Origin of the sequence: Paenibacillus donghaensis, assembly GCF_002192415.1 — a bacterium.
Lineage (GTDB): Bacteria > Bacillota > Bacilli > Paenibacillales > Paenibacillaceae > Paenibacillus_AQ > Paenibacillus_AQ donghaensis.
In genome coordinates this window covers 2,477,915-2,593,257 of the sequence record NZ_CP021780.1, presented here as the reverse complement: position 1 = coordinate 2,593,257, position 115,343 = coordinate 2,477,915, and the positions used below count along the sequence as shown (strand labels likewise).

Genomic DNA, 115,343 nt, shown 5'->3' with positions numbered 1-115,343 from the left:
GCGTGAACCCGAACTCCATCTCCAGACTGCTGATCGTATGGCTGATGCCGGATTGCGTGAACCCTAGCACATCAGCGGCTCTGGTCAGACTGCCCAGCTCAACAACCTTCAGAAAAACCTCATATTTATTAATGCTCAACCCGTTCTCCCCCTGTACCTTCCCAGCCCTGATATACATGAGTATTACTCATGTTTGTTATGCTAAACATTCAGTATTCTTATGTATCTCAGCAAATTATACTGTATTAAGCTGTAAGAAGAAACGGCTCTGGAAACTTATACTTTATTTAAATAAAGAAGGATGATGAGAAATGAAGCCGCATAAGGCTGAGCTGCTGCTGATCATGGTTACGATGTTCTGGGGGTCGTCCTACCTGTTTATGAAGATGGGACTGGGTACGCTGGGAGAGTTCAATTTGATTGCGCTGCGGTTTGGCCTGGCTTTTATCCTGGCGGGTGTGCTGTTTCATAAACGGCTGAGACGGGTCGATGCCCGGACCATGAAATATGGGGCTGTGCTAGGCTTCCTGCTGCTGGGTGTGTTCACCTGCATTACCTTTGGCCTGAAGACTACCAGTACCTCCAACGCCGGATTTCTGGTTGCGCTAACGGTGATTTTTGTGCCGCTGCTTGAGGTGATGGTGTTCCGCAAAAAGGTCTCGCCCCCCCAGCTGTTCGGCTCCATACTCGCCATTGCCGGGATCGGCCTGCTGACCCTGAACTCGGCGCTGAGCATCCAGCCGGGTGATTTTCTCTGCATTCTTGCCGCAGCCTTCTATGCGGTGCAGATTCTGGTTACGGGCGCTGCCGTCACAACCAGCGACACCCTGAACCTTGGCATCCTGCAGCTTGGTTTCGCTGGCGGGTATGCCCTGATCCTCTCGGCGATCTTCGAGACCCCCGCGCTGCCGTCTACGCTGCCGGGCTGGGCCGCGATTCTCGCGCTCGGTATCCTATGCAGCGCCTGCGGCTTCATTCTGCAGCCGGTGGCCCAGAAGTTCACCTCGCCGACCCGTACCGGGCTGATCTTCTCGCTGGAGCCGGTGTTCGCCGCCCTGTTTGCCTTCTGGTTCGCCGGTGAACAGCTATCCCTGCAGGGCTATGCCGGAGCCTCGCTGGTGCTGCTGGGCATTCTAGCTTCCGAGCTGCTGGGGAATCTGCCCTTCCGGCGCAGAATCACCGGCAGAGCAGATCATAAGCTGCCTTAAGCAGCAGCTTATAGTGAAACACAAATGTACTACTTAGATCCCGTATGCTGAGACAATCCAGGAATTAGCTCATCGGTGATTTGCATAAGTTCGAACCTATGATTTAGTTGCAAAAGTGCATCTAATCAATCTACTTTTTCCGTTTTGGAACAAATAAGTGCATAAAGGCACCTAATTTGGCCGTTTGAGCGTATGAGGCTTGATTTACTCGAAATTAGTTGCGGATTCGCACTTAAACGCCTACTGATGGAGGATTCGACAGAAATTAGTTGCAGTTTCGCATTTATTTGCTCCGTACGTTCTTGGCAACCTCACATTCCACGCTGAAACTGAATAGTAAAAGAGCTGGACCTAAGTAGTACCAACACAAAAGCCGGCCCTCCGCATACGGAAGTCCGGCTCTTTTTGCTATGACAAGCTTTAATGAATCATCACCGCAGGTTCCCCGGCATGTCCATCTTCGGGAGATGGTTTCGCTGCTGCTTTCGGCTTGCGCAGAATGATGCTGATTACCACCCCGGCCACGGCAATGCAGCCAGCCAGGAAGAACACATCATTGAAGCCAAGCACAGCGGCAGATAACGGATTGCCGCCCTGCACCAGCTCCGTGGAATGCACCGCGATCTGGCTGGTCAGGTAACCGGTCATGCCCGCAACGGCGAAGGACACAACGACCTGCTGGGCAGCCGCAGTCAGCGGTGTGACCCGTCCGACCAGTTCCTTCGGTGCCGAGTTCAGCACATGAGTGTTCAGCGGCATCATCGACAAGCCCATACCCAGACCCATGAAGGCCAGACACATCATGATGAACGGCAGGCCGGTATCGACCGTGATGCCGGAGAGCAGGAACAGTGCAGTCGAGATGATGCTAAGTCCGACGAACGCCAAGGGACGTGCCCCAATCTTGTCAAACAGCCGTCCGCCGAGCGGCATGCCTATCCCGGAGGATAAGGCTTGTGGAAGCAGGATCAGTCCGGTTTCCAGCGGTGTGAAATTACGAATCTGCTGCAGATACAGCGGTACAAACAGCATCGACCCGAACAGTGCGGCCTGGGTAACCCAGGTCAAGATGATACCGCGTGTGAAGTCGGAGGAGCGGAAGACCCGCAGCTCCAGCAGCGGGTGCTTATGCAGCAGTTCCACGATGATGAACAGGATCAGCGCAACGCCACCGACAGACAATCCTACAATCGTCGAGGTTGAGGACCAACTGCCGCCTCCGCCTTCGTTCACACCGTATGCCAGCATAGAGAACGCAATCGGCGCCAGAATGATGCCGAACAGATCCAGATGCGCTTTGCCCTTCTTCTCCGTCTTCGGCAGATATTTAATCCCCAGAATTATCCCAACGATCCCGATTGGCAGGTTGATCAGGAAGATCCAATGCCAGCTCACATATTCAATCAGCCAGCCCGACAGCACCGGTCCCAGTGCGGGAGCAAGCAGCATCGGAATGCCCAGCATACCCATGATTGAACCTCTGCGCTCCAGCGGCGCCAGCCGGAATACCATGGCAAGGCCGATCGGCGCCACCATGCCTCCGCCCAGTCCCTGGATGATACGGAAGAGGATCAGCTGACCGGAGGTCTGCGCGAACGAGCATAGAATTGAACCTAACACGAACATACCTACAGTGACGAGAAATACCTGCTTCGAGCCAAACCGGTCAGTCATATAGCCGGCAAGCGGTATAACCGCAGCGAGCGCCAGCGTATACCCGGTAATTGCCCATTGAATAGTCTTCAGATCGGTAGAGAAATACTCCACCAGCTTGGGTACAGCTACGTTAACGACCGTTCCATCCAGAATAACCATAATCATCCCTACGATAATTGCCAGTAGAGGCGGAATAATGGCCTTCAGCGAGAAAGGCTGCTCCTCGGCTGTGTTATGGGTTGTGTTTAGATTTGACACCAGTTCTCCACTCTTCTCTCTTTATAATTAATTGTTTACTTATACTGATAGAAATAACGCTCAATCAATTCATCAATTTGCTCTGTAACGGAGAGCAGGGTGAATCCCAAGGGAAGCTTCTCTCCTTCATCCGTGTTCGGACAGCTGCTTAGGGTCAAGCTGAATATAGCCGCCCCATAGAGCTGAACCAGCATGGTAGACAGTCTGCTCTCCTCTGTTTCTCCGGTGATCTCCGTCAGGACGGCATGCATCTGCTGAACCCGCATCACCTTCCAGTATCGGCTGTATTCGGTGTGCGAGCCAATAATATGCTGTGTCTGATCCATCATCTTGCGGACCAATCCGGGATACTGCTGCACCTTGCCCAGGAGAGCAACAAAAAAATGCTTAAGCCGCTCCTTGGGCCCCATAGCCGGGTCCTCCAGCGCTGCAAAGACTTCGTCAAAGGTGGAGATCAGCATTCGCATCGCGTCGGAAAGTAATTGGTCCTTGGAACCAAAATAATAATTCACCAGCGCAAGATTCGTGTTGGCGCGGCTGGCAATTTTGCGCAGCGTTGCGCAGCCAAACCCTTCTTCCCGGATTAACTCCACCGTAGCTTCCAGAATAATTTGTTTCGTATCTTTATCTACCGTTGATTCCGTCTGGGTTCTGTCATGAGTCATAGGTTGTGCAAGTAGCCTCCTTCCTATTTGATAAACACTGTTTTAAACATCGTTTAATTTAATTTAAAGATACTCCTGCAATTTAGTCCTGTCAATCCCTCGGCATACAAAAAACAGGCCTCACCCCTATCTCCCGAAGGAGCGTAAGCAAAGCTTGTCTTGTCTGAAAACTAAATATCGGCTGCGGTCGTTCTTTTATTCCACCTTGAAATTGAAATACTGCTGCGGGAAAGGTTCCTTCACCAGTGTGAAATGCCACCATTCCTTGCTGTAAGGCTTAAAGCCGTGCTTGACCATCGCATTCTTCAGAATGGCACGATTTCGCTGCTGGGCGGGTGTGATCAGCTTCGTCTCATAATAAGAAATGCTGCCGAAAAAATCATACGGGCTGCCCATGTCCAGCTCCTCTCCACTCTTCGCATCCGCCAGGGTGAGATCAATCGTGCTGCCTCTGGAATGGCCGGATTTGCGGGCGATGAAGCCAAGCTTGAACAAATTGCGCTTATCCAGTGCCGGATAATACTGCGCCTTCATCTTCAGATCCGCTGCATTCTGCGACCAGCGGACAAAATGATTGACTGCCTGCTGCGGCCGGTAGGCATCATGAATCTTGAGAATGTAGCCTTTGGGTTCCAGCTCATCGCTTACCGCCTTCAGTGCCGCTGCTCCCTTGCTGGAATAAATCGCCAGCGGCGCCTTATAGCCGTCAATCCGTCTGCCTACAAAGTTATTGTCGCCGTAGTATCGGATTTCGTATTCCGCTGTTGGGATTACCTCATCCAGATAGACAAACCCCTGCGGGAAGGCCCGCTGCTTCTCAAGCCCCATCTGCTGCAGCACTTTATCGGCGGATGATCCGCTGTAAGCGGCAGAGGCCAGCTGAGGTCCAGCCGTTATCATCCCTATGGACAGCAGGAGCAAGAGCACCCGGAGGCTTGTGTTGCCGTACCGCTTTTTCATCTAATGAATTTCCCCTTTTCCTTCGGATCAGGCGTCAGAATTATACTGGTGTGCTCATAATCATAAGCCAGTGTGTTATCTGTGCCATAGAACATCTTCCACATGGAGTAGTTCAGCTCCTGATTTATCATCTCGGTGTCCTCCTTAGGATGCGTTGATACAGGTATACTTATTGTTGGACACGAGCGCTGCTTCTGAAACGTTAGCCGGAAATAGGGAGCTGATCGGGCCGTACAATATCCTTACGCCGGTAGATACCCATCAGCAGACCAAGTGCGGCGTATTCGAAGATAATATGCGATCCGTAGCTAAGGAATGGAAAAGGAATCGAGGTCAGTACCATCCGCCCGCTCATTGTCGCCAGTCCATAAGCGAGCCGCAGCCCCAGCATGACAGCCATCGCCAATACAAGTGCTTGTCCGTAGGAATGGCGGATCGCCCTAATAGCCTTGACAAGCCTGCTGAAGAACAGCACCCCGATGCTTATCAGAATCAATCCGCCTCCCCAGCCAAAAGAATAGATTAAATAGGCGGCTATCGTGTCCGTATACACATATGGCAGATTCTCCGGCAATACGCCGAAACCGTGTCCCCACCATCCCGCAGTGCTTATAGTCTCGCGTAACCTGTTATAGATGAAGCCGCTGGAATCAGGGTTAAGCTGCGGGTTAATGGCTCCTATAATATTGTCTCGTACATAATCACTGCTCATCCAGGATAGCATCACGGTCCCCCCAAGTATAAGCACCCCGGAAGCCAGCGCAATCAGATACTTGCGGGTAATGAAGGTATATAAGATCAGTGCTGCTACTAGATAGGTAGCTAATTCTGGAACAATAGCCGCATAAGCATAAGCCAGTGCCGGAGTCGTAACCATCGCTATTTCCTGTACATTGTTCTGCCAGCTTGGCACCGTCATGGATTTCCTTCTCTGAATCAAGATGCCCGCTACCGCAACAAGCAGCAGATAGGGAGTGAAGGAAATCAGATTAACGCGTAGCATCATCAAATGCATATAATATGCCTTTCCATTAATGGTAACACTGTTTAACATAGTTAATAAAATGATTCCAAGCGATGCTCCATATAGAAGCCAGGATATTTTGATAATTTTGCGATAATCAATGAAGTAGAACCCCACCATCAGCACGATTCCCAACACCATATTAACGGAATGATTTTCTAGAATATTTAAGTCATAGGGCAGTTCAACGGGACTAAACTGTATTGAACTCATCACAAGCAGACTAATTATGGACATTAACATCATAACCGCCAGCAGCCCCCACGGGATACGCGGCTTATGTACCTGATGCAGGCTCCGGCCAAGCTTGCGCGGCTCTCCCATCTGGGCAAGCGCCCAAGCAATGGCTTGTTCTCTGGATTCACCTAGCACTTCCCGCTCTGCAATCAAGTCTTCCAGATGGCTGCCCAGCTCCCGCCTGATCTCCGCATGCGCCTCTTGCGCGCTGACCTGTCCGCATACCTCATCCAGAAAATCCAGCTCCAGCTCTGACTTCATCATACGCCTTCCTCCCCCAGTACAGCGTCCACAGCCCCCCGGAATAATCGCCATTCCGCCCGCTTCTCCTTCAGCTTCTCTGTACCCTGCTCCAGAATACGGTAATATTTACGTTTGCGTCCTTCCACTTCCGTCCAGTAGGCCTCTACCCATCGTTCGTTCTCCATCGCATGCAGCAGCGGATAGAGCGTGCCTTCCTTTAAGGCAAACACACCTTGCGAACGCTGCTCCAGCGCTTTGATCAACTCATATCCATACAGTGGCTGTTCCGCCAGAAGCGTAAGCACCAGCGTACCAGTGCTGCCCTTCAGCATCTCTTTGCTCACCTTCATCCGTCAGTCTCCTTTCAACAGCTGTCTGTTATACATAGGATTACTATACATCGTTTATCTATGCTATGTAAACCCAATCTATGTAAATCCAAAATAAAAGCGCCCCCACAGGAGCGCTCCGAACTTCACTACTAGCGATTGTGCTCAGGCCATTTTCAGCAGCTTTATACTTCCTGTTGTGGATTTAAGAGTTACCGTATTGGTATTCGCTCCTGTTCCTCCCTTGAGCTGCTTGTTGCCCGTATTCCACGCCGTATCCACCGGAAAATCAGAATGAATGCTTCCTGTTCTTGTCCCCGCTTGCAGCATAAATTCCGTATCACCTGGAAGCTGTAAACGGATACTGCCAGTTGTAGTTGTAAGCGCAAGGTTCTGGTCTTCGACCTTATTGCAAGCAACATGCACTTTTCCTGAGCTTGACCGGACATTCAGGCTTCCGCAGCCGCTGTCCAATGTGATACTTCCGGTAGAGGTTTCAATCTCCGTATTCCTGGCATGATACTGCCCAATCTTGATCGCTGAGGACGCGCCTTTGATGACTATGGTATCCGCTTCCAGCGTACCGATGCTTATATTTCCGGTTGAGGTACGAAGGTCAATGGTATTCGCAGCCAGCCGCTCCGCTTCCAGCTTCCCTGTTGAGAGATGAATCGCCAGCATGGCCATTTGAGCAGGAGGGCAATAAATATCCAGCACAACCGCTTCATACAATGGAAAAAAAGACTTCCGTTCAATTCCCACCACAAGTGTATGATTGTCGATGGCCGAGACCAGTCTCAGCCCCTGCAGGGCTTTTCCGTGGAGAACCAGCTTCAGCTCTTGGCTGTCCTCAGCAGGAATAACATGAACATTTAACATGTCCAGCTCAACCTTCAAGGAATGAAACTCCTTCATAGCGTAGCTGTGGCTATCTTGAATCTTCAGCATACGTAAGCCTCCTTCCGAAGATTCTCGGCGAAACTGCGCGCGCCTTGCAGATCAAGTGGGTCGGGATGTCCTTTTTTGTCCAGGTTGAAGCCTAGCGGGCTGAATTCGCCGGAGCAATGATATTCCGCTACGACCTTGCAGCCTTTCGCTGAGAGCTGAGCCGTAAGCTGCTGCTGGTTCTTAAATTCACCCGAGCCTGATGTGCAGAAAATAAATACATTGCGGTTCTCAACAGGCATTCGACGGATAAAACGGGCCAGCTTCCGGTGAACCTTAGAGGCATAAATTCCTGATCCGAAACCTATCAGATCATAGTGGCCAAGCATCTCGGGACGGACATCCTCAACCTTGGCAAGCTCTGCCTCCAGCACCGCCGCCATAACCTTGGCAATCTGTTCTGTGTTCTTGCGGTGGACAGATTTGTAGATAATCAGTGTCTTCATAGTACGCACCTCTATCATTAAGGATGTGAATGAATATATTTATGTTCATTCATAATGTATCATATCTTATAGCTCCTTACAATCGCCTGGCATGCTGTTTCTATCCGTAATATTGACATTTCCAGGAACAATTTATATATAGAAAAGAACACACCCTCATAGCAGATGTGTTCTCCTGTAAACTCTATATAAGAATCTGTTCCTTAGTGCATCGAGGTTTGCGCTTTGTGCTGCACAATAACCCGTTTCAAGAAGAAAGCCACGACCAGACCTACAACCGAAACAATCATTCCGAAGATAAAGGCGTTCTGCACCCCATTGGTGAATGCAGGCAGCACGTTGGCCGGATCGGCAGGGTTCTCAACCCCTCTCAGATAACTGTTCGTTCCAGCCGTCATGATGCTGACCGCAAGTGCCGTACCGATTGCACCGGCAACCTGCTGCAAAGTGTTCATAATAGCCGTTCCATCCGGGTACAGCTCCATCGGCAGCTGGTTGATCCCGTTGGTCTGGGCAGGCATGAAGATCATCGATACCCCGATCATCAGCGCACTGTGCAGTACGATTACGAATACGACAGTAGAGGTTGCCGTAATCCCGGAGAAGAACCACAGCGATACAGCGATAATGATCAGGCCGGGAATTACCAGCCATTTCGGTCCGTATTTATCAAACAGACGGCCCATAATTGGCGACATCAAGCCGTTGATGATCCCCCCGGCAGCAAGAGCAGGCCTGCCTTAAAGGCGGAGTAGCCTTGACCACGCTGAAGGTACATTGGCAGAATCAGCATCGACGACAGGATGATCATCATGGCGATGAAGACCATAACCACCCCAACCACGAACATTGGATATTTGAAAGCACGCATGTTAATCATCGGCTGCTTCATATAGATCTGGCGGAAGACAAACAGTGCCAGGGCGATCAGCCCTGCAGCAATGGAGTAGATTACCTTCTCACTGCTCCAGCCGGCGGATTCTCCCGCGCTGCTGAACCCGAAGACAATACCGCCAAAACCAACGGAGGATAACAGAATCGACAGCAGATCAATCGGCGGTTTGGTAACCTTGGTGACATTCTGCATGAAGAAGAATCCGCTGATCAGAGCAATCACCAGGAAAGGCAGCGACAGCCAGAAGATCCAGTGCCAGCTGAGGCTTTCGATCAGGAGACCGGCAATCGTTGGCCCTACTGCGGGAGCAACCATGATCACCAGGCCGATCAGGCCCATCGCTGCGCCTCGTTTCTCAGGCGGAATAATAACCAGAATCGTGTTGAACATCAGCGGGAGCAGCAGCGCCGTTCCCATCGCCTGAACTACACGGGCTGTAAGCAGGAACTCGAAACTTGGGGAAATAGCAGCCAGGAAAGTGCCAATAATAGATAACGTAAGAGCAGCCATAAACAGCTGTCTTGTAGAGAACCATTGCAGCAGCAATCCAGAAATCGGCACCAGAATGCCCAGGGTAAGCAGATAAGCCGTTGTCAGCCATTGAGCGGTATGAGGTTCAATGTTCAGCACCATCATCAGGTCTGTAAGAGCGACATTAAGCGCCGTTTCACTGAACATGCCGATGAATCCGGCCAGCAGCAATGATACCAGAATGGGGATAACCTTGAAATTATTGCCTTGTGTTGATGAAGATCCTTGCATAGTAGCTTCCACTCTCTTGTATCCTCCTGAAATAAATGTTTTGTCTTTATCTCTATTTGTCTTAACCAAGTATTGCAGGGATGCTCTTTGCTGCCGCCAGCAGCGGCTGCACATCCCGGTAAGTCAGCGCTTGAAGCAGTGCTCCTTCGAACAACGAGAGGATCACCGAAGCTTTATCGTATGCGTCTTGTACATTCTCTCCTTCCTTCACCAGACATTCGGCAATAACCTCTTGCCAGTCCTTGAACACCGATTGGGAGGCCTGCCGCAGCTCCTGGCTGATGCAGGACGTTTCGACCGCCAGCCAGAAGCTGAACGGAACTAATCCAACGAAGTCGGAATCCGCTGCCTCCTCCGCCATACCCAGAATGAAATCGGACATCGCCTCCGAACCTGTTGCCCGGTTCTCCACGAAATAACGGAGCTGACCGGCCACCATCTCGCTGGTGCGGTTAATGCAGGTCAAGGCCAGTTCCTCTTTGCCATGCGGGAAATAATAATACAGAGAGCCTTTGGGCGAATCACTGTCCTTGATAATCTGATTCAACCCAGTTGCATGATAGCCTTGGGTAAAAAACAGTTTCGAAGCGGTATCCACAATCGCTTCGCGTGTATTCGGCTTGTTTGACAAGCAAGACACTTCCTTTACAGCCATCCATTATAACAATTGGTCTACATAATATAATCATATATTTAAGCTATAAGTCAACGATTATTTATTTCTATTTTTAAACTTCTTAGAACCCTGCGAGGATATAGAAGGTTTACTTGCGAAGGTTAGGGATCGCACTACCGTAATCCAAACCCTCCCCCATCCTAACTTCAGGTAACCTACGTCCTAACGGACCGTATAGCTCCTGTTTCCTCATTTCTGCGCTGGTTTGGAATGTAACGGACCGCATAGCCTCTATATCGGAAAAACAGGCCTTACCTAGTGGGTTTTGGCTTGAATAGGGGCTCCTGAGTCCGTTAGAGCTGCAAAACAAGCCTTTTTACAGCAAATAGGGGCTCCTGAGTCCGTTAATAGTCTGAAAGTTAATCGCTGGTTACCGGCGACAGCCTTCCTTTGTTATGCTTAGCCTCCTTGTCGCACGATGTGGTATGACTGGCTCGGACGAGTAACACAAGGAACACAAGGGGGCTCTAAGTAGTAACCTAATTTTAGACTTTTTGCTATACTCCTGTTCTAATCGAATATCCTGAGTTATACTTTGATTATTCCCATATGAAAGGTGTGTTATAAATGAGCGAACCTTCGATTTCCAGAGGTATTCCCCGTCCGCTGGTCAAGACGAACCAGGCCGTTATTGTACTTTCGGTGCTGCTCTCCTGGCTGACAGGCCAATTCTGGATTCTGGCCCTGCCGCTGGTAAGCGGCCTGCTCGGACTACTCTTTGGGTATAATCCAGTGATTAAGCTGGCTTCCCATTTCCTGAGACGGGAACGATCAGCTTATCTGCTGGAGGATTGGGATCAGCAGCAGTTTAACCAGAGCATTGCCGTGTTCTGTCTGGCTGCTGGTCTTATCAGCTCTATCGCCGGCTGGACGCTGGCTGCCTATCTGTTCACCGCGATGGTTGCCATAGCGGCTACAGTTGCTATTCTTGGCTTCTGCATCGGCTGCTACATTCATTTTCAATGGAGAATGTACAAATACAGACAGCAGCAGCGCAGCAATCCATAAGCAACAGCCCAACCCCGAGGAGTTGGACTGTTCCACCTGTGATCCGGCACAAGTCTAGTTCAGCTTATCAGGCTTCCCCCTTCCGCTCTTCACCGGCAACATTCCAGCGGTGGCGGTATTTCAGCAGCCGCGGATGAGCAGCGGACGGACTCTCCGAGAGGATCAGCCGCAGCTTAACGATCCACTCCTCGAAGGAGGAGAAGGACGCGAACTGATTCGCCATCTCCGGTGTCAAATAGAGAAACAACGGAGAGGGATACACCTCCGCAATATGACGAAGAGCAGAGTCCAGCGGTGTATATTTCTTGCGTTTGCCTTCCAGGGCTTCAACGGTGATAAACGAACGCCCTTGCTCTCTTTTCCATTCATGCAGCCGGTCCTCCCGTTTATGATAAGGCTGAACCGGTTCCTTGCTCATCCTTCTGACGGTCTGCTCATGCAGCGGATACAGCACCAGCTTGGTGAATTGGCGGTCCGTGGCCTCCTTGGCAGCAGCCATCAGCTCATAGTCGCTGATCTTCTCAAAGGAATCGTAGAATACCAGCGTCCCTTTGCGCTGCTCCGGCGGCGGCTCATATCCATAGGGGACATGCTGAATTTCTCTTGTCATAGGGTTCCCTCCCGACATGCGTTATCGTACTATCATATCATGCGCCAGCTGGAATATCACACCATCTGCCTCAGCCTGTCCGATATTCAGGCAGCAAAAGCGTGCTGAACCAACTGCCCTCACCTTGATCGAAACCGCAGCATCAGCACCACCACCACGGATACCACACTGAGCGACAGGCTGTTGGTGATCAGAAAAGCAAGGCCAACCCCGCTCAGCGAAAGATGGATCGCATAAACCTCCATCAGACCGATCCCCAGCAGCATCAGCAAATAGGATTTCAAGCTTAAATCAGCTACGGATCTGGTTCTGAGAATCTGCATAATCTGTGGAATCCATCCTACGGACAGAATAATCCCTCCAACCAGTTGCATTGCCGAAAACCACATATTACATTCCCCCTAATCCTCCCAGTCTATGCGTCTCTGACTATCCGGGTGCTTGGCCTATGAGCCAATTAACGCCGAAAGCCCCTTCAGCCGCAGAACAAAACCTGTGCGGATGAAGGGGCTTATACTGTTAAGGCTATGAATTGAGCTGCTGCGCCGCATATACCGCGGCGCCCAATGTGCCTGAGCCGCTGCCCAGTTCGGCCTGAACAATCCGGCACCTGCTGCCGGATAGCTTCAAGGCATGCGCCTTCACCGTCTCTCTGACGGTGTTCAGCAGCCGGTCGCCCGCTGCCGCCATCCCTCCGCCAATGATAATTAATTCCGGATTCAACAGATTGATTACATTCGCCAGCCCGAAGCCAAGCACCGTACCGGTCTCATGCATCACCTCCACGGCCAGCGGGTCCGCCTCATCATAGGCCTCCGAGATCATCAGCGCAGTAATGCGCTCTTCCTGTCCCTGCGTCCACTCCTGTATGAGGCTCGTTTTGCCTTCAGCCAGCTTTTCCTTGAAGGTATTAACCATGCCCAGCGCCGACACATATCTGCCCAGGCAGCCGGAGCTGCCGCACCTGCAGGGACGTCCTTCACGGTACATATTCATGTGTCCGATTTCTCCGGCGCTGTAGGTGGTTCCGTAGACGACCTTTCCATCATTTACGATCCCTGAGCCTAGACCTGTACCCAGTGTCAGCAGCACCAGATTACTGTAGCCTCTACCCGCCCCATGCTGCCATTCGCCGTACAGATTGACCCTGACATCGTTGTCCATATAGATGGGGAAATCATAATTCGGGGATAACTCTGCAATCACATGAATGTCTTCCCAATCCGGGAAGTTCGGCGAGAACTGCGAGACTCCGGCTACCGGGTCCAGCAGACCGGGAATGCCTAGGCCCATCGCCTGCACCCGGTCCAGGGGAATAGCAGCAGATTCCAGCACCAGCCGGGCCGCAAGCCGGATACGATCCAGCACATGGGTCGGACCTGCCGCAGCCTCTGTAGGTATGCTGAGCTCCTTGATTCGCGTAAACTCCTGGTCATAGACTCCTGCCTTAATATTGGTCCCGCCTAAATCGATGCCGATAATATAGGATCTCATAAAGCCCTCCTGCTTGATTAATGATGAGAGTTATGAACCTGCACCCTTATAACGTCTGACCCCGTAATTCCAGGCCAACAGGCCAATCCCCATAAATACAGCACCCACCACGGGTGTCAGCAGCGCCATGCCCCGCATCTCCTCGCGCTGCAGGAACAACGCCGCCGGATAGATGCCGACAAAGGCGAACGGAATCACCCACGTCAGCAGCACCTGAATCGCCCGGTTGTAGATCGTTACCGGATAACGGCCATAGGTCTGGATGTTGTACATCAGTGGAAGAATGCCCGTTGGCGCATCGGAGTAGAACGACAGTGAAGTGAGCGTAGTATAGATTCCGGTGTAGATGGCTGTCGCTCCCAGGGTAAGCAGAATCAGTGCGGGAATCGTCCACCATTCAAACGGAAGTCCCAGATTAGCGCCGCTGATCGCCATGATAATCAGTCCAATCAATGAACCGAACAGAGACGGCGGATCGATATTCTCCAGCAGGATTTGGAACAAATTATGGGCTGGACGCGTCAGCACGCGGTCCATCTCGCCTTTGACAATATAACGCTCGCTGAAGCCCCACAAGTTCACGAAACAGCTGAAGACCCCAAAAGGGACCATAAAGAAGCCATAGACAAAAACCACCTCATTTTGGCTCCAGCCGCCAAGGCTGTCTGTGTGCATAAAAATAACCAGAATAAAAATAAAGTTGGTTGCCTGGAACAGCAGATCAGACACGACCTCGACCCAAAAATCCGCACGGTAGGTCAGCCGGGTTTTCATATAATTTTTTAGATATTCGACAATTAATCCCAGATAATACATCTCTGCCTCACCCTCCCTGCACGAACAGCCGCCGGCGCGCCGCATGATTTAACCAGACCATCGGAATCAGCAGGACCAGAAACCAAAAAACCTGGATGCCAAGCACATTCCAAATGCCGACGCCTTGGACACGACCCGTGAATACGGAGCCCGGAAGGTAGGTGATCGCCTGAAACGGCAGCACCTCAAGTACGGAGGAGAGCCAGCCCGGAAACAGGCTTATTGGCACGATCAGTCCGGAGAACAGGTCGACCACCACCCGCTTCATGCGCATCATGCCTTCATTATTTTCCACGAAAAAGGCGGACAGTCCGGTAATCACATTAATCTGCGAATTGATCAGGAAGCTGAAGAAGAGCATCACCAGGAAGCCGGCCCAGGACGAGAGTTCAGTCGGCAGCTCCACGGGAAACAGCAGCATGGCGATACCCATCCCGGGAATCATAAACAGCATGAAGCGGAACATCCCTTCGCCGAGTCCCTGCATCATCTTGACCAGGACATAGTTATACGGCCGGATGAACTGAATCGCAATGCTGCCATCGCGGATATCCGTTGAGATTTCCCTGTCCAAATTGTTGAAATAAAAGGCCCGGGCCATCCAGGATACAGCAACATAAGAGGTCATCTGCGAAGCCGTGAAACCGCCCAAGGATTGGCCGGTGCCGTAAATGGCCATCCAGGTGAAATAATTCACGCCGATGTTCAGTGAATAAATCAGGATGCCTGAATAATAGTTAACACGGTAAGCCAGCATCGTCAGGAAACGGATGCGGATGAAATCCAGATAAGCGCCCAGCAGCAGTCGGCGTCCATTACGCTCTGAGCGATCTACCGAAGAGCCTCCCGCGGAAGTAGATACGGCGGGTTTAAGCTTATTAGACATGCAGGGCCTCTTTCTCACCCTTAAGCGCAGCTGCCATTTCGTTCGGTTTCTCCGCAGAGCCGGATTGATAAATGCTACGGACGATATCGTCGGTGTTGGTCTCGATGATTTTGATATCGGTAATGTCTGCCTGGCCTACAACACGGCCCAGTACATCTGATACATTCAGCTCCAGAGGAATCCATACCTTGGCTCCCAGGTCGTTCTCGGCGGACCAAGTGACAGGCAGTCCTTCCGTCCAGCGCTCGAGCTGGGACAGCTTCGTGGCGTTGCCGAATTGGAACAGCACCTCGCGTCCGGTTCCCCAGCGCTGCTTCAGATCCTCCAGCCCGCCGTCATAAATAATCCGGCCGTCATCCAGCATAATTACGCGTGAACAGAGCGCTTCAATATCCTGCAGATCATGTGTGGTCAGCAGGATTGTGGTGCCATGGTCGCGGTTCATGTCCTTCAGAAACTGGCGAATTTCCGATTTGACCACGATATCCAGTCCGATCGTAGGTTCATCCAGGAACACAATCGATGGATTGTGCAGGAGAGCCGCCACCAGCTCGCAGCGCATCCGTTGGCCCAGACTAAGCTTGCGGACCGGACGATTCAGCAGATCCTGCAGTTCCAGCCGCTCCACCAGCTCGTCCAGCCGCTGCTTGAAATCGGCTTCCGGCACACGGTATACCTTGCGCAGCAGCTGGAACGATTCAATTACCCCGATGTCCCACCACAGCTGGCTGCGCTGGCCGAAGACAACACCGATGTTGCGGACGAACTTCTCGCGTTCCAGGTAAGGGACGAAACCTCCGACAGACAGGCTGCCAGAGGTAGGCACAAGAATGCCGCTCAGCATCTTGATTGTCGTCGATTTACCCGCCCCATTCTCACCTATGTACCCGCAGATCTCGCCTTGAGGAATGGTGAAGGAAATATCCTTGACGGCGGTGACTTCCGTATATTCCCGTTTAAACAAATCAGCGAAGGCCCCTTTGAGGCCCTCGCGGTTTTTTTGGACTTTGAAGGTTTTGTTCAAGTCCTGCACTTGAATGGCGTTCATAGTATACCTCGCTAAGCTTTAGAGTTGGGTTCAGTACCCCATTATAATAGAAGAAAGCTAAAATCACTACCTAAATTCGTAAAACTCTCAGACAATCCGTGTCTGATCCAGCAGTCCCGTGTCCTTGATGGCCTCCAAATGCCCGGAACGGGCGACTTTCGTGCGTAAGTATTTCTCATTAAACGAAGACACGTCACCCCATAGCGGCACTCTTTTGACCGTATTCATGCCTGATGATCTCAGAGCTTCCATCTTCTTCGGATTATTCGTAATCAGCGTAACCGGCTTCTGGCGCAAATGCTGCAGCACACCAATGGCATCTTCATAGCTGCGGACATCATCGGCGAAGCCCAGCTCCAGATTGGCTTCCACAGTATCATATCCTTCTTCCTGTAGAATATAAGCCATCGCCTTGCTGAACAGTCCAATGCCTCGGCCTTCATGATTAGCCAGATAGAATAAGGCGCCTGAACCGTTATCCACGATCATCTTCATCGATTGATGCAGCTGGAAGCCGCAGTCACAGCGTTTGCTGCCGAAGATATCGCCCGTATGGCAGATACTGTGCATCCGAATCAGTGCTTCCTCTGAGCTGTCAAAGTCTCCGTACACCAGGACACTCGACTGCTGCCCTTCAGCAAGATTCATCGAGGACAACCGCGAGATCAGCGTTTCTGTAGCTTGTCCGCGTTCATTTAACAGCAGCTCTTCATCAGTGGTCTTCAGCCAGCTGTACCATTTGAAGACCACCGTTTCTCCATCCAGATTCACAGGGAGAGTTATCGGTCCGACAAGTATATTGGTGGAGTCATTTTGGGTAATGGTTTTAATTTTATTTTGTAGGATTGCCAGAATATTAGGTTTAATCATTACGTGCACCATCCTTAGTTCAGCTGTGGATTCATTTATCAAGTAACTATTTGTAAGTTAGTTTAACATTGTAATATAAGTTCGTCAAGTTATAAAACATACTTAAATAATTATGATTACTTTATGTAAGTTTATGATATAATGAATGTAGAGGTGATATCGATGGAAGGTTTTGAAATGTGTCCCCGGTTTGAGAAAGCCGTCGATCTGCTAAGCAAACGCTGGGTTGCCCTGATCGTATTTGTGCTGATGCCGCAGCCGCGCCGTTTCGGCGAAATCGAGAGCTGCCTGTCCAATCTCAGTGGCAAGGTGCTGTCAGACCGTCTGAAGGAGATGGAAAGTGAAGGTATTATTCAACGGACCGTTTATCCTGAAATGCCGGTACGGATTGAATACTCGCTTACGGCCAAAGGAATCGCGCTTGCCCCCATCCTTGGGGAGATTGGTAATTGGTCAACCGATTGGATCGAGCTTGCCGAACAGCGCTGAACACTCCCATACCCCGCACGAATAGCCCCAATTCTTCCGGCAGCGGAAGGCATTGGGGCTATTCGTGTCACAGTCTCCTGTTGTCTGGGAGAAACTTACAGATCTTTACGCTGGAACCGCAGAACACCGATTAGAAATGCGACAATTGTATAGCACACGGTATATATGATGAAACTATTGCTGGGAACCGTCTTAAAGTCGAAAAACATATTCATGCTGAAGTTTAAATTGGCTACCCCACCCAGCTCTTTAATGCTTAAGAGTTCTGAGAGCATACGCCGCTGAAGACCATCTACAGGCATCAGCAGGGACATGAATCCGGTCATATTGTTCAAGGTACGCAGGCCTTCCTCCTCTAGCGGGAGTGAACTGCTTACTTTATCCACCATACCGCCCAGCCAGCTTGCTCCATACAGCATGGTCATGAACACCCCGTTCCCCAATCCCGAGAATAGCGTAGAGCCCAGCATGGACACGGTAATTAATAGCGGAACCACGGAAGAGAAGAGCAGGAAGCTCTGCAGCAAAACTACTGGGTCTCTGGGTATTGCAGCGTGGAACTGTGTAACGATTAGAATGGCCGCGAATAAGAATAAAGCATACCCCATACCCAAGGTTACATAACCTAGCCAGCGTCCGGCATACCACTTCCAGCGCGGAATCGGTCGTGGCAGCATCGCCTGCATCACCCCCTGCTCTGCCTCACCGGCTATCGCCGAGAACGAGCTGAATATTGCAAGAAAAGCAATCACAAATGCACCAAAAAAGTACCCCAATGTCAGCATAAAGGCGCCGTTCGTAAATCGATAGATCAGTGCTTCTCCACCTGATAAATTGCTGCTAGGTCCCCCGCTTGCTCCAATAGTTGACGTCACAAACCAAAAAACGACCAGAAACACTAAAGTCATCAGCAGAGTCAACATCATCACCCGTTTACGCAGCAGCTCTTTCCAGGTCATTCCCCATACAGTCCTCATTCTGCTTCACCCCTGTGGTTCAGTCCGGATACTTCGTTCATGAACCATTCCTCCAAATGTTCTTTCTGTCGCGACACCTCATAGAGGATCATTCCCTGTTCCATAAGCAGACGGGTAATCCAGCCCACCTGCTCTTCGTGTTCCAGCTCGGCCTCCAGCCAAACTATGCTTTCATCCTGCACATGCTGCCCTGAGATGTCGTTCGGCTGTGCCAGCTTCAGGAACAAGCCCGTAAATTCATTAAGCCAGGACAGCAGAACAGGCGAATAGCCACCGACTTTAAAAAGCCAGCTCTTTCGCTTGTTCAGAATCTCATTTACCTTGCCATGACGAAGGATTTCACCATTGTTCAGCAAGGCCATCCGGTCACACAGCGATTCCACATCGCCCAGCAGATGTGAATTCAGAAAGATCGTGATCCCTCGCCCCTTCAGCTTCTCAAGCAAACTGCGCACTTCCTTGCGGCCGATCGGGTCCATCGCCGAGGAGGGTTCGTCCAGAAACAGGATGGCCGGATCATTCACCAGCGCACAAGCCAGACCCAGACGCTGCTGCATTCCTTTGGAATAATGCTTGACCCGGTCTTTACCGCGTTGGCCGATTCCAACCTCTTGAAGCAGTTCAGGTATTCGCTTATCAGCTACAGAACGTTCTATCCGGCATAGCCGGGCGTGCAGTCGGACCACTTCCTCACCAGTCAGCCATTCCTGATATCGGTACAGCTCTGGCAGATAACCCATTTGACCCTTGGCTTCAAGGGTTCCGATCTTGTGCCCAAACAATGTTGCGCTGCCAGCGGTGGGGTGAATCAGACCCACAAGCATTTTGACAAAGGTACTTTTGCCGGCACCATTGGGGCCGAGGAAGCCGAAGGCTTCCCCTTTCCCTACAGTAATGGTTACATTCCGGCAGCCGCGCCCGTTGTCATATTCCTTGGTTAAGGAGACGGCTTCGATGGCCGGAGTGCTCATGAAGTAATCAACTCCTGCAGCTGTGCCATAAACTTCTCTTTATCCGGGTAAACCGTTCCGCCTTCGAGGCTAAAGATTTGGCCATCTTTGGACCAGGTAGCGGAATAGATCATACCTTCTGAGTAATCTCTTGCTTGCAGAATAACCGGCGTTCCATTCACGGAGATCCGTTCAGAATCCGCGTCTGTAACCAGAGGCATCGGAATTTCACCCGACAAGATGCGGCTCTGCTGCAGACTGGTCTTCATATAATCGGGCAGAAGCGGAAATTCAACCACTGCGGCCAGCGCTTCTTCCACTTCAATCGAAGGGTCTACATGAACCGTAGGGGTATTCATCTGCGAGAGGCTCGCCCAATGATCTTGGTCAGTGGAGAGCTCATAACTCACTGTCTCCGGAATATGCAAGGTGATAGGCTTGTCATCCACAGACTGCGGCAGCAGCTCGGTTGCACCCAGGCGTTTCATCATATCATTCACTTCGTCAATTTTGAATCTCATTGTAAGCTCACGTGAAAAATTAATATAAGCAGACACGTCCTCCCGAAGCTCAATTCCTGACGGCGGACTGTAGCCAAGCTTCTCCTTCACTTGACTCGGCAGCACCTTGCCGCCAATAAGACCGTAAGAGTCGCTAAACGAGCCGAATTTGTTCATCATTTCATTGACATTGCCGGGCTTGCCACCATTCACCTGATCAAAAATATTGCGCAGATCACTTTCGTCCACGACCGTAACCTCCTGCATACGGAACTGGTTCAGGATCGCAGCCATTGCGGTATTGCCTACTGGCGTAGCCAGAATGGCCGCGAAGACGGCAACACCGGCTGCTGCCGTTGCCCATTTGCTGCGCCGGCTCATCTTGCGGCGTCTTCGGGCGCCGGTTGCGGTGATGGATATCGTAGCAGCGGTTGGTTGAACAGATGCTTGAGCGGGTTCTGCAGTAATTATTATCGCTGCATTGTCTTGGCTAATCTGGCCTTCAGCCGCCGAGCTACGTTGTGTGTTCTGACCCCAAGCAGCCCATTTTATATTCTCGGGCTCCTCTGCCAGAGCAGCCTGCAGCTTGAACCAGGCCAGATCGGTTTGTTCTTTTTCTTTATCTTTATCTTTATCTGAGTTCAACGATGGTTTGTTCATGATTAGATATATCCTCCTTTGGAAACCTAAACTTAAGTATTGCCGTGTGCTATCTGTCCGACTTGCAGCTTATTCCATCCGGGGCAAGGTCTGCACCGCATGATGGCGCAGCTTCTGGGTCGCCCGGTGCAGCAGGGTACCCACCATCGGCGGCTTCACGCCAAGCTCTCCCGCAATCTCCGCATAGCTGTAGCCGGAGTACCGGAGCAGCAGTGCGTTCCGGTCCCGTTCAGGCAGCTCGTTCAGCCATAGGCGGACATCCTCCTGATCCAGCTTGCTTAAGAGGGCATCTTCCCCGCTTGGCGGGGAGTTTTGGGTATCGTAGAACAATTCTTGCTTCGTTTGCAGCTTGCGTTCTCTTCCCTTTTTCTCCAAATAATCATATCCGATCCGGGTCAGCACTCTGTGCAGCCAGCCCCCCAGCGCACCCGGCTCATCCGGCGGATTACGGTACAACCTCAGGAATACCTCCTGCGCGAGATCATCGGCTGCCGTTTCATCACGGACCAGTGCGGTGAGCTTGCGTTTCACTATAGGATAATGTTCATAAAATACGGAACGAAAGTGGTCTTCTTCTGGAAATTCCATTGTGTAAATCCTCCTTATCAGCTGCAGCTATAAGTAAGACGGACGCTGCCCGTTTTTTGTATCATAGTAATGTAAGAATACGCAAAAAAGCAGCCCTTTAAAAGGGCTGCCTATCTTAAAATATAAGAATTTATATGTTTCACGCCATAAATTATCCTTCTATTTCTCGCTGAAACGTCGCCGACCTTTTAAAAGGACGGCGAAGCCGTTTCCACTTGTTAAGATTTGGGTTAGATTAACTTATTGATCTTCTCAATCCGCGGGTCGTCCACTTCAATGATGCCAGTGCCCTTCACCGCGAAACCGATGCCTTTGCCGATAATCACATATTCCTTGCCATTCCGGTCTCCTTGAACCATAACAACGTTGCTTCCAATAACCCGTTGTACCTGATATTGCCCGCTTCCCCGTGACAAGAACTCTCCCCCTCTCTCTGTGGCATCGACCTGCAGGCAACAAAAAAAGCCAAGAACCATCTCTCTAGGAGACAGTTCTTGGCTCATGCCCATAACGGTAACACGCCACTGAACTATAAATGATCATTTATGAACTTATCATAAAGGATAAGAGTTATATCGTCAATGGTGTTTTTTGAAATGTCAAGCGGACACGCTAAAAGTCCGTTAAGGAAGGGTTAACCGCCAGCCAGAGGTACATCCGGGATACCACATCTTTAATATCGACCGGCTTGCTCATGAAATCATTGGCACCTGCATTCAGGCATTTCTCCCGTTCTTCCTTCATGGTCTTGGCAGAAATTGCAATGATCGGCAGCTTCGGAAGTCCAAGCTCATCACGGATGATGGACAAGGTATCATACCCATCCAGATTGGGCATCATGATGTCCAGCAAAACAATGTCCACGTCCGGCTGCTCTCTGATGATCTGCAAGCATTCGTAGCCGCTATGCGCGCTTAGAATATTCATCTCATAAGGGGCAAGTCCCCGCTGAAGCGCATAAATGTTACGTTCATCATCATCAACGATCAGCACCGTTTTGCCTTGCAGCTGTTGAAACTCCATATCTGTCTGCCTGCTGCCGCCAACTGCTGGTTGGGCAGGAATACTCTCTTCTTGCACCGGCTCTGCCAAGAGAGCCTCCGTCTCCGCCGCTTCCGGCTCTTCTTCCGGCTCTTGCTCCCGGCAAGGAAGATACAAAGTGAAGGTACTGCCGGAGCCTGCGATGCTGTCGAGTTCAACATGGCCTCCAAGCAATTGGGCCAGCTGGAGCGATATAGATAGACCTAACCCGGTACCGCCGTACTTGCGAGTTGTAGAGCCGTCGGCTTGACGGAAGGCTTCAAAGATCAGCTCCTGGTTCTTCACAGAGACTCCAACACCGCTGTCCTTAACCGCAAAGGCAAGAACAGGTTCAGCTGAAGTATAAGCATTGAGCTGAACCGCTTCCAATCTCGTCAAAGTTAGCTGGACACTGCCTTGTTCTGTGAACTTGAAGGCATTGGATAACAGATTGCGCAGGATCTGATGCAAGCGCATCTCATCTGTATAGAACAGTTCCGGCACCTCTGCACTTATTTCAATCGTAAAGGTAAGGTTCTCCTGCTCTGCGGTCTTGTCGAAATAACCACGCAGCAGAGCAGGCAATTCAGTAAGATTGACGGCGTCGACCTCCACCAGTATCTTCCCGGCTTCCACCTTCGACAGATCAAGAATATCATTGATCAGATTAAGCAGGTCTGTTCCTGAAGAATAAATCACGGAAGTATAGGTCTGCTCCTCGTCGGTCAGGGTTCCATTTCGATTCTCGTTTAGCAGTTGTGACAGGATCAGCATGCTGTTCAGCGGAGTACGCAGCTCATGGGACATATTGGCCAGAAACTCCGATTTGTACCTTGAGCTCAGTTGCAGCTGCTCATTGTATTTCTCCAGCTCTTCCGCTGCATTCTCTGCTACCGCCTTCTGATTCTTCAGTTCCTTGTTCAGAATAAGAAGTTCCTGGGAATAGCTTTGCAGCTCTTCGGCCTGAACCTGCAATTCTTCAGACTGCACCTGCAATTCCTCAGACTGAATCTCCAGTTCTTTATTCTTCTCCTGTGACTTGCTGTACAGCTTCTGAATCTCCACCCGGGTCATCACCGAATTCATCGTTACCCCTGTCATGTTCAGCAGCTCGGACAGCAATTCCAAACGATAAGCGGGCCAGGCATTTAAGGAGGCCAGCTCAAGAACGGCCAGCGTCCTGTTCTCGAATACCACAGGGGCAATGATCGCATAACGTGGGGCAACACGTGCCAGCCCGGTATTGATACTGATATAATCCTGTGGCAGCTCGGTTAGAACACGTACCCGCTGATCCCTTGCACATTCCCCAATCAGGCCTTCACCGGGTGCAAACTGATTCACACCCATTGCGACTTCCTCATTTCTGGTGCCTGCATATGAATAACAGCGTTCATATTTCTTCAGGTCGTTCAGTACATAGATCACGCCATACTGCATCTCGAAGGTTTCCGCTATTTTGTTCATAAAGGTTCGGCAGAGCTGCGGAAGATTGGTGACCTCCTGCAATAGCGAGGACATATGGCTCAACCGCTCGCTGCCCCATTGCTCCTGTTGAACCGTATCCAGCAAACTGTTGGTCGCACTTCCCAGATCGTAAATCTCATCATGGGTACGGACCACGATTCGCTCAGACCGACTCCCTCCGCTGGCAATCTCATGGATCGCTTGAATAACACTGCGCAGCGGATTTACTATACTGCCTGAAATCACATAGGTAATAATCGTCGCCAGCAGTGCAACCAGACTCCAGAGCACGTACATTGTAATCAGGAGCTTGTCGTTACCTGACTTCAGCTCTGTGATCCGCTCTGAAGTCAGCTTGCGTTCATTGTCACGGAAATAATCGGACTGATTGCGGATCAGATCTATCACGGCCTTGCCTGCATCATCTTTGAAATACGCATTGACGGCTTCATCATCGCCGGCCCGTTTCAGCTCAATGACATTTTGACCGGCAATTGTCACCCATTTCTCAATGTTTGTTTTGATATTGGATAAATTCTCAATCTGGGCCGGATTATCAGAGATCAGCTTACGCAGCTTGGCATAATTAATCCGCCATTCCACCAGTCCGTTATTGTAAGGGTCCAGATACTCCGTATCCCCTGTTAAGGCATATCCCCGCTGTCCGGTTTCCATATCCAGCACATTTTTCTCAATCAGATATGTAAGCTCATGAACCTGCATATCATGGTCACTCAAGAAGACGGTCTCCTGCTCCAGATCCTTAATTCTGCTCGATACAATGACCAGGAACAGGCCAAGCATGACCAGAATCATAAGGTATCCCAGAGCGATCTTGCCGCGAATCTTCAGGCTCCTGGATTCATTGTCGAACAACAGACTAACCTCCATCGTACATCCTTATAAATTCTTTTTTAAGATTTAATTAAAGATATCCTTCGCTCTGGGGCAGCTTATCCTTCAATTGGCGCACCGTACTTTCCAGATTCACTATAATCTCTTCCAGCTCAAGCGGATTCACACCTCTTACCACCGCTGCAGGCGGCGAAATCTTAGGCTCATTCTTCAGGTCACGCAGCTCGATCTGCTGCTCCTGCCATTTGTCCATCAGATCGGCGATCGTTGCATAGAAACGTTCATAATCTTTAATTACGCTGTCCAGAAAAGTGTCTACTTCTTCCGCATCGTAGCCGCGAAGCTTCGTATTAAATTCTTTCTCGTGTATCGATAGTGCGTCAAGCGTAATACCGAGCTGGCTGAACAGCTTTCTCTGCTTGTCCAACCGGCGTTTCATATGTTCGTCCATCATCTGTACAACCTCCAAGTGTATACTGCAATATTCCGGCAGTAATTATTATAACAGGCCTGACCGCCTCTGAAAATATTACAATGGTTCCAGTTTCTAACCAGAAGAGGATTGATTGCCGAGAACGATAAAGTGGAAGATTTATAATTGCAGTCCGCCGCAGTTAGTAATTATCTGCAACTGCTTTATTAAGAATTCCCAGACAGCGGTCCAAATCGGTTTTGACCTGCTTTTTGTACAGCTTGGCTTTCTCTTCCCCATCCGGTGTGAAATGATAAAGTACAATTTCCTGGAAATCCACCTTGGGATCATTCCCTTTAAGCTGCTTGGTGCGGTATAGTATCCCCTGCTGAACCAGCTCATGCAGTGCCCGGTAGATTTCACTCTGGGGAGGAGAATAGCCGTAAGGCTTGAAATCCCGCCGCATTTCCTCCAGCATCTCATATCCGTATCCTCTGTTCTGCTCAACCATCGTAATCAGATTGACTTTAATAAACGCCCGCTGGGCGATCATAAATGCCATCCGGGTCACCTCCTTCGCGTAATAACTCCAGTATAATCACTATTTCGCTTGATTCACAGTCTGAAATGTAATTAGCTTTCACTTTTTCCTTCAGTGAGGGTGAAGAATGGAAGATTGGCTGGTTATTTGCGAGGTTTCTAGAGAGGACGGATTTTTGTGTTTTCTATTGTGAATTTTTCATATGTTGTTATTTTATAATTAGTTCTTTAGATGTTCATAGTTTGTGTTGATGCTGTTGGGAGCAGTAATTAATGCTCTCGCCCAATAAAGCTGGTTTCTTTTTAGAATTACTCTCAACAAAAAAAGCATTACTCCAGTTGTTATCCGAAGTAATGCTTTTGCGATTATGCTTATTCGCATCTCTGCAGCTAAGTTTTTTTTACAATTTATTTCCGTTATAGAGGTCCGCATCTGCATTGGCATATCTCGTGTCATATCTGGATGCGTTGATCGAACGGTTGCTGCGGAACACATCGTGAATTTCCTTGTCCCGGCCGTTGTCATCAACCAACACTAGAATCTTGCCGCTGTCCACATACCCTTCGTATTCCTTGGCTTCATCCTCCGGAATACCCAGGCCAATCAAGCCGCCTACCAAACCGCCTGCACCTGCGCCTACTGCCGCACCTGTAAGTGTAGCTGCGATAGGTCCGGCCGCCAGGATAGGTCCGATCCCCGGTATTGCGAGCGCTCCGATGCCTGCCAGCAGTCCAGCAACCCCGCCAATTACCCCGCCTGTTGCCGCTCCGGTAGCCACTCCCTCGGGTGCCATCGTGCCAGTATCTTCAGAAATGCTGTTCAATTCATTACGGTCGCGTGTCACTACAGAGATCTCATCATTGTGAAAACCCTGGCTCTGCAATCCTTCAATTGCTCTGGTTGCTTCTTGCTCCGTATCGAAAATACCTACTATTTTTTTAGTCACTTGAAGCCCTCCTAGTAATTGTTTTCTTGCCTACGCTACATTATTACCCCATATCCGGAAGACCAAACACCTGCCGGAATGAAGTCACGAATAGAGCAGTTAGAGACAATTACCGGAAGGCCGGAACGTTCCAAAAGGAAGCTGTGACCTTCTATTTCTTCTTTAGGTTTATTTGCGCGGACGCACACGGCTGGTCGGGTCTGCCTGCAGCGGATCATCCGGCCAATAATGTTTGGGGTAACGGCCTTTGAGATCTTTTTTGACCTCAAAATAGGTGGATCGCCAGAAGCTCCCCAGATCAGCGGTCACCTGAACCGGACGTCTGGCCGGAGACAGCAGATGCAGCACAATCGGCACCTTGCCGCCTCCAATCCTAGGCGTATCCAGCTGGCCGAACATTTCCTGGAGCCTTACTGCAAGCGCGGGCGCCAGTGGATTGCTGTAATCCACAGCGACACGGGTGCCGCTGGGCACTGTGATATGGGTAGGTGCTTCCTGGTCCAGCGCTTGACGCTGCTTCCAATCCAGCAGTCCTTCAAGCGCACGGGGCAAGGGTACCCGGCTCAGATCACGCAGACTGCGCATACCATGGATATACGGCTTCAGCCACGCCTCCAAGGACGCGCCCAGCGCTTCATCCGACACATCCGGCCAATCGGCCTGCCACGCGTGCATGAAGCTCATCCGCTGGCGCAGCTGCTGCGATTGCTTGTCCCAGGGCAGCAGTTCCAGCCCTTGGCTGGCCAGCACAGACAGCAGCAGCGTCTCGGTCTCCTCCGGTGTGGGCTGCTCATGAGTCGTTTCCTTCAGGACAAGCACACCCAGCAGGGTCCGCCGCCGTTTCTTGACGCTCCCGCTACCGGCATCCCAGTAGACCTCAGGCTGTTCGGCCAGACGATCGGCGTGGTGCTTCAGCAGCTCTTCCTCGGCCAGTTCCGCAGCCAGCAGAATTCTGCCCTGCGTCGCCCGGTCGTCCACGGCGGCGGCCACGATATAGGCCGAACGCGCCAGCGGCTGGCCTGGCTGCAGCGCCGCCCCCCGCCCGCCGGACAGCAGAAACGCGCCTTCGCCGCGTTTCTGTCCGATCCGGTCGGGGTAGGCGAACGACAGCAGCAGCCCGCATCCGCTGCTGCCTGTCGGCCCCTCCGGCGCTGCCTTCAGCTGCGCCAGGTAATTGCGGCTCTCGCGCACCACCGCGCGCAGAGCCGCAGCTTCCGCTCCGCCCGCGTCGGCGGAGCGCTCAAACCGCAGCAGCGCCTCCACGCGGAGCGTGATGTCGCTGTCTGCGGCCGCGGGACCCTTGAAGAGGTCCCGCTCCTGGAGCAGCGCCGCCAGCCGGCAGGCGAGCGGCGCTGCTCCCAGCGCTGCCGCGCGCAGCAGCATGTGCGCGATGCGCGGGTGCGCGCCGAGCGCGGCCATGCTGCGGCCGTGCGGCGTGATCGCGCCGCCGGCGTCCAGCGCGCCGAGCTGGCGCAGCAGCGCGGTCGCCTGCGCGTAAGGCGCGGCGGGCGGCGCGTCCAGCCATGGCAGCGCGGACGGCTCCGGCACGCCCCAGAGCGCCAGCTCCAGCGCGAGCTGGGCCAGGTCGGCCTCCAGGATCTCCGGCGCTGTGTTCTCCGGCAGCCGGCCGTGCTCCTCACGGCTCCACAGCCGGTAGCACACGCCCGGAGCCGTTCGGCCGGCACGGCCCTGCCGCTGGTCCGCCGAGGCCCGTGACACCGGGACGGTGGTCAGGCTCGGCATGCCGGTGCGCGGCGAGAAGACCTGGGTCCGCCGCAGACCGGTGTCAATGACGGTCCGGACGCCTTCGATCGTCAGGCTGGTCTCGGCAATCGAGGTGGCAAGCACCACCTTCCGTCTGCCAGGTACCGCTGCTGCCACTGCGGCGTCCTGCTCAGCCTGCGGCAGCTGGCCGTAGAGCGGGGTTATCACCACCCCGGAAGCCAAGCTGCTGTGCCTCAGCTCACTTTCGGTGCGGCGGATCTCCCGTTCCCCCGGCAAAAAAACCAAAATATCCCCCGGCTGTTCTACCAGCGCCCGCTGAACTGCCCCCGCAGCCGCCTTCTCCACAGGCAGTGCGGCCGCCGGGGCATAGATCGTCTCCACCGGATATATCCGGCCAGGGCAATTCACAACCGGCACGCCTCCAAGCAGAGCCGATACCCGTTCACCGTCAAGCGTAGCCGACATAACCAGAATCCGAAGTTCCTCGCGCAGCACCGACTGCGCCTCCAGTGCCAGCGCCAGACCCAGGTCGGCATGCAGGCTGCGTTCATGGAACTCATCAAAAATCAGCAGTCCCACTCCCTCCAAAGAAGGGTCCTGCTGCAGCATCCGGGTGAGCACACCCTCTGTGACTACTTCAATCCGTGTATGTCTGCTAACCTTCGTATCCATCCGCATGCGGTAGCCAACCGTTTGCCCTACCGGTTCTCCGTACAGCCTCGCCATATAAGAAGCAGCAGAGCGGGCAGCCAGCCTGCGCGGTTCCAGCATCAGGATTTTCTGCCCGCTCAGCCATGGCTCATCCAGAAGAGCCGGCGGAACTCCAGTCGTTTTGCCTGCACCCGGCTCAGCAATCAGCACCGCTGCTGTAGAGGCCGCAAGTATATCCTTAAGTTCAGGTATAACCTTATTAATAGGAAGAGTATTCATTCTATCGCTCCATCATCAGTTAGTATCCTCTGTAATCATGGGCGATAGCTCGGGAAAGATCAAGTCTGCGCACCGCTCAGTCCTCTGCCTAAATCCAAGCCTGCATACCGAATGGGCGCCATTGCCAACGTTCAGAACATGTCGCTGCGAAACCCAACTACATGTAGCTTAATCTTCTACCATCAGGCAGAAATCTGCGATTGTAGTTACTTCTTAAGCTTCGTTAGGATAGGAACATCTAATTAGTTGCGTTAATGCATCTAATTTGCCGATTTCTTTCTTTTTGGAGGAAATAAGTGCAAAAAGGCATCTAATTTGTCATTCTACGCGTTTCAGGGATGATTTACTGGATATTAGTTGCAGAATCGCACTTATTCGCCCGCTGATGGGTGATCTAACTGAAATTAGTTGCACTTTTGCACCTATTTACTCCCAACGTTCCAGCACAACCTTCTAAGCTCGACAAAACCCCGCCAAGGCTCACTCTTCCCCGGCGAGCCGACGGTGAATCTCTGCGCTGTACTCCGTATACACCATGCTGCTGTCCAATCCCCGCTGGCGCAGCAGCTCCTGCAGGCGCAGCCGTTTGAGCGAAAGCCTGGACTGCAGCTCTAGCTGTTCCCTTGCCGGTTATCCTGCCTAACCTGAGTCTCTCATTGTCCTGCCTATCTAATGTCCTACTTCAAGCTCTCACTGTCCTGCTTCAACTGATGATACCCGTTCTCTCCATAAGGTGCCAGCTGATCCATCCACTTCTGCTCCAGCTCAGGCAGACGCTTGCGGTATTTAGCCAGCTCGGCGACATCCGTCACGTATTCTTCCTCCGGCTTAAGCTGCTCCAGGATCTCGAAGCGAAAAGCTTCTTCACCATACTGCTTCCAATCGGCAGCCAGCTCCTTGTTGGTATGCTTATCAATATCAAGCATAAACTTATGCTTGTTCCATACCCCTTCCAGATTCAGGCTGCTTCCTACCATCGATTTGCCGCTGTCCGTGTGAACAATACGGTACACCCCCATAGCCCGGTGGGTGTGCGTATATTGATTGGCGATTTCTTTACGTCTTGCTTTATCCATGTTTTTGTGTCCGCTCCTGACTGATTAATTTATAATTTCACCCAATAAAAACTTCCATTCTCTTCTCTTTCCAGCAACCCGTAGTCGATTAAATAACGCCGTAGCGTTACGTAATCTGCATGGGCAGCGGCCAGGATCTCGTTGATCTCCTGCTCCTTGTATTCGCGTCCGGTTTCGAACCGCTTGATCAGCTGCCGCAGGATGGCGGCCTTGCGTTTCTGTTTCTTGGGAAATTCAGCCAGCGGGCCCTCCGGTCCCTGCTTGAAATACGCTTTGAGAATTTCCTCATTCTCTTCCTCGGTTATCGCAAACCGGTCATCCAGCATCTTCGCCGAACGGGGAATGCTTACAAAAGGGGATGCGCCCCCTGGATGCTCCTCCGCCAGCTCCATAACTGCCAGAAACAGCTTGGCCTGTTTGGCCTTCTCGCGCAAGGTGAACCGGTGATTCCTCACCGTTGAGGTCGTGCCGATTCCCAGCTCCTTGGCAGCGTCCGCATCGCTCAGACTTTGGCGGAAGGCCTGCAGCAGCCCTTTTTGCAGCTCGGTCAGTCCGGTCAGCTTCTTGTCCAGGGCCAGCAGCCAGTCAAACATCGAGCCGTGCTCCTGCTCCACATGGATAGCCGCATATTTGCGGGCATCATAATAGGTGCTGCCCAGCTTGTAAATGACCCCCTGCTCGAAATCCTCCCCACAGATCAGACACACCTGGTATTCCCTGCGCCCACGCTGCTCAACTTTGTATCCATTCTTCAGTTCCTCGATCGTTGCATTCCAGAATTTCTCCGATATGCCCAGAGCTTCATTGCCCGCCATCTCAATCCTCACCCAATCTTTCGCTATTTATATAAACATATTACCATTACGTTTGCTTATAATCAATACAATATAATTATTTGTTTGGTTATTTATCAATTATTCCTTTGTGCTAAAAGCGAAATTTCGCGGTTGTCCAGTATCCGCTTATTCTCTCCTACGTTCACACTGTGAATCATTGCACGTAGCAGAAGACAAGCTCCGGATTTAGCCTGGCGAGTACCTCGCCCATGTGCAGGGTAAGGTCATAGGTGAGCCGCCTATATTCTTCCTCCTTGACGCCCACCGAAGAGATGCCCAGGCAAAAGAAACAGGCATTGTAGCCACTGAGCTGCGCTTCACTTCAACCTCGCAGCAAAAACCACCGCTCCTTCGATCTCTAAGATCATCAGAAGCGGTGGTCTTGTTCCAACGGCTCTATTCTGCTCAGCTTAAGACAGAAGCGATTCCGCTCCGTCAATCGTAATCTGTGCTCCGGTAATATGAATCGACTCATCGGAAGCGAGGAAGGATACCAGCTCGGCCACATTGTCCGGCTTACCCGGACCGTCTGCCAGCGGCTGCGCACCCTCCGGGAATTCAATCGGGATTACAATCGAATCCACATCCTCGTTAAACTCCGTCGTTTCATCAATGTTGGTGGAAATGGCGCCCGGACAAATTACATTAACCCGGATTTTGAATTTGGCCAGCTCCAGTGCAGCCATCTTGGCAAAAGCCACCTGTCCGGCCTTGGTTGTGCTGTAAGGCGACCAGCCGAAGCTGGCGAACCGGCTGTTGCCGTTGATCGAGCTGGTGATAATAATGCTGCCTTTGCCTTTGTCCTTCATATGTGGAATCGTATACTTCAAGGTCAGGAACGTTCCGGTCAGATTGACCGACATCGTGCGTTCCCAATCCGCCAGCGTCAGCTCCTCGATCGGGCCTACAGCACCATTGATTCCGGCATTAGCGAACACAATATCCACACCGCCAAACACCTCAACTGTCCTGCGGACCGCCTCTTCCATCCGCTCGGCATCCGATGTATCCACATCTATGGCCAGCGCACAATCCTTACGCAGCTTATTCAGCTTCTGCGCCAGAACGCTGGTACGTTCATTTACAAGGTCGAACAGAGCTACATTGGCACCTTCGCGGGCCATTTGAATGGCTGTCGCGCGGCCAATTCCTGAGCCTGCACCTGTGATAATGGCTGTTTTTCCAACAAAACGCTGCTTCTTGGCTGTGTTTAGGCTCATTATGTAATCTCTCCTTCCACATCGTCCATTCTAATGGCTCTGTTTCAAGATTACCCAAAAGGGCCTGTTTTATAATCAGTTTGTGCCAAAATTGCACAACTTCAGTGCAACTTGCACATACCAAGCAGCGTTACTGCCTGAGCAAAGTGCTGCTGCCCAGGCAGAAGTTGATCCAGTTAACCCAGCTGGCGCACATCGACATTTACGGTCAGTGTGCCCGCAGCGCCGCGGTAGACCCCTTTTACCGGAACAATATCCTTATAATCCCGGCCATGGCCCAGCTTGATATAACGCCAGCTTACCTCCACATTGTTCGTGGGATCGAAGCCCAGCCAGCCGGTGCCCGGAATATGCGTCTCCACCCAGGCATGCGAGGCCTGCTCGAAATTGGCATTGCCGCCCTGCAAATCACCGACAAAGTGGTAGCCGCTGACGTATCTGGAAGGCAGACCGACACTGCGGCAGACGGCGATCATCAGATGGGCATAATCCTGGCAGACCCCGCGTTTAAGCTTCAGTGCTTTTTTGACGGTAGTGTTGACGCTGGTAGCTTCCGGGTCATAGGTAAACTGCTCGTAGATGGTCGAGGACAGCTTCTTGATCCATTCATACATATCCTCGGCTTCGTCAAAAGGATGCTGTGACGCAAACTCCACCAGCTCCGGTGTGACCTCCGTGTAACGGGTAGGCAGGATAAATTCCACATACCGGTTCTGGAAGGCCTCATCATTCAGCAGCTTCACCTGCTCTGCCAGCGGGATACAGGGTAGATCTGCCCCTTGCGCCTTGTCGACTGTGACCACGGTAGCTTTGGTGCGGATCACCATTTCGGTGTGTGGCTTATTGACCGAATACGCATGGACCCGGTTGCCGAAGAAATCCTCATAGGTCAGCAGATTAGCGGGCGGTGACACCTCAACCTCATGATGGTAGCAGGATTGCCGATAATTGGTGCGCGGCGTCAGGCGGATCTCATTGACACTGTCCGTAACGGGTGACGGGTAGCTGTAGGTGGTCGTATGGTTGATTTCGATCTTCATGCCGAAACTCCTTCGCGGCGAAAAAAGGCACCGTCCATCGTCTGGCCCAGCTTCTGGCAGGATTGCATCAGCGATTTCAGCACATCTTCCACCAGTTCGCCGGACATTTCCTCTTTCTCCATGAAATCCAGCTCTGCCTTGATTCGGCCGGCTTGGCGGATAACCTTCTCATGCCCCGAGCCTTTCTCCGACGATTCCAACTCCAGCTTCGCCAGATGCTCCTCCAGCTTGTGGAACGAGAAGCGGATAGAACGCGGGAAGTAGGCATTGGCAATCAGGAACTCCAGAATGCACTCCGCAGACATATCATCTGCATAATAACGGCGAAACGCCTGGTAGCCGCTTACGGATTTCAGCACGGCCTGCAGCTGGATGTAGATACCGCCTGCATCCTTGGAACGGCAGGAGGCCGTTACTTCCTGCAGAATCCGCGTCGTATTCTCCGCCCGCTCCAGGAAACGTCCGCTCTCGATGAAGCGCCATTCATTGCCTCGCAGCATCACAGACTGCTCGGCTCCCAGGAACATCGCCGCACGCTCTTTAATCTGCTGGTAGAACTGGTGGGGACTACTCATTATATCGGCCACAGAGCATTCGCCCAGCCACAGGTTGAAGCTGTTCAGAATATCCCACAGCTCGCTCGGCAGCTGCTGGCGCAGGGTACGCAGATTGTTTCTGGCATGGTGCACACAGGAGAATAGAGAATTGGAGTTGCCCAGGTCGAGCGTGATGAAGGAGAGCACGTCTTCTTCAGAGAAGGTTTCGAATTGCTGCTTATATTCCTTGTGCACACCCAGCGCATCAATCAAGCGGGACCATTTATGGCCCTCCTGCTGGAAATCCTCTTCATGCTGGATATGATAATGGACATTGATCAGCCTGGCGTGATTCTCTGCCCGTTCAATATACCGTCCGATCCAAAACAAAGCCTCCGCATTGCGATTCAGCATCTTCAGTCACTCCTTCATCCTACAGATTGATGCCGCAATTGTACCGCTCATATTCGAACTGCTGTCAGGCGAAATACCTGCCGTCAGGCTAGGCCATAACCCAAGTATCCTTAACGCCGCCCCCTTGAGAGGAATTCACGACCAGCGAGCCTTCTCTCATGGCCACACGGGTCAATCCGCCAGGGATCACATGGGGTTTGCGGTCCGCACCCATCAGCACAAAGGCGCGTAAGTCGATATGGCGCGGAGTCATGGCACCGCCGGACAACACCGGCGCCCGTGACAGTGACATAATCGGCTGGGCGATGTAACGCTCAGGTTCAGCCAGAATCTTCAGCCTGAAGCTGTCTTGTTCCTCCTTGGAAGCTTCGCTGCCTATCAGCATGCCGTAGCCTCCCGAGAGGGACGTCTCCTTGACCACCATTTCCTGCAGATGGTCCAGCACATGCTGGCGTTCCTCCGGTCTGGATAGCAGATAGGTGGGGACATTGCCGAGAATCGGTTCTTCGTTCAGGTAATAACGGATCATATCCGGCACATAAACATACATCGCCTTGTCATCTGCTACACCCGTGCCCGGTGCATTGGCGATCGCAATATTGCCCGCCCTGTAGGCATTCATCAGACCAGCAACCCCAAGCAGAGAGTTGGGCTGAAACGCAAGCGGGTCAATGAAATCATCGTCCAGCCGCCGGTACAGCACATCCACACGCCGCAGCCCGTTCATTTCTTTCAGATAGATCTTATGGTCCTTCGCCACCAGATCACGGCCTTCCACCAGATGAATCCCCATCTGCTGGGCCAGGAACGCATGCTCATAATAAGCCGAGTTGTATTCACCCGGAGTCAGTAGCGCGATTACCGGATCGGATATCCTTGAAGGCGACAGGCTGCGCAGCACGGATAGGAAGCGGTTCAGGCTATGGTCCACGTCACGGATCGAGCTGGCAAAAGACAATTCCGGGAACAGCTGGTTCATCAGCGTTCTGCCTTTAAATAGGTAGGAAAATCCTGAAGGTGTGCGCAGATTGTCCTCCAGCACATAATATTCGCCGTCATGATGGCGGATCAGATCGATCCCCGAGGTGGTCACATAGGCCCCGCCGGGAACCCGCAAGCCGGCCATTTCCGGGCGGAAATAACAATTGGAGACAATCATCCGCCGCGGGACAATTCCATCCTTCACAATATATTGCTCATGATAGATATCATGGATGAACAGGTTCAGTGCCGTAATGCGCTGCACAATGCCTGCCTCCAGCCGCTCCCACTCTCCTTTGGGAATGATGCGGGGAATCATGTCGAAGGGAATGGTACGCTCCATCGGCTGATCCTGCGCCGGATTATACAGCGTAAATGTAATGCCTTCTTCCATCATCCTGCGCTGCATCAGATTCTGCTTGCTCTGCAGCTCTTCGGAGCTCATTCCTGTGAACATGCGGTTCACATGTTTGTAATGAGACCGGATACTCCGTTCATCGGCATACATCTCATCATAGAAATGCTGCAACGGATACGGAGACAGCCCGGGCTGAGGATCTAGTTTGGACATGAGCCCGACTCCCTTCGGCTAAATGTAATCTTTGTTAACAAATTATACATTAATTTAAGAATTCTATCGTGAAAATATGAATTAATAATTTCATAATACGTAAATGCTATTGTTGATGTCAATATATATAACAGCAAAATGGAGTTTGTGAAACATTGATGAATTTGCAATCGCTTCCTTTCTCTACACAAGTGAATTTCCGGTGCGCATTCTGGCATGTCCATATGATAGTATGCGGGTGCTTGAATTGTCATTACTTATGTGAATTTTTCATATGTTGATAGTTGATTTATAGTGTCATCTATGAACTATAACTCTACTGCCTGTTCTCGCCCCCCTGCATAAATATCCTCCGGCCCAAGATGAACAAAAAACCTTCCCTTGTCATACAAGGAAAGGATAACGGATAAATCTTTACTTTTTATCTACTCTAAAGGATTCACTTCAGGTAACCCCTCAATAAATTCACAATGTCCGCCTCATCATCGGTGATTAGCATGCGACTCGACATGATGTATACCTCTTCTACTGCTTAATGTATTATTTACTTCATCAGGGACTTACCTGCTTTTATTCATTGATCCTTAGTCTTTCAATAATAGTCTTCTTGGCGATATTCCGGTAACATAACGCTGGTATTATAACAGCGATCAGAACTATCGGGATAACGCTAACTGCAATAGGCGTTAATGTGAATCTCCAGGTAAAATAACTAAGCTCTGCGCCTAAGGCAGGAACCACAGTCATACTCGCCAAGCTTCCAAGGACAACGGACAACAACAAGCCGAGACAAGCATAACCAATTCCCTCATAGTTAAGCATTTTTTTCACCTGTCTAACCGTCATCCCTATAGATTGCAGCATCGCAATTTCTCGTTTTCGAGTAAGGATTGAAGTCAACATTGAATTAATAAAATTCAAGACCCCTATAATTCCCAGTAGAATACACAATACTCCACCAACAACTTCAAACATGAAGATCAAATTATTAAAGGTTTCTGCGGAAGCCTTCTTCGAGAAATAATCCAACCCCGTATCCGTAGTTGAGCAATATTGTTCCAGCCATTTTTCCGTCTGCGTGATATGGTTGTCATCTACATCAAAAATGGTATACATGGGCTGCATAGCACCTGCGTTAGCAATAAGTTCATCTGAGGGCAACAGGAACTCTAATCCTATGTCATAATAGGATGCAGAATGAATCGCCTTAGGGAAATCAACAATGGCCAGAACATCATATTCCTTTTCCTTCCCGTTGCCAAAGCTAACCATCACCTTGTCGCCAGGATGATAAATGCTATGGGTTCCATCTTTAAATGTGCTGACGTTTGTAACGTAGATTCCCTCTCCATTCTCCCATCGTTGTGAATTTAGATGACCTTCTTTCACCTGGATCAGCTGTGCCGGCCACTCACTGAAGCCAAATGTATTGACGGTTGATCTGTGCTTCACCATCTCCTGAGAACTTTGGAATTCTTCTCTTTCGGATTCACTCATTAGTCCAGTCAATTTTTGGAGTGCAACCAAGGCTTGATCCGTTAGGTTTTGGGTCACTGTCTCCACGTAGACATTCCCGCTATTCTCCAGCCCGTCCAGGGTTTGTACTTGCCGGGTGAACTCCTCACTTACACCAGAGGTATTAAATGGACTCGAATTATTAATAATCGAAGCATCTGCAACCGTAAAATCCGCCACGGATTGATACGCAATAAACTTGTCAAAATCAAAAGAATGTACAAGACCATACGTACTATTAAAAATAACTAAGCTGAGGGTGAATGACAGAGTAACCATCAGCACTTTCCGGGGGGTTCTCTTTAAATTTGCCAGAGCCAGACGAACGGGGGAGATCGGGTTCGCCTTTTTCTTTTTCCGCCTGCTGCCTTGCTGGTCTCCTTCAATATAACGAAGGGCTTCCATAGGCGACACTCTGGATGCGACTTTTGCCGGTCCCGAGCAACTCATATACACTGTCAACAAACTAAATATAACGGAGAGCGCGAAAATAAGCGGGTGCAAGCTCGGTACAACACGCATTTCTTCTCCAAAATTATAAATGATCGACGGAACTAGCAGACGACCAATAACCCAGCCTGACATAAGTCCGATTGGAATACCGATACAGGCGAGATAGACGGCCTTAAAGCGAACCATCCGTTTGATCTGCTTTGAAGTTGTACCAAGGGTCTTCAACAAACCATACGACCGAATGTCTTGTGCGATTGAAATATAGAACACATTGTAGATGACCAAGTACCCCGCTACAAAGATCACTACAATAACCAATATGCCTAAAAATAAATCCTGAGGTTCAGAATCAATAAATTCACTAGATGAGTTAACTGTGATCTGACCATCAAAACCAGTTCGACTGGCAAGCTCCTCAGCTTGTGTCTCTATATTCCAGGTATGCGGGAACCAAAATTGACTGTTCATATACCCGGAGTATACATTCGGGCGATTATTCCAAGGCTCATTAGCCACAGGAGCCACGGCATCGGCATATTCACGGGATACCCAGATGCTCTGACGCCATGCGACGGGGTTGCCGTCCCAAATTCCACTTACTGTAAAGGTATCTGTAATCACTTGTTTATCAGTTTTAAAGGTTAGCGTAATGCTTTGTCCGAGGGTATGCGGAAGCCCCAGCGCATCCAGCACCAAGGCACTTACTCCTATCTCCTTCTTTTGCTGTGGCATAGTCCCCTTATTCGGCAAGCTATACGACCATTCCGCATATTTATCCTCGCTATACCGCACTTCTGTTGGCAGCTTACGGAAGGCGTCGCCTTGTGCGTCACCAATTAGAATGGAATAGGAACTATCCTTAATCTCCGGATCTGTGGATACTCTTAAATATTCAGTCATAGACATCTGGTGAAACCCGCTATGAGCGTAACTTCCTTTTATTCTCATTTCGTTGTCCTTCATAGACTCCAGCAAACTTCCTGCAATGGTAAATACACTAGTAAACATCATCCCTGCCAAGGCAATTGCTAGAATAGCAATATAATTTTTGCTGGAGCGAACTGACTTTTTGGCCAGCATTCTCACAACACTTCCACTTCCGGTATTCAAGTCTTTTCACCTTCTCCTCACTATTAGTCCGCCTGTCTCAACTGTTCAATGACACTCTCACGGGAAATCAAATGATAAATCAGACTGGGTACTGTTCCACATAACAAAAAAACAGCTCCAGAGTACACAAGCAAAGAAGTAACCGGATATATGTACGCTCCGTAACCCATATTCTCTTTCATAACATTAAATACCAAGTAATTAAAAATACTCCCCATTTCTTTTAATTCCTGATTTTTAGATAATTTTAGGTAGCTATAAAATGTAGTGCAGGCTGCAGTGATGAGGACCTTCGTCAGGATAACGGCACATGCCAATACCCAATTTCTCGTATGATTAGCCTGATAGTATCTTTGTGATACTCTTTGGATGGCTGATTCCGAATGATCGAAAGACATATCCTTATCCTCCCTAACCCACAATTTTCCCGTCCTCCATGCGAACTGTCCGATCTGCACGCAGGGCAATATCGTTGTTATGTGTAATCATAATGATGGTTTGCTTAAACTGTCGGCTCGTTATTTCCAACAGTTCTACAACTTCTTGACTGGTTTGGCTATCAAGATTGCCTGTTGGTTCATCAGCAAGAATCAATACCGGTTTCATTGCCAATGCCCGTGCAATAGCCACCCGTTGTTGCTGACCGCCTGATAGATTGTTAGGTAGATTGTTCATTTTCTCAGTCAGCCCTAACACCCTTGCAATGTGATTAATATACTCCTGATCTGCCTTATTACCATCTAACTCAATAGGTAGAACAATATTCTCGTAGACATTGAGTATTGGCAAGAGATTATAGCTTTGAAAGACAAAACCTATATTCTGGCGTCTAAAAATAGTAAGCTGATCATTCTTCAACTTGGAGAGATCCTTCCCATTGATCTCAACGCTTCCTGAGGTGGGATTATCCAGACCACCAAGCAAATGCAGCATTGTTGACTTGCCACTGCCGGATGTGCCGACGATAGCCACAAATTCCCCTTTCTCTACGCTCAAAGTTACCCCTTCCAGAGCCTTGACAAGATTAGGTTCAACACCGTAATGTTTTCTCAATTCAATAGCTTTTAATATACTCACACATGATCCCCTCAGTTTCTTTTATGAAGTGGTGTATAACTGATAATAGAAATCCTCATCCTACATTAATTGTTGATGGCTTCCTTTCTCTATGATTTGTCCTTCCTTCAAGACAGAGATGGTATCCGCACTTCGGATTGTAGACAATCGGTGAGCAATGATAATCATAGTTTTCCCCTTAAACAAAGATAGAATCTGCTCTGTTATCTCATGCTCCGTATGATTATCCAGCATAGATGTTGCTTCCTCGAATACCATGATGGGCGAATCCTTAAAAATTGCTCTGGCTATAGCCAGTCGTTGCTTCTCCCCTCCAGACAATCGAATGCCATTCTCACCTATAACGGTATTCCATCCGTCCTTCAGATTATGCACTAGGTCGTATATACATCCAACGATCGTAACCGTAATGATTGAGCTAACCAGGTTCATAAGTGAACTATATTGAGTCAACGCCAATGTAGTTTTAATCTCGCATCTGTGAAATCCGCTTCATTTCTCTTAATCTTTCTATTTGCATTCCATATTAATCCAATAATTTACTTTATTATATATAATAATTCGTTTACAATAGATTTTTTTCCTATATAGTAGCAGTTCAATTTTATTAATTACATCTATTGATACAAACCGGACAGGAAACCTCTGGGGATTCTCCGGCTTCCTGTTCATACGAACACTTGGCCACTATAAATTCAGGGACAGGGTCCATCCTCCCACATTCTACGCAGACCTAATTAATCCATACCTCTTTCTCTTCTTTTCCACTATCCCGGGTGCCACAGCGTATCGCTTTATTTACCGTTCCCGTGATGGTACCGCGCAGTCCCTCCGGCAGGTGATGACCATGCATGTCCATGAATCCGTGAAAGTGGTCTTTTAAAATTTGCCTAATGATTCCTCGTTTCTTCCACGTCTCCTGATTCTTCATGTTCATCCCTCCTACCGTTTTCTTCGGAGTTATCCACAGTTTTTTTGTATTGTATAATTTCCTATACAACAAAAAAGCAGCAGAACCGAAATACCCGGTACCTGCTGCTTAGATCTTCCATTATAGAACTTGCTTGTTACTCTTCTGCCTTGGCTTCCTCTTCGGCGATCAGCCCGGCGAACAGGGCGTGCACGAACTGCTGCGAATCAAACGGCTGCAGATCCTCCATCTTCTCCCCAAGACCGACCAGCTTCACCGGCAGGTTCATTTCCTGACGGATGGCTACCACGATGCCCCCCTTGGCCGTGCCGTCCAGCTTGGTCAGAACGAGACCGGTGACGCCGCTCTTCTCGCCGAACAGCTTCGCCTGTGTCAGCGCGTTCTGGCCGGTGGTGGCGTCAAGCACCATCAGCACCTCATGCGGAGCGCTTGGAATCTCGCGCTGAATGACGCGGAAGATCTTGTTCAGCTCCTCCATCAGGTTGCTTTTGTTCTGCAGCCGGCCTGCGGTGTCGCAGATCAGCACATCGACATTGCGCTGCTTGGCAGCTTGCACAGCATCAAACATTACAGCGGCCGGATCGGAACCGGACTGCTGCTTGATAACATCCACGCCTGCGCGTTGCCCCCACACCTCAAGCTGCTCAATCGCACCGGCACGGAACGTATCCCCGGCGGCCAGAAGCACCTTCTTGCCTTCCTGCTTGTAGCGATGGGCCAGCTTGCCGATCGTGGTTGTTTTGCCTACGCCGTTGACGCCCACGAACAGAATGACAGTAATCCCGTCCGGGTTCTCCTTCAGACGGTTGTCGTCATCGCCGCGCAGCAGCTCCATCAGCTTGCGGGAGAGAATCGGCTGCAGCTCGGACGCATCCTCGATGCGCTCTTTTTTGACCTCGGCCCGCAGCTCTTCCACCAGCTTCATTACCGTATTAACACCTACATCCGCACCGATCAGGATTTCCTCGAGCTCCTCGTAGAACTCCTCGTCAATCTTTTTGCGGCGGATAATCAGGTCAGATACCTTCTCCACGAAGCCCTTGCGCGTCTTCTCCAGTCCGTCGCGGAACTGTTTGGTTACACTTTCCGTCTTGCCGGAGATGCTTTCTTTCAATTTTCTAAAAAAACTCATGATTCTCCTCCTAAGGGTTAAATCTAATGGGCACGCTGCCCGTCTTGCGGCTCCAGATCATATGATCTTTCCCCGGTCCCCATTGATCCTTCAAAATATAATCAGGCTCGCCGAACTTCCGCTTCCAGAGTCGCATGGCCGTGGCATAGCCGCTGTCGAAGCAGAATTGCTTGATGTTGCGGCTGCTCAGTGCCCGAGCGATCTCACTCCATAACAAACTGCCCAGCCCTTGACCCTGAAACTCGGGATGTACGTATACCGACCCTACTTCAACCTGATCGGCTAGAGTCCCCTGAGTGCCCTCTATGATCAATGCATTCGCGGGACCATAATGAATCGTGCCCACCAAGCTGTTTTCATGAAAAGCGGCAAGGAGATATCTGTTGCCTTCAGGATCATTCAAACAACCTTTAAGCAAGCTTTTTTTCGTATTGATTTCATGTTCAATCACACTCAGCTGATCTCCGATGCCTTCTTTGGTGAACGTATCACGGATTACTAGCTCAAAAAACTGATGCAGTCTCCCCGTATCCCCCACACTTGGCCGTCTGATCTCTACCTTATTCATTAACTTGTAGTCCTTTCTCGCAAAAATAGAGCAATTCGGCCGGTGCTGAGTCTTACTTAAGCGATTTCCGCTTCCTCATCCTCCAGCTTGACGGAGACGAGCTTGGACACACCGCCCTCTTCCATCGTCACCCCATACAGAACATCGGCTTCCTCCATCGTTCCTTTGCGGTGGGTTACCACGATAAATTGCGTCTGCTCGGAGAACTCGCGCAGATACTGGGCAAACCGGACCACATTGGCTTCATCAAGCGCCGCTTCGACCTCATCCAGTACACAGAAGGGAACCGGCTTGACCTGCAGGATGGCGAACAAGAGCGCCATCGCGGTCAGAGCACGCTCCCCGCCGGAGAGCAACTGCAGGTTCTGCAGCTTCTTGCCGGGAGGCTGGGCCACGATGTCGATGCCGGTGTCCAGCATATGCTCCGGGTCCAGCAGTTGAAGGTCAGCCCGTCCGCCGCCGAACAGCTTCGAGAACACCGTGCCGAATTCGCGGCGGATCGCGTCGAAGGTAGACTTGAAGCGCTTGGACATCTCTTCCTCCATCTCGCGGATGACATGGTACAGTGTGGTTTTGGCTTCTACCAGATCATCCTTCTGACCGCTGAGGAACGTGAAGCGCTCATGTACACGCTGGTATTCCTCAATCGCACCCAGGTTCACCTCGCCCAGCGAAGAGATACTGCGCTTCAGCCGCTGCACATCGGCCTGGGCCGCCGGAACATCCTCCGGCACCGGGTACCGCTGCTTCGCCAGCTCATAGCTGAGCTCATAATCATCGCTCAGCTTGCGCAGGATATTGTCCAGCTCCACATCCAGCCTGCCTACAGCAACCTCAGTCGAGCGCAGCTTGTCGTCGACCAGCTTCAGCGCCTGCCGCTGATCCTTCGTTTCGCCTTCCTCAAGCTCCAGCTTGCGGGTCAGCGCAGCGCGTTCTGCCCTTGCGAAGTCAAGTGCCTTGGAGGTCTCTTCCTTCTTCAGCCGGTAGCTGTTGAGATCCTCCTTCTGCTTGACTGCTTCCACCGTATGATTAGCCAGATCCTGCTCAATCGTGTTCAGCAGATTGCGGTTCTGGCGCAGCTCTTTATCCTGGGAGCCGGCATCCTGCCGCATGCGGCGCAGCTGCTCTTCCAGAGAGAAGATCTCCTGGTCCAGCTTGCCTTCGGCTACCTTCATGCCTGTCAGCTTGCTCTGCAGCTCCTCCTTCGCCGACTCATTGGCCTTGCGGGTCGATTCCGCGCTGCGGATCGCCGCATGGGCCTCCTTCTCTTCCGTCTCCAGCCGCTCCAGCTCGGCGGCGGCCTGAGTGCGGCCTTCCAGCAGTCCGCGCACCTCGCTCTCGAAGCTGCTGCGTTCCACGCCAGCACTCTCGACCTGCTCCTGCACATGGCGCAGCTCATGCTCCAGCTGCTTCAGGTCACCCGAGACGCGCTGCTCGTCCAGCCGTTTCTCATCCCCGTCACGGCGCAGCTCTTCCAGCTTCAAGCTGGCGTTCTCCTGCTCGCTGCGCAGCCGTGAAATACTCTGGCTGAGCTTCACAATCTGCCGGTCGCTCTCTTCAATCTCGCCGCTCAGCTGATCCAGCTGGCGCTTGCGGCTAAGGAGGCTGTTGTTCTTCTTGTGCTGGCTGCCGCCTGTCATGGAACCGCCGGCATTGACCACATCGCCATCCAGCGTAACTACGCGGAAGCGGTACTGGCATTTGGCAGCGATTCTGTTAGCATCCTCCAGACTCTCCGCGATCACTACATTGCCAAGCAGACTGCCAACAATATTGGCGTACTTCTCTTCATAACCTACGAGGTCCGCACCAATGCCTACGAAACCGGATGCGCCTTCCACCTGGCTGCGGTCACTGCCCGTGATCTGGCGCGGGCGGATGACATCCAGCGGCAGGAAGGTCGCCCGACCCAGCTGACGCTGCTTCAGGAAACTGATTGCCTGGCGCGACACCGCTTCGTTATCCATTACCACATGCTGCAGGGAGGCGCCAAGCGCAGTCTCCACCGCCAGCTCCAGCTTCTCGGGAACAGAGATCAGCTCGGCCACCGCACCGTGCACACCGCTCAGCTGGCCTTTGCGGGAAGCCTTCAGCACTTCCTTGACGCCAAGCATGAAGCCATCGAAATCATCCTGCATTTCCTTCATCGTCTCATGGCGGGAGAACTGCGCTTCACGCTTCTGCTCCCACTTGCGCAGGCCTAGCTGCGCCTCCTCCAGCAGCTTCTGGCGTTTGCTGAGCTGCTCGCTCTCGGTGATATAGCTGTTGCGCAAGGTGCTCAGTTCTTTACCGAGCTGAGCGATCTTATCCTGCAGCCCCTTCTTGGCCAAAGTCAGTTCCTCCAGCCGGGCTGTCCATTTGCCGCTTTCTTCTTCACTGCGGCTCATCCGCCGTTCCAGCGTTTCCTTCTGCTGGTCGGCATAGCGGATTTCATTGCGGGCACCAGCCATCAGGTTCATCAGCTCCAGCAGCGAGCTTTTGAGCTTCTCTTCATGGCTCTGGCTGATGCCGAAGGCTACGCCCTCCAGCCTCGCCTGCTCACCCTCCAGCTGGCTGCGCAGCTCGGCCAGCTTCAGCCGCGACTGCGTCAGCTTCTCCTCCAGCGCTGTGAGTTCACGCTGGCGGCCTTCCGAGCGTTCGCCTACCGAGCCGAGCGTCAGCTGCAGCTGCTCACGGTTGCTCTCCAGGTTGCGTTTGCGCTCCTTCAGCACTTCCCCGTAGCCTTCGCTCTTCTCATAGGCTTCACTGTATCGCAGCAATTGCTCCTGCTGCCGTTCGATCTGCTCTTCCAGCACGCGCAGCGCAGAACGTCCGCTCTCCAGCTTGGCATCATGGGCCGAAACCACGGTGGACAGCTCCAGCTGTTCATCCTTCAGCACCAGGAGGCGCGAATTGCCTTCCTGCCAGGCTGTATGAATACCTTCAATCTGATGCACATAGACCGAAATCTCCTGCTGCTTCAGCTGCTCGCGCAGCTCTTTGAAGCGGATGGCCTTCTCGGACTGATCCTTAAGCGGTCCGATCTGGTCCTCCAGCTCACTGATCAGGTCATGGATGCGGAGCAGGTTCTGCTCGGTGTCATCCAGTTTGCGTCCGGCTTCCTTTTTGCGCGACTTATATTTAACAATCCCTGACGCCTCTTCAAAGATACCCCGCCGGTCCTCGGAGCGTGTGCTGAGAATCTCTTCAATCCGGCCTTGTCCAATAATGGAATAGGCCTCACGCCCGATGCCGGTGTCCATAAACAGCTCCGTAATATCCTTCAGGCGGCAGGATTGCTTGTTGATCAAATATTCACTTTCCCCGCTGCGGTGCACACGGCGTGTCACCGTAACCTCGCTGAAATCCAGCGGCAGCGTGTGGTCCTCATTGTCGAGCGTCAGCGAGACTTCGCCATAGTTCACTGCCTTGCGGGCGTCGCTTCCGGCGAAGATAATATCCTCCATCTTGCCGCCGCGCAGCGATTTGGCGCTTTGCTCGCCGAGCACCCAGCGGATGCCGTCAGAGATATTGCTTTTGCCGCTGCCATTGGGCCCTACTACAGCCGTAATGCCGCGCACAAATTCCATCTCCGTCTTGTCGGCAAACGATTTAAAACCTGCTAATTCAATCCGTTTGAGAAACATAACCCGCCTATCACCTCTAACTCATTATATCATCTTATCTTTCGAAAAAGAGCAGCAACGGTCTGAGTTCCGCCAAAACGCCGGTATTCAGACCTTTGCTGCTCTACTCCGATTGCTTATCCGGTTCCTGCTGCCTCCCGGACTTGTCAGGCGCCTTCTTCCTTCAGACGCAGGAGTGCAGCTGCCGCAGCCTGCTGCTCCGCTTCCTTCTTGGAGCGCCCGCTTCCCTTGCCGAGCGAACGGCTCGCCATGTAGACCTCAGACACGAATTCCCGCTCATGGGCCGGTCCCCGCTCTTCAATGATCCGGTACTCCAGCGTACCCATATTGTGATGCTGAATCAATTCCTGCAGCTCTGTCTTGAAGTCACTCATCTGCATCTGCAGCTTGCCGTCTGTCTCCACAAGCGGAAAGACATGATCATCCAGGAACCTGCGAACCGGCTCCAGCCCCTGGTCGAGGTAAAGCGCTCCCACGAAGGATTCAAACACATCGGCAAGCAGAGCGGGACGGGTACGACCACCCGTTAGCTCTTCCCCTTTACCGAGCAGCACATAACGGCCGAAGCCCAGGCTCTCCGCGAAGCGGACCAGAGACGGCTCGCAAACAATCGCGGCACGAAGCTTGGTCAGCTCCCCTTCAGGCCTGTCCGGCAGTAAATTGTACAGATACTCAGACACCGTAAGCTCCAGGACCGCATCACCCAGAAATTCCAGACGTTCGTTGTCCTGGTGCTGATTGAACCGGTGTTCATTCACATAAGATGCATGGGTAAAGGCTTGCTTCAGAAGTACAGAATCGTGAAATTGGATTTGAAGTTGATTTTGTAATTGCTTCAGTTCTCCCTTCACCGCACTGTCCCCTTACTGATTATATTTTTTCAAAATAACGGTTGCGTTATGGCCTCCGAATCCGAAGGAATTCGACATCGCAATGTTAAGATCCGCTTCACGCGGCACATTCGGCACATAATCCAGATCGCATTCCGGGTCCTGGTTCTCCAGGTTGATCGTAGGTGTTATGATGCCCTTCTGCAGCGACAAGCCGCAGATAATCGCTTCCACGCCCCCTGCCGCACCCAGCAAATGGCCGGTCATCGATTTCGTGGAGCTGATGGCCACCTTATACGCATGGTCGCCCAGCGCCTTCTTCACAGCCAACGTTTCGGAACGGTCGCCCACAGGGGTCGAGGTTCCGTGAGCATTGATGTAATCAATCTCCTCCGGCTGAATCCCGGCGTCGCGGATCGCCATCTTCATGCAGCGTGCTGCACCGTCCGGGTCCGGTTCCGTCATATGGTGAGCGTCACCGCTCAGACCGTAGCCGATGATCTCGGCATAGATTCTTGCCCCGCGTTTCTGGGCATGCTCCAACGATTCCAGCACCAGAATGCCTGCACCCTCACCCATAACAAAACCGTCGCGGTCCGTATCAAATGGACGGCTCGCTTTCTCCGGCTCGTCATTGCGGGTGGACATCGCACGCATGGCGCAGAAGCCTGCCATTCCGGTCGGACGGATTGTTGCTTCCGAACCCCCACAGATCATCGCATCGGCATCACCGCGCTGGATGAAGCGGTAGGACTCGCCAATGGAATGGCTGCCAGTGGCACATGCGGTAACATTCGTTGTGTTGGGTCCCTTGGCACCCAAATTAATCGACAGCTGACCGGAGCCCATGTTCGCAATCATCATGGGAATAAAGAACGGGCTGACCCGTTTCGGACCCTTCTCCAGCAGCAGATTATGCTGATCTTCCCAAGTACCCAAGCCTCCGATACCGGAGCCGACAGATACACCAATTCGTTCAGCATCAATATCCTCGCCGATCACAAGGCCGCTGTCCTTCAATGCATCTTGGCCGGCAGCAACCGCGAACTGGACGAAACGGTCCATCTTGCGGGCTTCCTTACGGCCGAATAAAGCCTCGGGATCAAAATCTTTGACTGAAGCTGCAATTTGTGTAGTGTACTCACTGACATCAAAAGTTTCAACCCTGGATACGCCGGATTTACCGCTCATCAGGCTCTCCCAGAACGTTTCCAGATCCTTGCCTAAGGATGTCACTACACCCATACCGGTAACAACCACTCTATGACTCAAACGCAATCACCCCATCTGTAGGTTGTTTACTTCAACAAACCGTATTATGTGCTCACTATATAAACTGAAGTCACCGCGGCTTCATGCGCTAAGCGGCTCTGGTATTGTTCTAATTCAATGTTCATTAAGCAGTCCTTAAATGCCGGATGCTCCTATAAATTAAAGAGGAGCCCCGCCCTAGCAGGAACGGGACTCCCATCATATGACCTTAGGTATGAGATTGTATGTACTTCACAACTTCACCCACAGTCGTAATTGTCTCTGCATCTTCATCAGAGATTTCCATATCAAATTCGTCTTCAAGCTCCATAACCAATTCTACTACATCTAGAGAATCAGCACCTAAATCGTCTTTGAAAGACGCTTCTAATGTTACTTCGGCTTCATCGGCTCCTAAGCGGTCGATGACAATGCGTTTTACACGCTCCAATACATCGGACATCCGGTTCACCTCCTCTTTTGGTATTATACGAGATATGAGGTCAAAATACCATAGAGCCCATTCAAGAAACGTCCGGGACCTATGAAAGCATTTCAGCCTGGCCCTACATGTACATCCCGCCATCCACGTGAAGCGTCTGGCCGGTCATGTAGGCTGCGCCTTCCGAGGCCAGGAATACCGCCGTCATGGCAATGTCCTCCGGCCGCCCGAGCCGAGCAAGGGGAATCCCCTTCTCATGCTCCTGGCGGACTTCATCGGACAACTGGTGGGTCATTTCGGTCTCAATGAAGCCGGGTGCGATACAGTTCACAGTAATTCCCCGTGAAGACAGCTCGCGCGCCGCGGCTTTGGTCATCCCGATCACCCCTGCCTTGGCAGCTGAGTAGTTCACCTGACCCGGATTGCCGGTCACACCAATAATTGAAGAGATATTGATGATCCGCCCGTAACGCTGCTTCATCATCGGACGAGTAGCTGCCTTGAGGCAGTTGAACACACCCTTCAGATTCGTTTCAATAACCTGATCGAATTCTTCTTCTTTCATGCGCATGATCAGATTGTCCCTGGTAATCCCGGCATTGTTGACAAGAATGTCGATTCTGCCCCAGGTGGAAATCACTTCCTTGACCAGACTGTCAGCCTGCTCCAGGTTGCCGACATCACCCTTCAGGGCAATGCCTTCCGAGCCGAGTTCTACGATCCGGGCTACGGTATCCAGGGCGGCGGCTTCATTTCCGGCATAATTCACAGCGACCTTAACGCCGTGCTCTGCAAGCGCAAGCGCGATGCTGCGGCCAATTCCGCGTGAACCGCCGGTAACCAGAGCCGTCTGGCCCTTTAATGCTGAGAACATAGGGAAGCTCCTTTCAAATCGCTGCAAGGTCTGCTACCAGGCAGCCTGGGTACTTTCCAAACTGTTGATATTAATCAGCTTCAGTCCTTTGTCTATCTTGCGGACCAGGCCTGTCAGCACACTACCCGATCCAATCTCGACAATGGTATCTACCCCGTTAGCAATCAGATAGTCCACACTGTCATGCCAGAGCACCGGCGAGTAGACCTGGCGGACCAGCAGCTCACGGATCTCTTCGGGATCGGTCACCGGCGCAGCCGTAACATTCATTACAACCGGAACTGCAGGCTTATTGAGAGTAACCTGCTGCAACTCTACCGCCAAGCGGTCTGCGGCCGACTTCATCAGCGAAGAGTGAAACGGTCCGCTGACCTCCAGCGGGATCGCCCGCTTGCCGCCGGCTTCCTTCACGCGCTGCACGACTGCACTGACGCCCGCTTCCGAACCGGAAACGACGATCTGGCCGGGACAGTTAATGTTGGCCAGCTCCACAAGACCGCTCTCTGCCGTAATCAACCGGCACAGCTCGTTCAAGGCTTCGCGGTCGGCGCCAAGCACCGCCGCCATTGCCCCCTGTCCTTCTGGAACCGCTTCTTCCATAAACTGTCCGCGCAGCCGCACCAGCCGAACGGCATCGCTGTAAGACAATACACCGGCCACCACAAGCGCGCTGTATTCCCCCAGACTGTGTCCAGCCACATAATCCGGCTTAACCCCCATATCAAGCATGGCTCTGTAATAAGCTACGCTTGTTGTGAGCAGGGCCGGCTGTGTATTCACCGTCTGCTTCAGTTCACTCTCAGGTCCTGTGAAAACAAGCTGGCTGAGCGCAAAACCAAGCACTTTATCGCCTTCCTCAAACACCTCGCGGCTCTTCGGCTTCGCATCATATACATCCTTACCCATGCCAACTGCCTGTGCACCTTGCCCGGGAAATACAAATGCTATTTTACCCAAAATAACTAATCTCCTTCCCTAACGTTCCGCTTACCAGATCAGCACGGATGCGCCCCAAGTCAGGCCGCCGCCAAATCCAACCATCAGCACCGTGTCTCCGGCCTTCATGCGGCCCGCTTCTGCAGCTTCAACCAATGCCAGCGGAATGGAGGCCGCTGAGGTATTCGCATACTTATCTACATTAATAACAACCTTCTCCACAGGCAAATCCAGACGCTGCATCGCGGACTGGATAATCCGGATGTTGGCCTGATGCGGCACAAACAGATCGATATCATCCTTGGTGATCCCGGCCTTGGTCAGCACGCGTTCGGTGGCCGAGCCCATCATCCGCACCGCGAACTTGAACACCTCACGGCCGTTCATATAGATGAAATGTTTCTTATTCTCTACAGTCTGCTGCGAGGCCGGATGACGGGAGCCGCCCGCTTCGAGATTCAGCAGGCTGCCGCCGGAGCCTTCAGCTCCCAGATCAAACGATTGGAAGCCGCGCCCTTCCGGCACTTCACCGATAATAACCGCACCGGCTCCGTCGCCGAACAGAATGCAGGTATTGCGGTCGGTGTAATCCGTAATCCGCGACAAGGTATCCGCACCGATAATCAGCGCATTGTTGTACATCCCGTTCTGGATGAATCCCACCGCTGTGGCCAGACTATAGACAAATCCAGAGCAGGCTGCCGACAGGTCAAAAGCCGCGGCTCCCTTGGCGCCCAGCTTATCCTGAAGGATACAGGCTGTAGATGGAAAAGTATGATCCGGTGTTACCGTTGCAATAATAATAAGATCAAGGTCTTCCGCCTTCATACCTGCCGACTTCAGCGCGTTCAGCGCAGCCTGATAGGCAAGATCCGAAGTGGCCTCCTCAGGAGCGGCGATATGTCTCTCCCGGATTCCCGTGCGGGTAACAATCCATTCATCATTGGTGTCTACAATCTTCTCCAGGTCACTGTTGGTCAAAATCTTCTCGGGTACATATTTACCTGTACCAAGGATTCCTACTGGCCGCAACTGTTTCATGTTCTCACTCACTTCCCACTAATTTCCTTAGATATACTGGGGACCAGGTCTGCCATCAGGGCGATTCTCGCCTGTCTGACTGCATTCTTGACCGCCGTGCCGTCTGAAGAGCCGTGGCCCTTCACCACCAGGCCGCTAAGGCCAAGCAAAGGTGCGCCACCGTGCTCCTTGTAATCCATCTTGCCCTTGAGGCTTCTCAGCTCAGGCATCAGCATCGCTGCGCCCAGCTTGGTCTTCAACGAACGGCTGAACTGCTCCTTGAGCAGCTTGAACATCGCGCCAGCCGTTCCTTCCAGCGTCTTCAGCAGGATATTCCCGGCGAAGCCGTCGCAGACCAGCACATCGCAATTTCCGGTTAAGACATCACGCGCTTCGACATTGCCGACAAAATGAATACCAGCCAGATTCTCCAGCAGCGGATAAGCTTCCTTGGTCAATTCATTGCCTTTGCCCGGCTCTGTGCCGACGTTCAGCAGTCCTACTCTCGGCTTCTGAATGCCGTGAACCTTGCTGCGATAAACACTGCCCATCAGGGCGTACTGGGCAAGATGCTGCGGCGTTGCATCCATATTGGCGCCAAGATCAAGTGCCAGCACTCCCACGTCATCAAGCGTAGGAATCATCGGCGCGAGCGCCGGGCGTTCGATGCCCTGCATCCGGCCTACAATAAGCAGTCCGGTCGTCATCAGCGCTCCGGTATTGCCGGAGGAGATCATCGCATCCGCTTCTCCCTCGCGTACCATCCGGCCGGCAACCACCATGGATGAATCCTTTTTGCGGCGAACGGCCTTCACCGGCTCGTCTTCAGCGCCGATAACGTCGGCAGCGTGACGCACACTTACATTGTCCGGTTTGTTCTTCAGCAGCGGCGCAAGTCTCGCTTCATCGCCGACCAGCACGATCTGCGTGTCTTTCCACTCCGCGGCCGCGGACAACGCACCCTCTACGTTACATTCAGGAGCGTTGTCCCCGCCCATCGCATCAATGGCGATCCGCATTGCGGTTTCCCCCTTCACTGTTCTCTTCTATAGCGGACCGGTAGACTACAAAATGGCCCTGAAATACCAGCTCTTCCCCCACATAGGTGAAGACGTCCACCTCTGCTTTGCCTCCGCGGCCTGCAAGGGAACGGACCTGCGCCTTGGCGATGCATTTCTCGCCTAGTCTGACCATCCGCACAAAGCGGATATCGGCCGAAGCCGTCAATGCGATCTCGTCGTTGATCACAGCAACCGCCAGCGAGTTGGCTTGTCCGAATACATAATGTCCCCGGGCAATGTTATTTCTGGAGAAGACATGGTCTTCCTTGATTTCGAATATGGAAATGCCGCTCTTGTCCAGCTGCAAGTCAACAATATCGCCGACAATCTCATCCGCAGGCAATGAACGCACCTGATCATGGGAATGCTCCGCCATCTGCTTCATCCGTTCGCGCAGCTCGGGAATTCCCAGCTCCAGCCGGTCCAGCCGGATCGTCTGAATGCTGACCTTCAGTTGTCTTGTCAACTCTCTGTCAGTCACAAACGGGTTGCCTGCAATGATCTGCATCAGTGTCTGCTGACGGTCTTTCTTGGACATCCGCTCCATGGGACGGCTCACCTCCTGGCACATGCAGACATCCACGCATTCCGCCGGGGAAATGGCCGCTGTCCTTATCAGTGCGAGTATTGGATAATAATTAGAACCAGGTACTAATATGTAGTATAAAGCATGCCGCAGCAAAAATAAAGCTTTGACTTCCAAGCAGCTATTTCGGCAAAAAAATAGCACCTCACCAACATGATGAAGTACCACTCCCAAATAAATGAAGCGGATGCCTCCCCATGAATTAGGAAAGCATCCGTCTGTTACTTATTCAAACTATTGTTTGATGATTTCTCTTGCTTTGTAAGTTCCGCAAACTTTGCATACGTGGTGAGCCAGTTTCAGCTCTCCGCATTGTTCGCATTTCACCATGCCCGGCACAACCAGTTTGAAGTGGGTGCGGCGTTTGTCACGGCGTGTTTTGGACGTTCTCCGTTGAGGTACTGCCATTTGTGATACACCTCCTGTTAAGTTAGTTGGTTCAACCCGCTGAGTCCAGCAGGGTGTGCTTGTTGTTATTCATTTGAAAAAGTCTTTCAACCCAGCGAATCGAGGATCAATCACTGTGTTGTCGCAACTGCAGGTGCCTTCGTTCAAGTTCTGTCCGCATTTCTGACAAAGACCAAGACATTCTGCCTTGCACAATACCGAATCCGGCAAGTGCAGTACGAAATTTTCTTCCACATAGGGGATAAGATCCACACTCTCATCCTTGATGTAAATGAGTTCCTCATCTTCATCGTCCGGAAGAACCGGCTGCTTAAGCCACTTGAAAGTCTCGGCAAAAGGAACATTCATCGGTCGCTTCACCTCTGTGAGACAGCGTGAACATAACATGTCCACCTCACCACTCAGCTTCCCCACCACGTTCACACAATCGGCTCCCGCGGGCAGCGCTTTAAGGTCTACTGAGAGTGGTGCAACAGCCAGAATATCCTTGCGCCCTTTGACAACCCTACTAACATCCACCGTTTCATGGAGCTGTAAAGGCTCGTCGGCATTCGCAATTTTGCGAAAGTGAATCTTCATAATTATCACTCCAAACAAACAAAATTTATTATACCTATATTTACATAACTTTGTCAACCATTTTCCCTTTATATTAAGTTCGAGCGATTGTCGCCTGTAGTATCAAAGACTAAGCTTCTTGATCGCCACATAAGTCTGCGGCCACCGGATTTAAGTGCGAATACGCAGCTAATTCACCGTTTTTTTCTGTTTTGGAGCAAATAAGTGCGAATACGCAGCTAATTTGGGATTCGGAGCGTTCAAGTAACCATTTACTCGAAAATAGTTGCAGATTCGCACTTATTCGCTCGATAACAGTAGTTTCAGCTGAAATTAGCTGCACTTTCGCATCTAATTACTCCCCATAGCCTTTTAAGGTTACTCCGTAGTAAGTTGAATCCTGTATCGGAGCCCCAGAACGGAAAAAATCGCCTAATATAGATACTGTTTCGCCACTCAATCTGTGAATTCGACTAGCTAAAATATTGTTTCAGGCGGGCAGACAAACTATGATGTAACCATGGGAAACCCCAATACTACAAAACCTGGAGTGAGACAGCTGTGACAACGGTTGGCATTATCGCCGAATATAATCCTTTACATAACGGACATGTACATCACTATAACGAAGCCAAAAGACTCTCAGACGCTGAGCATAGCATTGTCATCATGAGCGGTCCCTTCACCCAGCGCGGCGAGCCGGCGGCGGTCAGCAAGCAGGCGCGCACCGAGATGGCGCTGCATATGGGCGCCGATCTGGTCCTTGAGCTGCCGGTGGCGTATGCCGTCCAGCCGGCAGAGTGGTTTGCCTTCGGAGCTGTCTCTCTGCTGGAAGCGACCGGCGTCGCGGACAGCCTGTGCTTCGGCTCCGAAGCAGGCACGCTGCGTTCGCTGCTGCCCCTGGCCAGATTCCTGGCCGATGAGAGCAGCGAACTTCAGCACGAGCTCGCCCGCCGGCTGGCGCTGGGCGAGAGCTTCCCCGCCGCTTACAGCGCAGCGGCGGCGCAGGCTTGGGAGGGCCTTATCATGGGAGAGGAGAAACCGCAGGATGCCTCCGAGCTACTGCGCCAGCCGAACAACAGCCTGGGGCTGCATTACCTGATCGCACTACGGCGGCTCGGCAGCCGCATGCAGCCGCTGACTGTGCCGCGCACCGGAGCGGGCTTCCACAGCCCTGCTGAGGCTGGAGCAAGCATTGCCAGCGCCACCGCCATCCGCAAGCTGCTGCGGGAAGATGCCTCTGCGGCTGCCTACCTGCCGGAATATAGCGTGTCCATCTTGGAGAGAGAGCATGCGGCAGGCAGAGGCCCGGTTACATTGGAGCATTTCCGCGTCCCGCTGCTCCATCTCCTTACGACAAGCAGAGCGGCCGAACTGCGCGGGCTGCATGATATGAACGAAGGGCTGGAGAACCGGCTGTTGCGGGTTCTGTCCCAGCTTCCCGAGTTCACCGTATCCGGCCTGCTTGACGCCTTAAAGAGCAAACGCTACACCCATACCCGGCTGCAGCGCCTGCTCGTCCATAGCCTGCTCGGCCACTCCAAGGAGGAACTGGCACCGTCCGTGCTCGCACAGGGACCACAATATATCCGGGTGCTCGGTTTCCGCCAGAGCGGCCGGGAGCTGCTGAAGCGAATGAAGCACAGCGCAACCCTGCCTGTCATCATCCGTCCGTCATTAAGCAGCCTGCCCCAGCTGGAGCGCGATATTCAGGCAGCTTCCGCTTATGCAGGAGCGTTCAGGCAGCCGCTGCGGGCCGACCTCTACCGCGACTATCTGGAGCCGCCGATTATTTTTTAGCCGGAAGCTCCTCCATATATTTCAACGCCTCATTCATCGAGGAGACCGGCACCAGCTTCATGCTTGTGCCTATTTGGTCTGCACGCGCCTTGGCTTCCGCATAATTCTTGATAGGCACAAAAAAGATCTCGGCCTCCTCGCGCTCCGCCGCCACTATCTTATGCTTGACACCACCAATCGCGCCCACTTCCCCGGCCGCATTGATTGTGCCTGTTCCGGCCACCCGGTAGCCCTTGGTCAAATCGCCCGGCACCAGCTGGTTGTAAATCTCCATCGAGAACATCAACCCCGCGGATGGTCCGCCCACATTGGTACTGGCGAAACTAACATCCACGCCTTCACGCTGAGGCTCTACCTTTTGCAGGGCGCCGATCGTTATTCCAAATCCGGGACGGCCTGCCGCATCGGCAGAGTCCTTAACTTCAATCAGCGTCAGTTGCTCCTTCAGTTCCTTGCCGGCACGCAGCAGCGTAACAGTGGCCTTGTCACCGATCTGGGATGCAGCCAGCAGCTTGGACAAGCTATCGGGATCGGTAACAGCTGTGCCGTCCACGCTCTCAATCCGGTCGCCCGGCTGAAGCTTATCCTGGTTGGCCGGATCGGTAAGCGAAATCACATACATATAGTCCACTACGTCTTCATATGGAATACCTGCCGCTGTATAAGCGGCCTGAACCGCAAGCGACTGTGAGCTGTCCATATAGTAGACCTGGGTGGCAGCATATTCTTCTTCGGTTTTATCCCCGAGACGTGATTCCTTGGTCACGACCTCAGCGTATTTATTGAAATAAGAGGCCACCAGTAACGCTACATTCGCATAGCTGGCCGACACTGTCGTCATCATAAAGGTACCCTGTTCTGAATCGTCGGCATTCTCCACCTTCACCATCGGAGCCACCTCAGAGGCACTGCCGGGCTGGTAGACGATATACGGTGTATTCATAAATACACCTACATAAGTAATGATGATAATTGTGAACAGGTAAGCTGCGATGCGTAATCCCATTCTGGACTTAGGCTGCTTCACTGCACGTCCCTTCTTTCCTGCGGTGCATATGCTTCTATGGCTAACTTGGACTGGCTTGTCATGAGGGTTGTCAGCCCTGCATAAATTGATAATATCTCCGTACGCCTTAGGTTATGAAAAGGAGGTCTGAACCATGCACAAAAGCGGAATCCGCCGCCTTGCCGCCGGATCCTTGCCCTTATTGTCAGGCGCCGCCGCCATTCTACTCGCGGTAGCCATCGTACTGTCACCGGAAGCCTCCTTTGAAGCCTCCCTAAAGGGGCTGAAGCTGTGGTGGACCCTTGTTTTTCCGGCCTTGCTGCCGTTTCTGATCCTCTCCGAAATGCTGACCGCCTCCGGCTTCGTGCATGGCTTCGGTGTGCTGCTGGAGCCGCTTATGACCCGGGTATTCCGGCTGCCCGGGGCAGCCTCCTGGACCTTGGCGCTGGGCATGACCGCCGGCTTCCCGGCGGGGGCAGGAGGCACAGGCCAGCTGCATCAGCAGGGAAGCCTAACGAGCAAAGAAGCCGGCCGCTTGGCTGCGCTGGCCCACTTTGCCAGCCCGGTGACGGTGCTGATTGTAATCGGCGTCGCTTTCCTGCACAGCCCCACGTCAGGGTACATTCTGCTACTTATCCACTGGAGCTCGGGACTGTTGGCAGGATTCACCGCTTCCTTGTTCCAGCGGCGCGAAGCTAGCACACCGCCGCCTTCCAGGAAACCCCTCTATAGACGTATGGCGCTGGCTGCAGAAGAGGCCCATCGCCGCGATGGCCGCAGCTTCGGCAAGCTGCTGGGAGAATCGGTCGCTGCCGCAGTCCAGCAGTTGATGATTGCCGGAGGTTACATCATCATGTTCGCCGTGGTCATCAGCTTGCTGACGAAGGCCTTGCCCTTATTGTCTCCCGCTTTTCCGGCCGCTCTGCTGGAGCTTCACCTCGGCGCAGCCGCCATTACCGCTGAAGCAGGCTACAGCGGCAGCCTGAACGGCAGCTTGCCGGCCATGGTCCTGCTGTCAGCTGCACTCGGCTGGAGCGGCATCTGCGCGCAGCTTCAGGCGCTAACGCTGCTGAAGCCGGCGGGAGTCCGCTTCCTGCCGATGGCTGCAGTCCGGCTGCTGCACAGCTTATACGCTGCGGTGCTTACGCTGCTAGTATGGAAGCCGCTGCAGGCACTGCGCGCAAACGAGCTTCCGGTGCTTGCCGAGCCGGATGGCGCACAAACAGCCGCGCAGCAGACCACCTTCACCTGGAGCCGGCTGCCTGAGCTGCTCAGCCTGCAAGGCGCTCTCCTGCTCGCGCTGCTGGCATTATCCGCAGCAGTCTACCTGTTTAGCCGGAAGCGCCATCCCGCTGGCTGAATTTCAGCTTCATCGCCTGCTCCACCTCAGGCGTTACGAAGTCGCTCACATTGCCGCCGAAATGGGCGATTTCCTTAACCACACTTGAACTCAGATAAGAATACTTCGGATTCGTCATCATAAAGATCGTCTCCGCATTCGGGTCCAGGTTATGGTTAATGGAAGCATTCTGCAGCTCATATTCGAAATCGGTTACGGTACGGATTCCGCGTACAATTACCTGCGCATCTTTCTGGCGCACGTAGTTCACCAGCAGATCACGGAAGCTGTCGATCTCCACATTGGGCAGATCTGCAGTCGCTTGACGCAGCAGCTCTGTCCGTTCCTCGACGGAGAACAGCGGATTCTTGCTAAGATTATTAAGCACGGCTACAATCAAACGGTCAAACTGCTTCGCCGCGCGGTGAATAATATCCATATGTCCCATGGTTACCGGATCGAACGTGCCCGGATAAATGGCAACACGCTCTTTTCTAATTTGCAGACTCATCCTGTGCCTCCCCACCACTCTCCGTCTCTTCCGGAGCAGCAGCTTCATACTTGTAAATTGATATTGTGGTTTCTCCATATATCGCTTGTCTGGTTCTGCTAAACCCTGGAAACTCTGCAGGATAGTCATAGCCGGATTCATGCTCCAGCACCACTATGGCATCTTCATTTAGAAGCTGTGCGGCAGCCATTTTGAGCATCAGCTCATCCCCGTGCTTCAGGCGGTATGGCGGGTCCAGAAACACCAGATCAAAGCTGCGGCCCCGCTTCGCCAGCGCACCCAGTGCTCTGGCTGCATCATTGCGGTAGACCTCTGCTTGCTCCTCCACCCTGGCTGCCTTCAGATTCGCACGAACCGTCTCAATGCTCTTGTGCTCCATATCTACAAATACCGCACTGTCCATCCCACGGCTTAACGCCTCAATCCCCAGGCCACCGGTTCCGGCGAACAGATCAAGTACCGCTCCGCCCTCGAAATAAGGGCCAATCATACTGAATAATGCTTCCTTCACCTTGTCGGTAGTCGGCCTAGTCCCATTGCCTGGAACACTTTTGAGCGGCCGCCCCTTGGCACTTCCCGATACAACTCTCACCGATTTCCTCACCTGCTTAGTTCTCTGTTTGTTATGCCAATTAAAGGCATAAGTCCACGCCTATCGTACCACATCTGCGTCTCGAAATAAAAAGATTGTCTTTATATGTCACATCGCCTACCGCCGCCAACTTTCGCTGCCGATTTATTCCTATGTATAAGGATGGTCATTCTGGGACATCATGTAATTATCGACATCACAAAATGTCGTAGCAACCGAGAAGCAGGCTTACGTTTCCCCATAAGCTCTTCGTCCGGTTTCTCCTCTCCCATGAAAGGGGCCCTAGAGATAGGGCCCCGATTATTTTTGTGTAATGACATATGTATCAAGGGTTTATTCAACATTCCTCACAGCGATTAACCTTCAAAAATCAGCGATTGGGCACCAATGGGGCACCGTTTTCATTTATTAACTTCAACTGGTCTTCAGGTTATCACCGCTGAGATAAACAGCTATAAACAAATCGCGGGACAATCTTTGCTTGAGATTGGCAAACGCCTGAAGCATGTAAAGGACGGCGATCTCAATCATGGAGACAACGTAAGGCGTCGTACGATTTTCCATCCAGCAAAATCTTTGAAATGCATCCTCCCCGAGTCGTTAGAGTTACATATTCATGAAATATCTTGTAGCATCAGAATATCTACTCAAAGAAAAAGCCGCCATAAGAGGCGACCTAATGTTCTATTATTTATATTTCACATGCAGAGCTTCGATTGACCTACTCGCTTCAGCGATTTTCTTATCTTTCTTTATTTTTTCTAACTTCTCATCAAGTATTAATTCGATGCCACTTCTTACAATAGAAAACATTTCTAAACACTCTTCTTCACTTAGTTCATGTATCCCTTTACTTAAGATAGAATACAATGATTTATGCTGAACGAGAAACTCAGGAAGCTGGCCTTTTAACAATCCAACTTTTTCATTCATCCTCGCTTTTAAATACTCTTCTTCATTCCAGTCTGTTTCACTTTTAGCCTCACTATGTGCCTCTTCAATTAGGTTTTCAAATATTCGACGTAAATACACAAAAGATCCTATACCCACTCCGTGTGAAACAAGCCCAATAGCTTTGTTAAATTCTCTGCTCAGGTCTCTCCCAAGTACCTTAACATATTTCTTTGTGGCCTCGTTTGCAATATCAGCCGTTGATGGAAACTGCCCTATTTTTGTTATAGTTATTTCCCCGTCTACGGATTCATCCGTATTAAAAAAGAATAGAAGGGTGTGATTAATATTACGTGAACATAAAAACTTCAAATTATGAGTATTCTTATCTAACACGACATGGTTTGATGGAGGCGAACCTATGGTTGGTCTCACCTGAGAATTCCTCTTGAATATGCTCTCTCTACCACACTCAGGACAGTAACAATCATATTTTAGTTCATGATTTAAAAATGCAATTACATTTAATTTATGCTCGAGAGAAGAATAGGGAAAAGACTCTTTATGATATAATCCTGATTTTAGGAGTTGTTCAAACTCAGGTCGCATATTAACAATCCTTTCATATGTAAGTTATTACTTCTAACTTGATATTACATATCATAACAACATCCGACAATGTTTTTTATCCCCCCCTCATATATGAAATGGTCATGCGCCGAAAACGAATGAGGCAGTTCGGTCCCCCAAAGCGTAGAAAAGAATTCTAAAGGGAGGGGGGCTACGGGCTTCAAATATATTCACTTTTACTCTTATTTGCAGCTCATTTCAAGATATCTATGATCCAATATATAAAACAAGCGCTCAGATGATCTGGGTGAGTTAGTTCACCTTCAAATCATATGAGCGCGCACTTCTATTAATCGGAGTTATTCTATATGACGATCAGATCATAAGTTCCACTAACATATCCATCACGTTCCGCTGTATGCTCTACCAGGGACACCGCAAGATCCCTGACTGCCTTATCATTGATCTTAGGTAAAGAAGCAATCTGTGCCGTGAGCCAAGGATCTACTGCATACTCTGCACGAGATAGGCTCCAGATCAGACCATTCTCATTTGATTCCATCAGCATCGGCTGGAAGTCTTCCCAGCAGCTGACTCTCCCTAGCATGTATCCTCCGTCCCTGCCCTTGCCGCCAAAATGGAACGTTATCTCCAATGACTCCTTCGGAATGCCTGCATCAAGATACCTCCGCAGCGCCTTACTATAGATATCAGTTACATCTTCCACAGTTGATATGGCAGTAACCAGAACGCCGTTCTCCATGATGATTTCCTCAGCCAGCCCTTGGTATCTGTTGTTCCCAATAGGAAGATATATCCCCGAATAACCTGCTATAACTTGATCATTCAATTGATGAAGCTTCCTTACATCATCCATGTGGACGCCGGTACTGAGTTGAACCCTGCGCCGATCAGCAACGGCAACGGCAAAATCTTTGGTGGAAAAAACAGCAACCAATGTCATCAGTAGTTCCCGCCTCCTCGGCTCATAATAAATATTTGGCTTGTAATTGAAGCCGCTATTCTACCGAGGGTATTAGGTGTTATGGTGACAGAATGCCATTGGCCCCTATTTACTCTTCCACTATCGTCCTTGCTGAGATAAGGAATAATATCGATACCCTTCCCACTTGTCTCAGTATATGGCACAAGGATGCCATCCACCTCAATCTTCAGGCTGCTGGGCGTTGGGCCCTCATAGATTCCATACTTGATTTCATGTGTATGTGCTGGAACCTGGTGCGTGTGCTCCATGTTATGGGTATGACTCATATCATGGGTGTGCTCCATATTATGAGTGTGGTTCATATCATGCGTATGGTCCATGTCATGGGTATGATCCATATCGTGGGTGTGGTTCATGTTATGCTCATGACTGGCCAAAGTGATGGGGTGGCTGTGATTCCCTGAAGCTACCCATGTTCTTGGCACACCATCAATATCTTTAAAGACGGTCCCAACCGGGATGCCGTGGTTGTGCCCACCAATACCAATATAGGTCCCTTCTGTTTGAGTAGCTCCAGAAATATTCCTCGGTCCTGTCGTATTCGTGCTACTCGGTCCGGATGTATCTCTGGTGCTCGGGCCTGCAGTGTCCCTGCTACTAGAGCCGGATGTTTCTCTACTACTCGGCCCAGCTGTATCCCTGCTACTTGGCCCGGCCGTGTTCCTCGTGCTGGTTCCCGCTGTCTGCGTGCTGCTCGGACCTGATGATACGGCAGGTGAAGATTCTATCGCTTTTGAGTAGCAATGCCACTTATCGTACATATTATCCCCCTCTTATTAAAACTTGACTTAGTATTTTGGTAGAGGGCGCACGTTCTTCAAAGCAAAACACTTGAAGAAACTTGGCCCCCTATCTAATTGTTACTGTACATTTGCAATACGGAATGCAGATTTAAGTTTAATCTGATGGTCAAACCAGGCAGTTAGAACGAAATCCCACATGCCCGTTTTAACATCCTTGTCACGGTCATATATAATCTGTGGATCGTAGTTGAAGTGAGAATAGCTGAAATCTCCGATGATTGGTTTAATGGCTAAATCGCAGAATTCAACCGGTTTACCAAGGATCTGCTCAGGCTGGGCATCAAAAAGAGTAGCGCTGCCGTTCGATAAAATTTCGATAATATCGAGATAATCTTCATATCGCATAACAACAGATGCATTCTCGCGGAAATATTCAGGTAGTGCTGCAATTGCCGCTTTGATCGCTTTATAAAGGGAGATTCCATTGACTACGATTATTGCATTTTGCGTTGAATAAAAAGACATGTGTTCTTCTCCAGCTTTAGGAGAACTAGCAAACGCGACTTTCTTTTCTTTCGCAGCTAAGCCACTTCGCAGCGCTTGATCTACTATCTGTACGAGGTTAGTGTCTGAAGCTGCTAGAATCGATTCAGACACAGGTGCAAACACCTTGAACTTATTCCGGCCAAATTTAACAACGTCTCCTTCGGTTTCGAGTTCTTTTGCCGTTTCTGTGTCTTCGATGAAGTCATCATTATCTAGCGTGAATATCACTTTAGGAATTTCAAGGTTTGTAATGCTCGTAAAGGTAGAAACTTCTCTCAGAGGATTTTTGATGAACGGCTCATGCAGCAACTCATTGGTCATGGTCTTGGGAAGGATCCTTTCGCCTCCAGATGAATTATCATCACCTAATGCTGCCGATACTCCAGTTGTTACACTAGCCCCTCGTGCAACTGCACGGATAAATGCAGCTTTAGCACTTTCAATGTGTAACTTTGGATCATTGTATTCACCGTTAAATCTTCTATTATTGGGGCTCATAGAGGCCATTTCTTCCGCATTCATCGCCTCATATTCATTCTTAAAGACATCAAATCGCGCTTGCAGACTGGTTTCGTTCAATTCAAGCTGCTTTATTGTCTCTGGATTAGCATCATGTTTAGATGCCTCTGCTATTTTCTCTTGCTTTACTGCAAGAAGCTCATTACCGATACTGATTACATTGTTTTTCAAGTCAAATAATGTTGTGTTCATTCTCATTTCCTCCTTAAATTAGGTTGCGTTGCATTCTCTAGTTCTTTCTTGAAATCCTTAATATCTGCGGATAGGGATGCTGTTTCTTCAGCCAGCCACATTTCACGGTCAAATCTCGGACGTTCGCTAGGCCGAATCAGATCTTTCGGTATGGGTTGGCTATTATCCCATCTAATCCCGCTTAGCCTTGGATCGCCAGCGTTCGTAGTGCAAAATGTCAGTTCATTAGCTGGGCCATTCGTTAGGCATACCTCGTGAACAATAATCTCCCTCAGATCGTGGACACTTACCTCGTCGGTAAATCCCTCTGAGCGGAAGATTTCAGAACTGACCATCTCTTTCGCAGCATTCCGCTCACTCAGTATCTTCCGGAATGAAATGCTACAATGCCTGAGCGCTGCTCGCTTAACCTTCTTGTAAACACTCCATCCTAAAGGAGAACTTGGAGAGAGCTTGAAGAACAGTCCTCCGTCAGCCAATTGGATCTGCAAACCGTCATCAGTAGTTCCGACTACTTGGGTATAGTCATGCCCCAATGTGATTCCGACTTTGCTATCGAAGAATACAGCTGCTCGATTGGTCCGATTCACCATGTAGGTGTTCTTCTCAACATCTGTATCTGCATAGAAATCATTAAATGGCATTGCCATGCCGTAAATTGCTCTTTCCAATGATGTTGCTCCCTTCTGTTGATATTACTCCACTACGCGTCCCACCCCTGCTGATGTTGGAGGCCGGGCATGTTCTGCTGCACTGAGCCTTAACACACTCATTCCCCCTGACAATAATTGGACAAAAATTAATAGTTGCAGCCTATAAGATAAATGCGGTATAATCGTTTCATTGGGAAACAATTACATATGCAATTCGCTAAATGTCTCCGGCGCGCCAACGCTGAGGGCATTTTTTATTTCAGCTTCCCGGCTCTTTCTGGTCTCTTCGACGAACTTCTCGAGCTCTGTTGTATCACGGCCCATTTGTTTCAAGACTACAATGAGGTCATCAACTTCAAACGTCCTCTTTTCCACATTGCTCACTTCCCTTCTCGCTGCCAGTAGGTCCGCTTCTTTACCCGCATGTACATGTCCCAATGAAATACCGTAAAACTGACAAAGACGGCCTATTGCAAATGAATCGGCTCTCCCGCAATCCATTTCCCATCTCTTTAACGTCCGTAACGTAATACCTGCAGCTTCAGCCGCTTCCTTCGTTGAACGCCTTGCATTCTCACGCGCTTCCCGCAGGGAAATCATGTGCCGGCCGTTTGACACTGCTGCCTGGGTTAAGTATTTGGAACGTGCCGCCCGATTTGAATTCTGATTCAGTGTAATGATATTATTCATCACTTATCTCCTCCGCTTTTTTGAGTTTGTTTTGCCTGCTACGGAAGCTCAAATTCGAACCAATGTATTGAACCCTACCTTCTGGTACTCCCCCGTTTGATATTGCGAAGGATGACGGCGTGCTGCCGGGAATTATGCTCCCAGCGGCTGACCAGTGCTTCCATGGACATGATGGATATCTCCTCCAAGTGCAGCGCTTTGACGAAAACACTCTGGTACCCGCCTGCAGCTTCTTGATTCAAGCTTCTGCACCCTCGATCTCGTCTCTCGGCGTGTAGTTATTAGTGCGAATAAAGACAGTCCGTAGGTACCCTCTGGATTTGAGTTCATCCTGTAGTTCCTTCACCGGCAAACCTTCATCTGCCAACCTCTTAATGTCATGCAACTTCTCAACAACCATTAATTCAGAATCGGTATGACGGTTAATAACAATTTCAATCTCTTCCCGGCAGCCGGCAAGATTGTCGTGAGCCTTCTTGATGTCGTGGAGCAGTTCCTGGAAGATCGCTTGATGATATTCTGCCGTATAGGCTAAAAGCTCAATAGTAACCGGGGAGATGATGTCAATTATGTCCTCCCAACTCGGTAATTTTTGAAGAGCAGCCGTCAATATGTGGCCGTATTGCTTTTCGTAGATTTCACCGCTGTTCGCCAACGAAAGAAGATAATCCGAGAACAGTTCATCATCGTTTGTAATTTCGCTTGCCAGCTTTTGCAGTACTGATTTTTCAACCATTGTTCATCATCCTTTTTTAGAATATTTCCTTCAAACCTTCAACCTCGATGTTCAGCGCCATTGCCAGCATCGTCATAGCTCTAGCCTTGATTTTGTCATATGTCCCCCGACTCATAGGGGGATCAATAGTTTGATTAAATACCACAAAATCAAATGTTACTTCCCGTTGCATATACCGTTGGGTAATTACCTGTTGCTCTTTATGTGGGAGTCGGCTAACGGCGTACTCAACTCGTTCACAGAATTGACGGCGACGTTCCGGCTCATTGACATTGTAAGCCGCTATATTTCCGGTCTGATCGCTAACTGTTCCAGTGAATCCCTTGGGTGTATCCGACCAGGCAGCGGTGATAGAGACTTCTCTCTCCTGGAAGGTGATAAATTTCCACAGTCGATAACGCTCAAACTCCGTCTCCATCTTAGATCTAACTTCTCGCTTAACCGGTAACGGCAGCTTATCGAGTATATTCAATTGCACTCACCCTTCTGGTATAATGTTTGGGTGATACTACGGCCTTTGCTCTCCCGCTGCGGAGAGCTCTTTTGTTTTACGGTGACACTCACTACTATCCATCGAACCCTGTATACGGAATCTCAAAACGTCTCATGAACGATGGTATAAAGGCTAGGATGCTACCGTTGTTCTTCTTAGCCAGGGTTTCAAAGTGATCTCTCACCTGCTCCCTGAATTCTTCAACTGTTATCTCCCATTCCTGCAGCAACTCAATATGGTACGTGATGTGCTGGAGTTGTTCCTCAGTGATCTTTGGATGCTCCTTTTTCAACGATCTTTTAAATTCAGCATTATAAATGTTTAGAAAAACATGATCGTCGATTGGTAAATCGATGTATCTTTTAATATTCTTATCTTGGTTATTTATATATAGTTCTTTATACTGTGCATGTGGTGCACTAGGGTTGTGCATGTCATGCACTAGGGTTAGTGCATCTGGTGCACTCAATCCCTCTCTTTGAGGGGAAGTATTGTTCCCCTCAGCAGCTGGTTCAACCACCTGATAGACATTGCTTTGCCTTCCCTTCTCGCCCCATCGTTGCTGTTTTTTGATTAACCCCATCTCAACCAGTTCTTTCACTACCTCCTTAGCCTTCCTTTCACCCATCCCACTCTTTAAAGCAATTGTTGAAAAGCTCGGGAATGCGCTGTCCGAGTTGTTACTACAACGAGTCAGATACAGATAGACCGCTATCTGAAATGGGTTAAGACCGATTTCAAAAGAATCATTTGGAGCTGTAAAGAAATTTTTCTTTTTCTTTGGAGGCAATTCACCTCACCACCGCTCCCGCCAGCAGGCTGAGCAATTCGTAATCCTTAATGCGGCCGGACAGGTAATCCTCCAGCATGAGCCAAAGCGTGTTCGCCTGCTCCGGGGCAATGCCGTTCAGTTCGAACAGTGCGTTACCCACCTTCTCATGAAGTTCAGATATCAACCCCAGTTGGATACCGACCTGCTCCATCTCTCCGCGCTTTGCAGCTAGGGTTCTCAGCAGCTCCAGCAGGCGCAGGCTGACGAACCGTTGGGCTGTTGTCATGCTGCCTCACCTACCTCTCCATACCGCACTGGTTTGTGTTCTCGCTGATCCAGCGCTCCAGCTCATGCCGACGGAAGAAAATCCTTGACCTGATTTTGAAAAATGGTAACGATTTGGTTCTGCACATGTCGTACACGCTCCAAGCCGAGATCCTTAAATACTCAGCTGCCTCCTTTACATCCAATGTTTGCGGTCGGGGCTGCTGGGTTTGTTGCTGTAATACCATCTGACCGAGCTGCTGCATGAATTGCTGTGGATCAAACTCCGGTTTCCGCTCCACCAGCTCCGGCATTGCATAGGTTGGTGCAGCCTGCTGGATGATTTCGGTCGGGGTATTGCGTCTTGCTCTTTGATTACGCATGTATGAGTCCTCCTATATCGTTTTTAAGCGCTAGATTGTATCCTTAGTAACACGATTTTGATGCAGACGCTTCATTCTGATACTAGAAGCTTTCCGCTAAGCCGAAACTTCGCCGCGGTTACCTTGCCGTCAATCGTTTCCGTCCAATGGGGTGCGACTATCTTCCGCAGCTTAGACATGTGACGCGGGACGCAGCTGTATACCTCCCAACTGTTACTCACATAATCGAAAACACATGTGGCTCCTTCTCCTCGTTCGAATACATCTCAGTTCCTCCTTTCAGTCGAGTTTTGTGTGTTCTTAAACACAAGTTAAGAGTATTTAATGAATAATCGTTTGGCTCATTAAGGCAGTAGCAAATTCTTAATTAAAACGTAGCCGTAACGCCTCAATTACAAGCCTCTTATTGAAATCATCCAGATAGTCCATATCAGAAAGGTTCACCTTTGCCAGCCGCTCATTGAACAGGTGCAGCGCCAGGTTAAGCATGAACTTCTCCGATTGGCTCCACGGCCGGGACAGTCGCTTAAGCGCTGCGGAATCAACCGTGCTTTCTTCCGTATCAAAGTATTGAGTGGTCAGGTACCGCTGCAGCAAACTGTGCTGTGTGAACAGGTGATTCAATGCACGCCAATAGCGATCTGTGAGCATGAGCTGCGGAATCTGAACGGTAGCGGGCTTGGTTGATGTTGTCATGATCTCTCGTCTCCTTTTTAAGCTGTATTTGCCGATTATCTAAGCATGTTTTAGCGGCTGGGAGCCTTTAGGGGGTGTGCTTATACTCGGGCGTTGCGGGGAATGCTGGAATGTGTATTGGTACGGGTTACTTAGCAATTGTCTTTATGAAGAGGAATCCTAGTCTACAGAACTACAATTCTTGGACTCTTGATCCGCTATCCATTGATCAAGTGCCTCTTTACGGAATAATATCTTGGCTCCCACCCGATAGGCAGGAATCTTTTTATTTCGAACTAATTCTCTTAGCTTATACTCACTCGCCCCTACATAGGGGGCAGCCTGTTTGATGGTCATTTTCTCCAAAGCATTCACCCCTTTTCTGTTGATGTGTCAAATGTTGTTGATGCACCAAATATACTTCTCTTCTGTTGATGTGTCAAGTGGTTGTTGTTGTATGAACAAAAATAAGTTATTATTGGTTTGAAAGGGGAGAATACACGTTGAATATTACTGAATTCGGGGAATATATAAGGGACTTACGCAAGAAAAAAGGCTACAATCTGACCGAGCTCGCTGAAAAGACTGGAGTTTCTCATCCGTATTTATCACAAATTGAAAATGGGAAGCTTAAAAAGATGCCATCAGCAGAAATATTAGGAAAAATAGCAGGGCATTTAGGAGAATCCCCTTTTAATTTAATGATGTACGCAGGGCACATCCCTACTTATGTGTCACGAGAGCAAAAATATGATAGAAACAGCATGGGAAAATTAACACTATTTGTTGGAGACGATATTTACTTTGATGAAGAGGCCTTTGAGTTACGGAAGGAACTTGATGCAACCAAAACGAAATACAGAGCAATATACAATCATTCAAACGATGGTGATTTTGAAAATCCGAAGGATCGTGAACTCTGGTTGTTGTTAAATACAAAGGGAATAATGTATCGCGGTCAAACCCTCTCCGATAAAGACCGCCAGCGTATCTTAGATATGCTCGCTATCTTGTTCCCTGATCGCCAATAACCCAAGGAGTTGATCCCATGAAAAAGAAGCAGTTCAACCTCAACTTTATTCGTGTCGGAACGCCAGAACAGTCAGCAATAATAGTGAAGCACTTGGTCCGGAAAGAACTACAGAAGATGTTCCAACAGCATGGGGTAATCGCGACCAATCTTGATGAAGTGCTGGACAAGTACATCACAGCGGAGCCGACTGATGAGCAGTGAACCCGCAAGCAAGTCCCCCGCTGCCGATCTGCTGCTTACTGCTCTGCAGGAGTTAAAGGAGATGAAGATCGAAGTGACGGTGAATATACGACCTCCATGAGAGCCTGCCGCCGCGCCTACACCGGAAGGAACGTCGCGGCACGATATTACGAGGACTGAGAAACTGCTGCCGCCAGTCCTCTCCCCGGCTGATATACAGAAGTTCTTGGGGATCGGTGAGAATAAGGCATATGAACTACTTGCATCAAGTCAGTTTCACGTTGCCAGGGTTGGCCGGCGACTGTTCGTATCACGAACAGTCTTCATTGAATGGCTGGAAGGGAAGTCAGAAGCTAAGGAGGTAAATAGAAGGAAATAAGGGGGCGGTCCAAAGTTGACCGTGAGAAAGGAAAATAGGAAATAAGTCACGAACAACAATTAACTAATTTCTCATTTTATCCAGGCATAGAAAAAGCACTGGTTAGGTGCTCAGAATGAAGGTCCGCTGAGTAGTACAACGTCCAGCCGATTAAATATCTCTTCTTCACTTTTACCATATGTAAGAAGCAGCAACTGGGAGAAGATTTTCTTCAACTCGAAGTAATCGTCATAGACACTTGATTTGTTTAGAAGCTTAACGAGCGCTGCAATTTCACCATGAGTAGCTTTGCTGCGTAAGTTGTACATCTTTTTGACTCGACCCATAATATCAGTTCTTTGCTCGTAGGAATCAGCCAATATGAGGGCCGCATTGAGCGAAACCTTATATTGAAGGTTACCTTCACCTGATACAAGTAATGCCTCTAATCCTGTAATAAGAGCTTGATTACTACTTTCAATTGTGGTAGAGAGACACGCTTCAGTGTATTGATTAAGTGCATAACTCCATCTCGTCTCCCTCCACTCAGAAACCTGACGTTTTCCCCTTGAAACTTTACTATGCGCTTTGTAAATTTCAAAGAACCTAATTATGTCCTGTATGTCTTGTTCAGTAATATATGCAGAAGAGCTATCCTGTTCAATATCATCGTTAATGGCTGAAGAAAACTTAAATAAAGGAGTATTCCACTTTCCCACTATTCCATAAGCAATGCGTCCATAAGGCCTAGGCGGCTCTGAGATGCGAATATTTAGTCTTGGGAGCCCTAATTGAAGTGCATGAAAGAACAGGTATCCATTAGATTCATAAGTTACAGGACCAGGCTCAGTTTTATTTATACTTACCAGGACTTTTTTATCATCCAATGTTGACAGTGATATGTATTCATTAATAAAGTATTCGGATTTGTCTAATTCGACGTTTTCAATTACGTAAGCATCAATAACATCTTGCATTTCCATCCCCTCCATAACATAATATTTCGATGTCTGAAAGATAAACCCTGCATTATAAAGGAGCTGCAAGGAATGAAAAAAACGAGAAAAATCAGAAAACGCCCTGAAATCGAGATTGAATTTGTCCCAGTCGAAGGTGATCCTATCCAAGCTATTGCAGACGCATTCGAACCGATATTAATACGTGCGCTTAGAAAACATGATACATATTTGAAAATGCCTTTGGTTGATTTTCTACGTATGCATGCAAGACAGCTGCCGACTAAATCCAATGAGTGATTTTCATTGCCAGGCAATAAAAAATTCATGAAAAGAGTTTTTGCTGCCGAGTGGCAAAAACTCTAGGGGTACAGTCAAGGAGTTTTTACCGCTCGGCGGTGAAAACTATGCATCGCTCTGTAAGGATCTTTTAGTAGTTCTGTTCACGCGGTGAACAAAACAGAAGTTTCGTACGGAGTCGGTACACAAAGGCCCAATTTTCCAGAAGAAGTATTCGTCACTCGGTGACGGAAAACTCCAGGTAATCATTGAAATATAGTTTTTCACCAACCGTTGGTGAAATTGGTTTTGTCCGCCCGGCGTACGAAACTAATTTAATGGTCGCTGGGCGACTGAAATTACTTATACATCAAGTTTTCACCGGCCTTCGGTGAAAAGTCAGACTGGCGTATATAATGTTTTTGCCGAAGCTCGGCAGAAAGTATTGAGTTACCTTCACCGCGTGAAGAAAAAAGAACTTCGCATAACTGAATAGATATCCACTAGTGCTCAGCGCCAAAAAACACTTTTATGCGGCGCTCGCATAAAACTCATTGGACATAGTTTTGCGCGCCCTGCACGCGAAATCAATTAGCCTTTTAATAGGAGGGTTCCATGGAACAGGAACTTCATAGAAAAATTTATGATTCAGCCACACTCTTTCGCAGGGCAATTGAAAAAATGGATATATCAGAATATTCGATGTCGCCCTGGTTTAATCGATTCCCGCGAGCATGTTGTGGAGATGCAAGTAACCTCCTTGCAAAGTACCTGAGAGAGCAACACGGTGTTGAAACAATTTATGTATGTGGATGGCGTAAGGGACAATCACATGCTTGGTTGGAGTATAACGATCTTATTATTGATATTACTGCAGATCAGTTTGAGGAAATATTTGAACCGGCGGTAGTAACTACTGACAAAACATTTCATTCACGCTTTCTTAATCAAAAATATTCTGATAGTGATTTCAACAAATTTGATTCTCGGTCCATTGTTCGATTAAGAGCCCTTTATGTCAATGTCCTCAAAAAGATCAATCCATAAATGAAAAGTTAGATAGCAGTTCCAGTTGACATGCATTTTAAGCCCTCAAAAGTGACGATATAGTCAGCAAATTCACTCTCACGGCCTCTGGAGATACAAATATCCCCTCCGCTCACATAGGCCGTAATTCGTATTAACTTGGTCACAAAACAAAGAAAAGTCCGACACCTGACCGTGCCGGACTGTGCAATCTATTTAATTCGTTTAAGCTTTGCTTCCTGCTCTATAGAACGCGCCGAGAGCAGTTCAATAATCCTGTGCTGATTCTCCAATAAAGACTCAACATTGATAAGGCGTTCGTTGGTATCCAGTACAGCACTCTTAATGAGGTGCTGATCTTCCTCAATGTGGTTCAGACGCTGGTCGATGTTCCCAAGATGCTGGCTTATACCATCCAGCCGTTCATCGTTACGGTCCAACCGGTCATTTACGGGTGCTAATTCTTCCCGAATAACGGACCGCAATAACTGCACCAAATCATTATCCATGTGCTCCGCTCCTTCAAACTTGATATATAGATTGTACCAGAATCAAATATTTTATTCTACCGGGAGGTATTTATATTATGGCAAGTATTCAGAAACGCGGTGAGAACCGCTGGCGGTTGGTCGCCGAACTCGGCTATGACGCCCAAGGTAAACGGGTCCAGGAGCGCAGAACGATCAAGGTCGATGATCCAGCCCTGCTGCGGGCACCCCGGCGGCTGCAGAACTATCTTGACGCTGAATTGGTGAAGTTCCAAATGGAAGTGGATGCGGGGAATTACATCAAGCCTGAGAAGCTTACATTCGAAGCCTATATCAAGAAATGGATTGTAAAGTTCGTGGAGCCTGAACTGGAAGAGAAGACAAAAGTCAGTTACAAATTCCATACGGAGCGCCGCATACTCCCTTACTTTGGCGATATGCATATGGACAAGATTAAAACCATGCACATCACTGATTACCTGGACTATCTTCGAACGCCTGAGGCCAGCCTTAACAAAGAGGGCAAGCCGCTTGGATCTGCAACCATCGTTTACAACTACCGGGTACTGCGCAGCATTTTCGCCAAGGCGGTTGAGTGGCGTGTTCTGAAAGAGAATCCCATGATCGGGGTTAAGAAGCCTCGTGAGAATGACATCAAAGAAATGGAATACTATGACGAGAAGGAAATTGAGAAGCTCTTTGTGGCGCTTGAGGACGAGCCAATCCAGCTCCGACTTCAAGTCACATTAGCTGTAACAACCGGCATGCGCCGTGCTGAACTAGCCGGACTGGAATGGAAGAACATCGATCTGGTCAATGGTATTATTGACATAAAGCAAACTGTGACTATGTTTAAGGACGGGGCTCCGGTCATTAAAGGACCTAAAAACAAACAATCAAAACGGCGTATCTCACTTGCACCGACTGTCTTAGATGAGATGAAGCTGTACAGAACCGAATGGTCCAAAATGAAGTTGCTGCTGGGGGATAAATGGACAGCGGGGGATTCAGAGTTCCTATTCTGCAGAACCAGTGGAGTGCCCTCTGATCCGGAGCGTCTCACTAAGCGCTGGATAGCATTTCATCGCAAACATAATCTTAAGCCGATCCGTCTGCATGACCTCCGTCATACTTCTATTTCATGGATGATCTATAAAAAGGTTCATTCGAAGGCAATCGCCAAACGTGCGGGACATACTGACATGAAGATGCTGGAGATTTACGGTCACATATTCGAGTCAGTGGATCAGGCTGCTGCCGATGTCTTTGATGACATGATTATACCTACGAAAAAGAAAGCTTAAAACGGGGAACGAAACTGGGCACCATGTGGGCACCAAATTTGCAAAAACGGCCAAAAAACAGCCCTTCCACCCCTCTCCTATTTTCACAAAAATCCCAATGTACCAAGGGTTTCGCGATTTTGAAGAAGCTATAATTTTCTCATTCGACTCCTCTCCCATGAAAGGGGCCCTAGAGATAGGGCCCCGATTATTTTTGTGTAAAGCCTTATGTAGAAAGGAATTAAGTAGTTTCTACAATGCAGTGTACTCAGCTAATATCATGATTTGGGTGCCGATTGGGTGCTGAATTTCTAGATGTTTTTCTACTCTACGACTCAATATTTATTATCGATCACCCTCCAACCATTCAACAAAACCCTGTTTTGCTATCAACCATTTCCGACCAATCCTAATACAATGAAACTGACCGGAAGCCATCAAGTCATAGGCTTGCTTTCTCCCTATCTTCAATATCTCCTGTACATTCTTTACCATGAGAACATCAGGTATGTGCTCCCATACACTGGGCCCCGCCTTTATTGATTACTCTTTTACCAACCCTCTTCTTACAGGTGCTTCAGGATTCGCATTCGCTGCCAGTCCCTTGAGGTGCAGTAGTTGGCTTAGTAAAGATCCCAATTTGGCGCTCATAGAACGTTGAAAGTTCTTGAGAAGTTTTCGTCACGCAGTGACGGAAAGCTCTGGGTGCTCAGTGAGATATAGTTTTCACCAACCGTTGGTGAAATTGGTTTTGTCCGCCCGGCGTACGAAACTCTATTTATGGTCGCTTGGCGAATGAAATTGCTTATACATCAGGTTTTTACCGAGCTTCGGTGAAAAGTCGTACCGTCTTATTTGAAGTTTTTGCCGAAGCTCGGCAGAAAGTATTGTGTTTCCTTCACCGCGTGAAGAAAAAGGGATTCGCACAACTGATTGGATATTTTCTGGCGCTTGGTGCCACAAACCACTTTTGTGCGCCGCTCGCACAAAACTCTTTTATTGTCACCCAAGGCTAGAAACATCATTTCACGTAGTTCTGCGTGCCCTGCACGCGAAAATCAAACATGCATTTATCTACCGAACAGCAAGATAAGCTTTAACACGCATTTAAAGCCGTAAATCGTGACGATATAGTCAGGAATTTAAACCAACTCCACCGGGCGGTATAAAAATACAGCTCTCTTGAACAGCAGCCCTCAGAAGCGCCGTGAATTGTCCTAACAGCAAACAAAAATCCGATGCCTGGAAGCACCGGATCAAGATTACTATTTAATTCGTTTAAGCTGGGCTTTCTGGTCAATGGAACGGACCGAGAGCAGCTCAATAATCTTATGCTGCGACTCTTGGACTTCTTCAATTCTTTTCACACGCTCGTTAGTATCCAGCACTGCTTGTTTAATAAGAGTCTGTTCTGTCTCCATCCGATCCAGGCGTTCATTCACAGGACCTGATTCTTCGCGAATGACGGACCGCAATAACTGCACCAAATCATTATCCATGTGCTCCGCTCCTTCAAACTTAATATATAGATTGTACCAGAATCAGATTTTTTATTCTACTTGGGAAATTAGGGAGGTCACTTATTTATGGCGAAAGGCAGCATAGAAAAGCGCGGAGACACCTCATGGCGGCTTACCGTCGAGCTAGGCTATGACGCAAAAGGGGAACGTGATTTTGAGCGAAAAACCGTTCGAGTTGAAGATCCTGAACTGCTGCGCGCTCCACGTCGGCTGCAGAATCACCTGGAGCAAGAATTAGTAAAATTTAAGATGGAAATTGAGTCCGGTAACTATATAAGGCCGGAGAAACTCACCTTCAGTAAATCCATTGAGATATGGACCACTAAGTTTGTAGAACGTAAGCTCGAAGACAAAACACAGCCGGCTTGGATTGGAGGAACATTGATCTAATCAACGGAACGATTAACATAAAGCAAACCGTAACAATGTATAAAGATGGAGCTCCGGTTATCAAGGGACCTAAGAATAAACACTCAAGACGAGTAATCGCAATCCCAACTTCCGTTATAGATGAATTAAAAGCCTACAGGTTGGAGTGGGCTAAAATGAAGCTGCAGTTAGGGGATAAGTGGGTTGCAAATGACTAGGTGTTCTTATTCTGTCGAACTAATGGCTTCCCTTCTGACCCGGAGCGCCTCACTAAGCGCTGGATAGCATTTCATCGCCAGCACGGCCTTAAACCGATCCGTCTACACGATCTACGTCACACCTCTATCTCTTGGATGATATACAAGTCGTACCAGCCATGCCTTACTTGGACACCGAAAGGGAGTTAGAATAAAATGTCGAATTCTTAAAGATGGATAATAACTTACCATGAAAGGATTTTTTAAATGAAAATAAAGAAAAGTGAAGCTATTATGTATCTGATTTTGAAATATATCGAGCAAGAAGAGGAACCTGAATTCCGAGAAATAGGCGTTTGCTGCTTTAGAACAAATCAACAAAGCAGACTTTGCAACAAATATTACTTTTAATCGAGAGGGCTTACTAAATCGTATTAAGGTGGCTTTTGTAAATGGAAGCAGGTTAACTCAAGCAGGTCGCTACTTCATCACAGATTTTGAAAATAGGGTTCAATAAGTTAGGCCGCACAAGCTCCCTATCTCTACTCACGAATAGTCTGTTTATCGTTTCGTCCACTTAGGTGCTATTAACTTTATCCCCATTGATCAGCTCCTGTACAGAGATCCACTTGGCACAAGACACCCTGTCTCCCTCCATGAACCCTAAACTGCTCCTTGGTGTACAGGGGCTGGTCGTTGAAATTCACTCATGCTGAAACCTCCTTTTTCCAATAACGTATAATGTAGGATATTCTATATCTAAATCGGAGGTGAACACAATGCCCAAGCTATTTTATTTCGTCCTGATTTTTGCCATGCTGGCCGTATGCATCCGGATATGGCGCTCCAAGCGGTAGACATTATGAATGCACCAGTGAGTGGATCGCCCAATTAAAAGCTTGTCTCAGACTTTGAATATCCGCATAACGCGCATCCTTGTTGAGAGCCGTGCTTTTACGAATTACATACGTCAGGGCAGGCGGGACATTTCTGAAATCAAAATGCCTGTCCATGACATTTCTGGAGAAACACAGATAGATCATGCATCCTAAACTGTAGATGTCACAGCGCTGATCCACATGTTTGGCATCCTTCAACTGCTCGGGAGCAGCGAAGAATCGGGTTCCGAGCCCTGCATGCGAGAGAGTAAGACTGCGTGTGACCGAACCCGCCTGCATCCCCAACCCAAAATCACTGATTACCAGATCATCCTCTTTATTCAACAAAATGTTGGCCGGTTTGAGGTCACGATGGTAGATACCCTGCTGATGAAGATATTCCACCCCGTCCAGAATCCGGTTGATAACCACTTTGATCCTGCGGATATCCCGTTTGATCTCAGGTAACAGCTTGTTCATGCTTGATTGATAACGGGGCATCACATAGAAATAAGGCTCTTCTTGAATATGAAATGCAAGAATTCGGATAATCCGTTTGTGATTCAAATGACTACACAGTCGAACCTCACGTTGAAACCTTTCAATAGACAGCCTGTTTAATTTAACCAGCTTTTTGACAGCGTACGCCTCCTTGGACAGGCTGTCTCCCTCTTTCTGATGAGCTATGTACACTTCACCGTAACCCCCGAGATCACCAATCTTCTTGCCGACAACCCAGACCGCCATTGCCTATTCCTCCAGGAATACATTATTTCTTCCATTGACTGCCATGCTCAAAAGGCTCCCGGTACAAGTACCAGAAGCCACTCATCTCGGAGCTATTTAGATGAAGCAAGCACTTAGAATAATAACCAGCAGGATATAAAGAACCAGAATCGCACCTGTTGATGTGAAAGGACATACAGGACCTACACCAACACCGCCAACTTTTCCGCCATAACCGCAATCAGCTCCCATGTAATAACCTCCTCGTTTTTGGATTACAACACAGAATATGTGACAAGTGCCTTCAGCGATTGGGCAATGCAGCAAAAAGACTTCCCCACGGCCGCACGAGCGCCGTCGAGAAGTCTTGCGAGTTTGCCGTACTTGCATTCTGTGATCTTCTTGCATCAAGATAAGTTCCCAATCGTGTCACCTTCTCTCTGTGAACCTGCTCTATTCTATGGATGTTTCCAGGGATGTGTATGGGGAGCAACAACCTGAGAGAAACGTCTGCTTATAAGGCTTCCTACTTCGTCTGAATGGAACGCGCTGCTCCCTTACTCATCTTTGGTTGAGCCGCCGCGTCTATTGAAGGCCAATTCGAACAATCCTGTCGCCGAAAGTCCGGCCAATCCCCCGGCCCACAGACGCAGCACAAGGTTCATATCGGTGAAGGGATAGGCTACCGCCCCAACCAGAAGACCGATGACCAGACCGATTGCCGGAACCAGATTGCGCGGAAGCACCAGGCTGTTCTTCACCAGCTGCACAAGCGCCATTACAAATACAGCCAGCACGGAAGCAAAGGCAAGTACATTGTTGAGCGCTTCGTTATTCATCTCCGTTATCCCTCCTTCTCGGTGATTAGCAGGCCTGCACGGTTCAGTATGGGTTAGAATACGGTACAGATCAAAGCTGCCGCCGGAAGAGGTGTCCAACAACCCGTCAGCCACCGCAGCCTTAACCGCAGGCTCGGCCCAGGCCGGCACCTCCATCACCATCCGGCTTTCCAGCGCGGACAAGCGCTCAGACACACTTTTAATGATTCTCCCCTGCTCCTGCGCGCCTGCCTTCAACGTATCTCTGCTGTTCGTAAGCTCGGCCAGCAAGGCCTTAAGTTCCTTAACCTCCTGCTGCAGGTCCCTTCTCTCTATTAAATGCTGAATCTCGCATGGCGGCCTGTGCGGATCTACCTGTCCACTTCTTGATACGTGCAACATATGAATTCTTATATTTCAACACAAATACGCGCTCCGGGGAGCGCGTATCTTCTCAATAATGCATGCAGGCTGTCCTTATATAATTTGAGCATTAAGCGTGTGCTGGAGGCTTAACAGCCGCTCTCTCACCTTCACCACTTCCCCAATGATAATCAGCGCTGGATTCGTAATCTTCATAGCGGCGGCCAGCTTATCAATATGGTCCAGTGTACCAGTGATGGTGCGCTCGCGGCTGGTGGTTCCGTTCTCCACCAGAGCAACAGGTGTCTTGGCGTCCTTGCCATGCAGAAGCAGCTGCTCGCGGATATGTCCAAGCTGGCTGACTCCCATATATACCACAATGGTATCCACATTGCGGGCCAGCTGATCCCAGCGGACCGGCTGCTCATGGTCATGGCACCGGCTGCCGGTAACAATGGCGAAGGAAGCGGCCACCCCGCGGTGGGTCAGCGGGATTCCGACAGATGCCGCAGCGCCAACCGCCGAGGTGATGCCGGGGATCACCTCATAAGGGATTCCCGCTTCTGCGACTGCCAGCGCCTCCTCTGCCCCCCGGCCGAACACGTAAGGATCTCCTCCTTTTAACCGGACCACCTTATGGCCTTCCAGCGCATACTGAACAAGCAGCTGCTGGGTTCTCTCCTGGGGAATGGAATGGTGCCCCGGTGACTTGCCGCAATAGATTAGCCGCGCAGCAGGCTTCGCATAGCCCAGCAGCTGCTCATTCACCAGCCTGTCGTATAGAATAACATCAGCTTCCTCTATCCGGCGAAGCGCCTTCAGTGTAATCAGCTCCGGGTCACCCGGTCCTGCTCCAACAATAGCCACGCTGCCCGCCATCATGAGCTTTTCTCCAGCACGGCCGGTTCAAGCATAGCCGGCTTACGCCGAGCGGAGCGCCCGGTTTGCTGGGACAGATAGAACAGAATACCGGTAAATAACACACCGCCCAGAAAATTGCCGATCAGTACAGGAATTCCGTTCCATAACCACCAGTCTGCGAAGCTGACATTCGCACCCAGCATCATTCCGGCCGGAATGACGAACATATTCACTACCAGATGCTCGAAGCCTTGTCCGAAAAAGGTCAGAATCGGCAGCCACATCGCCAGGATTTTACCTGCTGTCGATTTGGAGGTCATCGCCATCACCGCTCCCAGCGTCACCATCCAGTTGCAGAGCATCGCTTTGATCGCAGCCAGCAGCAATCCTTCTCCGCCCATCTGCTTGTAAGCAATCGTCTTATTCTCACTGGCCATGACCAGGGTCTGGATCATCGGATTGCTCATGTCTGTACCCATCTTCGTAATCGTCAGGCCATACAGGGCGGCATAGACGGCGCAGCCGGCCAGATGTCCGAGAATGACCCAGAAATAATTCCTCAGCATCTGTCCGGGCGTTGTCTGTTTCTTCAGCACCGCCAGCGGAATCAGCGCGAAGCTGCCGGTTACCAGCTCCAGACCCAGCAGGATGATCATCACAAAACCTACAGGAAACAAAATCGCGCCTACCATCGGGATTTGGGTCTGTGCAGAGGCCGTGAAGGCCAGTGTGGTTGCACAAGCGAGAATCGCGCCTCCCATGCTTCCGCGCACAAGCAGCTGCATTACGGATAATTCCGCTTTGTTCTTCCCAGTTTCAATCATTGTATTCAGCACTTCAGCCGGTTTGACGTAATCCATAATCTTCTCCCCCTCATAGGTCTGGCTATTCCAGTAAACCAGCAGCAGTGATTCTAGCGCATGCTCTAAATGGTCACATAAATGGAGCCGCTATCCGGATCCACATCAACAACATACGTAGGCACGCAGCCGTGATCCGGCTCCTGCACAGCTCCGCTGTGCAGGTCTATACGCCAATCATGCAATGGACAATGGATCTTGGACCCGCAGACCATCCCCTCCGACAAGGCGCCGCCTTTGTGAGGGCACTTGTTCTCTACAGCGAGAATATCGTCATTGGATAAACGGAATAATGCGATTTGTGTGTCATTTACCATAAAAGTCCGTGACCCCTTGCGGTCAATGTCAGATATTGTGCCTACCAGCGTTCTGGTCATTGTCATGGTTTAAGCCCTCCAGGTTATATAGTTCCCGACTGGGAGATCGGTTCGAAATTCTTGCGCAGCTCCGGCTCATTCACAATTTCTTTCCACGGATCAGTCGTCCGGCTTAAGGTCGTCTGAATTCTGGCCTGCAGGGCAAGCCGCTCTTCACGGTTCTCCAGCGCCTGCTTCACACTCTCCACGCCGACACGCTCCACCCAGGCAGCCGTCCGCTCGTTCCAGCCAGCGTTCTCCCGGTAATACTGCAGGAACGCGCTGGCCCACTCCACAACCTCATCATCCGTCTTCACCACACAGAGCAGATCTGTCGCCCGTACATGCACCCCGCCGTTGCCGCCTATATGAAGTTCCCAGCCGCCGTCTATCGCGACCACTCCGAAATCCTTGATTGTCGCTTCCGAACAGTTACGCGGGCAACCGGATACGGCAAGCTTCACCTTAGCCGGTGCATTCAGCCGCTCGAATTCCTTCTCCAGCCGGATACCCATCGCCAAGGCATCCTGGGTGCCGAAGCGGCAGAAGGTTGACCCGACGCAGGTTTTTACAGTACGTAGTGTTTTGCCGTAGGCATGGCCTGAGGGCATATCCAGCTCCTCCCACATTTTGGGCAGATCCTCTTTCTTGACTCCCAGCAGATCCAGCCTTTGCCCACCGGTGAACTTCACGAGCGGCACATCAAATTTCTCGGCAACCTCGGCAATCTTCTTCAAGTCAGCCGGAGAGGTAACCCCGCCGTATATTCTGGGAACAACGGAGTAGGTGCCGTCTTTCTGGATGTTGGCATGATAACGTTCGTTCGTGAACCTGGATTCCTTCTCATCGATATATTCCTCAGGCCAGAGCATGCCCAGATAATAGTTCAATGACGGGCGGCATTTGGCACAGCCTTCTTCATTCACCCATTCCAGCACATTCATGACTTCCTTGACGGTCTTCAGCTCCATCCGTTTAATCTCGGCCACAATCTCATCCCGCCCGAGCGGTGTGCAGCCGCAGATTCCTTCCTTGACGGTTACGGCAGCCTCCCCCGCATACAGGTGCAATAGTCCTTCAACCAGCGGTTTGCAGCCGCCGCAGGAGGCAGAGGCCTTCGTGCAGGCCTTGATCTGGCCAACACTGGTGCAGCCGCCGGACTGGATGGCTTCCGCAATAGCGCCTTTGCTTACCCCGTTGCAGCCGCATATAATCTCGTCGTCAGCCATTCCCTCCAGGCGGCTGCCCTGGCTGGAAGAGCCGGCTTCCGGAGAGAATCCGAGCAGCATCTCCTTCTCCTTGCCCTTGATATTCTCAGACTTCTTGATCAAGGAGAACAGCATGGCGCCATCGCTGATATCCCCGAACAGGACTGCGCCGATAAGCTTGTCATCCTGGATCACCAGCTTCTTGTAGACACCGTCCACTTCATCCTGATAGCGCATCGCTCTCGTGCCTTCAGGCTCCATAAACTGACCGGCCGAGAATACATCCACCCCCGATACCTTCAGCTTAGTGGAAGTGACGGAGCCTGCGTAGCCTTCCGTCTCAAGTCCGGCCAGCCGCTTGGCAAGGACCGCACCCTGCTCATATAAGGGCGCAACAAGTCCGTAGGCGATTCCGCGGTGCTCCGCGCATTCCCCTACTGCGGAGATGCCGGGAATACTCGTTTCCATATAATCGTTCACTACAATCCCGCGGTTAACTTCCATGCCACTGTTCCTCGCCAGCTCGATATTTGGCTTGATGCCTACGGCCATCACGATCAGATCGGCTTCGGCAAAGCTGCCGTCTGCGAACAGCAGCCCCTTGACTCTTTTTTTGCCGAGAATAGCTTCGGATTGCTTCTTCAGAAGAAACTTCATCCCCTGGTTCTCCAACTCCTTGCGGAGCATGATCGAAGCCGGCTCATCCAACTGGCGCTCCATGATGTATTCCTGGATATGGACGACGGAAACGTCCATTCCGAGATGCAGCAGTCCCCGAGCCGCCTCCAGACCCAGCAAGCCGCCGCCGATAACAAGCGCTTTTTTATAAGTCTTGGCGGTTTTCTGCATAATTTGACAGTCCTTGATATCCCGGAAAGCAATAACCCCTTCTTTGTCCGCCCCCGGTAAGGGAAGCATAAACGGATTGGAGCCGGTAGCCAGAATCAGCTCGTCATATCTCGCTTCCACGCCTTTATCCGAGAATACTGTGCGGTTCACTGAATCTATAGCAGTCACAGTGTGGCCGGTGTATAAGGTAATATGATTGCTTTTGTACCATTCCAGGCTGTTGATCACAATCTCATCCATGTCCACTCCACCGGCAAGTACGGAAGACAACATAATCCGGTTGTAGTTCGGATGGGGTTCAGCACCAAATATAGTAATGTCATAACTGTCAGGAGCTAATTTGAGCAGATGCTCCACCGCCCATACCCCTGCCATTCCATTGCCGACAAGCACCAGTCTCTTACGGGTTACTGCCATCTTTGTCTCTCTCCTCTCTGTATGCAAAAATGCTAAAAAGCCCGCTCCACCCCGCACCGGAAAACGTACATCTCCCGTTGCGATAAGTGAAAGCAGGCGCCATTGCCGCTTCATCCGGATACGCCATTGTATCCGTGTGATTGATTAAAACGACTATACAACAACCACTATACAAACGTCAACAATTATGACATATAAAATTTTAATTTCTTAAATTCATCGACAGATTCGCAGTTTATATGTTATATAATATAACATACATTAACATTTACGGCTGCACTACTCACTTCAACTCAATCCGATCATTACTTACTAAAGGGGCGTCACACCATGCATTCTCTGTTGATCATTCATAACAGCAAGACCCGGCACGACACTGCCAGCGTCTCGGCCAATGCAGACCATGTGCTGAGGTCCTGCGGCTATCTGATCGAGATGGCAACTACCCGCGAAGAAGCGGTATCCGGAATCAGAGAAGCTGACGCCTCGATTCTTCAATTGCCCGTCACCGAGATCAACAGCTGGGGACAGCTGCTGATGGCGCAGAAGACCGCTCCCATCCTCTGGTGGTGCACCGATGAAACAGCTACATTGTCCGTAGCCGCCTGTGAGGACAACATTATGGTGGACGGGATTCTCGCTCCTTCCATGCTGGCCCAGGAGATCCACTGGAGTCTTCACTTCAGCGCGAAGTTATGCTTCGAGCGCCAGCAGTGGCTTAAGGAACGGGAGCAGCTGCTGTCCCGCATCGAAGAACGCAAATGGATCGACATGGCTAAGGGCATTCTGTCCAAGGCCAAACATATATCCGAGTCCGAGGCATATGAGCTGCTGCGCAAGCAGGCCATGAACGAACGTAAACGGATGGTAGATGTGGCTACTTCAATCGTTAACGTCTACCAGCTACTGCAGGACTAACTAAGGAGGCTTCATCTAATGATTGATTTGTTAAAAGAGGTCGCCCGGGGTAAACGGGGAGCCCGCGATTTGAACTACGCCGAAGCGCTGCATGCAGCCGAATCCATATTGGGTCTGACCGCCACACCCGCCCAGATTGGCGCTTTCCTGATTGCCGAGCGGATCAAGATGGAAAGTGTCGAAGAACTGGAAGCCTTTGTTGCCGTCTGCCGCAAATATGCACGTCGAGAATCTCAGCAGCAGGGCCAAGGCCTGGACTGTGCCGGGCCTTATGACGGAAGAACCAAATCCTTCGCCGCCACTTTTCCTACAGCCTTCCTGCTGTCCGCTGCCGGTCTGCCTGTCACCCTGCATGGCTCGGCTTCCTTGCCCCCTAAATGGGGGGTGACCCTGCTGGACATTATCCGGGAGGCAGGCATCGGTGCTGCGGACCTGACGCCCGCAGCATCCTCCACCGCCGCCCGCGACAGTGGAGTTATGGTGGTAGATGCCGAGCAGTGGTGTCCTCCGCTTGGAGCGATCCGCAGCATTCGGGAAGAAATCGGGATGAGAACGGTTTTTAATACTGCTGAGAAGCTGGTTGATTATTCCGGTTCTCCCTATATCGTGTTCGGCATCTATCATAATACAGTCTTTGACCGTTTAGCCAGACTGCTGATCAAGCTCGGCTATCAGAAGGCGTTGATTGTACAAGGTACCGAAGGCTCGGAGGATCTGTACATCGACCGCCCGACACGGGTGTACACTATTGCCGGAGGAGAATTCCATCTCGACATCATTAATCCAGAAGCCCTAGGCCTGGATACCCAGGTGCCCGAGATGAACTGGAATCCACGCCAGCAGCTTCTGACAGCGGAAGCCGTGCTCCAGGGCGGAGGCCATATGGCCTTCTATAACCAGACGCTGTTAAATGGAGCGGCAAGACTGAAGCTGACCGGGCTGGCAGATTCGCTAGAGGAAGGCATGTATATCTGCAAAGACCTGCTGGATCAAGGCGCAGCCTGGAAAGTCTATCTCAAATGGAAACAATCCCTGCTGGGCTGTGAGGCGGCTGCTTTAGGCCACTCCTGATCATTCACCCAACCGGAAGAATCATAGTCGTATCTATTAATCTGCGTAGTAATATGCAGATTATTTTGAGTTTTTCCATTATTTTCACAACTTATTGGTAATTTTAAGCATTGCTTGCTTGTGGATTTCACAGACTTAGCGTAATATATAGTATTATTTGACTATATAGGAGGGTCTAATAGACTATGCCTTCATATTACTTTAAAGAGCTGTGGACGCCCTTAAGCTTGATCGGAATCAAAATGTTTCGTGATGATGAAGGATTCCTCTGGATTAAATGGTGGGGCAAGCCGCGCAAGCGATTGCGCTGACCCCCAAGCCATAGCTGCCCAAATAAACCCTCTCTCAGCAAGGCAGCCATTGGCCTTACCAGGAAAGGGTTTATTTATGTAATCATCTTAGGCTCCCTCAGGAAGCCGCCTCAAATGTAATCCGGTTCTTGCCGCTGCGCTTAGAGATGTACAAGGCTTCATCCGCCAGACGCATCGTCTCCTTCGTATCGGCATCCGGACCATCCGGCTGCCATACCGCCGCCCCCACACTGCAGCCGACATGTACTTGTTCCCCGCCTATGAGTATAGGCTGATTAATCCGCCCAATGATTCTCGCCGCTACAACTTCTGCTTCCTGCATTGCCTTAGCAGCCGAAGTGTGTAGCACTACCACGAATTCATCCCCGCCGAACCGGGCAACAATCTCATGATCCCGGGTACAATCCTTCAGACGCAAAGCTACTTCCTGCAGCAATTGATCGCCAAAAGCATGTCCCAGCGTATCATTCACCTGCTTGAATCCGTCAAGATCCAGATATAGAAAGCTCAGTGAGCTGCGGTTCTGCTTCGCCTGAACCAGGGCGTGCTTGAGGAACTCATCCAGTGCAGAGCGGTTCGGAAGTCCCGTGAGCGCATCATGATTAGCCTTGTCAGACCTATATCCGAGCGCATGCTCCGTCTGGGTCAGGTTCCTGACCAGATTCTGCAGCGAGACGGACAGCATGGACACGTCCCTATAACGGTGTGAGGTCGGAATTTCAATATCCACTCCGGTGCTCAGCAGGTCTGCCGTTCTGGCAATATGGTGCAGCGGACGGGCAATCCAGCCAGCCAGCAGCCAGCCCAGAATCCCGAACAATGCGGCAGCCGCCATCCCGGCCAGCACGATGAACTGCTCCAGCTGCTTAACGGAGGCGAAAGCCACATCCGCCGGTTGACGGATAATAACGGACCAGCCAAGGCCTGGGTAATTCAGATAACCGTTACCATACGCATAACCAGTCAAATATTCCTGATTGTCCTTATCCTTCTCAATAATCCAGGAGCTGTACTCCGAACGTGCCTGCTTCAGCACATCACTGGACATCTGCTGGCCGACCTTGTCCTCCGGACCAAGCAGAATGGTATGATCCTTGTCGCTTACAACATACAGTTCAACGTCCTGGAGACGGTCCTTAAGCGGCTCCAGAATGGATGTCTCCACCTGGCGCGACCATTCCCAGCTGAGATGCGCTGCCAATACGCCGGTAACCCCGCCTTGCTTGTCCAATACAGGCACACTGACATCCACGAACTGCAGCGGCTCTCCTGTCGGATTCGGCAAATATTTGGATAGCAATACCGCATCGTGCACATCACCGATAAAGGTTCCCTTCATGCCTTCCATGAATACGGGTCTTGTGCTGATATTCTGATTCAGCAGAATATTGTCGGTAGAGGAAACCACATTGCCTTGACGGTCCAAATAAGCCACCCAGGTGAACACAGGCAGACTTTCCTTCAGCTGGTTAAGCAGTCCGCTAGTTTCCTCCTTGTCCAGAGGTATCTGGAAAGCGTTAAGTCTGCTCAGCACCTCCACTTCGCCGGAGCGTGACCACATGAAATGGTCCAGCTTCTCGGACATCTGGTAGGCTACCTCGGCCAGCGAGCTGCCAATGCTGACTTCTACTGTTTTGGAAGATTGATTGCCGATGATATAACTGAGCAGGATCGTCAGCAAGCTAATAATAACAACGAATGCGCTTGAAAAAACAGTACGCAAATTTAATGACACTTCTCATTCTCCTCATTGCTACGGCTTACCTTTATCTATTTTATCGGATGGCAGCTCTCCGAATTGTATACAATAGCGGGTAAATAGACCGTTACACAGCGGAGTCGCTTTAATTGCCTACCTTCGCCCCCAGCGAACGCGCCAGCAGCACCGCCTGCTGAATATCCAGTCTGACCCCCTGCAGGTCCAGACTCTTCAGGTCAATGCCATCCAGCTTGGCCTCCCGCAGGTCCGCCCCCTTCAGCTTGCACTGGCTCAGTTGAACGTTGCTTAAGTCGGCGGACCGCAAATCGCTCTTCTGCAGGTTGCAGCCCATTAGGTCCGCTTCCGCAAAGCGAATATGGCGCAGGTCCTGGCGGCTGAGATTGGTGTGGCGCAGATTCGTATAGGACCAATCGCCCCCGGCAAGGGTAATGCCGGCCAGCGAGGCGTTGGAGAAATCGGAGCCGACCATCTTGCAATTCTCGAACTTGGATACAAATAGATTGGCACCGGTAAATTTACAGTTGGTGAAGGCGGATTCCTTATGATACGAGGCATTCAACAGAGCACCGCTAAAGTCGCAATCCACGAACCGGCAGCCGGTCGAGGTCATCTCCTCCAACAAGGCTCCCTGGAAGGTACACTGCTCAAAGAGACAATTGCTCAATTCGCCGTCCTGCAGGTTGGCTTGATCGAAATTATGATTGCGGAACGTTTCATTATGATATTGATACATCTGCGGATTCTCCTTACTTCAAGCGATTATGATTCTATTTCAACAAATATAGCACTTTAGTAGATTGTCCTCCTCTGCCCATTTCGTTATAATAGCAGTTAAATAAGTAGGCGGAGGTTAAATATGGACAGCTCCAGCAGAAAAGAACCTTTCCGGTATGTAATGAACCAACCGATAGACTGCTGGCTGGAGATCCCCGAAGGGCCGGGTTCCGGCAAGCTCACCGAGGCTGTACTGTTAGATCTCAGCCACTCCGGCTGTAAGGTGCGCACCTCGCTGAACCTCCGGTTCACGGCAGGGGACACGAAGCTGATTATTCACTTTCATTTGAATGAAGTGAAGCTTCAATTCGAAGGCAGTGTCCGTTGGGGCTGGATGTTTGGCCTGGGCCAATACCAGTATGGGATCAGACTTGATCTAACGGAAGACGAGGAAGAGCTGCTGCTGCGCGAACTGGATCTCTGGTCATCCGGCCGCAGCGCTGACAGTATCTAATCTAGGTTCTAGAGCTATAACAGACGGCGGTCTCCTTTGCGGGAGATCGTCTTTTTGTGACACAAGGATCAAACCAAACGACAGAGCAAAAAAGCAAAGTCCTAAAGACTCTGCTTTCGATTATATCATTACATCACATGCCATGATAAGTGACAATATTATTGCTGTTGTGCTGCCTATGACTCTACTCTACTGCGGATCAGTCTGGCCATGCCGGCAAGCAGCAGCAACACCAGGACTACCTCAAACACAATCAGCCCCAAATTGGAGTCTGGCATTTGAAACAGGTTTCCACCAGCAGCGCTCTCATCTCCAATTACATTGATTTCCAGGGAATACCTTAGTTCGGTCTTTTCTACTCCAAACAACTGGCGCTCCACAAACACAACCAGATACTGCAGAACAAAATAGGTGAATATCCCGATCCTCCAATATCCTTTATACCGGAAGCTGCGTGCCAATGTAAAAGAAAACATAAACATGACCAATAAGGAAGTGGTTGACCAGAAGGACTCTGCAATCACTCTGAAACCGAAGGTCCCGGTATTTACCGGAAGCTCGATATTCGAACCGGTTATGTGCAGGATACCGAGCTGAACAAGGCCAAGGCTCAACAACACAATTAGCAGACCCCAGTAGAAAATAATAGGCGATAGTAGAGTATGAAGCGTACTGACCGGCAGCAGACGCCGCTGATAAGAGACCAGATTCTGGACATATGTGTGCATAGCATACCCAAGCCCCAGCAGAGCAGCTATTAAATACACCATCGTGTTGAGCATAGGCTTGTGCGGGCTGTCCACAAACGTGGTGATTGTGATCGCCACCTGCAGCAGGATTACAATAGCCAGAACGGCTGCCAGCTGATCGCGTCTCCTCCGGAAATCATATTTCACCAGCTTCAGCATTCGGCATACACCTCTCTGAACATTTCATCTACACTTTTGCCGTGATGCAGACGCAGTTCTTCCACTGCGCTATTCATCACAACCTCACCTTCTTTAATAAAGATCACATCATCAAAAATCCGCTCAATATCCGTAATCAAATGCGTCGAAAGCAGAATGGTGCTGTCCTCCTCATAGAATTCCACCAGAGCATTCAGAATACGGGTCCGTGCTACCGGGTCCACCCCGCCAATCGGTTCATCGAGCAGATAGAGGCTCGCTCTGCGGGACAAAGCAAGGGTTAGCTGCAGCCGCTCATTCATTCCTTTGGACAAGCTGCGAATCCCGTCCTGCGGCCTCAGCTTCATAAATTCCAGCATCTTTGCCGCTTTCGCCTGGTCGAAATCTGCGTAGAAATCCTGCTGGAATTTCAGCGCATCCGACACTTTCATCCAGGACTCCGTCACTGGGCGGTCAGGCATGAAGGAAACCATTGACCGGCTGTGCTGTCCCACCGTCACTCCATTCACAGAGACGATGCCGGCAGAAGGATGGACCAGTCCCGCTATAATCTTCAGAAGGGTGCTCTTGCCGCTGCCGTTGCTGCCAAGCAGTCCGGTGATTTTACCGGGAAGCAGTTCGAATGAGACTCCGCGCAGCGCTTGTTTGGAGCTGAATTTTTTGCTGACCTGCTGTACTTGAAGAATATGCTCCACCTTGTCGTCCCTCCTATTTATCATCCTGACTCCTGATATTCTCGGCTACTGCCTCCAGAATGTCCGGTCCCTCGAAACCCAGCTCCCTCATTCCGCGGATGAACCGCTCCAGAACGTCCTTGGCCATTTCCTTCTTAATCGTCATAATCGTCTCCTTGTTGCTTGTAACATATCGGCCCATCCCGCGCCGGGTCTCCACGATTTCCTCACGCTCCAGTTCCTGAAAAGTCCGTTGTACCGTATTCGGATTAATCTGCAATTCACTGGCCAGCTCCCGTACCGAAAGAATTTTGTCTCCCGGCTGCAGCTTGCCTGTGACGATTTCGCCTTTGATGTAATTCATGATCTGGATGTAGATCGGCAGGTTATTATCGAATTCGATGGTCATGTTCAGGCAACATCCCTTCGTCTGAAGACGGAGAAGCCGATAAGCAGAAAGAGCAGCAGGTACGCAGTAAGCATGATCACAGAGAACGTATAGGTCATTCCAGGCATCGGTGCTGCCCCATTCTCATATGCGCCCAGATCCAGATTGGGAAACAGAAAGTATTTGTAGAACGCCTTGGAGATGATAATTCTGTCAATGGTCGTGGCGAACAAAGCGATGCCAATCGTAGCTCCGGTGGACTTCGTCAGAATTCCTACCATGAATCCTAAAGTCATGTAGACGACGGTATAGACATAGAGGTACAGAGAAGACAGCAAAATATCACTGAATGTGGTATCGCCTCCGCTGACTCCAAACCAGACCGTACCGGCAACCAGCGCGCTTCCCAGAGTAAACGCTACAAGCGTCAGACCATAGATCAGCACCGCTGCATATTTGGATGCCAGAATCTCGCTGCGGCTGCGGGCACGGATCAGCAGAAATTTAATTGTTCCCTGACTATGCTCCTTGGAGACCACACCGGCAGTCCCGATAATCGCCAGGATGGCGACAATCTGCCCCAAACCTTCTCTGGCGATTATCGATGCGGTGAAGTCTGTTACAGAATCGGCAACTTCCGGGTTATACGTTCTCATAACGTAGCCAACCACCATAGTCACCACAAACATCAGCACAAAGGGTACGGCAAACGTGGTTTTTTTGAACAATTTAATCCATTCGTTGGTAATCAGCCGTGAAAAGTTACGCAATGCGGTTCCCTCCTGTCCATTTCAAGAAATCATCCTCAAGACTCTGCTTCTGCTCCGTAATCCGGTAGAGTCCAACCTTCGCTTCACTGAAGGCCGCTACCAATGCTGGAACTTCCTTGTCTTGCAGGGTCACCGTCAACTCAGAACGGGCAGCATCAGTGCCGGTAAGCTGGGCCGTCTTGCTGGCTTCCACAATTCTCACAGCCGCTTCAGTCGAATCGACCCGCATCGTCAGCACAACCCGCGCCTCTGCTTCCGCCACTTCACTTATCGAGGTTACCGTCACCAGCTTGCCGTTCTGGATCACAACAGCCCGGTGGCAGATCTGCTCAATCTCACTCAGCATATGGCTGGAGATCAGAATCGAGATCCCTTCGACCTCAGCAATTGTCCGCATATATTCGCGCATCTCGCGAATGCCTGCGGGGTCAAGTCCATTCGTCGGTTCATCGAGAATCAGCAGTCCCGGCCGCTGCAGCAGCGCCTGGGCAATCCCGAGCCGCTGGCGCATGCCAAGTGAATAGGCCTTCACCTTCTTGTTCAAGGCTTCCTGCAGTCCTACCAGTCGGACCACCTCATCAATCCGCCCCGGCTCCACCTGGTCAATCATCCGCTGGTACTGCTTCAGATTATCCAGCCCGGTCATATACGGATAGAACTCCGGGTTCTCGATAATGGCACCAATATGGGCAACCGCCTGCTTGAAATCCTTGCGAATGCTATGCCCCTGGACCAGCACATCCCCTTCACTGATACGGATCAGGCCTGTCATCATGCGGATCGTTGTGGTTTTGCCCGCACCATTGGGACCGAGCAGCCCTACGATCTCTCCCTTACCTATTTCAAAAGATAACTTGTCAACGATCGTCTTCCCTTTAATCACTTTGCTGACGCCATTCATTTGCAGCACAATCTGGCGTTTGCCATCGGTTGCCTGATTCGAATTCATCTGTATCCTCCCTGTTCATCAAAGATCATGTTTATTCATCGTGTCAGTGTAATAGTTAAATAGTACACCGACACTTCGAGTTTGTAAAGTACCTGACTGTAAAAATTTCTCTGCATAAACGTGTCCAATCTAACTAGCAGGCCGTCATAGGATAGATAGCAAAAGGATATGCTTTCGAAGCGAGTTTTGCACGAAGCTGAATCGGAACAGTAACGCTCACAAAACTAAGCGAATGCTTTCGAAGCAAGTTTTACCGAAGCAAAGTTCAGGGGCCGCAGCATCCTTGATCTGGATGACTATATCAACGGCAATGACGTGGAATCTATCATCTCCACCAATCAGCAGTTGACGCTGCAGCAGATCCGTAACATCCGCGACAGCGGGAATCTACCGTCCGCCTATCGTCTAATCTGATCCGAATGCAGTTAATTCAGTAGCGAAAGAGCTCCTTGCCCGAGAACTAAGAATGTTGCCATGGAGCGTTCCGAGTAAATAGATGCGAAAGTGCAACTAATTTCGGCTGGAATGTGAGACAGCAGTCGATTAAGTGCGATTCTGCAACTAATTTCGAGTAAATCAGGCCTATTTGGCTCACACGCTCGAATTAGATGCATATTTGCACTTATTTGCTTCTAAAACGAAAAAACCAGCAAATTAGATGCGCTTTTGCAACTAAATTAATTGGTTAGGTTGTTCGGCGCTCTAATCATGAATCAGCACGGAGAGAAGTTGCCGCTGTTCTCAGCATACGTTATTTATTGTATTGACAAAATCCTCCTGCGAGCGTACCATGCAAAGTATATTTGAACAGCTGAGACAAAGAGTAAGTAGGCTGACGTATGGATCTCCCAGAGAGCCGGTGGTTGCTGCGAACCGGTGGTTGATCGTCAGAGCGAATGGACTTTGGAGCTGCTTCTCCGAACCACCCGGACGGGTGCAGTAGGGGAATGCCGGGTATCCCGCCGTTATCAGGGGAGCGGTATCGAGATTCTGCGGAATGCTCCGTACCGGCTAATCGAATCGGAATGCCCTGCCCTGCAGAGGCGGCACGATTATTTAAGGTGGCACATACGACAACTTCGTCCTTATCGGGACGGAGTTTTTTTGTGATCAGTTAGGGGGTGATGGTCATGGTGGATGACTGGCGATGGCGACCGATAGTGGTTGTAACCAAAGCGTATGCTTCCGAAGCGAGTTTTGTACGAAGCTGCTCTGGGATGTCTATGCTATACAAAACTTTGAGGAGGCTCAATCATGAAAGAAAGACTATTAACCGGGGACCGCGTCACTGGAAAATTACACCTTGGCCATTACATCGGCAGTTTGAAGAACCGGGTGACCCTGCAGGATCAATATGACAGCTTTGTGTTTCTCGCCGATATTCAGGCGCTCACCACCCATTTCGAACAGCCGGACCTGATCCGCAGTCATGCCCATGAGATTATGCTGGATTATCTCGCGGCGGGGATCAACCCGGAACACACCACACTATACATTCAGTCGATGATCCCGGAGATTGCGGAGTTGACCATCCTCTTCTCCATGTTCGTCACCGTGAACAGTCTACGGCATAATCCCACCGTGAAGGCGGAATCGAAATCCGGCAGCCTGGACGAGATGTATTATGGCTTCCTCGGCTATCCTGTCAGCCAGGCGGCGGATATCACCATCTGCAAGGCGACCCTCATTCCGGTTGGCGAGGACCAACTGCCCCACCTTGAGCTGACGCGGCGGATTGTGCGCAGATTCAATGAGCTCTACCGGCCGATTTTTACGGAACCGCAAGCGCTGCTCGGGGAATCCCCGCGGCTGATTGGCACGGACGGCGAAGCGAAGATGAGCAAAAGCCTCGGCAATGCCATCCATCTGGATTCCTCTACCGAAGAGATCCGGCAGCGCATCAAACGGGCCAAAACCGATCCGGCACGCATCCACGCCCATGATCCCGGGCACCCGGATATCTGTCCTATCTACTCCTATCACTTGGCGTTCGCAAGTGTTGCTGCTGCTGCGGAGATCCGTGAGGGCTGCCAGAACGGCACCATGGGCTGTGTTGCCTGCAAAGGACAGATCACGAATGTGCTGGAGCAGCTGATCTCGCCCATGCGGGAGCAGCGTGCCTTGTATGCGGCCAAACCGAAGCTGATCCATGATATCCTGATGAGCGGAACGGAACGTGTACGGGGAATCGCCCAAGAAACGATGAAAGAGGTCCGGGATGCGATGTCACTTAACTATTTTTAGCGGATGACGGTAGGCAACACTAGAGGTCAAGTGGAAACGGCTTCGCCGTCCTTTTAAAAGGACGGCGACGTTTCAGCGAGAAATAGAAAGATAATTTATGGCGTGAAACATATAAATTCTTATATTTGAACAAAAAAGCAGATGCCCCCGGCCCAAAAGCTGCGGAGCACCTGCTCTTATGTGTTACCAGCTCTACGCTATCCCGATTCTGGCATCATACGTTGACGGAGGGTTGCTCTTCGTAGCCATCAGGTCAATGTAAGCCGCGATATCCTTGTGGATGGACGGCTTGAAGGTTCTGCTCCGCTCAACTAACTACCTCCTGTATCGCTGGATTGTGGATGCAGCCAAGCTGCGCTATAGTTCTCCCCGCTCTGAACACAACTCGTTGAATGAACCCGCGATTCATTTCTCTTAAATCCACAGTGCCAAAAAACTGGAAATACCGCTCGCCATTCTGAAACTCTCCACCATTCGCAAAGCTTAAGAAATTCAGGTAGCTCTGCGGGAAATCTCGCTGCGGGAACAACCATGTTGAGGGCTCCAGCGGCTTATACTGACTGTAAAAAGGCGAGGTCTGGGGGAACGGATTCCGCTGGCTGTCCCTGATCTCTTGCATTTCCTGTTCGGTTAATTGACCATTCCAGGTCTTGACGAAGCTGGCAATTTCATCCGATGTGGCCCCCGGCAATCGGGAAAACTCCTGTTCAAAGGTACTGCTCCACATCTTAGTCCCTCCTAAATCTCTTCTATATAAAAGCTGCTAAAACGCGTGTTCTCTCATCCATTCGTATACACTATTATACCTTATTCCCAACATGAAGTATCTTTTGACTGCGGCGGCCCCATTTTTCCGCTATAATATATTTCACATTGATATGAGCAAAGGATGGGATAATTATGGAGGCTACCGTTACGAAACGCTGGCTGCTGGCAAGGCTCTATGAGCCGGAGCAGACGATTGTGGACTGCCGTTTCACGCTGGGTAAACCTGAAGCTGGCCGGGAGAGTTATGAACAGGAGCATATTCCGGGGGCAGTCTATCTCGATTTGGAGCTGGACCTGTCCAGCCCTGTTGAGGAACATGGTGGACGCCATCCATTGCCTGATCCACAACTGCTGGCTGCTCGTCTATCGAAACTAGGCATCGGAAACGATTCTCGCATTGTCGCCTATGACGATGAGAGCGGAATGAACGCTGCGCGGTTGTGGTGGCTGCTGCACTATTTAGGGCATGAACAAGTCTACATCCTCGAAGGCGGCTTTAGCACCTGGAAGGCAGAGAAATTCCCTGTCACGGATCATCAGCCGGTACGGGTACCAAGTTCGTTCCAGGCAAGCGTACAGCCACAGATGCTGGTTGACGTGGACAAGGTACGCCAGGTGTCTGCTAATATGGAGCCTTCGGCTTCTGCGGTCGGCCTCTCTGCGGTCCTGATCGATTCCCGTGCCCACGAACGCTTCCTGGGTCTGGAAGAAACCTTGGACAAGAAAGCCGGACATATCCCTGGTGCGTTCAACTTCTTCTGGAAAGAAACGCAGAATGAAGATGGAAGCTACAAAAGTGCCGAGGAATTGCAGGAGCATTTCTCCGAGCTGGACAAGGACGCTGAGATCATCGTCTACTGCGGCTCCGGTGTGACCGCCTGCCCGAATGTGCTGGCGCTGGAGAAGGCCGGGTACAGGAATGTGCGGCTGTATGCGGGAAGCTGGAGCGACTGGATTTCGTATGAGGGAAATGCAATTGCGGTTAGGGAAGAGTAAGGCATATCAGTATGCTTATTGTTAAATAAATCGCCAAATGGCTTACGCGCTTGGCGATTTATTTTTTATGCTTGGAAATCAACACGGGGTCAACAATTGGCTTCAAAAATGTTTACATCTTCACCCCACAGAATGTATCCTCATACTTTTTGGTGTATAACATGTTTAATATTCTTCGAGCAAAGATATGCTTAGAATCAACAAATGAAGAATATTTGGGATAAATCAACGAATAATCAACATTTAAAGTTGAACATTAATTAATCACACGGAACGAAGTTATATCTAATTTGTGGTGTAATCTTCGGACAGGGGGTCAACTCCCCTCGCCTCCACCATTTAGACCCACTACCGCATAAGGTAGTGGATCTTGCTTTTAGGTCTTCTAAGCACTTCACATTTTGATAATGGATTGAGTTAAATCAGACTAGAGCATTTGTGGTGATATTATATATAGTATCAAATCAATAGTCTTTGGTTTGTTTCAGAAAGATATTTACATAAATAGGGGGTTTCAATTGTTTAACTCACTAAATATCCCCTTGATTAGAACGACACAAAGGTCGTCATTCATAATTTCTTTATGAGATATATAATTTTTGTCTTCGTCACATATGTGCAACTCAATTCTATTGAATTTATTTTGTGCTTTCTTATAAAGAAAATTCAATAATTTTTCACTTATTTGTATCGAACATTCTATTTCTTCGTTTTGAAATTGTAGAGAGAGAATAACACTCATTTTATCATTTGATAATTTCATTCCATAACTTACATGAGTAGCTTCTCTTATTTGTAAAGCAACTTTCTTCGAGCAACTTCCATGTATAGATAAAACTTCAAAGTGATTGTCGGGCTTCTCTAAATATATTCCAGGACTTATTTCTTCACCCACGGCATGTTTCTTGTCTTGATGGTAATAATCATTAAAAATACTGACAATAATATCAAAAACTAACCCAAAAGATTGAACAGAGATCGTATCAAAAGGCCTGATTCCGTCTAATATATAAGTTGCAAATCGATTTTTTGATAATGCTATATTTTCCTTGTTTTCATTACTAAAAATATCCTCTTTGTAAATTATTTTATCGTTTATCTTGAAAACTCTATTATCTATAATATGATTGATTTCCATCTTGTCGTTAACAAGCGGCGTGTAAACATCTTCGAGAATAGAATGCTTACCCGTCGTGAAATCAAATTCATTAGCTAAATATAATCTTCTTTGGTCCAGATCTTCTGTTTTTATCTCACTATCTTGATAGAAATTTTCTATGCTTATTAATGGTGTTGCTTCCCTATGTTTTGGTATAGGGAGGACTAGTGAGTATACATTATTTCCATGGCAAATATAATCGCGGCCTCGATGTTCATTATTAATTTTTTTGTCATCAGAATCAAAAATGAATATTTTCAGTTTTTCGTTTTCAAATAATGACTGGTAAGAACATATGCGTTTTAAAACATCGTTTCCCATTTGAACCTCATTTTCATATTCGAAGAAGTCAATGTCTAGTTGCTTAAATTCCCCTTCCGCTTTTAGCTTGAATAGAGCGTTTTTCAAGTGTTTCCAGTCTGTTTTACCTTCTGTTATTATTAAGTGATTTTTAGAATCCTCAATTTCATGTAGTCTTCTATCCATATTAGGTAAATACATTTTTATATAAATCTCAATGAATATATCTTTTTCTTTATATATCAGTTTGACCTCATCTAATTCAATGGAGCATTCTGTTTGTACTAAATTAGTTTTACTTAGAAATAATCTATCTGAATCTTCAAACCCATAAATACGAATAGTACTAGCATCAAAATAAATATCTTTAACTTTAAATTTTGAATAAATACCAGATTGGGAGGAGTCATCGTTATACTTGCTATAAATATTAGATATGAATTTTACGTAAATCCATTTATCTTTAAATGACTTAATAATTTCTTCTGCTCTTTCTAGAGGTATCTTATACAATCTTATATCTTCGGCTAATGAATTGTATTCCTGCTTATTTTTTTTGAAAAAACTCATAATAAGGACTCCTTAACTAGCTTTATATTTGACATTTCCGGATAACACAATAATCAGTAATAATTAAAATGTATATCCATGTAATGGTAATGATGATATTATATATACACTTAGCGGTAAAGGGAAGATTTTATCCCATATCATTTGTACAAAACACTTACCTCGACTAAATTTGCTTTTCACCCCTCTATACAGGTACTAATAATTGGTTGTAGATATAGTGATTGCATCATACGACGCCGAATTGTGGATTTAGCAGACCGCGGCTCGCAGCGCGTAACCTCTTTCCACGAAACCAGGGCACTATTGTTGAAAGCCCTGATTTTTTTCGCTCTATAGATGATATGGTGAACCGTACCACAATTACAGCAATAATTGAATTAAGCTTATCTGGAAGCTGGAGCGACTGAATTAGCTGGGCTGACAATCCCATCGCTGTCGGAGACGAAGAAAAACCAAACGACGCATAGCAGTATGCAGGATTTGAATACATCGCCATATGGTGATTGTGCCCTGGGCGATGTATTTTTTTATGCTCGAAGTCAACAGGGAATATGAACACAAAGAAGGCCGAATTGCTATATGGAATTGATAAAGCCAGATCAACAACTCAGCAGCCAAAAGTACTCATTCAATATGGAGTCAACAAAATGGTGATTTAAGGTGATCGCGGCAGAAGTCAACCGTTCGCGTGTTGCTGTTGCCGTGGGCATATGAATTGCTCCTCTCAAAATGGATGCAAAAAAGCCGCCAAAGCTTTAGCGGCGAGATCGGTTTACTATTCTGATTTAATATTAAGAAATCCAAGCGGACAAGGTGGCAAATAAATAGCTTCGTTAAGATGGGCGACAACGATCATCCTTGAAAAAGCTATGCTGCATCAATATTTTGACAGCTTGTATACCGGCCACAATACCAGTCTAAAAATCTTGCGAACATAATAAGCCGTTACGGTTGTTCCGGTCCATGAGCTGCGCTTATTATGGATGTATTGATCGCTGATAATATAAGTCCGAGTGGAAGCAGGGCTCTTCAGACCGAACTTTTCCCACTCTGCCGGGTCATTCGAACCTCCGAGCCTTTCAAGCATATTTTCCGACGCACTATTTATTTTAGAAGGAATTTGCTCGTAGGCTTCGGTGATTTGCGCATGAAATTCGTCAATCGGATTGCGGCTGGCAAGGCTCTCCAAGTGAATGCCTTCGCGAAGGTAAGAAACGTATGCAAGGTGTTCAGCCCAGAACTCGTCGATATAAAAAAGCCGTACCCGCTGCTCCGAAGGACTCATCGGCTGCTCGCCTTTCAAAATTCGGAGGCGCTCCGCGTATAGAAGCCGCCTCTGATCCTCCACCATATCCGAATAACAGTTCAGTTCCTGGTGGATATCGAAGTTTTGGCCCATAACAATTCGTTGAATACGCGTGATTTTGCTGCGGAGCCCCGGCTCTTCTAGAGCTTCATCCTGCCTGGGAGCACGAATCGCTTTATGGATGCCGAACCGAAGCAGCAACTCGTCCTCCAAGCTTACATAAAAAACGGAAGCTCCCGGGTCGCCTTGGCGGCCGGAACGCCCGCGCAACTGGTCATCGATCCGCACGCTTTCGTTCACATGGGTGCCAATTACGTATAACCCGCCCAGCTTGGCGACTACCTCTGCTTGCGCGGGGTCGCCGCCGCCGAGCCGGATGTCAACGCCGCGTCCCGCCATATTTGTAGACACCGTTACTGCGCCAGCTTCTCCCGCTTTGGCGATGATGTCGGCTTCTTCCGCGTCATTTTTCGCATTCAGAACATGGCAAGGTACGCCGGTAACTGCTAACGCCTCTGCCAGCATGACAGACTCCTCGACGCTTGACGTACCAATGAGAATTGGACGTCCCGTCCTATGGGCGGATGAGATTTCTTGTACGAGTGCCTTAAGTTTGGCTTCTTTATGGGTATAAATCCGGTGCAGATGGTCGATCCGGATGTTTGGCCGGTTCGGCGGGATTTGCACGACCTGCAGCGCATAAATATCTTCGAAGTCTATCGCGGAAGCATGCGCGGTAGCCGTCATTCCGCAAATCTGCGGATACAGGCTGATGAAGTGTTGAATGGTGATCGTCCCAAGAATTTTCCCGCCGGCTATGGAATACAGCCCTTCTTTGGCCGTAAGCGCGGCTTGCAGCCCGTCCGGCAAATACCGGTTCTCGGCCACGCGGCCGGTATATTCTTCGATCAGCTCAATTTTGCCGTCCCGGACGATGTAATCGACGTCTTTCTTTAATAACGATTCCGCATGCAGCGCGCAATTTAATGACGTCAGCAAGTGACTGTTATGGCTATCGTACAAATTGCCGCATCCTAGCAGCGACTCCGCTTTCGCAGCGCCTGCTTCATTTAAGTAAACGTTCCGCTGAAACTCGTCGAAGTCGTAATGCTCTGCTTGCTTGAGCTGCCGAGCCACTTCAGCGAAACGAAAGCCGTCGGTCCCGAAAGAGGCCGAATCGCCGCTGATGACTAGCGGCACCCGCGCTTCGTCGAGAAGCAGTGAATCCGCTTCGTCAACAATGACGTAGTGGAAAGGACGATGTACGGTATCGGCTTTGCCCAGTGCGATCGTGTCGCGCAAATAATCGAATCCCGCTTCTTTAGCCGTAACATAGGTTATATCCGCGGCGTATGCTTCCCGTTTCTCGAACAGGCTCATGCCCGCTTGAACCGAGTTTACCGTTAACCCGAGGAAACGATAGATCGGGCCCATCCACTCCGCATCCCGCTTGGCCAAATAATCGTTAAAAGTCAGCACATGAACGCCTTTGCCGGTCAGAGCATTTAGATATGCAGGCATAACAGCAGAGAGTGTTTTTCCTTCACCGGTATGCTGCTCGATCAGAAATCTCTCATGTAGAGCAATGGCAGCCATAATCTGGACTTCGTAAGGCTGTAATCCGAGCTTTCTTTTCGCTGCCTCGCAGACTAACGCATAAGCATCGACAAGCAGCTCATCTAAAGGCGTGCCCGATTTTGCTTCTTTTTGCAACCGGAGGGATTCCGCTTGAAGCTGCCCATCGTCCCATGCATGCAAATTCCGGTTCCTAATGAGCTCCGCTTTGTCCCGATAGACCTTCAGCTTATTCTGGTTATCGAGGTCTTTGAATTTTCGCATCAACTTGACGGCTATATTCATCGGAATTTGATTCCTCCTCGGTAGAAATACGCGATTCTATAGTGGCTAAAGTATAATCAAACTCTATAACAATAGCAAGATTTGGAATAAAAAAGAACTTCCTTTGCTTCATTAACTTGCACCAGTTGCCGTTAACACTTTCGTATTCCCATCCGCACTCCGGAACGTGCCGTCCGCCGAATACTCGTAGATCTGGGCCGGATTATCGGGCGACTGCTCCGAAGTGATAGACATGACGCCGCCTTCGGTAATATCGATGTTTATCGTTGTACTGGTCGCGCCATAGATTCCCGAATACTGCAGCATAGACTCTGGCATAAAGTCAGATACTCTTTTGTAAATCCTACTCATCCTTTAACCGTCGTTGATACAAAACAACAGACACAATCGTTAATACAACCGTCCATGCCAAAATGATGAGGAGAGGTTTCAATACATCGCCTGTCGTATAACCTGTATTGCTTAGACCCAGCAAATGCACAAGCTGACTGCTTGGCATGTAATCCAGCACTTTGAAGACCGGATAATCCTCCACAAATTGCGCTCCCCAGGGTGCACCGGTGAATATGAACGCCACAGGAAGTATAGATAATGAGGCTTCAAGCACCGTCTTGGAGAATAAACCGCAGATCGTCCCGGCTGCTGTGTACAGAATAATCGAAAGAATAATTGCTGCCACAAACGCCCCTATATTAGCTGGCTCATAGCCCAATATATATGTGGAAATAGCCAGAACAACAGCAGACATGACAAAGACCAAACTGCTTTTACCGATGAGAACATCCATGGTCGTGGCCGGAGTCAGCATTAATGACCGTAAAGTGTTACGCTCCTTCTCTTCCGCGATCAAGCAGGCTTGTGCCAGACTCGTTAGAATCACTAATGATGTATTTAGAAGAAAACCGATAGCTCCAGGTAAAGACGAGCCTGCACTTCGAAAAAGAAATGCGAAGAGTATGGGAAATATCAGAATAATCGAGATCGCATAATTGCGGGAAAACTCTTTGTAATCCTTCACAAATATCGCCCGGGCACGTTTGTATGAGATACTCATAGCAGCTCACTTCCTGTCATTTTAATGAAGATATCACCCAGACTTGGCTCTTTCGTTTCTAACCGGTCAATTAGCCCACGTTTCATCCAATCCGCGATTTGATCAGCCGTTCCCTCATCGATCGGGAGCTCGCAAGATTCCCCATTGATTAAGTCAACACAAACTACGTTTTCCCGATGCTGTCGCTTAAGTTCCTTGGGTGAGCCGATGGTTTGGATTTGTCCCTGATACAAAATCGCTACACGGTTACATATCAATTCTGCCTCAGCCATATCATGCGTAGTTAAAAAAATCGTTGTCCCTTTCTCATTTAAGTAGCGCAAGCCTTTATAAATATGTGCTGAGTTTACTGGATCTAAAGCCGAAGTAGGTTCATCTAAAAATAATAATTCCGGCTCATGGATAATCGCGCATGCCAACATGACACGCTGACGCATCCCTTTCGATAGGAGATTGACTTTCTTTTTGCGCTCTCCGCTTAAGTTCACAAACTGCAGCACCTTATGGACCGCAGATCTGGGAAGATCATATAACTTACGATACAGCTCCAGATTTTCCTCAATACTTAATCTCTCATATAGACCACTGTTATCCGTCAAAATGCCAAAGCGCATCTTCTGGGCAGACTGCTGCATCATCTCCGCTGGCTGGCTAAATACACTTGCCTGTCCACTTGTCGGATTTAACTGCGCAGTTAAAATCTTGATTAGTGTTGTTTTTCCTGAACCACTCGGACCCAGGAATCCAAAAATCTCCCCTTTCGGAATTGAAAAAGACACATCTGCTAACGCATCCTTATTTCCAAATCTCTTTCGGATACGTTCTACCTGGATAACATCCATGAACACCACTTCCTTAGCGTTGATGACTTAAACATATACAGATTGCATGCTTCCAGCCATCAAAACCCGCCGAAATGTAGCTGTAATCGCCTGAATGGTACCATTTAAATGTTAAGAAGTGCTTTTAATTCATGCAATTTCGAACGGGATAACGGAACCACGGCATCTTCACCTGTATTTAATCGCAAGCTGTAGCTATTCTTCGTCCAGGTAATAATCTCTCTTACTTTTTGCAGATTAACGATGTAGGATCGATGACACCTAGTATCCGTTTAAATTGACGACGATCTTGCTCCTCCAAGTAAAAGTAGGGTTCCTCCAGTACAAGTGTAGGCTGATGCGCAAAAAAGACACGCAGCAATGTCACATACATCCTTTTCGATGAGCTTAGATCCTTGATTTTTACCTTCCGTTCTTCTTTTAAAGCAAAATAATCCATTAACAAAGCGACACGCTCATTCCTCACCGTTACTTTGATTAGAAAGGTTATGAGCTCTTCTACCGTTAAACGCATATATTCGCTTTGCCCAGTCCGAAATAAATAATATTGGGAATGATTCACTAATTGATTCATTAAAAGTTGCTTTCGCTTCAAGTCCGTTATAATGCCAATCGATTGGTTCGATGTCATATTTAATTCAATCTTCGGTAGAAGTAATTCCCCATCATAATACATTGGTTGAAATTGCATGCCGTCCTCCTGGTCAGTGCCGCTATAGGATATATATAACAATTATAATGTCGGGATACTTTTTTGTCATTTTCTATCGAAACATATAACGGCATGTCTTCTCTAAGCCATATCAGTATATATTTTGACCATAGAAACAATGCATAGGTCGGGAAAATACGATAAAGAATTCGATTATTTGAAAGAACATCAAATGTAGGTCGGGTGGCTTTCCCTTGCCCATAATCTGCTGAAGCAAGCTGCCAATGAACAAAAACGCAAAGCAGCGATCCTCCAGTAACAGGAGAATCGCTCTACGCAGCTATGGGCCTCCCCGTTTTCCTTCAATGTTCCAATCGGGATGACTCGGTGTTGGTGAATCACGCTTTAACTCTTGATAAGTCTGTCGATGACCGGAATAAAATCTTCACCAGGAGCTTCATTCTTATTCCTTGCATACCAATCTTTAAACGTGGTCACTTCAATTTCGGGATCGCTCGTCATGTAGTGAAGCAGTCTGTCGAAGGAAGAAATATCCGCGTAATCGGTACCGTATATTTCACAGTATACAGTTCCGCCCGAAGATTTGTCCCGGTACAGGGCCGAGGGATTCTCCGGTGCTGCAGCGGGTTTGGTTTTCTTGTTGATAAATGAGAAACTGTGCAAGAAGAGGGTCATTTTCCTGAGCCCGTGGGCTTTCGCTAGTTGGATGACTTTCACCAGTTCATCATAAGATAACCAGTCCAGATCGAATTTGGATTTCAGGAGTTCTCCGGTCTTCGAGATGATTTTGACGTAGGTGACCGGAATCTCGATGGTGTTATAATAGGAAATAGTTTTATTAGTGGTCGGGATTTCTCCCAGATTATTATTGGGGTGTTGATGAAATACTGAAGAATCGATCGGTAAGCCGATCTCCGATAAAGCGTACAGCGTGTTTTCGTTAATCGCGTAAGATCCCCCTCTGTGCGCAATCGGGCTCGATCCCGTATGCTCGGCGATGAATTTTTTTCCATACTCCAAAATGTCAATCTGCTCCCGTAACGAATACCGATAGATCGGCTTACTGTAAAACGGAAGGTTTCCGGACGGATGGGTATGCAGTTCCACTTCATGACCCCTGAGATGGATGTTCCGGGCAATCTTTTGGAGCAGGGCAGGATCGTACTTAACATCGTATACATCCAGGAAGAAATTACCTTTCACACAGTGATGATCCATTATATCCATGATTTTTCCGATCCCCGGCTGCTCCGGCAATCCCTCTCCGGTGATCAGCCTGGGTGTAGTAAAGTATGCGTCTTCCGTATCAATCGTAATAAATATCGTAAGCTTCTTCTCCGGTTTGTCTGCTTGTTCCATTCGAATGCTCCTTTCAATCGGGATGCACAAGATAAGCGGGTTCAAAACCCGTTTTTTTCCGCCATGTAATCCGGCCTTCCCCGCCGTCATAGTAACGGCCATATATCAAATGCTCCAATCCTTGACCGTATGGATTGTCATCGTCCAAGATCCATTTAACGATTTCCAAATGGAGATGGAACATGATCCCGTCACTTAAATAATCGCCGTGTCCGAGGATTAGCGTGTACAAGGCGACACTCCCCGTTCGCCGCAAATGGATGAATCCGACAAGCCGTTCGTCCGTCACCACTTCTCCCTGTACGTGACCCGGGGCAGCCATAAAGATTCCCCAAAAAATCGAGTAATGAAATGGACAATCCGGCATCCGAAAGTGATAATATTGTGGCGGCGGTCCTCCTATATCTTCCAAAGTTTCGAGAAGAAACCCACTCCTCGGTCCTCCGCTGCGGACTTCCTTGGAATGAGTGATTGAGATAATATCGGGAGTAAACAGCCTCCTCACAAAGGGCTTTACATAGAATCCCTGTTTTAACGACTTGCCTGCTGCATACTCTGCCGACCTTGTACTCTTATATGTTCGTTTTGTTTTAATAATGTAGTTCTCATAGGTTTGATTTCTTAGATCCAACCAACCGGCAGCAGTTTCGATTGGCTGGCCACGGCCTACGTAGTCGTTTAAATAATCGACGATATAGTCCTCCCTGTTTTCTTGTGCGTCACAGGTATGATTTTCCGATCGATAACTTACGGGAACGACGGGCAAACTCGAATCGATACCCGATATTTTCAAAGAAACTTCTCCCCTCTTTCACTGATTCCTTATTTCCGGTGTTTTTATTCGTTGTAGACGTCAACATAGCCGCGTATAAGGTTGCGCCAGTCCCTTTTTTCTACCACCCATTCCCTCGCTTTCCTTCCCAAGTAGGGATGCTGCTGGGCACTGGCTATCGCCTCCGCGAGCGACGCGGCATTCTCCGGCTGAAACATCAGGCCGGTGTTACCGTCCGACACTATTTCCCGTAAGGCCGGTATATCGCTGACCATTACGGTTTTCCCCATTGCCATCGCTTCGTATGGCTTCAGTGGTGTCACCAGCTCGCAAACCTTCGCCCTCGTTCGCGGAAAGGGTACGATATCCATGACCGAGTAAAACCTCCTAACCTGCTCACGTGGGACCGCACCGACAAATGAGACTTCTCTTTGCAGACCAAGTGTCACTGACAGTATATGCAAATCGGGCAAGGCGGGTCCGTCTCCGACGATAATCAGCTTTATATCCCTTCGCTGCTCTTGCAGGATAGCCAGAGCGTGAAGCAAATAGTCCAGTCCTTCGTACTTCTCCAAGGTTCCAACAAATCCGACAACGAGTTTTCCCTCGAGACCGAGGGTCTGCTGCAACTCGGGACAGGGCGGTTGCGGTTGAAAATAGTTGACATTCACCCCGTTATAAACAACTGTTATTTTCTCCGAAGGAATACCCAGATCAATCAGAAGTTTTTTTAAAGAATCGCTGATGACAACGACCCGATCGGCAAGCCGGCAGCAGGTCAATTCATAAGCTTCGTGTAAGCGATACCGCTCCGAATGCTCAAACCCTCCCGTTTTTGAAGATTGGGTATAATGCCACATGCCTCTCACTTCATAAACCGTCCGGATTCCAAGCTTACGGCCTACCACAAGCGGAGGAAGAGCGTTTTGAAAATTCGATGCCGCATGAATAATGCCCGGCTTCAGATGCTCGAGTAATTTGGCGAACCGAAGGGCATATAACCGGAAATATTGGCTCATCGGTACCTTGTTCAACTCGATAGGGTTCGGATCGTAAAGGCGATACATGTCGATCCCGTTAAGGTCGGTTTGGACTGAATCGCAATGGTCAGCCGGGGGCCATCCCAGTTTCGTAACGCCGACGGCATGCAGTCCCATTTCCTTTTGGTGTTTAATGATTTCCGCATTTCTCACGGTATAACCGTTTATTGACGGGAAGGATTTGTTCCATACGTGGACTATCGTAGAGCCATGAACGATACGGCACAAATCGTCATCCAATTTCCATTGTTTGTGCAAATGTCGGATTTCGTCACGCGCATTTGCCAGCTCATTGTCATAGAGGCGGCCGAACCGCTCATTAATCCGCTTCAGAAAAAACAACCGTTCTGTGATGTTCCCGAGTCGATGATGGATGCTCGCAAGCCGCCTGTGCACTTGCACATTATTGACGTCGATGCGATAAGCTTGTTTCGCATAGTTCAATGCAGTAATGCAATCATTGTATTGATAGCAGATTTTCGCAAGATAGAGGAGGATTTTCACCTTTTGAGGCGCCGCAAAATCATGCAATTTTCGCTGTACTTCTTCAAGTTCTCCCCGTTCGACCAGCCATCGCATCCGCAGACATGTCCAACTATGTTTTCCGGAGAATAAATCGGTTAACAACTTATCGGTTTCATGGGTGATTGGCAGATGTGAGCTGGATCTTAACAAAGATCCGCTGATAACCTCCCACATTGGCCGCCTCTGGGCTTCCGGGGTTACACCCATAAGGGATGCAATCTCAAGTAAACTGTTTACGTCCCATTCATCCAAAGTGATTCTGGGATAATCATGAAACCTTATTCCATGGTCAGACGAGTGATCTCCTTGTTTAGTCACCTTAATTAGTCTCTCACGTCCTATCGTTAGCATCGCCTATATTGTGGCATATGCGACATGATCACCGTTGCAGGCTACGACCGCAGCCTTTTCGGTATCTGCATCGTCCCCGTATAAGAGCGACTCGTCGCTTTCCTGTATATTACGGATGTAATTGAATTTATCCGCTGCGAACATTTTTATGCCGCTATTCCGACAGTCCGAAAAAAAACGTTCAACCCCATCCTTCGATCTGCCGCGCAATGAAATCTCAGAAAAAACCTCCTTTTTGACGATCATTGCTTCCGCACTTAGCCGATCGACATACCGGTTCTCTTTATCCGCGGAAACGAGCAGCAATTGTTTCCGAGATTCCAGGTATATATACCGGGCACACTTACCGACGATAGGGGCATCCGTATAATGAAAGGCATGCATCAGGTCGGTCAGGAAATGCTCAGCATAATAATCTGCTCCATTCATCATCGCGACGCGATCGTAATCGGTATGACGGAGAGCAAAGCCGATGCGCTCATCAAAAGAGGTCTCTTCGGAAAACAGATATAGCGATACGTTCGGTTCGGAATGCAATTCCTTTATTTGCTTTTCGGATATGCTGCTCTTATCAAACAAAAGGATCAGCTCTTTATGTTCCCAATCCTGGTTATGAAAGCTCTTGAGCAGCCGATCTAGATATACATATTGATCTTGACAGGCGATAATCGCCACTCCGTTATGTCCGGATGTCGCAAACCTGAGCGTTTTAAGAATGTGATCGAGCCTGTGTCTGTACAAATGCTTCTGATGTACTTCGCGCAGCCCCAACAAACTGAGCCGCTCGCTGTAATGGGCGTTATGAAGCAGGTTGTTTAAGATAGCATTCGACTCATCGACCGATTCCGTGATCGGCACAATTCCGGGAAACATAGTTTCGATTCCTAGGGAGTAAGTGCTGATCACATTCGTTCCTGATGCAAGTATTTCAAAAACTCTTCTCGAAAACATCGTCGGACTGTCTTTTACCGAGTTTACATTTAGAAATACCTTGTAAAGTTTGTATGCCTCCACCATCTTTTCATAGGACAATACGCCTACAATATAAGGGTGATATCTTTGGGGAAACTTATAATTATTGTTGATTCTGTAATCACGTTTTCGGTCAAAAATATGCAAATTATATTTCCGGGCCGGACCCAGAATCAACAACATATCCTTGATCCTGTGGGGATATTTGGTTCGATACCAGCTTCCTGCGAAGGCCACATTATCCTTTGATTGATAGCTGGAACCAACGGGATTATGGAGAGCGGGCTGTGCGGCAAAAGGAAGCACGCTGACCCGGTCGTGCCCCAGATCCCGTCTATACCGCTTGATACAGTTTGCGTCGGTAGTAAATACGTAATCAAATAATTTAGCGGTAGAGATGAAGTGTTTGTAGTTTGGAGAATCCTCCTTGTTCCAAAACACGGTGGGTATTCCGTTTTTCCTGCAAAACCTGATCAATTTCCGTATTTCCGCAGCCGGATCTCCGCCGATATCGTGAAGTTGGCGCCGCCATGAACCGTCGAGCCCCCGCCATGCGGATTCTACCAATAACAAATTCGGTTTAAAACGTCGGATTTGTCGCTTCCAGATTGAGGCGTTCAGATGCATCAGTGTGCATTCGTATTTGAAGCAGGCATAGCTGAACGTATCCATGATACAAGCCACTCGGATGTCGGGCCGCCCGCAACCGCTTAAGCTATACGGCTTGAGATGTCTGATCCTCTCCCTGATCATTGCCCGCAGTAGTTCCCGGTCCTCTTGATGTTCATTCATTTCGAACAGGCTCACCTCCCCTCATCCCGGTGTGCTGCAACGTGCGCAATCTGTGTTCCGATTTTTTGGCATAAAAATCCCGCAAGCCGCAGACGATTAAGATCCACCATATTTCGGGTATCGATGATCCGCCGCGATCGCATCAACCTTCCGATTTGGTCGAAATCAATATTTTTGAAAATCGCATGGTCGGTAAGTAGGACGATGCAATCGGATCCCGTCACCGCTTCATGCAATGTAGGCGCCTTCTCCGCCATATCCTGTTTGACATAGGGATCGTAAATTTTAAGCTGATAACCGTTTGTGCGAAGCTCGTTTATTATGACAAGGGAGGGACTCTCTCTGATGTCGTCTATATCGCCTTTAAATGCAACACCCAGGAGAGTGATGACAGGCTTATGGATATCCCTTACCATTTCCCGGATCCGATTTGAAACCAGATGAGGAACATCGTCATTCGTTATTCGCGACAGCTCGATCAATCGGGCGGCCTTGGGCGCTTTTTCGAAAATAAACCATGGATCGACAGCAATACAATGACCTCCGACACCAGGACCGGGAGAATGAATATGAACTCTGGGATGCGAGTTAGCTAATTCGATCGCTTCCCAAATGTCAAAACCGACCTCTTCCGCAACTCTTGCCAGTTCGTTTGCCAACGCGATATTGACGTCACGGTATGTGTTTTCCATCAGTTTGACCATTTCGGCGGTTATGGTATCGGTAATGTGAATGGTCCCCTGTACAATTCGTTCGTACAGTTCCGCACACTTTTGAGCAGAAAGTGGGGTTACTCCTCCGACAATCCGGTCATTATGCTTCAGTTCGTGAAACAGCCTGCCAGGTAGCACCCGCTCGGGAGAATTACAAACAAACAGTTGTTCGCCGATGACCAGATTCGTTTGTCTGAGCACAGGAAGCAGTAACGACTCCACCGTTTTAGGGGGTACCGTAGATTCGAGAACGACCAAATCACCTGCCTTTAAAATGGGAACAAGCATTTCCGCAGCCTTGACAACTTGCGACAAATCAGCCGTTTTGCCGGGGCCAATTGGTGTCGGCACGGCTATAATAAAGGCATCCGCTTCCTGCGGCTGCATCGAAACCGTGAACGTCCCCGTGTCGATCGCATCCTTCAAGGCTTTTTCCATACCGGGTTCGTGCAAATGAATTCGTTTTGAACGAATCATGTCGATCACATTCGGATTCACATCAACTCCATGAACATTCATTCCAGAATTGGCAAACATGACGGCTGTTGGCAAACCGATATAACCCAATCCTACAACACTAAGCTTCAAATCCTCCCCCTTTCTTGGATCTTTAGAAATAGAATATGAACAAATTTTTTTTCGGTAACGGCAGATATCATAGAAATATAAAAAAGGCATGAGCCCTGTATATGACCATACTTCTCGTTATATATGGCCGCGCTGCAGACTGGCCGGTTCATAATAAGTATGTAGGATTGGGAGGCATGAAAAGAGGCTATGATATCATTTCATCATAGCCTCTAACCCAGTAGGGTCATGAGAGTTTATTTAATTTGTAATTCTACGGAAGCTGGATTTTTGTTGTTTCTGGATACTTTAATACCTGAGCCGCCTGTTTTTTGAATAATTTCGAAAACAACCTTTCCTGCTACTTTCGACACGTCTATTCTATAGACTTTCTGTGCTCCAGGCTCCAGGGTATCTACAGGTGTAAGTTGGTCATCTACATAAATGGGTAATGATTCTTTTGTTGACAAATCTTTATCGTATACATTCATATTAAATTGACGACTAAATTTTTCGTTGTTGTTTTTAATTTTCACATATAGGTTATTGCTATCTTTCCTCGTAGGAATCGTACAGCGGGATACGTTTGTTCGTGACATATAATCCTCCCTCAATCTTTTAATTTTTCACTCTTGTCTGAGAGAATTAATAGCATTAAGGATAGTTTTACGGTTATCGTTTCCAGATTGTAACAATCCATTCAGTGTATTAGTTAGGGTGGTGATCATGGCTTCTATATTGTTTGAATTCTGGTTTCCCTTCAAAGCTTCCAGCATAGAAAGTGTAGATATAGTCATAGCAATAAATGGACCAGTATTATCAGTGTAGTTGATCACGGTATTGTTTCCGTTTGTAAAGGTATTGTGCCCAGCGTTAGCTGTCGAATCAGCATCAGCATCAGCGTCGGCGTCGGCATCGGCATCGGCATCCGCATCCGCATCCGCATCGGCGTCGGCTTTAGCATCCGCATCGGCGTCGGCGTCGGCATCGGCATCGGCTTTAGCATCCGCATCCGCGTCTGCGTCGGCATCAGCATCAGCGTCGGCATCCGCGTCGGCGTCGGCTTTAGCATCAGCGTCGGCATCAGCGTCAGCGTCGGCGTCGGCATCGGCATCCGCATCGGCATCCGCGTCGGCGTCGGCATCGGCTTTAGCATCAGCGTCGGCATCAGCGTCAGCGTCGGCGTCAGCATCAGCGTCGGCATCGGCGTCAGCATCAGCGTCAGCGTCGGCATCGGCGTCGGCATCCGCGTCGGCGTCGGCATCGGCTTTAGCATCAGCGTCGGCATCAGCGTCAGCGTCGGCGTCAGCGTCGGCATCGGCGTCTGCATCCGCGTCAGCGTCGGCATCGGCGTCGGCATCCGCGTCGGCATCGGCGTCGGCATCGGCATCAGCGTCGGCATCGGCATCGGCATCGGCGTCGGCATCGGCATCCGCGTCGGCGTCGGCATCAGCATCAGCATCGGCGTCGGCATCAGCATCCGCTTCGGCTTTAGCATCGGCATCCGCGTCGGCATCTGCGTCGGCTTTAGCATCCGCGTCGGCATCGGCATCGGCATCCGCGTCGGCGTCGGCATCCGCGTCGGCATCGGCATCAGCATCAGCATCGGCATCAGCGTCGGCATCGGCATCGGCATCGGCATCGGCATCGGCATCGGCATCGGCATCGGCGTCGGCATCCGCGTCGGCATCGGCTTTAGCATCAGCGTCAGCGTCGGCATCGGCGTCGGCATCCGCGTCGGCATCGGCATCCGCGTCGGCATCGGCATCGGCATCCGCGTCGGCATCAGCGTCGGCGTCGGCATCCGCATCCGCGTCGGCATCGGCGTCTGCATCGGCATCCGCGTCGGCGTCGGCATCCGCGTCGGCATCCGCGTCGGCATCAGCATCGGCGTCTGCATCGGCATCCGCGTCGGCTTTAGCATCCGCGTCGGCATCGGCGTCTGCATCGGCGTCAGCATCAGCGTCGGCTTTAGCATCCGCATCCGCGTCAGCGTCAGCATCGGCGTCGGCATCGGCGTCGGCATCCGCATCCGCATCCGCATCCGCATCCGCATCCGCATCCGCATCCGCATCGGCGTCAGCATCCGCATCAGCGTCAGCATCCGCATCCGCATCCGCGTCAGCATCCGCATCGGCATCGGCATCGGCTTTAGCATCAGCGTCTGCATCGGCATCGGCTTTAGCATCCGCATCCGCATCGGCGTCAGCATCCGCGTCGGCATCGGCATCCGCGTCGGCTTTAGCATCCGCGTCAGCATCCGCATCCGCGTCGGCTTTAGCATCCGCGTCGGCGTCGGCATCCGCATCGGCTTTAGCATCCGCATCCGCATCGGCGTCAGCATCCGCGTCTGCATCGGCATCCGCATCGGCTTTAGCATCCGCGTCAGCATCCGCATCCGCGTCGGCTTTAGCATCCGCGTCGGCGTCGGCATCCGCATCGGCGTCAGCATCCGCATCCGCATCCGCATCCGCATCCGCATCCGCATCCGCATCCGCGTCGGCGTCAGCATCAGCATCTGCATCCGCATCCGCGTCAGCATCCGCATCGGCTTTAGCATCAGCGTCTGCATCTGCATCCGCGTCGGCTTTAGCATCCGCATCCGCATCGGCGTCGGCATCCGCGTCGGCGTCAGCATCCGCATCGGCTTTAGCATCAGCATCGGCTTTAGCATCCGCGTCGGCGTCGGCATCCGCGTCGGCGTCAGCATCCGCATCGGCTTTAGCATCAGCGTCAGCATCGGCATCAGCGTCGGCTTTAGCATCCGCATCCGCATCCGCATCGGCGTCCGCGTCGGCATCCGCATCGGCGTCAGCATCCGCATCGGCTTTAGCATCAGCGTCAGCATCCGCATCCGCATCGGCGTCAGCATCCGCATCGGCTTTAGCATCAGCGTCAGCATCGGCATCCGCATCGGCGTCAGCATCCGCATCCGCGTCAGCTTTAGCTTTAGCATCCGCATCGGCATCCGCGTCGGCATCGGCATCCGCATCCGCATCGGCATCCGCATCCGCGTCGGCATCGGCATCGGCATCGGCATCCGCATCGGCGTCGGCATCCGCGTCAGCTTTAGCTTTAGCATCCGCATCGGCATCCGCGTCAGCATCCGCGTCGGCTTTAGCATCGGCGTCGGCGTCCGCGTCAGCATCGGCGTCAGCATCGGCATCCGCGTCGGCGTCAGCATCAGCATCGGCATCCGCGTCAGCTTTAGCTTTAGCATCTGCAGTGGCATCCGCATCTGCAGTGGCGTCCGCATAGGCCCCCCCTTCTACATCTGCTGCTCTTACATCCTCATCATTATTTAATGGTATATCCTGATCAAATTTGTTTTTAGTTTCGTCGTTTCTATCCAAAATATTTTCCTCCCTTCTAGTAATCCAATTTGTTTCTAGTTTCGTCGTTTCTATCCAACATATTTCCTCCTTTCTAGCTTACAGAATTATTATATTAAGCGATGTCTCTACTAGTTCGGGGCGAAATCATCAAAGTACAGCGGAAATTGTTGCACAAGGTGTATCTAGACTGACGAAATCGTACGACCTAAATTCGTGTTTCATTGGTAGTGGTGGTTCAGGATTTGGTAGCTAATTCAAGTGATTTATCAATAATATATTTTTGCTTTTGGGCTGGCTTCATCTGTTGTTGATAACGTACAATAATTTATTCACCGAGAAATGGAGCCTGGTCAAGCACAAAAAAAGCAGGTCTCCTCGGGATTGCGAAATCACCAAGAGAGGAGCCTACCTCAATGACTACTTTACCCGAAGACATGCTATCCAATCTATTTGAAACTGTTGTAAATCAGTTTGTAAAAGATAACCTGCAATCCATCATAAAGCTGAAATCAAGCATTTCATGATGGACAAACAAGAAGGACAGCGTAACAGTCGCAACGGATAATACAAACGCAAGTATGAAGATATCAAGTACTGGCAGACACATCCCCTGCAGAAACGGTATTCCGTCATTAATCTGGAGACAGTCTG

121 protein-coding genes and 2 pseudogenes (2 of these 123 running past the window's edge) are annotated in these 115,343 nt (G+C 49.8%); 21 read left to right on the top strand and 102 right to left on the bottom strand.

The window, feature by feature from the left end; translation table 11 throughout:
- Positions 1-139, bottom strand: the 5' end (the start) of a protein-coding gene (locus B9T62_RS11345; RefSeq protein ID WP_087915359.1) for a LysR family transcriptional regulator. It extends 731 nt beyond the left edge of the window; only the first 139 of its 870 coding nucleotides appear in the window; the start codon lies at positions 137-139; its stop codon lies beyond the left edge, outside the window.
- Between the two features lie 172 nt (positions 140-311).
- Here B9T62_RS11345 and B9T62_RS11340 point away from each other — a divergent pair, with 172 nt between their 5' ends.
- The gene (locus tag B9T62_RS11340) at positions 312-1,208 is read left to right on the top strand and encodes a DMT family transporter (RefSeq protein ID WP_087915358.1); all 897 of its coding nucleotides are present in this window, start codon (positions 312-314) and stop codon (positions 1,206-1,208) included.
- Positions 1,209-1,628: 420 nt separating this feature from the next.
- On the opposite strand, the gene B9T62_RS11335 is transcribed toward B9T62_RS11340, so the two are convergent.
- The 10 genes and pseudogenes from B9T62_RS11335 to B9T62_RS11295 form a co-directional block, all read right to left on the bottom strand.
- A complete protein-coding gene (locus B9T62_RS11335) occupies positions 1,629-3,122 on the bottom strand; it encodes an MDR family MFS transporter (RefSeq protein ID WP_087915357.1) in 1,494 nt (497 codons plus the stop codon).
- 35 nt (positions 3,123-3,157) lie between these two features.
- Entirely contained in the window at positions 3,158-3,787 is a 630-nt protein-coding gene (locus B9T62_RS11330) for a TetR/AcrR family transcriptional regulator (RefSeq protein WP_087915356.1), read from the bottom strand.
- 195 nt (positions 3,788-3,982) lie between these two features.
- Positions 3,983-4,747 carry a M15 family metallopeptidase gene (locus B9T62_RS11325; protein WP_211296447.1) on the bottom strand — a complete coding sequence of 255 codons (765 nt, stop codon included), beginning with the start codon at positions 4,745-4,747 and terminating at the stop codon, positions 3,983-3,985.
- Positions 4,744-4,878, bottom strand: coding sequence for a hypothetical protein (locus tag B9T62_RS41240; RefSeq protein ID WP_281257717.1), 135 nt, complete (start codon positions 4,876-4,878; stop codon positions 4,744-4,746). Before B9T62_RS41240 ends, B9T62_RS11325 begins: the two co-directional genes overlap by 4 nt.
- Positions 4,879-4,949: 71 nt before the next feature.
- Entirely contained in the window at positions 4,950-6,272 is a 1,323-nt protein-coding gene (locus B9T62_RS11320; protein WP_157685572.1) for an FtsW/RodA/SpoVE family cell cycle protein, read from the bottom strand.
- The gene (locus B9T62_RS11315) at positions 6,269-6,601 is read right to left on the bottom strand and encodes a PadR family transcriptional regulator (RefSeq protein WP_087915354.1); all 333 of its coding nucleotides are present in this window, start codon (positions 6,599-6,601) and stop codon (positions 6,269-6,271) included. The genes B9T62_RS11320 and B9T62_RS11315 overlap by 4 nt, the downstream gene beginning before the upstream one ends.
- Before the next feature lie 144 nt (positions 6,602-6,745).
- The gene (locus B9T62_RS11310) at positions 6,746-7,528 is read right to left on the bottom strand and encodes a DUF4097 family beta strand repeat-containing protein (RefSeq protein WP_087915353.1); all 783 of its coding nucleotides are present in this window, start codon (positions 7,526-7,528) and stop codon (positions 6,746-6,748) included.
- Entirely contained in the window at positions 7,522-7,971 is a 450-nt protein-coding gene (locus B9T62_RS11305; RefSeq protein WP_157685571.1) for a flavodoxin domain-containing protein, read from the bottom strand. Before B9T62_RS11305 ends, B9T62_RS11310 begins: the two co-directional genes overlap by 7 nt.
- A gap of 203 nt (positions 7,972-8,174) precedes the next feature.
- Positions 8,175-9,628: pseudogene (locus B9T62_RS11300) on the bottom strand (DHA2 family efflux MFS transporter permease subunit).
- A gap of 61 nt (positions 9,629-9,689) precedes the next feature.
- On the bottom strand, positions 9,690-10,268 hold the full coding sequence (locus tag B9T62_RS11295; RefSeq protein ID WP_342746166.1) for a TetR/AcrR family transcriptional regulator: 579 nt from the start codon (positions 10,266-10,268) through the stop codon (positions 9,690-9,692).
- Positions 10,269-10,871: 603 nt separating this feature from the next.
- On the opposite strand from B9T62_RS11295, the gene B9T62_RS11290 reads away from it, so the two are divergent.
- Positions 10,872-11,312, top strand: a complete 441-nt coding sequence (locus tag B9T62_RS11290; RefSeq protein ID WP_087915350.1) for a DUF4395 domain-containing protein — start codon at positions 10,872-10,874, stop codon at positions 11,310-11,312.
- A gap of 67 nt (positions 11,313-11,379) precedes the next feature.
- On the opposite strand, the gene B9T62_RS11285 is transcribed toward B9T62_RS11290, so the two are convergent.
- The 7 genes from B9T62_RS11285 to B9T62_RS11255 form a co-directional block, all read right to left on the bottom strand.
- On the bottom strand, positions 11,380-11,922 hold the full coding sequence (locus B9T62_RS11285) for a hypothetical protein (protein ID WP_087915349.1): 543 nt from the start codon (positions 11,920-11,922) through the stop codon (positions 11,380-11,382).
- Between the two features lie 119 nt (positions 11,923-12,041).
- Positions 12,042-12,311 (bottom strand): PQ-loop domain-containing transporter, encoded by a 270-nt coding sequence (locus tag B9T62_RS11280; RefSeq protein ID WP_087915348.1) that lies wholly within the window; start codon positions 12,309-12,311, stop codon positions 12,042-12,044.
- A 136-nt stretch (positions 12,312-12,447) separates the two neighbouring features.
- On the bottom strand, positions 12,448-13,416 hold the full coding sequence (locus B9T62_RS11275) for an ROK family protein (protein ID WP_087915347.1): 969 nt from the start codon (positions 13,414-13,416) through the stop codon (positions 12,448-12,450).
- Positions 13,417-13,446: 30 nt separating this feature from the next.
- Positions 13,447-14,232 carry an ABC transporter permease gene (locus B9T62_RS11270; protein ID WP_087915346.1) on the bottom strand — a complete coding sequence of 262 codons (786 nt, stop codon included), beginning with the start codon at positions 14,230-14,232 and terminating at the stop codon, positions 13,447-13,449.
- Positions 14,233-14,239: 7 nt separating this feature from the next.
- The gene (locus B9T62_RS11265; protein WP_087920228.1) at positions 14,240-15,034 is read right to left on the bottom strand and encodes an ABC transporter permease; all 795 of its coding nucleotides are present in this window, start codon (positions 15,032-15,034) and stop codon (positions 14,240-14,242) included.
- Positions 15,035-15,110: 76 nt separating this feature from the next.
- Positions 15,111-16,166 (bottom strand): ABC transporter ATP-binding protein, encoded by a 1,056-nt coding sequence (locus B9T62_RS11260; protein WP_087915345.1) that lies wholly within the window; start codon positions 16,164-16,166, stop codon positions 15,111-15,113.
- 87 nt (positions 16,167-16,253) lie between these two features.
- Positions 16,254-17,036 carry a GTP cyclohydrolase II gene (locus B9T62_RS11255; protein ID WP_087915344.1) on the bottom strand — a complete coding sequence of 261 codons (783 nt, stop codon included), beginning with the start codon at positions 17,034-17,036 and terminating at the stop codon, positions 16,254-16,256.
- Between the two features lie 162 nt (positions 17,037-17,198).
- Between B9T62_RS11255 and B9T62_RS11250 the strand changes: the two genes are divergently transcribed.
- Positions 17,199-17,525 (top strand): winged helix-turn-helix transcriptional regulator, encoded by a 327-nt coding sequence (locus B9T62_RS11250; RefSeq protein WP_087915343.1) that lies wholly within the window; start codon positions 17,199-17,201, stop codon positions 17,523-17,525.
- 95 nt (positions 17,526-17,620) lie between these two features.
- On the opposite strand, the gene B9T62_RS11245 is transcribed toward B9T62_RS11250, so the two are convergent.
- From B9T62_RS11245 to B9T62_RS11070, 34 genes are all read right to left on the bottom strand, one after another.
- On the bottom strand, positions 17,621-18,502 hold the full coding sequence (locus B9T62_RS11245; RefSeq protein WP_087915342.1) for an ABC transporter permease: 882 nt from the start codon (positions 18,500-18,502) through the stop codon (positions 17,621-17,623).
- A complete protein-coding gene (locus tag B9T62_RS11240) occupies positions 18,499-19,473 on the bottom strand; it encodes an ABC transporter ATP-binding protein (RefSeq protein ID WP_087915341.1) in 975 nt (324 codons plus the stop codon). The genes B9T62_RS11245 and B9T62_RS11240 overlap by 4 nt, the downstream gene beginning before the upstream one ends.
- The gene (locus tag B9T62_RS11235) at positions 19,470-20,612 is read right to left on the bottom strand and encodes a hypothetical protein (protein WP_087915340.1); all 1,143 of its coding nucleotides are present in this window, start codon (positions 20,610-20,612) and stop codon (positions 19,470-19,472) included. The genes B9T62_RS11240 and B9T62_RS11235 overlap by 4 nt, the downstream gene beginning before the upstream one ends.
- Before the next feature lie 69 nt (positions 20,613-20,681).
- Positions 20,682-21,200 carry a sigma-70 family RNA polymerase sigma factor gene (locus tag B9T62_RS11230; RefSeq protein ID WP_087915339.1) on the bottom strand — a complete coding sequence of 173 codons (519 nt, stop codon included), beginning with the start codon at positions 21,198-21,200 and terminating at the stop codon, positions 20,682-20,684.
- A 230-nt stretch (positions 21,201-21,430) separates the two neighbouring features.
- Entirely contained in the window at positions 21,431-21,616 is a 186-nt protein-coding gene (locus tag B9T62_RS11225) for a CAT RNA binding domain-containing protein (protein ID WP_157685570.1), read from the bottom strand.
- Positions 21,617-21,812: 196 nt separating this feature from the next.
- Positions 21,813-24,578 (bottom strand): CHASE3 domain-containing protein, encoded by a 2,766-nt coding sequence (locus tag B9T62_RS11220; protein ID WP_087915337.1) that lies wholly within the window; start codon positions 24,576-24,578, stop codon positions 21,813-21,815.
- A gap of 34 nt (positions 24,579-24,612) precedes the next feature.
- Positions 24,613-24,993, bottom strand: coding sequence for a DivIVA domain-containing protein (locus tag B9T62_RS11215; protein WP_087920227.1), 381 nt, complete (start codon positions 24,991-24,993; stop codon positions 24,613-24,615).
- A 163-nt stretch (positions 24,994-25,156) separates the two neighbouring features.
- Complete coding sequence (locus B9T62_RS11210) at positions 25,157-25,516, bottom strand: replication termination protein (protein WP_087915336.1); 360 nt, start codon at positions 25,514-25,516, stop codon at positions 25,157-25,159.
- 379 nt (positions 25,517-25,895) lie between these two features.
- Positions 25,896-26,441, bottom strand: a complete 546-nt coding sequence (locus B9T62_RS11205; protein WP_087915335.1) for a general stress protein — start codon at positions 26,439-26,441, stop codon at positions 25,896-25,898.
- Between the two features lie 168 nt (positions 26,442-26,609).
- Entirely contained in the window at positions 26,610-29,096 is a 2,487-nt protein-coding gene (gene hrpB / locus B9T62_RS11200; protein WP_087915334.1) for an ATP-dependent helicase HrpB, read from the bottom strand.
- 677 nt (positions 29,097-29,773) lie between these two features.
- Positions 29,774-30,172, bottom strand: coding sequence for a GIY-YIG nuclease family protein (locus B9T62_RS11190; RefSeq protein ID WP_087915333.1), 399 nt, complete (start codon positions 30,170-30,172; stop codon positions 29,774-29,776).
- Positions 30,173-30,201: 29 nt separating this feature from the next.
- Positions 30,202-30,987 (bottom strand): DUF2087 domain-containing protein, encoded by a 786-nt coding sequence (locus B9T62_RS11185; RefSeq protein ID WP_087915332.1) that lies wholly within the window; start codon positions 30,985-30,987, stop codon positions 30,202-30,204.
- A gap of 431 nt (positions 30,988-31,418) precedes the next feature.
- Positions 31,419-32,228 (bottom strand): SDR family oxidoreductase, encoded by an 810-nt coding sequence (locus B9T62_RS11175; RefSeq protein ID WP_087915331.1) that lies wholly within the window; start codon positions 32,226-32,228, stop codon positions 31,419-31,421.
- A gap of 176 nt (positions 32,229-32,404) precedes the next feature.
- Positions 32,405-33,268 (bottom strand): transglutaminase family protein, encoded by an 864-nt coding sequence (locus tag B9T62_RS11170; protein ID WP_087915330.1) that lies wholly within the window; start codon positions 33,266-33,268, stop codon positions 32,405-32,407.
- Positions 33,265-34,218 (bottom strand): alpha-E domain-containing protein, encoded by a 954-nt coding sequence (locus tag B9T62_RS11165; RefSeq protein WP_087915329.1) that lies wholly within the window; start codon positions 34,216-34,218, stop codon positions 33,265-33,267. The genes B9T62_RS11170 and B9T62_RS11165 overlap by 4 nt, the downstream gene beginning before the upstream one ends.
- 88 nt (positions 34,219-34,306) lie before the next feature.
- Positions 34,307-35,770: a circularly permuted type 2 ATP-grasp protein gene (locus B9T62_RS11160; RefSeq protein ID WP_087915328.1), complete on the bottom strand. Its 1,464-nt coding sequence runs from the start codon at positions 35,768-35,770 to the stop codon at positions 34,307-34,309.
- A gap of 570 nt (positions 35,771-36,340) precedes the next feature.
- Positions 36,341-38,848, bottom strand: coding sequence for an ABC transporter permease (locus tag B9T62_RS11155; protein WP_211296446.1), 2,508 nt, complete (start codon positions 38,846-38,848; stop codon positions 36,341-36,343).
- A 23-nt stretch (positions 38,849-38,871) separates the two neighbouring features.
- Positions 38,872-39,246, bottom strand: coding sequence for a hypothetical protein (locus tag B9T62_RS11150; protein WP_157685569.1), 375 nt, complete (start codon positions 39,244-39,246; stop codon positions 38,872-38,874).
- A gap of 13 nt (positions 39,247-39,259) precedes the next feature.
- Complete coding sequence (locus B9T62_RS11145) at positions 39,260-39,925, bottom strand: ABC transporter ATP-binding protein (protein ID WP_087915325.1); 666 nt, start codon at positions 39,923-39,925, stop codon at positions 39,260-39,262.
- Positions 39,926-39,985: 60 nt separating this feature from the next.
- On the bottom strand, positions 39,986-40,300 hold the full coding sequence (locus B9T62_RS11140; RefSeq protein ID WP_211296445.1) for an ATP-binding cassette domain-containing protein: 315 nt from the start codon (positions 40,298-40,300) through the stop codon (positions 39,986-39,988).
- Between the two features lie 358 nt (positions 40,301-40,658).
- Positions 40,659-40,856, bottom strand: a complete 198-nt coding sequence (locus tag B9T62_RS11135) for a hypothetical protein (protein ID WP_087915323.1) — start codon at positions 40,854-40,856, stop codon at positions 40,659-40,661.
- Between the two features lie 136 nt (positions 40,857-40,992).
- Positions 40,993-41,988, bottom strand: a complete 996-nt coding sequence (gene ftsY / locus B9T62_RS11130; protein WP_087915322.1) for a signal recognition particle-docking protein FtsY — start codon at positions 41,986-41,988, stop codon at positions 40,993-40,995.
- A 10-nt stretch (positions 41,989-41,998) separates the two neighbouring features.
- Complete coding sequence (locus B9T62_RS11125; protein ID WP_087915321.1) at positions 41,999-42,556, bottom strand: GNAT family N-acetyltransferase; 558 nt, start codon at positions 42,554-42,556, stop codon at positions 41,999-42,001.
- A gap of 56 nt (positions 42,557-42,612) precedes the next feature.
- Positions 42,613-46,182: a chromosome segregation protein SMC gene (smc, locus tag B9T62_RS11120; RefSeq protein WP_087915320.1), complete on the bottom strand. Its 3,570-nt coding sequence runs from the start codon at positions 46,180-46,182 to the stop codon at positions 42,613-42,615.
- A gap of 146 nt (positions 46,183-46,328) precedes the next feature.
- On the bottom strand, positions 46,329-47,033 hold the full coding sequence (gene rnc / locus B9T62_RS11115) for a ribonuclease III (protein ID WP_087915319.1): 705 nt from the start codon (positions 47,031-47,033) through the stop codon (positions 46,329-46,331).
- Between the two features lie 12 nt (positions 47,034-47,045).
- Positions 47,046-48,284 carry a beta-ketoacyl-ACP synthase II gene (gene fabF / locus B9T62_RS11110; RefSeq protein ID WP_087915318.1) on the bottom strand — a complete coding sequence of 413 codons (1,239 nt, stop codon included), beginning with the start codon at positions 48,282-48,284 and terminating at the stop codon, positions 47,046-47,048.
- Positions 48,285-48,492: 208 nt separating this feature from the next.
- A complete protein-coding gene (locus B9T62_RS11105; protein WP_036686493.1) occupies positions 48,493-48,726 on the bottom strand; it encodes an acyl carrier protein in 234 nt (77 codons plus the stop codon).
- A 103-nt stretch (positions 48,727-48,829) separates the two neighbouring features.
- Positions 48,830-49,579 (bottom strand): 3-oxoacyl-[acyl-carrier-protein] reductase, encoded by a 750-nt coding sequence (fabG, locus tag B9T62_RS11100; RefSeq protein WP_087915317.1) that lies wholly within the window; start codon positions 49,577-49,579, stop codon positions 48,830-48,832.
- A gap of 33 nt (positions 49,580-49,612) precedes the next feature.
- Positions 49,613-50,536, bottom strand: coding sequence for an ACP S-malonyltransferase (gene fabD, locus B9T62_RS11095; RefSeq protein WP_087915316.1), 924 nt, complete (start codon positions 50,534-50,536; stop codon positions 49,613-49,615).
- Positions 50,537-50,566: 30 nt separating this feature from the next.
- A complete protein-coding gene (locus B9T62_RS11090) occupies positions 50,567-51,556 on the bottom strand; it encodes a beta-ketoacyl-ACP synthase III (RefSeq protein ID WP_157685568.1) in 990 nt (329 codons plus the stop codon).
- Between the two features lie 8 nt (positions 51,557-51,564).
- Positions 51,565-52,554, bottom strand: coding sequence for a phosphate acyltransferase PlsX (gene plsX / locus B9T62_RS11085; protein ID WP_087915314.1), 990 nt, complete (start codon positions 52,552-52,554; stop codon positions 51,565-51,567).
- Positions 52,538-53,134, bottom strand: coding sequence for a transcription factor FapR (fapR, locus tag B9T62_RS11080; RefSeq protein ID WP_087920226.1), 597 nt, complete (start codon positions 53,132-53,134; stop codon positions 52,538-52,540). Before fapR ends, plsX begins: the two co-directional genes overlap by 17 nt.
- A 282-nt stretch (positions 53,135-53,416) precedes the next feature.
- Positions 53,417-53,590: a 50S ribosomal protein L32 gene (rpmF, locus tag B9T62_RS11075; RefSeq protein ID WP_019911234.1), complete on the bottom strand. Its 174-nt coding sequence runs from the start codon at positions 53,588-53,590 to the stop codon at positions 53,417-53,419.
- A gap of 69 nt (positions 53,591-53,659) precedes the next feature.
- On the bottom strand, positions 53,660-54,169 hold the full coding sequence (locus B9T62_RS11070) for a YceD family protein (RefSeq protein WP_087915313.1): 510 nt from the start codon (positions 54,167-54,169) through the stop codon (positions 53,660-53,662).
- A gap of 540 nt (positions 54,170-54,709) precedes the next feature.
- Between B9T62_RS11070 and B9T62_RS11065 the strand changes: the two genes are divergently transcribed.
- Complete coding sequence (locus tag B9T62_RS11065; protein ID WP_087915312.1) at positions 54,710-55,948, top strand: nucleotidyltransferase; 1,239 nt, start codon at positions 54,710-54,712, stop codon at positions 55,946-55,948.
- Here B9T62_RS11065 and B9T62_RS11060 read toward each other — a convergent pair.
- A complete protein-coding gene (locus B9T62_RS11060; protein WP_087915311.1) occupies positions 55,938-56,975 on the bottom strand; it encodes a SepM family pheromone-processing serine protease in 1,038 nt (345 codons plus the stop codon). The two genes, B9T62_RS11065 and B9T62_RS11060, sit on opposite strands and share 11 nt — an antisense overlap.
- 133 nt (positions 56,976-57,108) lie before the next feature.
- Here B9T62_RS11060 and B9T62_RS11055 point away from each other — a divergent pair, with 133 nt between their 5' ends.
- A complete protein-coding gene (locus B9T62_RS11055; protein WP_087915310.1) occupies positions 57,109-58,314 on the top strand; it encodes a nucleoside recognition domain-containing protein in 1,206 nt (401 codons plus the stop codon).
- Here B9T62_RS11055 and coaD read toward each other — a convergent pair.
- The 6 genes from coaD to B9T62_RS39940 all read right to left on the bottom strand — a co-directional run bounded on the left by coaD (position 58,286) and on the right by B9T62_RS39940 (position 62,288).
- On the bottom strand, positions 58,286-58,804 hold the full coding sequence (coaD, locus tag B9T62_RS11050) for a pantetheine-phosphate adenylyltransferase (RefSeq protein WP_087915309.1): 519 nt from the start codon (positions 58,802-58,804) through the stop codon (positions 58,286-58,288). The genes B9T62_RS11055 and coaD overlap by 29 nt on opposite strands.
- The gene (gene rsmD, locus B9T62_RS11045) at positions 58,788-59,396 is read right to left on the bottom strand and encodes a 16S rRNA (guanine(966)-N(2))-methyltransferase RsmD (protein WP_087915308.1); all 609 of its coding nucleotides are present in this window, start codon (positions 59,394-59,396) and stop codon (positions 58,788-58,790) included. Before rsmD ends, coaD begins: the two co-directional genes overlap by 17 nt.
- Positions 59,397-59,810: 414 nt before the next feature.
- Entirely contained in the window at positions 59,811-59,960 is a 150-nt protein-coding gene (locus tag B9T62_RS38950) for a hypothetical protein (protein WP_157685567.1), read from the bottom strand.
- 123 nt (positions 59,961-60,083) lie between these two features.
- Positions 60,084-60,722 carry a short-chain dehydrogenase gene (locus B9T62_RS11035; RefSeq protein ID WP_087915306.1) on the bottom strand — a complete coding sequence of 213 codons (639 nt, stop codon included), beginning with the start codon at positions 60,720-60,722 and terminating at the stop codon, positions 60,084-60,086.
- A 499-nt stretch (positions 60,723-61,221) separates the two neighbouring features.
- Positions 61,222-61,821: an Ntn hydrolase family protein gene (locus B9T62_RS11030; protein WP_087915305.1), complete on the bottom strand. Its 600-nt coding sequence runs from the start codon at positions 61,819-61,821 to the stop codon at positions 61,222-61,224.
- Positions 61,821-62,288, bottom strand: a complete 468-nt coding sequence (locus tag B9T62_RS39940; RefSeq protein WP_169834367.1) for a sulfite exporter TauE/SafE family protein — start codon at positions 62,286-62,288, stop codon at positions 61,821-61,823. Before B9T62_RS39940 ends, B9T62_RS11030 begins: the two co-directional genes overlap by 1 nt.
- Before the next feature lie 145 nt (positions 62,289-62,433).
- Between B9T62_RS39940 and B9T62_RS38940 the strand changes: the two genes are divergently transcribed.
- Positions 62,434-62,604 (top strand): hypothetical protein, encoded by a 171-nt coding sequence (locus tag B9T62_RS38940; RefSeq protein ID WP_169834366.1) that lies wholly within the window; start codon positions 62,434-62,436, stop codon positions 62,602-62,604.
- A gap of 119 nt (positions 62,605-62,723) precedes the next feature.
- Here B9T62_RS38940 and B9T62_RS11020 read toward each other — a convergent pair whose 3' ends face one another.
- From B9T62_RS11020 to B9T62_RS10975, 11 genes are all read right to left on the bottom strand, one after another.
- On the bottom strand, positions 62,724-63,863 hold the full coding sequence (locus B9T62_RS11020) for a phage major capsid protein (protein WP_157685564.1): 1,140 nt from the start codon (positions 63,861-63,863) through the stop codon (positions 62,724-62,726).
- A 2-nt stretch (positions 63,864-63,865) separates the two neighbouring features.
- Complete coding sequence (locus B9T62_RS11015) at positions 63,866-64,534, bottom strand: HK97 family phage prohead protease (RefSeq protein ID WP_087915302.1); 669 nt, start codon at positions 64,532-64,534, stop codon at positions 63,866-63,868.
- Positions 64,535-64,717: 183 nt separating this feature from the next.
- Complete coding sequence (locus B9T62_RS40215) at positions 64,718-65,206, bottom strand: helix-turn-helix domain-containing protein (RefSeq protein ID WP_211296444.1); 489 nt, start codon at positions 65,204-65,206, stop codon at positions 64,718-64,720.
- 74 nt (positions 65,207-65,280) lie between these two features.
- Positions 65,281-65,448 (bottom strand): hypothetical protein, encoded by a 168-nt coding sequence (locus B9T62_RS38935; protein ID WP_157685563.1) that lies wholly within the window; start codon positions 65,446-65,448, stop codon positions 65,281-65,283.
- Entirely contained in the window at positions 65,445-65,942 is a 498-nt protein-coding gene (locus tag B9T62_RS11005; protein ID WP_087915301.1) for a hypothetical protein, read from the bottom strand. The genes B9T62_RS38935 and B9T62_RS11005 overlap by 4 nt, the downstream gene beginning before the upstream one ends.
- Positions 65,943-65,958: 16 nt before the next feature.
- Entirely contained in the window at positions 65,959-66,420 is a 462-nt protein-coding gene (locus tag B9T62_RS11000) for an ArpU family phage packaging/lysis transcriptional regulator (RefSeq protein WP_281257714.1), read from the bottom strand.
- 88 nt (positions 66,421-66,508) lie between these two features.
- A complete protein-coding gene (locus B9T62_RS10995) occupies positions 66,509-67,225 on the bottom strand; it encodes a helix-turn-helix domain-containing protein (RefSeq protein WP_087915299.1) in 717 nt (238 codons plus the stop codon).
- A gap of 1 nt (position 67,226) precedes the next feature.
- Positions 67,227-67,493, bottom strand: a complete 267-nt coding sequence (locus B9T62_RS10990) for a hypothetical protein (RefSeq protein ID WP_087915298.1) — start codon at positions 67,491-67,493, stop codon at positions 67,227-67,229.
- A 10-nt stretch (positions 67,494-67,503) separates the two neighbouring features.
- On the bottom strand, positions 67,504-67,854 hold the full coding sequence (locus B9T62_RS10985; protein WP_087915297.1) for a helix-turn-helix domain-containing protein: 351 nt from the start codon (positions 67,852-67,854) through the stop codon (positions 67,504-67,506).
- A 363-nt stretch (positions 67,855-68,217) separates the two neighbouring features.
- A complete protein-coding gene (locus B9T62_RS10980) occupies positions 68,218-68,550 on the bottom strand; it encodes a hypothetical protein (RefSeq protein ID WP_087915296.1) in 333 nt (110 codons plus the stop codon).
- A 159-nt stretch (positions 68,551-68,709) separates the two neighbouring features.
- On the bottom strand, positions 68,710-68,886 hold the full coding sequence (locus B9T62_RS10975) for a helix-turn-helix domain-containing protein (RefSeq protein WP_245864581.1): 177 nt from the start codon (positions 68,884-68,886) through the stop codon (positions 68,710-68,712).
- A gap of 146 nt (positions 68,887-69,032) precedes the next feature.
- Here B9T62_RS10975 and B9T62_RS10970 point away from each other — a divergent pair, with 146 nt between their 5' ends.
- From B9T62_RS10970 to B9T62_RS10960, 3 genes are all read left to right on the top strand, one after another.
- Positions 69,033-69,560: a helix-turn-helix domain-containing protein gene (locus B9T62_RS10970; protein WP_087915294.1), complete on the top strand. Its 528-nt coding sequence runs from the start codon at positions 69,033-69,035 to the stop codon at positions 69,558-69,560.
- Between the two features lie 17 nt (positions 69,561-69,577).
- Complete coding sequence (locus B9T62_RS10965; protein WP_087915293.1) at positions 69,578-69,763, top strand: hypothetical protein; 186 nt, start codon at positions 69,578-69,580, stop codon at positions 69,761-69,763.
- Between the two features lie 145 nt (positions 69,764-69,908).
- Positions 69,909-70,121 carry a helix-turn-helix domain-containing protein gene (locus B9T62_RS10960; RefSeq protein WP_087915292.1) on the top strand — a complete coding sequence of 71 codons (213 nt, stop codon included), beginning with the start codon at positions 69,909-69,911 and terminating at the stop codon, positions 70,119-70,121.
- Between the two features lie 110 nt (positions 70,122-70,231).
- On the opposite strand, the gene B9T62_RS10955 is transcribed toward B9T62_RS10960, so the two are convergent.
- Positions 70,232-71,077, bottom strand: coding sequence for a HEPN domain-containing protein (locus tag B9T62_RS10955; RefSeq protein WP_087915291.1), 846 nt, complete (start codon positions 71,075-71,077; stop codon positions 70,232-70,234).
- A 72-nt stretch (positions 71,078-71,149) separates the two neighbouring features.
- Between B9T62_RS10955 and B9T62_RS10950 the strand changes: the two genes are divergently transcribed.
- Together B9T62_RS10950 and B9T62_RS10945 are read left to right on the top strand one after the other, a co-directional pair.
- A complete protein-coding gene (locus B9T62_RS10950; RefSeq protein WP_087915290.1) occupies positions 71,150-71,356 on the top strand; it encodes a hypothetical protein in 207 nt (68 codons plus the stop codon).
- Positions 71,357-71,950: 594 nt separating this feature from the next.
- Positions 71,951-72,382 carry a hypothetical protein gene (locus B9T62_RS10945; RefSeq protein WP_087915289.1) on the top strand — a complete coding sequence of 144 codons (432 nt, stop codon included), beginning with the start codon at positions 71,951-71,953 and terminating at the stop codon, positions 72,380-72,382.
- Positions 72,383-72,573: 191 nt separating this feature from the next.
- On the opposite strand, the gene B9T62_RS10940 is transcribed toward B9T62_RS10945, so the two are convergent.
- A complete protein-coding gene (locus tag B9T62_RS10940) occupies positions 72,574-72,870 on the bottom strand; it encodes a hypothetical protein (RefSeq protein WP_087915288.1) in 297 nt (98 codons plus the stop codon).
- 77 nt (positions 72,871-72,947) lie between these two features.
- Between B9T62_RS10940 and B9T62_RS10935 the strand changes: the two genes are divergently transcribed.
- A complete protein-coding gene (locus B9T62_RS10935; protein ID WP_087915287.1) occupies positions 72,948-74,153 on the top strand; it encodes a site-specific integrase in 1,206 nt (401 codons plus the stop codon).
- Between the two features lie 324 nt (positions 74,154-74,477).
- Here the strand turns inward: B9T62_RS10935 and B9T62_RS41235 are convergent, their stop codons facing one another.
- A complete protein-coding gene (locus tag B9T62_RS41235) occupies positions 74,478-74,627 on the bottom strand; it encodes a helix-turn-helix domain-containing protein (RefSeq protein ID WP_087915286.1) in 150 nt (49 codons plus the stop codon).
- A 770-nt stretch (positions 74,628-75,397) separates the two neighbouring features.
- Complete coding sequence (locus B9T62_RS10925) at positions 75,398-75,631, bottom strand: hypothetical protein (RefSeq protein ID WP_087915285.1); 234 nt, start codon at positions 75,629-75,631, stop codon at positions 75,398-75,400.
- A gap of 87 nt (positions 75,632-75,718) precedes the next feature.
- On the opposite strand from B9T62_RS10925, the gene B9T62_RS10920 reads away from it, so the two are divergent.
- Positions 75,719-76,042 (top strand): hypothetical protein, encoded by a 324-nt coding sequence (locus B9T62_RS10920; protein WP_087915284.1) that lies wholly within the window; start codon positions 75,719-75,721, stop codon positions 76,040-76,042.
- A 1,036-nt stretch (positions 76,043-77,078) separates the two neighbouring features.
- Here B9T62_RS10920 and B9T62_RS10915 read toward each other — a convergent pair.
- The 7 genes from B9T62_RS10915 to nirB form a co-directional block, all read right to left on the bottom strand.
- On the bottom strand, positions 77,079-77,843 hold the full coding sequence (locus B9T62_RS10915) for a serine/threonine-protein kinase (protein ID WP_087915283.1): 765 nt from the start codon (positions 77,841-77,843) through the stop codon (positions 77,079-77,081).
- 96 nt (positions 77,844-77,939) lie between these two features.
- A complete protein-coding gene (locus B9T62_RS40210; protein ID WP_211296443.1) occupies positions 77,940-78,074 on the bottom strand; it encodes a YjcZ family sporulation protein in 135 nt (44 codons plus the stop codon).
- Between the two features lie 305 nt (positions 78,075-78,379).
- Positions 78,380-78,661 carry a holin gene (locus tag B9T62_RS10910; protein WP_087920225.1) on the bottom strand — a complete coding sequence of 94 codons (282 nt, stop codon included), beginning with the start codon at positions 78,659-78,661 and terminating at the stop codon, positions 78,380-78,382.
- A 456-nt stretch (positions 78,662-79,117) separates the two neighbouring features.
- A complete protein-coding gene (cobA, locus tag B9T62_RS10905; protein ID WP_087920224.1) occupies positions 79,118-79,882 on the bottom strand; it encodes a uroporphyrinogen-III C-methyltransferase in 765 nt (254 codons plus the stop codon).
- A complete protein-coding gene (locus B9T62_RS10900) occupies positions 79,882-80,724 on the bottom strand; it encodes a formate/nitrite transporter family protein (RefSeq protein WP_087915282.1) in 843 nt (280 codons plus the stop codon). Before B9T62_RS10900 ends, cobA begins: the two co-directional genes overlap by 1 nt.
- 65 nt (positions 80,725-80,789) lie before the next feature.
- On the bottom strand, positions 80,790-81,101 hold the full coding sequence (gene nirD / locus B9T62_RS10895) for a nitrite reductase small subunit NirD (RefSeq protein ID WP_087920223.1): 312 nt from the start codon (positions 81,099-81,101) through the stop codon (positions 80,790-80,792).
- Between the two features lie 23 nt (positions 81,102-81,124).
- Positions 81,125-83,554: a nitrite reductase large subunit NirB gene (nirB, locus tag B9T62_RS10890; RefSeq protein WP_087915281.1), complete on the bottom strand. Its 2,430-nt coding sequence runs from the start codon at positions 83,552-83,554 to the stop codon at positions 81,125-81,127.
- A 330-nt stretch (positions 83,555-83,884) separates the two neighbouring features.
- Between nirB and B9T62_RS10885 the strand changes: the two genes are divergently transcribed.
- The 3 genes from B9T62_RS10885 (at position 83,885) to B9T62_RS41230 (ending at position 85,854) form a co-directional block, all read left to right on the top strand.
- Positions 83,885-84,472, top strand: coding sequence for an ANTAR domain-containing response regulator (locus B9T62_RS10885; RefSeq protein ID WP_087915280.1), 588 nt, complete (start codon positions 83,885-83,887; stop codon positions 84,470-84,472).
- Positions 84,473-84,490: 18 nt separating this feature from the next.
- Positions 84,491-85,543 carry an anthranilate phosphoribosyltransferase gene (locus tag B9T62_RS10880; RefSeq protein ID WP_087915279.1) on the top strand — a complete coding sequence of 351 codons (1,053 nt, stop codon included), beginning with the start codon at positions 84,491-84,493 and terminating at the stop codon, positions 85,541-85,543.
- Between the two features lie 185 nt (positions 85,544-85,728).
- Complete coding sequence (locus B9T62_RS41230) at positions 85,729-85,854, top strand: hypothetical protein (RefSeq protein ID WP_281257713.1); 126 nt, start codon at positions 85,729-85,731, stop codon at positions 85,852-85,854.
- 97 nt (positions 85,855-85,951) lie between these two features.
- Here B9T62_RS41230 and B9T62_RS10875 read toward each other — a convergent pair whose 3' ends face one another.
- Together B9T62_RS10875 and B9T62_RS10870 are read right to left on the bottom strand one after the other, a co-directional pair.
- On the bottom strand, positions 85,952-87,589 hold the full coding sequence (locus B9T62_RS10875) for a sensor domain-containing diguanylate cyclase (protein WP_087915278.1): 1,638 nt from the start codon (positions 87,587-87,589) through the stop codon (positions 85,952-85,954).
- 109 nt (positions 87,590-87,698) lie between these two features.
- Entirely contained in the window at positions 87,699-88,307 is a 609-nt protein-coding gene (locus tag B9T62_RS10870) for a pentapeptide repeat-containing protein (RefSeq protein WP_087915277.1), read from the bottom strand.
- 123 nt (positions 88,308-88,430) lie between these two features.
- On the opposite strand from B9T62_RS10870, the gene B9T62_RS10865 reads away from it, so the two are divergent.
- On the top strand, positions 88,431-88,802 hold the full coding sequence (locus B9T62_RS10865) for a PilZ domain-containing protein (protein ID WP_087915276.1): 372 nt from the start codon (positions 88,431-88,433) through the stop codon (positions 88,800-88,802).
- A gap of 176 nt (positions 88,803-88,978) precedes the next feature.
- Here B9T62_RS10865 and B9T62_RS10860 read toward each other — a convergent pair whose 3' ends face one another.
- Genes B9T62_RS10860 through B9T62_RS10840 form a run of 5 tightly spaced genes read right to left on the bottom strand, consistent with a single transcriptional unit; the run spans position 88,979 to position 92,491 of the window.
- Positions 88,979-89,710 (bottom strand): hypothetical protein, encoded by a 732-nt coding sequence (locus B9T62_RS10860; RefSeq protein ID WP_087915275.1) that lies wholly within the window; start codon positions 89,708-89,710, stop codon positions 88,979-88,981.
- On the bottom strand, positions 89,704-90,429 hold the full coding sequence (locus B9T62_RS10855) for an ABC transporter ATP-binding protein (RefSeq protein ID WP_087915274.1): 726 nt from the start codon (positions 90,427-90,429) through the stop codon (positions 89,704-89,706). The genes B9T62_RS10860 and B9T62_RS10855 overlap by 7 nt, the downstream gene beginning before the upstream one ends.
- Complete coding sequence (locus tag B9T62_RS10850) at positions 90,419-90,793, bottom strand: GntR family transcriptional regulator (RefSeq protein WP_087915273.1); 375 nt, start codon at positions 90,791-90,793, stop codon at positions 90,419-90,421. Before B9T62_RS10850 ends, B9T62_RS10855 begins: the two co-directional genes overlap by 11 nt.
- Positions 90,794-90,795: 2 nt before the next feature.
- Entirely contained in the window at positions 90,796-91,542 is a 747-nt protein-coding gene (locus B9T62_RS10845; RefSeq protein WP_087915272.1) for an ABC transporter permease, read from the bottom strand.
- Positions 91,535-92,491 (bottom strand): ABC transporter ATP-binding protein, encoded by a 957-nt coding sequence (locus B9T62_RS10840; protein WP_087915271.1) that lies wholly within the window; start codon positions 92,489-92,491, stop codon positions 91,535-91,537. The genes B9T62_RS10845 and B9T62_RS10840 overlap by 8 nt, the downstream gene beginning before the upstream one ends.
- A 1,254-nt stretch (positions 92,492-93,745) precedes the next feature.
- Between B9T62_RS10840 and trpS the strand changes: the two genes are divergently transcribed.
- Positions 93,746-94,735, top strand: a complete 990-nt coding sequence (trpS, locus tag B9T62_RS10835; RefSeq protein ID WP_087915270.1) for a tryptophan--tRNA ligase — start codon at positions 93,746-93,748, stop codon at positions 94,733-94,735.
- Between the two features lie 307 nt (positions 94,736-95,042).
- Here trpS and B9T62_RS10830 read toward each other — a convergent pair whose 3' ends face one another.
- Positions 95,043-95,462: an SMI1/KNR4 family protein gene (locus B9T62_RS10830; RefSeq protein ID WP_087915269.1), complete on the bottom strand. Its 420-nt coding sequence runs from the start codon at positions 95,460-95,462 to the stop codon at positions 95,043-95,045.
- Positions 95,463-95,635: 173 nt separating this feature from the next.
- On the opposite strand from B9T62_RS10830, the gene B9T62_RS10825 reads away from it, so the two are divergent.
- Positions 95,636-96,499 (top strand): sulfurtransferase, encoded by an 864-nt coding sequence (locus B9T62_RS10825; RefSeq protein ID WP_087915268.1) that lies wholly within the window; start codon positions 95,636-95,638, stop codon positions 96,497-96,499.
- 514 nt (positions 96,500-97,013) lie between these two features.
- Here the strand turns inward: B9T62_RS10825 and B9T62_RS10820 are convergent.
- The 13 genes from B9T62_RS10820 to B9T62_RS10765 form a co-directional block, all read right to left on the bottom strand.
- Positions 97,014-98,528 (bottom strand): hypothetical protein, encoded by a 1,515-nt coding sequence (locus tag B9T62_RS10820; RefSeq protein ID WP_087915267.1) that lies wholly within the window; start codon positions 98,526-98,528, stop codon positions 97,014-97,016.
- Between the two features lie 880 nt (positions 98,529-99,408).
- Positions 99,409-101,697: a preprotein translocase subunit SecA gene (locus B9T62_RS10815; protein ID WP_087915266.1), complete on the bottom strand. Its 2,289-nt coding sequence runs from the start codon at positions 101,695-101,697 to the stop codon at positions 99,409-99,411.
- A 111-nt stretch (positions 101,698-101,808) separates the two neighbouring features.
- The gene (locus tag B9T62_RS10810; protein ID WP_087915265.1) at positions 101,809-102,015 is read right to left on the bottom strand and encodes a hypothetical protein; all 207 of its coding nucleotides are present in this window, start codon (positions 102,013-102,015) and stop codon (positions 101,809-101,811) included.
- A 25-nt stretch (positions 102,016-102,040) separates the two neighbouring features.
- On the bottom strand, positions 102,041-102,751 hold the full coding sequence (locus tag B9T62_RS10805) for an ABC transporter permease (RefSeq protein WP_087915264.1): 711 nt from the start codon (positions 102,749-102,751) through the stop codon (positions 102,041-102,043).
- Positions 102,748-103,593, bottom strand: coding sequence for an ABC transporter ATP-binding protein (locus tag B9T62_RS10800; RefSeq protein ID WP_087915263.1), 846 nt, complete (start codon positions 103,591-103,593; stop codon positions 102,748-102,750). Before B9T62_RS10800 ends, B9T62_RS10805 begins: the two co-directional genes overlap by 4 nt.
- Before the next feature lie 104 nt (positions 103,594-103,697).
- Entirely contained in the window at positions 103,698-103,808 is a 111-nt protein-coding gene (locus tag B9T62_RS40640; RefSeq protein WP_245864577.1) for a hypothetical protein, read from the bottom strand.
- Positions 103,809-103,816: 8 nt separating this feature from the next.
- The gene (locus B9T62_RS10795) at positions 103,817-104,284 is read right to left on the bottom strand and encodes a hypothetical protein (RefSeq protein WP_245864419.1); all 468 of its coding nucleotides are present in this window, start codon (positions 104,282-104,284) and stop codon (positions 103,817-103,819) included.
- 366 nt (positions 104,285-104,650) lie between these two features.
- Positions 104,651-105,625 (bottom strand): polysaccharide deacetylase family protein, encoded by a 975-nt coding sequence (locus B9T62_RS10790; RefSeq protein WP_087915262.1) that lies wholly within the window; start codon positions 105,623-105,625, stop codon positions 104,651-104,653.
- Between the two features lie 13 nt (positions 105,626-105,638).
- On the bottom strand, positions 105,639-106,418 hold the full coding sequence (locus B9T62_RS10785; protein WP_087915261.1) for a hypothetical protein: 780 nt from the start codon (positions 106,416-106,418) through the stop codon (positions 105,639-105,641).
- A 44-nt stretch (positions 106,419-106,462) separates the two neighbouring features.
- Positions 106,463-108,016: a glycosyltransferase family 4 protein gene (locus B9T62_RS10780; RefSeq protein WP_169834365.1), complete on the bottom strand. Its 1,554-nt coding sequence runs from the start codon at positions 108,014-108,016 to the stop codon at positions 106,463-106,465.
- Between the two features lie 300 nt (positions 108,017-108,316).
- Positions 108,317-110,077 (bottom strand): glycosyltransferase family protein, encoded by a 1,761-nt coding sequence (locus B9T62_RS10775; protein ID WP_087915259.1) that lies wholly within the window; start codon positions 110,075-110,077, stop codon positions 108,317-108,319.
- Positions 110,078-110,088: 11 nt separating this feature from the next.
- Positions 110,089-111,378 carry a nucleotide sugar dehydrogenase gene (locus tag B9T62_RS10770; protein WP_245864418.1) on the bottom strand — a complete coding sequence of 430 codons (1,290 nt, stop codon included), beginning with the start codon at positions 111,376-111,378 and terminating at the stop codon, positions 110,089-110,091.
- Between the two features lie 236 nt (positions 111,379-111,614).
- On the bottom strand, positions 111,615-111,956 hold the full coding sequence (locus B9T62_RS10765; RefSeq protein ID WP_087915257.1) for a hypothetical protein: 342 nt from the start codon (positions 111,954-111,956) through the stop codon (positions 111,615-111,617).
- A 264-nt stretch (positions 111,957-112,220) separates the two neighbouring features.
- On the opposite strand from B9T62_RS10765, the gene B9T62_RS10760 reads away from it, so the two are divergent.
- Complete coding sequence (locus B9T62_RS10760) at positions 112,221-114,662, top strand: hypothetical protein (RefSeq protein ID WP_211296442.1); 2,442 nt, start codon at positions 112,221-112,223, stop codon at positions 114,660-114,662.
- A gap of 443 nt (positions 114,663-115,105) precedes the next feature.
- A pseudogene (locus B9T62_RS41745) lies at positions 115,106-115,343 on the top strand (hypothetical protein) (its annotated part continues 12 nt past the right edge of the window); the annotation flags it as partial.

Coding starts and splice junctions, on each gene's coding strand:
- B9T62_RS11340 (WP_087915358.1), top strand. CDS start 312: ATGAAGCCGCATAAGGCTGAGCTGCTGCTGATCATGGTTACGATGTTC.
- B9T62_RS11330 (WP_087915356.1), bottom strand. CDS start 3,787: ATGACTCATGACAGAACCCAGACGGAATCAACGGTAGATAAAGATACG.
- B9T62_RS11325 (WP_211296447.1), bottom strand. CDS start 4,747: ATGAAAAAGCGGTACGGCAACACAAGCCTCCGGGTGCTCTTGCTCCTG.
- B9T62_RS41240 (WP_281257717.1), bottom strand. CDS start 4,878: ATGATAAATCAGGAGCTGAACTACTCCATGTGGAAGATGTTCTATGGC.
- B9T62_RS11320 (WP_157685572.1), bottom strand. CDS start 6,272: ATGATGAAGTCAGAGCTGGAGCTGGATTTTCTGGATGAGGTATGCGGA.
- B9T62_RS11315 (WP_087915354.1), bottom strand. CDS start 6,601: ATGAAGGTGAGCAAAGAGATGCTGAAGGGCAGCACTGGTACGCTGGTG.
- B9T62_RS11310 (WP_087915353.1), bottom strand. CDS start 7,528: ATGCTGAAGATTCAAGATAGCCACAGCTACGCTATGAAGGAGTTTCAT.
- B9T62_RS11305 (WP_157685571.1), bottom strand. CDS start 7,971: ATGAAGACACTGATTATCTACAAATCTGTCCACCGCAAGAACACAGAA.
- B9T62_RS11290 (WP_087915350.1), top strand. CDS start 10,872: ATGAGCGAACCTTCGATTTCCAGAGGTATTCCCCGTCCGCTGGTCAAG.
- B9T62_RS11285 (WP_087915349.1), bottom strand. CDS start 11,922: ATGACAAGAGAAATTCAGCATGTCCCCTATGGATATGAGCCGCCGCCG.
- B9T62_RS11280 (WP_087915348.1), bottom strand. CDS start 12,311: ATGTGGTTTTCGGCAATGCAACTGGTTGGAGGGATTATTCTGTCCGTA.
- B9T62_RS11275 (WP_087915347.1), bottom strand. CDS start 13,416: ATGAGATCCTATATTATCGGCATCGATTTAGGCGGGACCAATATTAAG.
- B9T62_RS11270 (WP_087915346.1), bottom strand. CDS start 14,232: ATGTATTATCTGGGATTAATTGTCGAATATCTAAAAAATTATATGAAA.
- B9T62_RS11260 (WP_087915345.1), bottom strand. CDS start 16,166: ATGAACGCCATTCAAGTGCAGGACTTGAACAAAACCTTCAAAGTCCAA.
- B9T62_RS11255 (WP_087915344.1), bottom strand. CDS start 17,036: ATGATTAAACCTAATATTCTGGCAATCCTACAAAATAAAATTAAAACC.
- B9T62_RS11250 (WP_087915343.1), top strand. CDS start 17,199: ATGGAAGGTTTTGAAATGTGTCCCCGGTTTGAGAAAGCCGTCGATCTG.
- B9T62_RS11245 (WP_087915342.1), bottom strand. CDS start 18,502: ATGAGGACTGTATGGGGAATGACCTGGAAAGAGCTGCTGCGTAAACGG.
- B9T62_RS11240 (WP_087915341.1), bottom strand. CDS start 19,473: ATGAGCACTCCGGCCATCGAAGCCGTCTCCTTAACCAAGGAATATGAC.
- B9T62_RS11235 (WP_087915340.1), bottom strand. CDS start 20,612: ATGAACAAACCATCGTTGAACTCAGATAAAGATAAAGATAAAGAAAAA.
- B9T62_RS11230 (WP_087915339.1), bottom strand. CDS start 21,200: ATGGAATTTCCAGAAGAAGACCACTTTCGTTCCGTATTTTATGAACAT.
- B9T62_RS11220 (WP_087915337.1), bottom strand. CDS start 24,578: ATGGAGGTTAGTCTGTTGTTCGACAATGAATCCAGGAGCCTGAAGATT.
- B9T62_RS11215 (WP_087920227.1), bottom strand. CDS start 24,993: ATGGACGAACATATGAAACGCCGGTTGGACAAGCAGAGAAAGCTGTTC.
- B9T62_RS11210 (WP_087915336.1), bottom strand. CDS start 25,516: ATGGCATTTATGATCGCCCAGCGGGCGTTTATTAAAGTCAATCTGATT.
- hrpB (WP_087915334.1), bottom strand. CDS start 29,096: ATGAATACTCTTCCTATTAATAAGGTTATACCTGAACTTAAGGATATA.
- B9T62_RS11190 (WP_087915333.1), bottom strand. CDS start 30,172: ATGGATAAAGCAAGACGTAAAGAAATCGCCAATCAATATACGCACACC.
- B9T62_RS11185 (WP_087915332.1), bottom strand. CDS start 30,987: ATGGCGGGCAATGAAGCTCTGGGCATATCGGAGAAATTCTGGAATGCA.
- B9T62_RS11175 (WP_087915331.1), bottom strand. CDS start 32,228: ATGAGCCTAAACACAGCCAAGAAGCAGCGTTTTGTTGGAAAAACAGCC.
- B9T62_RS11170 (WP_087915330.1), bottom strand. CDS start 33,268: ATGAAGATCGAAATCAACCATACGACCACCTACAGCTACCCGTCACCC.
- B9T62_RS11165 (WP_087915329.1), bottom strand. CDS start 34,218: ATGCTGAATCGCAATGCGGAGGCTTTGTTTTGGATCGGACGGTATATT.
- B9T62_RS11160 (WP_087915328.1), bottom strand. CDS start 35,770: ATGTCCAAACTAGATCCTCAGCCCGGGCTGTCTCCGTATCCGTTGCAG.
- B9T62_RS11150 (WP_157685569.1), bottom strand. CDS start 39,246: ATGTCTTTCGATCATTCGGAATCAGCCATCCAAAGAGTATCACAAAGA.
- B9T62_RS11135 (WP_087915323.1), bottom strand. CDS start 40,856: ATGAAGAATCAGGAGACGTGGAAGAAACGAGGAATCATTAGGCAAATT.
- ftsY (WP_087915322.1), bottom strand. CDS start 41,988: ATGAGTTTTTTTAGAAAATTGAAAGAAAGCATCTCCGGCAAGACGGAA.
- B9T62_RS11125 (WP_087915321.1), bottom strand. CDS start 42,556: ATGAATAAGGTAGAGATCAGACGGCCAAGTGTGGGGGATACGGGGAGA.
- smc (WP_087915320.1), bottom strand. CDS start 46,182: ATGTTTCTCAAACGGATTGAATTAGCAGGTTTTAAATCGTTTGCCGAC.
- B9T62_RS11105 (WP_036686493.1), bottom strand. CDS start 48,726: ATGTCCGATGTATTGGAGCGTGTAAAACGCATTGTCATCGACCGCTTA.
- fabG (WP_087915317.1), bottom strand. CDS start 49,579: ATGTTCTCAGCATTAAAGGGCCAGACGGCTCTGGTTACCGGCGGTTCA.
- B9T62_RS11090 (WP_157685568.1), bottom strand. CDS start 51,556: ATGAAACAGTTGCGGCCAGTAGGAATCCTTGGTACAGGTAAATATGTA.
- plsX (WP_087915314.1), bottom strand. CDS start 52,554: ATGCGGATCGCCATTGATGCGATGGGCGGGGACAACGCTCCTGAATGT.
- fapR (WP_087920226.1), bottom strand. CDS start 53,134: ATGTCCAAGAAAGACCGTCAGCAGACACTGATGCAGATCATTGCAGGC.
- rpmF (WP_019911234.1), bottom strand. CDS start 53,590: ATGGCAGTACCTCAACGGAGAACGTCCAAAACACGCCGTGACAAACGC.
- B9T62_RS11070 (WP_087915313.1), bottom strand. CDS start 54,169: ATGAAGATTCACTTTCGCAAAATTGCGAATGCCGACGAGCCTTTACAG.
- B9T62_RS11055 (WP_087915310.1), top strand. CDS start 57,109: ATGCACAAAAGCGGAATCCGCCGCCTTGCCGCCGGATCCTTGCCCTTA.
- coaD (WP_087915309.1), bottom strand. CDS start 58,804: ATGAGTCTGCAAATTAGAAAAGAGCGTGTTGCCATTTATCCGGGCACG.
- B9T62_RS38950 (WP_157685567.1), bottom strand. CDS start 59,960: ATGGAAAATCGTACGACGCCTTACGTTGTCTCCATGATTGAGATCGCC.
- B9T62_RS11030 (WP_087915305.1), bottom strand. CDS start 61,821: ATGACATTGGTTGCTGTTTTTTCCACCAAAGATTTTGCCGTTGCCGTT.
- B9T62_RS11020 (WP_157685564.1), bottom strand. CDS start 63,863: ATGAACACAACATTATTTGACTTGAAAAACAATGTAATCAGTATCGGT.
- B9T62_RS40215 (WP_211296444.1), bottom strand. CDS start 65,206: ATGAATAATATCATTACACTGAATCAGAATTCAAATCGGGCGGCACGT.
- B9T62_RS11005 (WP_087915301.1), bottom strand. CDS start 65,942: ATGGTTGAAAAATCAGTACTGCAAAAGCTGGCAAGCGAAATTACAAAC.
- B9T62_RS10990 (WP_087915298.1), bottom strand. CDS start 67,493: ATGACAACAGCCCAACGGTTCGTCAGCCTGCGCCTGCTGGAGCTGCTG.
- B9T62_RS10985 (WP_087915297.1), bottom strand. CDS start 67,854: ATGCGTAATCAAAGAGCAAGACGCAATACCCCGACCGAAATCATCCAG.
- B9T62_RS10980 (WP_087915296.1), bottom strand. CDS start 68,550: ATGACAACATCAACCAAGCCCGCTACCGTTCAGATTCCGCAGCTCATG.
- B9T62_RS10975 (WP_245864581.1), bottom strand. CDS start 68,886: ATGACCATCAAACAGGCTGCCCCCTATGTAGGGGCGAGTGAGTATAAG.
- B9T62_RS10965 (WP_087915293.1), top strand. CDS start 69,578: ATGAAAAAGAAGCAGTTCAACCTCAACTTTATTCGTGTCGGAACGCCA.
- B9T62_RS10955 (WP_087915291.1), bottom strand. CDS start 71,077: ATGCAAGATGTTATTGATGCTTACGTAATTGAAAACGTCGAATTAGAC.
- B9T62_RS10950 (WP_087915290.1), top strand. CDS start 71,150: ATGAAAAAAACGAGAAAAATCAGAAAACGCCCTGAAATCGAGATTGAA.
- B9T62_RS10945 (WP_087915289.1), top strand. CDS start 71,951: ATGGAACAGGAACTTCATAGAAAAATTTATGATTCAGCCACACTCTTT.
- B9T62_RS10940 (WP_087915288.1), bottom strand. CDS start 72,870: ATGGATAATGATTTGGTGCAGTTATTGCGGTCCGTTATTCGGGAAGAA.
- B9T62_RS10935 (WP_087915287.1), top strand. CDS start 72,948: ATGGCAAGTATTCAGAAACGCGGTGAGAACCGCTGGCGGTTGGTCGCC.
- B9T62_RS41235 (WP_087915286.1), bottom strand. CDS start 74,627: ATGGTAAAGAATGTACAGGAGATATTGAAGATAGGGAGAAAGCAAGCC.
- B9T62_RS10925 (WP_087915285.1), bottom strand. CDS start 75,631: ATGGATAATGATTTGGTGCAGTTATTGCGGTCCGTCATTCGCGAAGAA.
- B9T62_RS10920 (WP_087915284.1), top strand. CDS start 75,719: ATGGCGAAAGGCAGCATAGAAAAGCGCGGAGACACCTCATGGCGGCTT.
- B9T62_RS10915 (WP_087915283.1), bottom strand. CDS start 77,843: ATGGCGGTCTGGGTTGTCGGCAAGAAGATTGGTGATCTCGGGGGTTAC.
- B9T62_RS40210 (WP_211296443.1), bottom strand. CDS start 78,074: ATGGGAGCTGATTGCGGTTATGGCGGAAAAGTTGGCGGTGTTGGTGTA.
- B9T62_RS10910 (WP_087920225.1), bottom strand. CDS start 78,661: ATGAATAACGAAGCGCTCAACAATGTACTTGCCTTTGCTTCCGTGCTG.
- cobA (WP_087920224.1), bottom strand. CDS start 79,882: ATGGCGGGCAGCGTGGCTATTGTTGGAGCAGGACCGGGTGACCCGGAG.
- B9T62_RS10900 (WP_087915282.1), bottom strand. CDS start 80,724: ATGGATTACGTCAAACCGGCTGAAGTGCTGAATACAATGATTGAAACT.
- nirD (WP_087920223.1), bottom strand. CDS start 81,101: ATGACCAGAACGCTGGTAGGCACAATATCTGACATTGACCGCAAGGGG.
- nirB (WP_087915281.1), bottom strand. CDS start 83,554: ATGGCAGTAACCCGTAAGAGACTGGTGCTTGTCGGCAATGGAATGGCA.
- B9T62_RS10885 (WP_087915280.1), top strand. CDS start 83,885: ATGCATTCTCTGTTGATCATTCATAACAGCAAGACCCGGCACGACACT.
- B9T62_RS10880 (WP_087915279.1), top strand. CDS start 84,491: ATGATTGATTTGTTAAAAGAGGTCGCCCGGGGTAAACGGGGAGCCCGC.
- B9T62_RS41230 (WP_281257713.1), top strand. CDS start 85,729: ATGCCTTCATATTACTTTAAAGAGCTGTGGACGCCCTTAAGCTTGATC.
- B9T62_RS10870 (WP_087915277.1), bottom strand. CDS start 88,307: ATGTATCAATATCATAATGAAACGTTCCGCAATCATAATTTCGATCAA.
- B9T62_RS10865 (WP_087915276.1), top strand. CDS start 88,431: ATGGACAGCTCCAGCAGAAAAGAACCTTTCCGGTATGTAATGAACCAA.
- B9T62_RS10860 (WP_087915275.1), bottom strand. CDS start 89,710: ATGCTGAAGCTGGTGAAATATGATTTCCGGAGGAGACGCGATCAGCTG.
- B9T62_RS10855 (WP_087915274.1), bottom strand. CDS start 90,429: ATGATAAATAGGAGGGACGACAAGGTGGAGCATATTCTTCAAGTACAG.
- B9T62_RS10850 (WP_087915273.1), bottom strand. CDS start 90,793: ATGACCATCGAATTCGATAATAACCTGCCGATCTACATCCAGATCATG.
- B9T62_RS10840 (WP_087915271.1), bottom strand. CDS start 92,491: ATGAATTCGAATCAGGCAACCGATGGCAAACGCCAGATTGTGCTGCAA.
- trpS (WP_087915270.1), top strand. CDS start 93,746: ATGAAAGAAAGACTATTAACCGGGGACCGCGTCACTGGAAAATTACAC.
- B9T62_RS10830 (WP_087915269.1), bottom strand. CDS start 95,462: ATGTGGAGCAGTACCTTTGAACAGGAGTTTTCCCGATTGCCGGGGGCC.
- B9T62_RS10825 (WP_087915268.1), top strand. CDS start 95,636: ATGGAGGCTACCGTTACGAAACGCTGGCTGCTGGCAAGGCTCTATGAG.
- B9T62_RS10820 (WP_087915267.1), bottom strand. CDS start 98,528: ATGAGTTTTTTCAAAAAAAATAAGCAGGAATACAATTCATTAGCCGAA.
- B9T62_RS10815 (WP_087915266.1), bottom strand. CDS start 101,697: ATGAATATAGCCGTCAAGTTGATGCGAAAATTCAAAGACCTCGATAAC.
- B9T62_RS10810 (WP_087915265.1), bottom strand. CDS start 102,015: ATGCCAGAGTCTATGCTGCAGTATTCGGGAATCTATGGCGCGACCAGT.
- B9T62_RS10805 (WP_087915264.1), bottom strand. CDS start 102,751: ATGAGTATCTCATACAAACGTGCCCGGGCGATATTTGTGAAGGATTAC.
- B9T62_RS10800 (WP_087915263.1), bottom strand. CDS start 103,593: ATGGATGTTATCCAGGTAGAACGTATCCGAAAGAGATTTGGAAATAAG.
- B9T62_RS10795 (WP_245864419.1), bottom strand. CDS start 104,284: ATGCAATTTCAACCAATGTATTATGATGGGGAATTACTTCTACCGAAG.
- B9T62_RS10790 (WP_087915262.1), bottom strand. CDS start 105,625: ATGGAACAAGCAGACAAACCGGAGAAGAAGCTTACGATATTTATTACG.
- B9T62_RS10780 (WP_169834365.1), bottom strand. CDS start 108,016: ATGCGATGGCTGGTCGAACGGGGAGAACTTGAAGAAGTACAGCGAAAA.
- B9T62_RS10775 (WP_087915259.1), bottom strand. CDS start 110,077: ATGAATGAACATCAAGAGGACCGGGAACTACTGCGGGCAATGATCAGG.
- B9T62_RS10765 (WP_087915257.1), bottom strand. CDS start 111,956: ATGTCACGAACAAACGTATCCCGCTGTACGATTCCTACGAGGAAAGAT.